Raw genomic sequence first — 115,343 nt, forward strand, 5'->3', positions numbered from 1 at the left:
CATGCCATCGGCCGCCCCTGCGCGCACACCCACCGGGTTGGTGGTGTCCGGACCCCCACCCGCGCGCTCGTACAGGAGCGGCATCCGCGTGAAGCGGGCCCCGTCGAGCAGGGTCCCGTCGAGCCGGATCCAGCGGTCTTGCTGGATCTCGACCGACTTGTCGAGGTCACCGACGAGGAGCCGGGTCACCACCGTGGTCGCAGGGAGCTGCTGCGGGGCATGAGCGGATCCGATGAGCAGCACGTCGGCGCGCGCCTTGAAGGGCACGAGGTCGCTCGGGGCACGCACGCTCCGGTTCGGGTCGTCGTCCCAGTGGCTGTCGTGATCGAGGATCGGCTCCTGATGCTCCGCCAGCCTCGACTCGTTGGGGGCGAGCGCGAACGTCGCCTTGCAGATGACCGTCAGGGACCAGCCCTGCGAGGTGTTGTGCCAGATCACCGATCGGCAAGGGAGAGACGTGCTGGAGACGACCTGCATGGAACCCCAGGGGTATTCAACCGGGCCCATGGCGGTCAACACCCTCGGCGGGGATGCCGATCGCCCCTGGGCGGCGTGGCGTGCGATACTGATGCACGTGGGGCGCCGGTGCGTCTCCACCGATGCCGTATGGACTTCGAGTCTTCACCTGTTCGCCTCACGACGCCCGCACGCTCGCCCCTCCGGTGGTTCGCGCTCGCCGGTGTCCTCACCGCCGTCGCCGCGCCCTCCGGTGTCGTGCACGCGGAGCCACCTCCGACGACCGCACCAGCGCTCGTGGAGGTCCCTCCCACACTCCCTCCCGAGCTCTCCGCGCCGCTCCCCGCTCCGCCACCCGTCGCCCCCGATGCTTCCACGTCGGGCGTCAGCGTGACCGAGCCGATCGTCACCGACGCCGCGCCGCTCGACCGAGAAAGCTTCACGGCCGCCGGCCGAGAAGACGCGGAGCTGCTGTTGCAGGCTCCACGGACGCCTGACGACGGCCCCCGCCGCGCGCTGATGATGGTCACCGGAGGGCTGGCAATCACGGGGCTGGCCCTCGGCGGACTCTTCGGTGGCATGGCCATCTCGAAGTGGGACGAGGTCGAGACGCTCGCCCAGAAGGGATGCCGCAACCCAGCGCGCTTCACGGGGTGCACCCAGGGGGTCGCCGATGCGGAGATCGAGGCGTCTTCGTTCGCCACCATCTCGACGTTCGGCTTCCTGGCGGGCGGCCTCGCGCTGGCGGGGACGACGCTGCTGTGGCTCACGGGTCCGCCCAGGCCGAGGGCCCGCTTGACGGTGCAGATCAGCCCGGTGATCGCCCCTGGCAACACGACCGGAGCCCTGCTCCAGGGGACGTTCTGATGCGTCGCAGATCCAGAACGCTGGCGGCGCTTCTCACCGCCGTCGTCGCGCCACTGCTGGGGGGATGCGCGGTGCTCATCGGCATCGAGGAGGTCGAGGTCGCGAGCGCAGCGAGCACGAGCAGCGGTGGCGGTGCGGGCGGCGCGAGCGACGGAGGTGGGGGTGGAGGATCCGCCGAAGGGGGCGGCGGGGGCGCTGGAGGCGGCGTCGCCGGGGGCGGTGGTGAAGGGGGCGCCGGGGGGCAGGCGGGCGGCTCGTAGCGTCGCTGGGGGCGGTGAAGGCTCGCCCCGCTCGGCGCGATGGTGAGACAACCCTGACAGTTCCTTGTCAGGTGAGGTGTCCTAGATCCTCCTCGGTGTCGGCCATGAAGCAGACACGACCAGCCACATCCACACCGCGGAGGACGCATGACGATCCTGGTGACCGGGGCGACGGGGAGCGTGGGCCGTCACGTGGTCGAGCAGCTCCTGGAGCGAGGCCAGCAGGTCCGCGCGTTGACCAGGCGTCCCGACCAGGCGGCGCTGCCGCGAGAAGTCACCGTCATCCAGGGAGATCTCACGCGGCCGGACACCCTGTCCGCTACCCTGGAAGGTGTCGACCGGCTGTACCTGTTTCCGGTTGGCGACGGCGCGGAGGCGTTCGTCGAGCGTGCGCGTCGTGCCGGCGTCCAGAGGATCGTGCTGCTGTCGTCGTCCGCGATCGCGCGTCGGTTCGACTTCAGCGAGGCGACGGCCGAGCACCACCTCGCCATCGAGCGCGTGGTGGAGGCTTCGGGCATTGCGTGGACCCATCTCCGGCCAGGCTGGTTCGATGGCAACGCCCTGACCTGGGCGCAGGAGATTCGAGCCGAGGGGGTGGTGCGGGCCCCCCATGGCGCCGCCGCCCAGGCGCTGGTGCACGAAGCGGACATCGCGGCGGTGGCGGTGAAGGCGTTGCTCGAGGACGGGCACGCGGGGGCGAAGTACCTCCTGAGCGGTCCCGAGACCATCACGCGGGTGGAGCAAGCGCGCGCCATCGGCAGGGTGATCGGGAAAGACGTGCGGTTCGAGGAGATCTCACCCGATGCCTTTCGCGCTTCGGTGCGCGGTGCTCTCCCCGAGGAGGTGATCGAGATGTACCTGGGCTACTGGGCGCTCGCCGTGGATCAGCCAGATCCCGTCTGGTCGACGGTCGAGGATGTCCTCGGCCGGCCCGCGCGCCCGTTCCAGCAGTGGGTCGCCGAGCATGCCAGTGACTTCGCCTGAGGCGAGGTGCGTGGCGTAGATGAAGTCGAAACGAACGAAACGAACGATGGAGGGTTCATGACGATCTTGGTGACCGGAGCTACGGGGAGCGTGGGCCGTCATGTGGTCGAGCAGCTCCTGGAACGAGGCCAGCAGGTCCGCGCCTTGACCAGGCATCCCGGCAAGGCCTCGTGGTCGGGGAGCGTCGAGATCGTTCAAGGCGATCTCGCGCAGCCGGCGTCCCTTCCGGCAGCGCTGAAGGGCGTCGAGCGGGTGTACCTGTTCCCCGTCCCGGAGAGCGCGGAGGCATTCGTCGCGCTGGCACGCGAAGTCGGCGTTCAGCGCGTCGTGGTGCTGTCTTCCTCGTCGGCGGTGAATCGAGGCGAGACCAATGCGTTCTTGAGTGACCACCACCTCGCCGTCGAGCGTGCCGTCGAGGCGTCCGGGCTGGCCTGGACGCACCTGCGGCCTGGTGGCTTCGCCGGGAATACGCTGGAGTGGGCGCCCTCGATCCAGGCGGAGAGCGTGGTGCGCGCGCCGTATGGCAAGGCCGCCCAGTCGCCCATTCACGAGGCGGACATTGCCGAGGTGGCCGTGAAGGCGCTGCTCGAGGACGGGCACGAGGGCGCGAAGTACTTGATGAGCGGTCCCGAGGCGATCGCCCGGGTGGACCAGGTGCGCGCCATCGGCAAGGCGATCGGGCGAGAGGTGCGGTTCGAAGAGATCTCGCCCGATGCCTGGCGCGCCTCGGTGCGACAGTTCCTCCCCGAGAGCATCATCGAGATGCTCCTCGGCTACTGGGCGGCCGCCGTCGCGCAGCCAGACCCCGTCTGGCCGGCGGTCGAGGACGTCCTGGGTCGGCCTGCCCGTACGTTCCAGCAGTGGGCCATCGATCACGCTCGGGAATTTTCCTGAGGAGAGTCCGAGAGCGCCTTGGCTGGAGGGCGCGCTAAGCTCCCGACGCGCCGTCTGAAGAGGCGGTCGGAGACAAAGGAGAGCCCATGGCGAGAGCGATCTGGGAGGGCACCGTGCTGGCCGAGAGCGACACCTTCGAGGAGGTCGAGGGGAATGTCTATTTCCCACCGGCCTCTCTCGTCCGCGCGCACTTTCAGGAGAGCGCCACCCACACCACCTGTCCATGGAAAGGGGTGGCCAGCTATTACGACGTCGTCGTCGATGGCAAGGTGAACAAGGACGCGGCCTGGGTTTACCGAGAGCCCAAGGAGGCGGCGAAGGAGATCGAGGATCACGTCGCATTCTGGCGCGGCGTGACGGTGGAGCGCTGAGCGCCAAGCTGCGTGGCTGCGTGCTTGTGCAGCCCCTGCGTCAGAACGCGAACACCTCGCTCACCAGGGTGCTGTCCGTGATCCACGAGCGGCAGGCCGCCATGTCCGCCGGGCGCACCGGCACCTCGGGGGGTAGCTCGAAGCGCTGATCCACGACGCGGAGCCGCAAGGGGGCGCTCTCGGCCGCGACTTCCAGCGTGAAGGCCAGCCCGTCCTCCTCCAGCCCCACATGGCGGAAACCCCAGCGCTGACCCTGCGCCAGCGGTTCGGTCACCACGTCCGGATCGATCGCTTTCCCCTCGACCGAGGCCGCCAGGATGGTCGCCCCTCCCTCGACGAACACGAAGGCCCACGGGGCGCGGCGCGCCGAGCGCAGCCGCAGGTGGAGCACGCGGCGATCGCCCGCGCGCTCGTCTTGCTCGACCACGAGCTGCGGCGCTTGCAGCGCGTGGGCCGGCGCGGGCGCCTGACGGAGCGGGCGGGTCGCGTCGTCGAAGAAGGCGGGCAGGGGGGCTCGCTCGGCGTCCGCAGGCAGAAATGCCGCGCTCCAGGCGCTCGGGACGCGCTCGTCGCTGATCCATCGCGCGTCACCCGTGGACCCGTCGAGCGCGTACGTGAGGCAGGTGGGGCGCGGGTGCTCTGCATCGAAGCGTGCTCCGAGCGCGGCCACGACGAAGCACCCGAGCGCGATCAGGGCGCCCCCCACGGCACCTCGCCGCATCCAGAGTGCCTCGCCTGCGCGGAGCGAGACCATCGGGATCAGCATGGTGAAGAGCACGAGCACGGTGGCGGCCCAGCCCGCGCGCGGCATCTGCCCTGCGAGCAGCGCGAGGTAGACCATCTGGGCGGCGAAGAACGTCGTCACGACGGTGCTCAGCGCGCCCACCGCGACTGCCGCGCGTGAGGTCGGCGCCGAGCGCTGGGCGACGAGAACCCACGCGGCCCCGAGACCGAGAGGCAGGGTGGCCACGTGGCTGGCTGCCGGCATCGCGACCAGCAGCCCGATGGCGAGCACGCTCCACACCACCAGCCCGGAGACCATGCCCGCAAAAGGCGTCCGCCGGGTGCGGATCAGCCCACGCGCCATCACCGCGATCGACACGCCCAGAAGGATGACCCCGACCCGTAGCAGGCCGACCTCGGCGGGGTCACCGGCGGCCTGAGCACGGTAGACGGGGTGGAAGCGCGCGAGGGGCGACCACGCAAACCAGATCGCTGCCGGGGCGAGCGCGGCGAGCGCGCGGGGCGCGGCGCCGGTGAGGACCAGCTGCCCGAGGGGGGTACGACGACGGCAGGACCAGAGGGCGCCCAGCGCGAGCGCGAGCGCTCCACACCCCAGGGCGACGGCCACGGCGACGGGGTAGCGGACGAGGCCGAGCTTCCCGACGGAGAAGAACGCCACCCGGCTCTCCGAGCGAGGCGCGTTCAGGTCGGCCTGCCCGAGCTGGCGAAGGAGCGCCAGACCGAGGTCGCCTTCGGCCTGGAGGGTGCCGAGGTCGAGCGCTTCCGTGGTGTCCGTGCCCTGGTGATAGAGCGCCACCCCGTCGGCGAACGCGACGTTCACGCCGGCCAGACCGTGGCGCGAGAGCACGCCGAAGTCGGTCCCCGCGTGCAACCGCCGGGTGGTCTCCGTGTACACCGACGATGCGGCGGAGGTCACGCCTGCCGCCGCGAGCTGCTCCGCGAGCCACGCGTCCGGCGAGGAGAGACCGATCACCACGGGCACCCCTCGGACGCCACGCGCGTCCAGGTTGACGAACACCCGCACCTCGCGTGACCACGGGTGTGACGCCACGAAGGCATGGGCGCCCAGCATTCCGCCCTCTTCGCCGTCCGAGAACAGGACGATGACGTCGTTGCGCAGCGGCCCGGACGCGCGGGCCGCCCGGAGCATCTCCAGGATGGCCGCCACACCGCTCGCGTCGTCGCTCGCTCCGGGGGAGCCGGGCACGGAGTCGTAATGGGCGACGAGCAGCACCGCGCCCGTCGAGGCCTGGCCACGCAGCCGGCCGACCACGTTCCGGACCCGCGCCGTGTCGAAGGGGAGCCCGTACCAGGTGCTCATCGCCGTGGCGGGCGCAGCGTCCGTTTCTGCGCCCAGCTCGGCCAGCGCTGCCATGAGGAAGGCCCTTCCGTCGGCGTGGCCGGCGCTACCCACGGGGCGCGGTGAGCCGGCCAGGCGCTCCACGTGGCGTCGTGCTCGCAGCGCCGAGAAGTGTTCCGCCGGCGCGTCGTCGCGCTGGGGCTCGGGGAGCCGGAAGGACCAGAGCGCGAGGAGCACACCGCAGACCACGGAGAGAGCGATGACGAGCGCTGCAGTCGCACGTGGCAGGATCGGTCGGCGCATGGCGACCCGGAGGCTTAGCGCAGCTGGAATGCCGATGGCCAGCGCGAAGCCATCGTCGCGACAGCCGCACGTGAGGGGATGTTCCGTGTTCGCACGCTGGGTCTCCGCCTCGCGCCGAGGTGGACGCGTGCTTCCGTCGCGATTCACCTCGACAGCGCCGAAGTAGAGGGTGCAACGCTCTGCCACCCATGCCTGCTCGGTGGCTCATCCCACCGGGCGCTCCATCCATGACACCTCACCCGACCGCTTCGAGCGCTCTCGAGGGCCTGGAAATGCTGCCTTCCGCCTTCTCCGCCGGCGCCGCTTCCGCTCGCGGCATGACGCGAGAAGCTTTGCGGGGCTCAGGGAGGTAGCCGGACCGCACCTGATGGTTCAGGTAGACGTTGAGCCGCGCCGCATCCAGCACAGGGCATGCAATGCCAGTGCCCGCGAGCGCTCGGCGCGCGTTGCTGTCGTCATAGGCCGGCATGTCCTCATAGAGTTCCCAGCGCGTGAGTCCGTCGTGAACTCGCTCCGTCAACATCGGCACGAGCGGCAGCAGCGGGTTGTACGGTGTCGTCTCGACGCATCGCACCACCCTGTCGACCCAGTCGGCATACGGCAGCTTCTTCAGCGGGTAGCCGGCATCGACCACCCACTCGAAGAACTGGATCAGCTCGACGTCGTGCGCAGGAGAAGGAACGATGTGATAGGTGCCACCCACCGCCTGCGGATTGAGCGCGATGCTGGTGATGGCAGCGCTGGCGTAATCGACGGGCAGGATGACTTTGCGCTGGCGAGGGAGAGCGGGAAAGCAACCTGCCAGGATGCACCCTTTGATCAGCCGGAAGATGAAATCGTTTTCATTGGATGCCCCTGTGATGGAATCTCCCAGGATGAAACCCGGTCGATAGATGTTGACCGGGAGACCTCGACCCCGGGCGGTGGTGACCAGTTTTTCCGCGACCCATTTGCTCTGGGAGTAGCCCATTTCGGTGCCGAGATGAGGCACGGCATGATCCAGGTCCTCGTCTTCACGGATGATGTGAGTTCCGGTGAAATGACCGAGATGACCGAAGACGGCGACCGTGGACAGGTAGTGCAGCGGTTTCGTCTTCCCGGTGCAGGCGAGGCGCAGAATCTCTCGGGTTCCGCCGACATTCGTGTCGCGATGGGTCTGGTACGGCTTGACGTAACTGATCTCGGCACCGCTATGGTAGATGGCGTCGATCTGTTCGTGGAGCTGCTCCAGCTCTCCCGTGCCGAGCCCGAGGCCTCCCAGGTTCCCGAGGACGGGTACGATCCGATTCGGATCGAATTCATCGCCGAGACCGTATTTGACCAGGGTCTCCTGAATGCGATGCAGCCCACTCAGAGGATTTGCGGCACGGACCAGGCAGTGGATCTGTGCGTCGGTACTCCTCAGGAGGTCGCGCAACAAGAAGGGTCCCAGGAACCCGGTCGCGCCCGTCAGCAGCAGGTGTCGGGGCGGCGCACTGGAGGCGCGCTTCCCGTGGCCCGGGGCGATGTTCGGGTCGAGGATGGCTTCCGCCGTCAGATAGCCCTGGGAAATTCCTGGCGAGGGCTGGTGCTCGTCACGCACACGCCTCTCCACGAGCTGGGCCAGCGCTTCGAACGTCGGGTGGGTGAAGAGTGGCTCTGCTGGAAGCGAGACCTCGAACTCTTTCTCGATGCGGAGAAGTAGCCGCGCGACCAGCAAAGAGTCACCACCCAGCTCGAAGAACGAGTCCTGTCGGAGGACGAGGTCGACCCTGAGGAGCTCTTGCCACATCGCTGCGAGTTTTCGCTCGAGCGACGAGCTGGGAAGGTCGCGCTCGTCGACCTCGCTGCGCTCCACGACGCGGCTGGGGACAGGCAAGGCGGCGCGGTCGATCTTGCCGTTGGGTGTCAGCGGCAGCGAAGGCATCAAGACGAACCGGGACGGCACATGGTGGGGGGGAAGTCGGGCCGTGAGGTAAGCCCTCAACGCCGCCGGCGTGGCCGTCGAGGCGGCGTAGACCACGAGGCGCTTGTCGCCCGGACTGTCCTCTCGGACGACGAGCGCTGCTTCCTTCACCATCGGGCATACGGCCAGGATGGCCTCGATCTCGGCAGGCTCGATGCGAAAGCCGCGGATCTTCACCTGACGATCCCGCCGTCCGAGGAATTCGATGCTGCCGTCTGGGCGGCATCTCGCCTCGTCCCCGGTTCTGTACATGCGGGCGCCCGGCTCGGCCGAGAAGGGATCGGGGAGGAAGCGTTGGGCCGTGAGCTGCGGCTCGTTCAGATAGCCCAGGCCCACGCCGTGACCCCCCACATACAGTTCGCCTGCGATCCCTACCGGGGGCGGCTGGAGATGTGCGTCGAGCACATAGGCGCGGCTGTTCGAGATGGGTTTCCCGATCGGCAGACTCTTCGCCTGCGGGGGCGCGCTGCTGAGCACATGGGCCGTCGCGAAGGTCGTGGTCTCGGTAGGCCCATAACCGTTCACCAGGTACTCGAGACCTCCACGCTCCAGGACGGCTGCGGCCCATCTGGGGTCCAAGGCATCGCCTCCGACGACGAGCGTATGAACGGTATCGAAGGCGTCCGGAACCGCGTCTGCGAGATGGTGGAAGAGCGACGTCGTCAGAAACATCTTGGTGATGCCGGTCGTCTTGACCTTCTCCCGAAAGGCACCCGGAGAGAGAAGCGTGGGCTGTCCGAAAACCTCGAGCTGCGCGCCGTGGAGCAAGGCTCCCCAGACTTCAAGGATGGACGCGTCGAATGATGGGTTGGATCCTTGCATCACCCGATCGTCGGGCGCGAACGCGACATAGTTGGTCGATATGACGAGCCGCACGATGGCGCGATGAGATACGGAGACGCCTTTGGGCCTGCCTGTCGAACCGGATGTGAACATCACATAGGCAGGATCCTCGGCACCTGACGGACAGCTCATGGCGTCGTCCGGCCCATCGAGGGAACCGCCGGAGACCTGGAGCGATTCTTCTGCGTCACCCACTCCGGTGATCTCGCCATCACAGAGGATGAGATGCTGCCCCTCGAACGACGAGGGAGCAGGTCGGTCGGCTCCAGAGAGGAGCACCTTCGCCTGCACGGTTTCCATCATCTGGTGGATTCGCTCCTCGGGATATCCCGGATCAATCGGAACATGAACTCCGCCCGCCTTGAGCGTGCCGAGCAACCCGACAAGCAAGTTGATGGAGCGTTCCACGAACAGGGCCACATGGACGCCGGGCCCGACGCCGAGACCTTTCAGATTGCGCGCCAACCGATTGGCACGACGATTCAGCTCCGCGTAGCTGAGGGTCTTCCCCTCACACCGGACCGCGGGAGACTCTGGCGATGCCGACACGATCGCCTCGAAGAGTGTGCAGACGTTGGCGTCTTTCGGGTAATCCGTGTGCGTGTCGTTCCACGCGGCGAGGCGACACAGGCGTGCGTCGAGCCCCTCGATCGACTTCGCGTCGTGAGGCGCCAGATCCTGTTCTGGCGTGGATCGGACCAGCTCCAGTTCTGCGCGGATCCAGTCGCGTTCGTCGATATGCGCGGTGGCTGGGTTGTTTCTCATGTCGTTCCTCTCCTTTCCCCTCAGGTGTCATGGTTCCAGCGAGTGAAATTGCGAGCGGAGGCTCTCCGAGATGTCTGGACCGGCTTTCCTTGCGCGATGTTCTTTCGTCTCCTCACGGACGCTTCGCGCCCCGTCGACGCGATGACCAAGGTGGATTGCTGTCGCGCATGTGCGGTCATCGCCGTTGTCGATGAATGCATCGTCATCCTTCGTCGATGTGAACCTCGGCGTAGCGCCGTTCTCGACTCCGCTGCCGAGGAGACGACGCCACGAATCTCACACAGTGGGCGCTGTGAATGCTGACGATCGGCTACGGAGCCGCCGCACGTCAGGTGGTCGATCTCTGATGTTCACTGGGTTCACGATGGCGGTGCATCAATGTGCGCGGCGCGGTAGCGATGCTCACATGTTCTGACCGGTAGGGTCCGCTGAATCGACCGTCAATGCGATCGACGAACAGAATGGTGAGCGCGCCGTCGGGTGGTCTTCGCGTGGTGATGGGCAGCAGACCCTGACTCATGAGGGGGAAAACGAATCAGGGCGGCAGAGATCGGGAGGCGTGCGGTGACACCTCGACCCATCCAAGTGAGCCGTCTACGGTGAGACTTTCGGAGAAATTCAGGCTCATCTGTCCGTCTTCGATTGATCAATGCAGGGCTCCTCGAGCGACCGATTGGATGTTGTTGCATTCGTCGTCGCCTGTCATGACGGTGCTCAATGGCACCTCGACAGGGCAGTCGAGACCAATGGAGGCCTCGGGAGAGGCCAAGTTCGGTAACCCTGTAATGCTCCTGGAGGCTCTGGGTCTCCATCCTTCGATCCCTCACCGTCGGACCGTCGGTGATGGCCTGGGTCGTCGAAGACGGCTCTGTCGCTTGGCGCCGATGGCGGTGAGCCGTCCGGAGCCGCGGTGTTCATCCTGGGAGCGAGCGCAGGATCGTGACCCATTGCGTGGGGTGGTGAGGAGCGCCTGGCGACGTCGCCCCGAGGGGGCCGCTGGCGCTGAGCGGTGAAGGGAGCGGGATCGCGCTCGCATCGAGGTTGCCCTCCTCAGGCGGGCGTGAGGGTCGCCACCCGGCCTCGTCCGGGGGGCGCGGTGTCCTCCGACGTGCTGGTCTCTGAGCGGCCTCCGAGGACGCGCCTTGGCTGCGCCGGAGGAAGGGAGCCACTTCGGACCAGCTGGGCCAGGTAGGTGCGCACGTCGGCCAGCTCCAGCGGTGGGCACGGGAGCCCGCTCGAGGCGAGCGCCGTCCGGGTGTTCGTATCGTCATGGGCGGGCGTCCCCTCCCAGAGCTGCAACCGGGAGCGGCCGTCGTGGACCTGCTCGATGAGCATGGGCAGGAAAGGGAGCAAGGGATGAGCGGGGAGGGGCTCGATGAGGCGTGTGACCCGCTCGAGCCATTCCGCATACGGGAGCCGCTCGAGCGGATGGCCCATCTCGGCGGCCAGCTCGAAGAACTGGAGAAGATCGACGCTCTTTCGCGCTGGCGGGACCAGATGGTAGACGCCTCCCCACCCGGAAGGGTCGCGTGAGATCGCCGTGATCGCTGCGCTGACCTGGTCCACGGAGACGAAGAGCTGTCGCATCCGTGGCAGATCCGGGACGCACCCCGCCTCGATGCAGCCCCCGAGCAGACGAAAGACGAAGGCGTTCGGATGGGCGACGCCCCTGGAAGCGTCGCCCAGGATCGATCCGGGACGATAGACGCTGACCGGCAAGCCGCGCTGGCGTGCGGCGACGATCAGCTTCTCCGCGACCCACTGGCTCTGCTGGGAGCCCGTCCCAACGCTCAGAATCGGCGCGCCCAGGTCGAGGTCATCGCCCTCGCGGAGAAGGGAGAGCCCCTTGAAGTAGCCGACCGGACCGAAGACGCTGTGCGTGGAGACGTGATGAAATGGCTTGAGCTTGCTGGTGCACGAGAGCCTCAGAAGCTCCTGCGTTCCGCCGACGATGCGTGCACGTTGCAGGAAGTACGGCTCGAGATGATCCCCCTCGGCACCGCAGTGGTAGATCGCGTCGATCTTCCAGGACAGCTCGTCGAGCTGCTCCGCGTCGAGACCCAGCCGAAACCCCGACAGGCTGCCGGGAACGGGCACGATGCGGCTCCTGTAGCTCGGGGACCAGAGATCGTGCTCGTCGAGGGCCTCCTCGATGAGGTGCAGCCCGTGCGCGGCGTCGGTGGCGCGGATGAGGCAATGGATCTCCGCGTCGGTGTTTTTCACCAGATCCCGCAGCAAGAAGGCCCCGAGATACCCCGTCGCTCCCGTCAGGAAGATGCACTTGGCCATGGCGGCGGGGGGGCGGACACCCGGCACCGGGCGGATGTGCGGATCGAGCCGGGCATGGTGGGTGAGAAGCCCGCCCGTCATCGACGGGACCTTCCGGGGGCTGCGCTGCTCGTCGTCCACGCGCCTGGCGAGGTGTTCGAGCGTCGGGGACGTGTAGATCGACTCGCAGGGGAGGGTAGTCCCGAACTCCTTCCGGATACGGAGCCAGAGACGCGCAGCCATCGTGGCGTCGCCCCCCAGGGTGAAGAAGGCGTCCTGGCGAAAGACGGGCTCGACGCCCAAGAGTTCTCGCCACAACCTGGCCAGGCGCTGTTCGGTGCGGGTCCTGGGGAGTTCGCTCTCTCCCTCGATGCCTCGAGGCTTCCAGCGATGGTGGGAGGGGGCAGATGACGATAACGCGTCGATATCACCGCCTCGTGTCCCTCGACCCGGCGCGCGCTCTTGTCCCGGTGGTTCGGACGAGCTGGAGGAGCGACCGAGGAGCTCGATGGTGCCATCGGGTAACGACCGCGCGTGGTCCCCGGTCCGGTACATGCGCCCTCCGGGCCTGGTCGAGAACGGATCGGGGGAAAAGCACCTCGCCGTGAGCGACGGCTCGCGTACGGAAGCCAGGCCTGGACCGTCTCCCGTCAGATAGAGCTCTCCTGGAATGCCAGCCGGTGCGACCTGGAGGTCCTCGTCGAGCACATAGGCGCGCCGATCGAACAGGGGCTCGACGCGGGGGAGGTCTCGTGGACCGCTGGGGGAGCCGAGGAGGCTGCACGCCGTCGAGAGCATCGTGGCAGCGGGTCCGTAGCCATTCAGGAGCCGCTTCGGCGCACCACGTCGCAGCACGGCCTGAGCCGCGGGCGGTGCGAGCGGCGCGCCGTTGATGACCAGGAGGGTGACCTCGTCGAACGCCTCGGGGGCCTGCGCGGAGAGGGCGTGGAAGCGCGCCGTCGACAGGAACATCACCGAGATCGCTGCCGCTCGCACGGCGTCGCGGAACGCCGTCGCGGACAGGAGCGTCTCCTGAGGCATGACCACGAGCCGCGCGCCCTGAAGGAGCGCTCCCCAGCGCTCGAGGAGGAAGGCATCGTGATGAGGGGGCGACGCGAGCATCACCCGATCGTGGCGTCCCAGCCCGGACGCGCGCGCTTCGCTCACGAGCCGAAGGATGGCGCGATGAGACACCGCGACCCCCCGCGGGCTGCCTGCCGCGCCCGGGGAGAACATCACGCAGGCAGGGTTGTCGATGTGACCTGGAACGAAGACGCTCGCCGCGGTCGTCGGATCGTCGTCGGGAGGGATGCCATGCCGGCTGAACTCGGCCAGGTACCCCGGGTCGACGACGCCATGGTACCCCTCGAAATACGAGGGCATCGGATGACCGCTGGTCGAGAGCAGCACCTTCGCCTCCACCTGATCGACCATGTGGCGGAGCCGCTCCTCGGGCTCCGAGGGATCGAGCGGTACGTGGACCCCACCGGCGACGAGGATCCCCACGATGCCGATGATCTCGGCGATCGAGCGGTCCGCGAGCAGCGCGACCGGCACGCCGGGGCCCACCTCGAGACGGCGCAGCTCGTCGGCGAGACAGGTCGCGCGGTGCCTCAGCTCGCGGTAGGTGATCGTCTGCCCTTCGAGCTCGACGGCCACGGCGTCTGGCGTGCGCGCGGCCTGCGCCTCGAAGAGCGCGCCGAGCGTCGCCGTGGCGCGCTCCTCCTCCAGCCCTGCGTCTCGGTCCTCCAGAGACTCGACGCACCCCAACCCCGAGCCCAACCGCATGCGGCTTCCCCCCTCCTCGTGACCTCTGTCGAGCGCGAGCGCGTCCCTCGACACCAGCGGGTGCCGGGGGTGGATTTCTCTTCCTGCGACGACCTCGGCGGGCGTGGGGATTCCCCGGTGACGTCTTCTGTTCGAAGCGCACTGGCTCCGCTAAAGCCACCCCACACCCCAGGCGCCGGCATGCCGGCACCTGGCTCAGGTCGTAGGGAAGGGAACAGACCTCGTCAACGGTTCGTCGAGGGTTTGGTGGATGAAGCTGTCGGCGGGGACGTCAGGCGCGGAGCGGAATTTCCAGATGTCCCCGCCTCTCGTGCCGTTGCGGCGCGCCTCGCCTGGGCGCCGTGAACCGCGAAGAGAGCAGGGGAAGCGACAGGAAGGGGCTGGAGGCGGGGAGGGCTGCCGATGAGGCTGGCTCGGCTTCGTGGGGGACGACCGGCTGGAGGCTTCAGCCCATGAGGCCTTCGGCGATCTGTACCGCGTTCAACGCGGCGCCTTTGCGCAGGTTGTCGGCGACGACGAACAGGTTGATCGCGCCAGGGACGCCGAGGTCGTCGCGCACACGGCCCACGAACACGTCATCGCTGCCCACCGCGTGGATCGGCTGCGGGTGGCGCCCAGGCGCGTACGGCTCGTCGAACAGCTTCACCCCGGGGGCGGATGCGAGCAACCGCCGCGCCTCGACCGCGTCCATCGGCCGGTGGAACTGCACGTGGATCGCCTCGCTGTGGCCCGTCACCACCGGCACGCGCACCGTCGTCGGCGACACGGCGATGCCGTCGTCACTGAGGATCTTGCGCGTCTCGTTCACCATCTTCAGCTCCTCCTCCGAGTAATCGGAGCCAGGGCTCGCCTTCCAGTCCATGAGCACGTTGAGCGCGAGCTGGCCCGGAAGGATCGCGGCGGGGGGCGGGCTGCCGTTCGCCAGGGCGTGGTTCTGGGCGAGCAGCTCTTCCATCGCTGCGTGCCCCTTCCCGCTCGCCGCCTGGTAGGTCGACACCACGATGTGCCGGATGCGTGCGGCATCGTGCAGCGGCTTCAGCGCCACCAGCATCTGGATGGTGCTGCAGTTCGGGTTGGCGATGATCCCTCGCGGGCGCTTCGCCGCCGCGTGCATGTTCACCTCGGGGACCACCAGCGGCACGTCGGGATCCATCCGCCATGCGCTGGAGTTGTCGATCACCACCGCGCCATGCGCTGCCGCGGCAGGCCCGAGCTCACGCGCCGTGGTCGCGCCCGCGCTGAACAGCGCATAGCTCACGCCGGCGAAGGCCTCGGGCGACGCCGTCTGCACCTCGATCTCTCCACCGGCAAAGGGCAGGCGCCGGCCTGCCGATCGCGGTGAAGCGAGCGCCAGCACCCGGCTCGCCGGGAACCTCCGCGCCTCCAGGGTTCGCAACATCTCCCGACCGACCACGCCGGTCGCCCCCACAACTGCTACGACGCAGGACATCATGGGCTTCTATCGCCGGGCAGGCATCCGGGCAAGTCTGGGGCAGCGCCAGGCGTGCGGGCGGAGTAGCATGGTCGCAGGCATGATCGAGCGGACGGAGTCGATCCGACGGAGACGGGGTAGCGCAGGGGTCCTGGTGGTGCTGGCGGCGCTCTCGGTGCGCTGTGGCGGTGCGCCGCCCACCCCTTCCGCCGACGCTGCGCAGCGCAGCGGTTCGGGATCGCCCGGTGCGGCCAGCGTCGCCGCGCGCTCGCAAGGATCGAACGTGACCGCGGACACGGGCGCTGCAGCGAAGGAGGTCGCCCGGGAGAAGCGCCGCAGCTTCGTCACCCCCTCGAAGCTCCTGCCGGATCTCGTCGGCCAAGGCGGCGTGGTCGCCCTCGAAGACGGGCACCGACGCACGCTCGTCGATCGCATGCGGATCATCGCGCACGAGGACGGCTCGCTGGAGCGCGCTGCGGAGCTGCTCCCCCACGGCCAGGTCACCTCGCAGCGTCTGCCCTCCCGCCTCGGCGGCGGTTTCCTGTTTCACGCGGCCAGCCGCGGCGGCACGCAGATCTGGCGCTCCAGCAGCTGGCTCGGAAAGCTCGAGCCCGTGGCCCAGCTCTCCTCCGAGGCGAGCGACGTGATCCCGGGCTTCGATCGCCTCTACGTGCGCCTCTCCCAGAACAACCGCCTGCTCGCGGTGGATGTACAGAGCGGCGAAGCCCTGCCCCTGGGTCCGCTCCCGCTCTCGGGCGCCTACGGGCAGATCGTGTTCGCCGACGGCTGGCGTGCCGTCGTGGAGGCCGACCTGCAAGGCCTGCTCGCCACGTTCGACGCCGGCACGACCTGGCGCCCGGTCCGCGTCGAGCAGCGCCCGAGCAGCCTCGGGATCATCGGCGGCGACCCGGCGCTGATGATCCGCGACGGCTACTACGTCATCGACGCGCGCGGCAACGTCACCCTCCGGACGCACGCGAAGTCGGGTGAGCCGCAGGACGAGGACGAGCTGCCCACGCGACCCCCGAGCCCGCTGGGGCGACGGCCGCTGCGCGCTGCCATCGAGGATGGCTGGCCCGACGGCGACGGGACGGCCGTCGTCGCCCGTGGTGGCGTGCTGGCCCGCGTATCCCTTGCCGACGGCGCGGTGCTCGCGCTCGCGCAGGACGCCTACCGCGAGCGCCAGGCCTCCTGCCACGCGGTGCGCCTCGGCAACACGAAGAGCGCCACGAGCGCGACGAAGGAGCGAAGCGCGAAGGCCTCCTCGAACCCCGACGGGACCGCCGTGGCGAAGGGGAGCGCCGGCTCGCCGCAGGGCTCAGGCGAGGCCTTCCACGAGGAAAGTTTCGGATTCATCTGCGGTGAGCGGGACGGCGCGACCATCATCTACGAATTCCGGGCGCCCCTCGCCATGCGCGAGCTCCACCGCTTCCAGCGACCCCGGTTCGTCGCGTCCAGCGGCAACGGCTCCCTCGTCGTGCGCGGCCCGTGTGGTGACGAGGCGCCGCAGCCCGGCATGCGGACGTACTGCGTGCTCGTGCCCGACGACGACGGGGGCCTGAAGAGCCGCGAGATCCGGGTCAAGGCCGCCAGCCAGGACATCGGCGTCGAGCGGGTGGTCGCGCTAGCGGATGGCCGGGTGGTGGTCCTGGTCCCGCCGCGCACCGGCATTGCTGGCCAGATCACCCTCCTCGAGGGCAACGAGGCCGTCACCCGGCCGCTGGCGCTGCCCGCGAAGCCGCGCGGCGCCGTGCGCGAGCTGCGGCGTGGGATGTGGCTGGAGGGCTTCGAGGAGCGAGAGCCCGGCGTGATCGGCGGCTGGATCGAGGCTGGAGGGCCGATCGTGGGGGTGGAGATCACCGTGGCCGACGGTCGGGTCAAGGCCGGAGAGCCGCGGCACGATCCCACCGGTGCGATCCTGGCCGGACGCTTCGCGGTGTCGCTCGGCGAAGGGGACGTCGCCGCCGAGTCCACCGACGGCGGGATGACCTGGCAGACCCTCGAAGTCCCCGAGCGCGCGCACACTCCTGGTGCCTCCCCCACGCGCGCCTGCGGTCCCGCCGGCTGCGTGTTCAAGGGGTGGATGCGGGTCGGCTGGGGCCCCCCTGCGCACCCTGACGATCTGGAGCCCGCGAAGACCCCGCCGACCCTCTACACGCCCCTCCGCACCTCGCCCTCGCTGTCGCTGTCGTGTACGCCGGTCGGCGCCTCGACGCCGCCGCTCCCCGAGAAGCCTGCTCCGACGCCGCCTTCGGGTGGGCGGGGCCAACGCCCCCCGCACCCTCGTCCTTCCTTCCGACCAATCGTCCCCGCGCGCCCCGGCGAGCTGACCCCGACCGCTTGGTCCCCCTTCCGGAACACGCTGGCGCCGCCGCTGAGCGCCGACGAGATCGGCTTCGACAACGGCGCGCCGTTCGACATCGTCTCCTTGCGCGCCTACGTGTGGGGCAAGAAGGGCGCGGACTGGGGACGCGCAGGGCGCTGGATGGTCCGGTTCGACGACCGCTTCGACCCGGCGGGCGGCGTGCGATCGAGCGCCGTGAGCACATCTCCCTGGCCGGACGAGACTGCAGCCGCGGAGGGCATGGGTGGCTCCGCGTACGGCGTGACCACCTGGGGGGGCTTCCTGGATCCTGGCGGGCGCGCCGCGATGGTCCAGGTCTGCCGTGGTGCCGGCTGTGATCTCTTCGCCGTGGTCGACGGTCAGCCGATCCTCCAGCTCCGCGACGGCGCCGGGCGCACGGGCGGCTTCCTGCGACCGCTCCCCCACAGCGCCGTGCGCGCGGGAGAGACCTGGTTCTTCCTCACCCCCTCGCCTGGCCAGGACGCCCTCGCCCTCTGGCGGGCCGACCTGGGCGCCGCGCGTCTCTTCGGCACCTACGACCGACCCGCGCGCTCCAGCTACTCCTCCGAGCCGCCGCGCCTCGTGCGGCGCGCCTCGGGCAGCGCCGTCGGCCTGATGGTGGCGACTGCGCCCGAGCCGGGGACGCGCACGGGCACGTGGGTCGTGCTCCCGGTCGACCCCACGAGCGGGACCCTCGGCGAGGCGATTGCCCTCGGCCGCAAGGACCTCTCCGACATGCAGGTGCGCGCCTGCGCCCCCGGCCAGGACGGCTGGGTGCTCGACGCCGGCCTCGAAGCTGGCCCCATCGTCGAACTGGGGGGCTCCCACGGCGCCATCGAGGGGACCGAGCTCCGCCTCCGCCTCGACCCCGGCACCGCCTGCGTGGACGCCGTCTCGCTGAAGCTCCAGGCGGCCTATGCGCGGGACGCGAAGGGAGGCACGCCGACCGCGAAGGCCAGCCCCTCCACGCCGAGCGCCGCGCCTGCCGATCTGCGCATCCCCCTCGCCGCGACGGAGCGGCTCACCGGCAAACGCTGGGGCTTCCGCTGCGAAGCGAGCGGGCCGATGGTCGTGCGCTGACGGGGCGGCGGGCCATGGCCCGGCATGAACTCCCGCCGTCGCCGCCTCGCCGAGAGACGACCACCGGCACCCTGCTGCGTGACGACGAGGTACGCTCGGGTGCCAGGGCGCTGGCGCCCTTCGAGAGCAAAGGCACCGCCCTGCTGCAGCCTTCTCGCGGGCGTCTCTTCTGGTCCACCCTGCCGCTGGGCCTGGGGACCCTGTGGGTGTTCACCGTCATCACCCTCGACCGTGGCTCGCTGGCCATCTACGGCATCCTCCTGGCCCAGCTTGCGCTTCTGGCGCGGCATCTCCCGGCTCCAGAGAACCAAGGGACGGTCCGTGTGGACCCCGACGGCGTCCGCTTCGCAGGAGACCTCCTCGTCGCCCACGCCGAGATCCAGCACGCGCTGCTCATCCCTCGACCTGGCGAAGCCCCGCTGGTGAGGATCGCACGCCACGCAAAGAAGCCGCCGCTGGAGATCCGCGTTGCCGACGAAGCCGAAGGCGAGCGCCTCATCGAGTCCCTCGGGATGGACGCGCCTCGCGCCGTCGCTCACATCGAGCTGCCCATGCGCTACCAGGCCTACCCCGTCGGCGGCCTCGCCTGGCTCGCGTTCACGGCGCTCCTCTTCGGAGGCCTCTCGCTCGTCGGCACGCACGTCACGGGGAGCTTCACCGTCTTCCTGGCGATCCTGCTCGTCCCCCTCCAGCTGCGATCCCTGCTGCGCACGCACTTGCAGATCGGACCGGACGGCCTGCTGATCCGGACCCTCTGGCACCGGCGCTTCGTGCCGTACCGCGACCTCGGAGCGCTGCGCATGGTCGACGCCAATCCGCCGACGGTGAGCTCTGCCCTTCACAAGAGACCCGAGCGCGGACTTCTCCTCACCCTCACCTCGGGTGAGTCGATCCGACTCCTCGTGGAGGCGTCCTACTGGTATCCGTTCACCTCCGTCGACGCCGTGGAGCGGCGCATCCGGACGGCGTGGGCAGCCCATGACGCCTCCAGAGACCTCGACGAGGCTCACCTCACCGAGGTCCTTGCGCCGCGCGGGCGGGATCTCCCGGCCTGGCTCGATTCCCTCCGCGCCCTGGGCAGCGGCGCGAGTGCCGGCCCCAGGCAAGCGGCCGTGCCCGCGGACGTCCTGTGGCGAATGCTGGAGAGCCCCACCGCTCCTCCCGCGGCGCGTGCCGGGGCTGCCGTCGCCTTGTCGGTCAGCGAGAGCGCGGACCCCGTGCGGTTCGGCGAGGCTGCACGTGCCGTGGTCGAGCCGAGGTTGCGCGTGGCGATCGAGGCAGCTTCCGGAGGGCGCGACGCGGAGCTGGGCGCCGTGCTGGAGGCGCTCGCGACCGATGAGGCAGCGCTCACCGCAGCGACACAGGCCCGCCTCGCCCAGGAGCACGCCGCTCCGGAACCCCGGCGGCGAAGGCGTACGAGCGCCCGGCGGCGCGCCTCTCCGTCTCCGGAAGACGACGAATCATGATGGCTGCGCCCCGCGGTCGCAGCGAAGCCGGTCCCCTGTCCGGCTGGTGGTAGTCTCGCCCTCTCATGAGGCCTGAGCCTGCGGTCTTCACCAACGCCGTCCGACGACGTCGCAGCCCTCTCCTGCTCACCACGTCGGTGCTGCTCTTCGCGACCGCTCTCCTCTGCCTCGCCCTGGGCCTCCTGACCCGTCAGGCCAACCCCCTTTTTGCGAGCATGATCCTGGGCGCGCTCTTCGCGCTCTCCCTGCGCCTCCCGCGGAGCGAGATCACGGGGACGGCGACCGTCGACGCGCGATGGCTCCGCTTCGAGGACGAACGCCTCGTCGAACTCACCGAGATCCAGATCGCCCTGATGAACCCGCGCCCGGAGGGCCCACCTCACGTGCGCCTCTACCGGCGCGGCTTTCGTCCTGTCGTGGAGCTCCAGCTCCCCAGCGAGGCGGAGGGAACCCGGTTGATCGAGGCCCTCGGGCACCACGCATCCCAGAGCGTGGCCGTGATGCGGCTCCCTTTCCGGCACCTCGCTCATCCCCGCGGCATCTTCTTCTGGGTCGCGTTCGTGCTGGCTGTGTTCTGGCTCGAACCACCCCGTTACCTGGGCATGCCGACGACCCTCTTCGTGATCCTGGTCGCGCTGGTGGTGCAGGCCGCCATCCACACCACCTTGCACGTGGGTCTGGATGGCCTCCTTCTCACGTCCCTCGGGATCCGCCGCCTGATCCCCATCGGCGACCTCGCCGCCATCAGCTCCTATGAATCGATGCTCCAGAAGAACCCCGAGCGTGGCCTCGACCTGCTGCTGACCTCTGGCGAGAAGGTGCGCATCCCCATCGAGGGCAACCTCTTGTGGTCGAGCTACACCGTGGAGATCGTGGAGCGCCGCATCCTGGACGCGATGGAGGCGCACCGCGCGCGCGCCAGCTCGGACGACCTGCGAGGGCTCCTCGATCGGCTCGCGCCCACCGGGAAGAGCACGCAGACCTGGCTGACGTCGCTGCGCGCCCTGGGGAGTGGCGCGAGCGCCGGCTTGCGTGAACCGGCGGTGCCGCAGGATCTCCTCTGGCAGGTGCTGGAGACGCCCTCACGGCCGGCGACCCTGCGCGCCGCTGCGACGGTCGCGCTGTCCGCTGTGGAGGGCGTGGAGCGCTCCAGGCTCCGCATCGCGGCCCGCTCCGTCGCCGAGCCCAGGCTCCGCTCCGCGATCGAGGCGGCTGCCGACGCACGCGAGAGCGACCTGGAAGCCGCGCTCGATGCGCTCGCCACCGACGAAGACGCCCGGGGGCGTGCCCGCCCGCGTGCGGCTCGACCACCGTGGTAGGGTCTTCGACATGAAGAACGGCTCCGCCGTGCGCTCCGAACTCGTGCAGCCCAGCGACGACGGCACCCAGACGGCACCCTCGGCGCGTCCAGGATGACCGCGAGCGAACCGCACCAGGCCGTCGAGGCCGGCCCCTTCATCACCACCCACGCGAGCGTGCGCCGCACGCCGGGGTGGCATGCCGCCTTTTCCTGGGCGTCCATCGCCCTCTTCGCCGCCCTCACGCCCGCGCTGTTCTTCCTCGGCATGACGAAGGTGGCGCTCTTCCTTCTCTTGGGAATCGAGGCCGCACTCATCGCACGCCCCTACCTTCCACTCGCAGAGCAACCCGGCACCTTGCGCGCCGACACCCGAGGCGTGCACCTCGATGGCCAGCTCCTCGTCGCCCGCAACGACATCCGCTCCTCCCTGATCCTGCCCCGCCGCGATGGGCGTGCCATGGTCCGGCTGGAGCACGGCCGAGCGCGAAAACGACTGGAGCTTCTCGTCGCCAACGAGGCCGACGCGAACAGCCTCCTCCAGGGCCTCGAGCTCGGCACCTCGCGCGCCATCAGCCGCATCGTGTTGCCCCTGCGTCATCTCGTCCCGCCCTTCGACGGTGTCGTCGTCGTCGGCGTGATGTTGATGATGGTCTTTCTCAGCACCTTCCTCGTCAGCAACATCCTGGCGCACCCCGAGGTCTTCACCGTGGGCCCCCTCGCCGCCGTGCTCCTCCTCCAGCGCCTGCGCACGCACCTGACCATCGCCCCCGATGGCCTGGTGATTCGCTCGTTCGGCATCAGCCGCTTCGTTCCATTCCACGATCTCGTCGGCTGCCACACGTATGACGTCCGTGCGGAAAGTGGCTTCATGAAGCGGGGGCATGAGGTGGGCGTGGTCCTGTCCCTCAAGACGGGTGAGATCCTTCGCCTGCGCGTCGAACTCTCCCACTGGGGCTCCGAGGTCTCCGTGACCGGCCTGCGAGCGCGCATCGAGGAGGCCTGGCGCGCGCACGACGCTTACCGGACCGTCGACGCCGAGCGGATGGCCGAGCACCTCGCCCCCGCCGGACGGCAGCTCGACGACTGGCTCGACGCCCTCCGCCGCCTGGGCAGTGGCGCGAGCGCTGGCCACCGGAACGCACCGATCCCTGCCGACCACCTGTGGCGCATGCTGGAGAACCCCTCCAGCCCGCCCACCGTGCGCGCTGGCGCCGCCGTCGCCCTCTCCGCGTCCCCCAGCGTCGATCACGAGCGGCTCGCGAACAGCGCGCGCGCCATCGCGCAGCCTCGTCTGCGCGTGGCGATCGAGGCGAGCGCCGGCGCGCGTGAAGCGGAGATCGAGGCCGCGATGGAAGCCCTGGCCCTGGAGGAAGAGAAGGCCGCCAAGCGTCCGCGTCGTCGCTTCTTCGACGGAGCCTCACGCTGACCCTCGGTTTCCCCGTCGCCCCTCGCGTGGGCGCCTGCGACCGGGCCCCTGTCTGACAAAGGCGACAGCGCTGTCAGGGCAGGGCGACACCCCTGTCCGACGGAGGCGACGCTCTCTGGCCAGGAGAGACGCTGCAGCCCACGGACGGACGAGAACCTGCTGCGAACAGGCCTGCCAGTGCCTCCATGCGGACATCGAGGGTGATAGGCTCGCCATCGTATGAGGACCGAGCACATCGAGTTCTCCGGCACCGCCCTCGTACGATGGAACCCCTGGCGGATCGTCCTCTCCGACGTACCCCTCGTGCTTGGCCTGATCGGCGTCGTCACCTCCTACCAGCGGGGAAAGCTCCTGCGCGTCCTCTTCGCCCTCTGCCTCGTGCAGATCGGCTTGATCCTGCGGAACACCCCGCCGTGGGAGCGCGACGGCCGCCTGATCGTCCACCCCGAAGGCATCGACTTCGACGGCCGGCGCCTCGTCGATCGCGCCTCGATCCACCACGCCCTCCTCGTCCCGCGCCCCGACCAGCCACCCCTCGTGCGCATCGTGCGTCGTGGCCTCGAGCCCTCCATCGACCTCCGCGTCCGCGACGACCAGCAAGGGCAGCAGCTCATGCAGGCCCTCGGACAGCACGCCTCTCAATCCGTGGCCGTCCTGTCGCTCCCCCTCCAGATCCTCGCCCACCCCATGGGCTCGATCATGATGGCAGGCCTCGCCATCACCGTGCTCGTCGGCGGCATGGCCATCGGCGCGAGCCCGATGACCTGCATCCTCGTCTTCGCCGCCATCACCATCGCGCGCTCCCTCCTCCGCACCCACCTGCACGTGGGGACCGACGGGCTCGTCATCGACACCCTGGGGATGCGCAAGTACGTCCAGTTCCGCGACCTCGTGAAGATCACCCGGTACGAGTCGAGCCACATCAAGTGGACGGAGCGCGGCCTGGACCTGATGACCCTGCATGGCGAGCATCTCCGCCTCCCCGTCGAGGGGGAGCGTGGCAGGAAGGGCTACACCGTGGAGATGGTCGAACGCCGCATCCTCGAAGGCATGGTGACCCACGCCGCCTCCGATCACGGCGACGAGCAAGCCCTGACCGAGCAGCTCGTGCCCCAGGGCCGCGACGCCAGCGCCTGGATCCAGTCGCTCCGCACCCTCGGCGCGGGCTCGCTGGGGGGCATGCGCCACGCCCCCATCCCCCTCGATCGCCTCTGGCGCGTGCTGGAGAACCCCTCGATGACCCCCCTCGCGCGCATCGGTGCGGCGGTCGCCTTGACCGCCAGCGCCAGCGTCGATCGCCCCCGCATCGCCACGATCGCGCGCTCCGCTGCGGCCCCTCGCCTCCGGGTGGCCCTCGAAGCCTCCCTGGAAGGCCAGGACGCCGCCCTCGCCAGCGCGCTCGACGCCCTCCTCCTGGAGGACGCCGAAGCCCAGAAGGCCGCCGCCGCGTGGCAAGAGCGGAAGGCCCGCGCCAACGAGCGCATCGTCGACGATCGCTACCCCCGGCACATCGCGTGGTGGCGCTCCCGACACTGAGCCAGACGCCCCCAGCGCTGATCCAGGCGTCCCCGGGCTGATCCAGGCATCCTGGCGCCGAACTCACGCCGCGTTTTCGCGCTCCTCCAGCCACTCCGGGATCGCCGTGCGGGTTTTCCTGCATCGCCATCGGCAGCGCCCGGCAACCCGCGTCCACCCCTCGCATGAGTCCTGGTTTTCGCGGCCCAATTGCGACGACGCCCCCGTGCTCGGCTGAGACGGAGGCGTGAGCCTCGGCATCGTAACCAGTGCTTGCAGGCGACTGCGGCTCAGGGCGCTCCGCCCTGGGGCCAGCGCATCAGTCAGCAATCTTTTTGAAGGAGAACCACGACCATGCGCCGCACGATAGCTGGACTCGCTTTCCTTTCGATCACCGCTCTGTTCACGGCCGCCGGCTGCGAAGACGCCGAGGAGCTGGTCAACTGCCAGCAGGTCTGCGCCAACTACCAGGACTGCGTCGACAGCGACTACGACGTCGAAAACTGTCGCAACGACTGCGAGACCAAGTCCGACAACGACAAGGACTACGCCTCCGACGTCCGCGTCTGTGAAGCCTGTCTCGACGGCAAAGCCTGCGCCGAACAGGTCGCGTGCTTCGGGAGCTGCCCGATCTTGAAGTGACCCGACGGGAGACGTGCTCCGTCTGCCCGCGCGACGCCTCGGCGGACCTGTGGGGGTCATGGTGGCGGTCAAGGGTCTGGTGACGAGCCCGCCTGCGCGCGGGTACTCACTGGCCCCAGCGGCCCCCAGCGGCCCTCATCGGCCCAGAGGCCCCTGTCAGCCCTCAGCGACCCCCAGCGCGCTCTCTGCGCGCCCGTCGGGCTGGTCACGACGCCCGGAAGCTCGTCTACACTGCGAGCCATGTCTCGAACCACCCAGGCCCAGGGATTCAGCGACGACGACCTGAAGCTCCACGAGGCCGAGGAGACGATGCCGCTCTTGCAGGCGCGCATCGAGACCCTGCTCGAAGCCTACGTTGCGAGTTCTCCTTCCCTGGCCGAGCGACTCACCATGGCCGAGGAGCTGAGCGTGCTGTTCGCGCGGGCCGACCGGACCATGCAGCAGGTCCACGACGTCCTCATGGCCACCGCGGCGCAGACGGGCGTCGACGCGACGGTGATCCGGCTCGTCGGAGAGATCGACGAGGTGCGCGCCACCTTCACGCGCTACAAAGAGCGGTTCGAGAGCACCCGAGCCATCTTCGGGGATGACACGCCGCAGGCATAGGCCGTCCACGGCGCCATCACCGCAAAGGAACCGCGCCGGATCGCGATCGTCGCAGATTCGCGGTTCATCGTGCCGAGCGCCCCCCTGCGGCCGGGTCACGAACGACAGCAGAACGTGACCGGATCCAGCAGCTTCCCCGTGTTCACCAGCTGCCCCCCTTGCGGCGTGCAGCTCCCCGGTTGGTCCTCACAAACCATGGATGAAGGCACCCTGCCGCGCATCCTCGATGAGAACGATCTCGTTCTCGAGGACGCCGAAACTACAATGCCGCTCCTGGAGGTCCGCATCGAGGCGCTGCTTACGGCATGCCTGCAAGCAGCATCATTGCCTCATGGTGAGCGACTCGCGATCGCCGAGGAACTGGTGACGCTCTTCAGCCGTGCAGACCAGGTGATGCAACAGGTCTATCAAATACTCCAAACGACCGCAGCCGCAACTTGTGTAGATGACACAGTGACCCGTTTGATTGGCGAAATCGATGAGGTTCGAACGACCTTTGCGCTTTGCAAAGCTCAGTTTGATAGCGCGATTTTTGGTGACAGGGGACCGTTCTCTTGAACTCATTCAATGCAACGTGCCGGACGCGAATGTCAAGAAGTGATGGAAGCTGAAACTACTTCAGCAAAGCAAGAGTTGCGTCGCATGCTTGGCCAAAGCGTTGAGTGTCGTGAGAGGAAAATTGGTCAGCTTCCACCACATCCCATTGGCCTTGAGACTTCGATTGATGCTTGCATCGAGAGGGTTGTAATTCCACGGCATATCCAGCCCACCACGGGACCTTGGGATGATGTGATCGATGTCCTTCCCCTTCAGGTCGACCCCCTCCTTTTGCAGCGTCTTTCTGTATTTGCTTGTACTCATGGCACGGCCACAGACCCCACGGAGAAATAGATCCGAACCCGCTGCGACGATGATGATGGCTGTTACTTCTCGGTATCGATCTGCCGCAATTCGGTAGTTTCGTGCTGATTCCTCGAAGGCCCCGCTCGCCGCTCCGTAGGCTGCTGCTGCTCGGTGGTACGCATCTTGGGCAGCTGCCAGATCCAGCGCGATCCGGTCGCCGCGCTCCAGGAGGTCTACCGCCATGTGCTGCATGAGGACCAAGTCGCCCTCCGTGAGGCTGTAGGTCTCGTCCGTTCGCGAGGCAGACCTTTCGCTGCTGCTGAGAGATTGTTCGATGGCGGTGAGCCCGTCGTGCGTACTTCCGCCGCACGCACAGGCGAAAAGGCCTATCGCGAAGAAAAGTTGAGTGAGGCGCATTCGTTTGGCATCGGGGAGCATTGAGGTGCGGTGGTAAGTCTGTGACGAGCGAGCACCCTGCCTTTGAATGAGGCTTCTTGTTCCCAGCAAGGCCGAGGAGCGGACGCCTTGACACATGGCCCTCTGCTTCCAGTGTTTCCTGCGACAGCCCCTGCGCCACAGCCTGCCAGCACCGCAGGCGCTGCTGCGCCGCCCGTAGCAGCGGCGATTCCCCATCCAAAGAGACAGCCCAATCCCGCGCCGCTCGCCGTGTTCTGGGTACGCTTCGCGTCGCAAGCATGCCAGTTCGCCACATCCTGATTGCACTGGGAGAGTTCCGCCATGACTTCCGCATGGATTCGAGCATTCTGCGCTCTACATTCCTCCCATGCGATGCACCGACGCTGCGCTTCGAGCTGATACTGGAGCTGAATCACCTCGGCACGAAGGTAGGCTGCTCGTCGCTCGTCGACGGCGAGGCGTCGATCGAGATCTGCTTGCCTCTGTTCGACGTGTCCCAGTCGTCGGTCCACTCGGGGGCTGCATCCGAACAGTAGAGGAAGGCTGACTGCGGCAATCGGAAATAGTGAATAGGTATTCATGGGGTGACCAGGGCACATCCGGTGGGGAGCGCAACGCGTATTGGAACTCGGCACGCGCACCGGCGCTCATTCGTTCCCAGATATCCCTCGTCTCCTACGCCCCATTGGAATCGCCGTCCGATGATGCACTCGCCACCTGTCATGGCTACGACCTCGAATGCTTCGAAGTCTCTGGGCGGTGCGTGGCTGATGGGGGTCAACATCTGCGGTATCCGAGCTGTCCACGCAGCTGCCATTCGCCTCTCGCCTGAGCCGAGATCGAGACACAGACGCATGACGCACGAGTCGTGGCGAGAACGGTCGTTTGTGCAAACTGTCTCGAGATAGTCGTCGCGGCCATCGCCATCGACGTCACCGGTTGGAGCAAGCGCCGCCGATGATGCAGGAGAGCTGGCGCCGCATGGCTTCGTCAGCTCTGCATGCCACGGTGCGGGGATCGGAGCATTGGGGCTGGGTGGTGCCGCGAAGAAAAAAACTGAGGTTGTAGATGTGGGAGATGTGGCGGGGGAACTGCCACCGCATGCAGAGACGCCGGATGTGATGGTGGCGAGTAAACCGAGTATGCGACTCATCAAGAACTACCCTGAATACACCCTGGTTACAGACTTTCGCAAGAGCCTGCCGGTGTCGGTTCTCATGTCCGATGGAAGTGTCGTATCTGATGTAGGAGGACGCTGGTCCGCCCGTCAGCAAGAGGGCGGATTTGCGTTGGGTTAGGTGCAGATCGCGCCGGATGGCCGTCATCCACTCATGTTCGTGAGCACCTGCAAATACTAGAGTTTTGCTGGTGGTGTCCTGATACAGGAGCGCGCTATCGACAGCAGAACGTCACTGGGTCCAGCAGCTTCCCCGTGTTCACCAGCTGCCCTCCCAAAGGCGTGCAACTCCCTGGTTGATCCTCCAGGAAGGCCCCCGTCACGCTGTTGATCTCAGGATGCATTGCAACGATTTCTCGGCATGATGTTGATTCTAGCGAGGCATACACGTCCTGATCGTTTCCGGAGCAATCCTGCTCTCGATGGACGCCAAGCACCGTTTTGCAACGCGATCCTTCTGCAGGTGCACAGCTACAAGGAATGCACGTGGAGTCATCGGTAACGCCCCCGTAGAAAACGCGCCGCTGACCATAACCGGCGGGGCACTCCTTCCCTTCACTCATTTGGAACAGGCACACCTCGAACCCCGTGAGCGATGCCGCGAGCTTAGGGCCGCAGATACGGGTCCGGTCCGAGCAGGCTTCCGGGGGCTCCAGGGACTTGCAAGCCATCGCCTTTGTCGACCACCCGAACGTAGCTCGGTGAACACTCGTTTCCACCGGTAGGCAACCACCGAGTATCGCTCGTTCGGGGACTACCGACAGGGTAGAATGAATACGATCCACGTTCAGGCATGACCCATCCCAACCCAGAGGAAGCTCGGTGTGCAGTAAGGGTCCTCCACAGCTCGAATCGATCTGGCTCACGCCAAATCCCAAAGGAAACTGACATACGGGAGGCGTGCAGGTGCACGTGCTACAGGTGCCCTCGCTGCTGAGACCTGCATGGCCCTCATAAATGGGAGCTGGAGCGTGGGATGGGCAAGATGGTGCCTCGTCGGGGGGACCGTGCCAGAGAAGAATGGGCCCCTCCCAGCCGATCGGAGCCGGTGGGACACAATCACCCTCTGTGCATGCACAGGGCTCAGCGCATTCGATACAAGGATCAGGGCAGGTGTAGATGTCTATCCGTCCAGTCGTGCATGAAGTCACGACTGTCACAATTCCAATGAGAATCAATACTCGCCTTCGGACGGCGCATGTCTCGGCGTTCGAAAGCATTGTGTTTGAACCTGGATCATCCAGAGAGAGTGACGCATCCGTCATCACGACCTCTGGCAACAAAAGGTCGTTGGCAATGTTGGGACACCCTCTCCTGTCAGCTCTCCGCCTCGGTGAGTGCATGCCCCTGGCTCATTGTGTTTCTGGAATCTGCCGGATACACTACCATAACGCTCCGTGATGAAGGCCTCGACACAATTGCCACGATCGATGTCGACCGTCGTTCCCGTGATGTTTTTTTTGCATATGTGGTCCATGCTCAAGGTGGTGAAGGCGTGGCATCGGCTCGTCTCCGGCGGCAGACATTCGCATGGGCTGCACGCAGACCGATCCTCGACTCCTTCATTGAACTGACGCGCCTCCGGGTACTCCTCGGGACAGGCTCTCGCTTCGGCCGGCCCCACGCCGTAGACACATTGCTGAAACCCTACTGGCCGTTGTGGGCACCCGTTCGCACCTGAGGTGCAAGTTTCGTCGTCGATCGGACCGCAGGCGCGTGCCCGCGTCTCCCACGCGAATGTGACCTCCTTGCTCGGGTGTGGGGCGAGCGGCTCACACTCAGTCAGTGTGGAGGGCCAGAATGAGACACTCCTGGGATTCGTGATCAGCGGAAACGAGAAACAGGAACCATCCCAGTCCGGTGGTGCCAGCACCTCGCGGCTGGGGGCTCCGCAGCGCGTATCCCCGAAACTCATGACCCATCCTGCGGGCAGCTTGCATTCGGGCTGCGTGCATTCACAGGCGTCGCAGCTCCCCTGGGTCTGCAAGCCAGCGTGCCCCTCGTAGGCCAGCAGCGGCGCCGACGGCGGGCAAGGAGGCGCCTCGGCTTCGGGCCCCGACCAGAGCCACACGGGGCCCTTCCAGTGGAGCTGCGGGTCGCCGGAGCAGGCCTCACCAAGACACGACGCAGGGGCCGAGATCGTGGACACCGCGGAGCTGTCGCCCGTACAGGACAGCACCTCCAGGAGGCCAGCGGCCAGCAGCAGAACGAACGACAGCATTCGTGGGAGCGTTCGCATGGACGAATCCCTTTCACGCACGGAGGCGGGACGGTGACGCAGAAGCGGTGACGCCCTTCGCGGAGCGACTTGGGGGTACGGTCGCTCAGCCGTAGCGCTGTCGTCAAGCAATGCATCCAGGGTGCTCGGTCGAAATGAGCATGTGACGACCGAGCACGGAGCGCATTACGTGCGACATGCTTCTTCATTGGTAAAAGACGGCTCCAGAGCGCAGCCGACCAGGGCGGCGCAGAGCCATCTTTCCTTCAGAGCGGTGCTCGATGAAGCAATGAGCAGCCGTACGATCTTTTTTCCCACGCCATATCGAAGCCGCGCGCAAGTGCGTGGCCCTGCCGCAGCGGTCAGCGTCGGTGGCGTACCCTCGCTCCACATCGGGTCGAAGGCGAGCCCCATCGCGACCTGGCGAACGAGCGCGGAGCCGCATTGTGGTGCTGCTCCGCAGATTGCCAGGGGGGGCGCGCCACCCTGCGCATTCCTCCATTCACCTGCCACGCCCGGCTCCGCCCAGCCGACGTGCCCCTCCGTCGCCGGCTCGAGCTGGTCCCGCCCAGCGGCCCCTGGGAGGCCCCGGGTCGGCCCAGATTTCATGGGGCTCGTGAGGCATCCCGCGGCACAGGCGCCCTCCTCGGACGACGGGACCTGGTCACGCGCGCGACGAGGTGTCGTCGGTCGACGGACGGCGCCTGGTCACCCTCGCAACCTGATGCCGCAGGTCGCTGGACGGCACCTCGTTTCGGAGAACACCTGCGGGAGGCGCCGGTAACCCCTCGGGTCGAGGGCGTGACCGGATGACCTAGGCCAGCCACCACCCCCCGGGTGCGAGCCGATCCAGGCGCACTCCGTGGCCGCGCGAAGGTCGTCGGCGAGACGGGGTGCCAGCGGTGGACCTCCGTCGGCAGGTCGAGCGGTGATCCACCTGTCGTCGGTCGTTGCGCCTACCCGCTCACGACGGTGACCTGCGGAAAAAGAAATCGTCGACGCCTGGACCCTGGCGCCGGTGCCCATTCCGACGGTCAGAAGGGGCGAACCCGAGCGGGGGGCGCGCTGGAGGGCATCGCGCGGATCGTCGCCTCGCTGTGCGCTGTGGGAGCGCGTCACCGCCTTCGAGGTGACGCCCCGAAGGTGTCGAGCTGCTTCTGTGCGGCCTGAGCGATGCGCGCCTCCGGGTCCTTGGCAAGCTTCGTGAGCACCGGCTTTGCCGCGTCCGGATCGCAGGCGGCGAGCTGATGGATCGCGGTGACCCGCGTCGGGAGCCGCGTCGCAGGCGCGGCGAGCAGCGACTTCAGGACATCGAACCCGAGGCGTTTCAGCGCAGGAGGCGATCGCCTGTCGGCGCACATGCTCCTCGCGTCGTCCACGTACCCGTCGTCGAACCTGCCCCGGGCGCGTTCATAGAACCTGGCGTCGCGCCCTTGCCCCAGGAGGGGGAGCATGGCCCGGAAGCCCTCGACCTTGAGGCCCGGACAGCCGCTCTTCGCCGCAGCGCTCTGCGCGACGCCAGCGAAATGGTCCGTCCGCTGCAAGTGCGCGCGGAGGAGCTGGCAGACGGGCACGGTGGGCAGCAAGGAGGACAGCGAGATCAGCGCGTGCTCCTGCACCGCGGGATCCGCGTCGCCGAGGAGCTTCAGCAGGGCCTCGCGGACGAGCACCTCGTCGTCGTAGCTCCACGTGGTCTGCGCGACCTCCCTGCGGAACTCGACGACGGGATGCTCGATGAGGGCGCGGACCTCGCCGCTCATGCCGATGCGCTCCAGGTTGATGCTGGAGAGGAGCCACGCAAGCTCGGTGGCGACCTCGGGGTTCCTCTCTCGCTTGATGATCGTCACCAGGGCTCGACCGGTCGGGGTGTCGAACTCGGTGATGCCGATGGAGAGCATCTTCAGCTTGTTGACCGCCAGCAGCCGGAGCCTCTCCCGCGGGTGTTCGAGCAGGTGGAGCAGGGTCGGGAAGGCCTTGTCGCTGGCGAAGAGGTCCTGCTCCTCGTCCCAGGCGTAGTAGCTGCTGCAGTCCGTGGGCAGCCCGGTGTCGTCGTCGTCCACGCAGCTCAGCTCCGCGTTCTGCGCGAGCTCCACGATGCGCGGGTCGATCATGCTCGGCGGGATGGCGCTCACGGCGGCGCCGGTGCCCGCCTTGCCATCGGCCGAAGGCGTCGCTCCGGGGGCCTCCGGCTTCGGGGGCGTGCTGGCCACCACCGCGGAGGCACAGGCCGGGGATCGGGGGGCGCCATCCGTGGTCGCCGCACAGGCAGGGCTCAGCGAGGTGAGGAGGAGCAGGAGTCCGAGCCGCGATCCCCGAGGGTGCATGAACAGGCGCTATCAGCAGCCCTTGGGCGGGTCAATCGAGAGCGCCCCGCGTGATACGCCGCCGTGACGTCGCCTCTCCGGAGCGTCGTCGCGCGCGCCGACGAAGCGCTCAGGGGGCCTTCGGGGTCGGCTTGTCGAGGGCGGTGAGCTGCTGGCTGGCCTGGTCGCGAATCTCCTGGAGCTTGTCCTTCGCGAGGGACTGAAGCACGGGCTTCGCCGCCACCGGATCGCAGATGGCGAGCTGGCGGGTGGCGGTGCGGCGGACGTTGGTGCCGGAGACCTTCTCGTCGGTCAGTGTCTTCGCGATCGTGAAGGCCTTCTTCTTCAGGGGAGGTGGCGTGTCTTTCGAGCGACAGATGGATCCGACCGCATTCGCGAAGTCGTCGCCGAACTCGTTGCCGTAGAGCTTCGCCTCGGCGAGGTGCTTGCTCATCGAGGTGACCGCCTCGTCGCGGAGGCCCGGGCACGTGCTCGATGCAGCGGCGGCCTGTGCGGCGCCGCGGAGGTGGTCGGTCTTCGGGAGGTGGTCACGGAGCAGCGCGCAGAGCGCGGGTGTCGGCTTCCAGACGCCGAGGGTCCGCAGGGCCTCTTGTTGCACCTTCACGCTCTCGTCACCGAGGAACCGAAGGCGCTGTTCGTACGCCCAGGGGCTCTGCGAGGCGGGGAACCTCGATCCGACGATGGCCTCTCGGAGCGAGACGCTCGGGTGCGAGACGAGGGCGCCGAACTCGGCGGAGAGGCCGTGTTGCTCCACGGGGACCTCGGCGAGACAGACACCCAGCGCGGAGAGGACCAGCGAGTGAAAGGGCTTCCGGGTGGCGGCGATGAGACGCGCTGCCACGGCGGCGTCGATCGCTTCGTCGCACGAGATGATGGCGAACGTGGCCCCGGCGACCTGGTGGGCCTTCTCGTCATCGGTATCCAGCAGGGTGAGGAGCATGGGGACCGTGGCGCGCACGAAGTCTGCGTCCGTGAAGTCGTGCTCCATCCATGCCGCGAGGGAAGGGCACCCCTGATCGAGGAACCCAGCGTCGAGCTCGCACGTCGTCGCCGCGAGGAGCTTCTGGACGAGCTGAGGAGGCCCTTCGAGCCGGGGAGGGGTGACCGGCCCGTCCTTCGTGTTCGGCGAGGTGGCCTTGGCGTCTGGCCCTGCGGGCGTGGTCGCGGCGGACGGAGGGACCGCGGGCGTCTCGACGCACGCCACATCGCCCGAGGTGGCGGGCTGGGCGCCGCCGCAAGCTGCGGACGAGAGCGCCGCTGCCGCAAGGAACGAGAACCGTGTGGCGGTGAAGGTCGAGCGCATGAAGGCGAAGGACACGCCGAGCGCCGGGGGGCGTCAAGGGAGGGCGCGTCATCTCGGGCCGCGCCGCGCGGGGCAGGGGGTGTGGACGAGGGGCTACGGGGCGAGGGCGCCGGTGTCGATGCGCTGCATGAAGAGGCGCCAGGTGCCGAGCGGCGGTGCGGCGCGGAAGCTCGCGTAGGTGAAGAGCGTCTGTCCGGCCACGGTGCTGGCGAGGGTGGGGGCCTCGTCGGCGTGCGCATCCTCGGTGAGCTGGAACCGGGCGCGCACGACGCCGTCGACACTGACGAGGGCGCCGCGGAGATCTGCGGTCACGGGGCCACAGGTCCTCCAGCCGAGGACGAAGTGGGTGCCGTCGAACGCCACGCCTGCCGTGCCGAGGTTCACGCTTCCGTCGGCCCAGAAGGGGTTCTCCGAGCCGAGGGCCGGACAAGCTGGATGCTCGGCGACGACGAGGGGGGCAGCGTCGAGCACCACGCCGTCGGTGCCGATGCGCGTGGCGAGGATGCGTGAGACCGGCGTCGTGGTGTCGTGCCAGGCGAGCAGGTACATGCCGCCGCCATGGGCGAGCGAGAACGAACGGGCCTGCGTACCCGCGGGGGTGAGGGGGAGGCCGCCCAGATCGAGGACGGTGCCGTCGGCGGCGACGCGGGCGCCCAGCAAGGGGCCCGGGTCACGGACGTCCTGGATCCACGCGACGAAGTGGTTCGTGCCGTCGAACGCGCTGGCGAGGCGGGTACTCATCGGGCCGTCTTCGGTGACGGCGGGCGCGTGAACGCCGTTCGCGTCGACGGTGGCGGTGACGAGCTGGGTGTCGTCCCGGAAGGCAGCGACGACGGTGGTGCCCGCGGCGCTGGAGAGCGCGGGGGGCGTGCGCGGCTCGACGTAGTGGAAGTAGGGGAAGTGGAGAGGCTGCTGGCTCGACCCGGTGATGCGCGACCCTTGCAGGTAGCAGTCCGACCCGTCGACGTTGTGCACGCAGTCCCACCACGCGAACGTGGTCGCCGTGCCGTCGAAGCTCGCCCGCGGTGAGGTCTGGGTCGACGCGCCCACGCCGATCGCCGTCGCCTCGAGGTCGACGAGATCGCCGCCAGGGCTCGCCCAGCCCGCGAAGATGTCGGTGTGGTCGCTGGTGATGGCGTTGCGATCGTCGCTCCAGGCGAGCACGTAGTCCTGCCCGTCGAAGGTGAGGGTGGGCGTCGTCTGCGCGTTGGCGCTGCGGGAGACGAGGAGGTCCTCGGCGTCGAGGACGACGGCATCCTTCGTGACCCGGGCGGCGAAGATGGACGCTTCGAGGTGGAGGTACTTGCCGTGGCGGTCGTCGCTCCACGCGAGGAAAGCGTGGTTCCCATCCCACGCGAGGGCAGGGTCGCCTGCGCGCTGCCGGAACGCCGAACCATTCGCGAGGACGGGGGGACCATCGAGGGGGATGATGTTCATGCCCATCCGATCGACGAGGCCCTCGGAGCGGCCGCGGCTCCAGGCGACGATCGCGCTCTCGCCTGCGAAGCCCACGGCGAGGCGGCCGTCGTCGGTGAAGTCGCTGAGGAACGGGATGGGCTGAGGGCTGACCGGGGTCCCCTCCGGCTTCATCCACGAGAACGAGAGATCGTGATCGCCACCCCAGACCACCCCGCAGCGGCCGTCGTGGCACGCCATCGCGCGCGGGTAGTCGGGGAGCTGGACGTCGTCGATCAGGTTGCCCGCGGTGTCGAGGGTGGCCCAGCGCCCGCTGGAAGGCGTGCGCCTGCTCCAGGCGACGACGTAGCTGGTGCCGTCGAACGCGACGTCGGTGAGCACGGTCGTATCGCCGTCGAGCACCACGCCCATGGGATCGAGGACGGTGCCATCCGGCGCGATGCGGGCGCGGCGGATGGGCCTCGGATCGGAGACGTCGTCACCCACCTCCTGCCAGACCACGAGGTAGCCCGACGGGCTGCCCGCAATCTTGACGTCCTGGGTGTCGAGCGCGCTGGTGATGACCGAGGTCCCGAGCAGGTCGCCGTTCGGCCCGATGCGCAAGGCGACGAGGCCTGGCGAAGGCGCGGCGGCGCTGGGCCTGGCTTGCTGGCCGACGACGACGAACTCCTCGCCACTCGCGGCGACGTCGAGGAAGCGCGTGGCGAGCGGCAAGGGGAGGGAGGCGCTCGCGTCGAGGACGGCGCCGCTCGGATCCACCCGGGCGCCGTACGCCTTCACGGGACGCGAGTCGGCCCACACGGCGAAATACGTGGCGCCGTTGAATGCCACCGCGGGCATCTCCTGCGCGCCGGTGGCAGGGCCCATGATGGGCGCGTCGACGCGGTGCCCCGGCGGCTCCGTCGGGGGCTCGGTGGGCGGCGGTTCCGGCTCCGGGAGCGGAAAGAAGGGGGGGCGATCCGGGCGCGGCGGTTCGGGCGTCGGCGTCGGGGTGGTGGGCGTCGGCGGTGTGTTGCTGGGGTCCTGATCGGGGGAGCTTCCGCAAGCGACGATGCCTGCGGCGCAGAAGGTCGCGGAGAGCAGGAGCGACGACGGAGGCAGGCGCCTCCTCCGGATGGGAGAACCATGAGGGTGCATGACGGAATCCCTCTCTTCTTGCGAAGGGGTGATGGTCGGAGACGTGATCACGCCGAGACGTGATCACCGTGCAGGATAACGACAGGAACCGCGCGCACTGAAGCGATCTTGCGGATCCGCGTACGGATTCGATCGAGGTGATCGCGGGCCACGGAGCGTCCCTGTGCAGAGGTTGCGCAGGGCCGGCCCAACATGCGCAAGCCTGGCGCATCACGCGCGGCGTCGGCGTGCTGGAGGCGTGGCGCGCGCCCGAGGAAAACGCTGGAAAACCTTCGCCGAGGGGATGCTGGAGACGGAGGTGTGGGTCGCGGCATCGTAACTCGTGGGGGAGCGAGCTGGACTCGCTCTACACGGTGCTGAAGCGCGGGGGGCGCCTGGTCGGTGAGACCTGGCGAAGCTCGTCGCAAGGAGAGCGTGTCGGGATGGAACGTGCGATGCGGGTGACGCTCCTCTGGATCGGCATGGCGCTGGTGACGGCTGGCTGTGAGACCGCCGAGCAGGCCGTCGACTGTCAGAAGATCTGTCAGGCCAACCGGGATTGCGTCGACACCTCGTTCGACGTGGAGACCTGCCGCGCGGACTGCGAAGAGCAGCTCGACACGAACGAGTCGTTCCGGAACGAGGCGAAGGTGTGCGAGGCCTGCCTGGAACGCACGGAGTGCTCGGAACAGGCGGACTGCTTCCTGGAGTGTCCGATCGTGCGATGACGTGGTGGGTGTGGCGGCAAGCGCACAAAGGGGGGAGCGGGGACGGCGTGGAGGAAGGGCATTTCGGCCCTTCGTTCCCCGTCGACGGCGCGACGGTCGTGCGACTACGCTGGCCCGCGCCATGGACGTCCGTGCCGATCCGGCAAAGAGGCGCGTGGAGCGGGGGGGCTCCTGGGTCGCGGTGGTGCTCGCGCTGGTCGCGGCGGCGCTCGCGCTGACGGGGTGTCAGCACGACTGGGATGCCTACGATCCGCGCGGGGGCGAGGCGATCGACGCGACGACCGGCTCCCTGGGGATGGGCGGGGGTGGTGGTGAGCCTCACGCGACGGGCGGGGGTGGAAGCGGAGGGAGCCCAGGTGTGGGCGGTGGCGGGGGGAGCGGTGGATCGCCTACCTGCCCCGGCGGGCACGTGCCGCTCGTGGACGATTTCGACGGCCCGAACCTGAGCCTGGACTGGGTCGCGGGGATCGGGCTGCCCGCATCGATCGCGATCGCCGACGGCGCACTGAAGGTGACGCTGCCCGATCGCGAGGCGATCAACATGTACGGGGGCGTGCGGTCCAGCGCAGTCTACGACCTCACGGGCTGCTCGGTGTTCGCCCGGGTGGATCGGGTGACCAGCGCCAACACACACGCCTTCACGCAGATCTACGCGACCGCCGGCGACGACGTGGGCTTCATCGAGATCGTGCAGATGGCCGGGCGGCTGGTGTTCAAGCAGGTGATCGGCAACGTGAACGAGGAACTCAAGTCGATCCCGTACAGCCCGACGCTGCACGCTTACTGGCGGCTGCGCGAGGCAGGGGGGATGAGCTACTGGGAGACCTCGCCGGACGGGCACGCCTGGGTGATCCAGCACCGCGCGCCGAACCCCGTGTCGCTCGGCTCGATCCGGGTCGGGCTGGGCGCCGGGATCTACCAGGTGGAGCCGAGCTACCCTGGAGAAGCGCACTTCGGGTCGGTGAACGTGGCGCCCTGACACCACCCACGAGACGCGCTGGCGTGCCCGGGTCGAAGGCGCCGTGCGCTCGGGTCGGGAGGGCGGCGGGCGACGGGGACGGGCCGCCGGATTTCAGCAGAACTCCGCGGGAAGGCGATGACGCGCCGCATCGGCGGGGTGTACAAGGCGCCATGCGCCACTTCCTGACGACGCTCGACTACTCACGCGACGAGCTCCAGGGCTTTCTGGACGTGGCGGCCCGCATGAAAGCAGGGCCCCACGACAAGCCGCTGGAGGGCAAGTCCATCGCCCTCCTCTTCTTCAATCCCTCGCTGCGGACGCGCACGAGCTTCGAGCTCGGCGCCCACCAGCTCGGGATGAAGGCCATCGTGCTGGAGCCCGGCAAAGGGGCCTGGCCGATCGAGTTCGAGGACGGCGTGGTGATGGACGGCGACCCCGAGGAGCACGTGCGCGAGGTGGCGCGGGTGCTGTCGCGTTACGTCGACGCGATCGCGGTGCGGGCGTTCCCGAAGTTCCAGCGGTGGGAAGACGACCGCGAGGACCGCGTGATCCGCGCGTTCGCCGCGCACGCGACCGTGCCGGTGATCAACATGGAGACGATCACCCACCCCTGTCAGGAGCTGGCGCTGCTCTTGACGCTCCAGGAGCGGCTCGGCCGCACCGACGGGAAGAAGTTCCTCCTGACGTGGACCTACCACCCCAAGCCGCTGAACACCGCGGTGGCGAACTCGGCGCTGATCATCGCGGCGAAGTTCGGGTTCGACGTGACCCTGCTCTGCCCGACGCCCGAGTACGCGCTCGATCCGCGCTACATGGAGGCCGCCGCGTCGCTGACGAAGGCCCAGGGGCGGAGCTTGACGGTGACGCACGACGTGGACGCGGCCTACCAGGGCGCCGACATCGTGTACGCGAAGTCGTGGGGAGCGCTGCCCTACTTCGGGCGCTGGGCCGACGAGAAGCCCATCCGCGACGCGCACCGCCACTTCATGGTCGACCAGCGGAAGATGGAGCTGACGCCCGATGGGCTGTTCTCGCACTGCCTGCCAGTGCGTCGGAACGTGAAGGTCACCGACGAGGTGCTGGACTCGCCGCGCGCGATCCACATCGACGAGGCGGAGAACCGGATTCACGTGCAGAAGGCGATGATGAGCGCACTCCTCGGCGGCCGCTGAGGGGCGCTGGGTGCGGAGAGGAGCGACGATGAACCAGCAAGGTGGCGCGAAGAAGACGGCGGTCCTGGCGTTCTCCGGGGGGCTCGACACGAGCTTCTGCGTGCCGTGGTTGCAGGATCGGGGCTACGAGGTGGCGACGCTCTTCGTCGACACCGGCGGCGTGGACGCGGAAGAGCGGGCGTACATCGAGGAGCGGGCCCGCGCGCTGGGGGCCGTGCGCCACGAGACCTACGACGGCGCGCAGAACATCTGGGACGACATCGTCGTGCCGCTCGTGATCGGCGGGCAGCTCTACCAGGACACGTACCCGCTCCTCGTGAGCGATCGCTACATCATCGTGGAGCAGTCGCTTCGGCTCGCCGACCGGCTCGGGACGAAGGTCTTCGCGCACGGCTGCACCGGGATGGGCAACGATCAGGTGCGCTTCGACCAGACGGTGCGCTCGCTCGGCGACTACGAGATCGTGGCGCCGATTCGCGAGATCCAGCACGAGCACACGGCCGTGCGCGCCTACGAGGCGAAGTTCCTGGAGGAGCGCGGCTTCGCCGTGCGCGGGAAGACGACGCGCTACTCGATCAACCAGAACATCCTCGGCGTGACGGCCTCGGGCACGGAGATCGACGAATTCCAGGCCCCCGGCGACGAGACGTGGACGCTGTGCGCACACCCGACGAAATGGCCCAGGGAGGCGCTGCGCGTGACCATCGGCTTCGAGCGCGGCGTGGCGGTGACGCTCGACGGAAAGGCGACCCCGGGGCCCGCGATCCTGAAGGCGCTGAACGAGCGCATGGGCGCCTACGGCGTGGGCCGCGGGATCTACACGGGCGACACCACGATCGGCCTGAAGGGCCGGATCGTGTTCGAGTGCCCGGGAATCACCGCGCTGATGGTGGCCCACCGCGCGCTCGAAGAGGCCGTGCTGACGGCGCACCAGAACTCGTTCAAGCCCACGGTGGCGAAGAAGTGGGTGGAGCTGGTCTACAAGGGCTTCTTCTTCGAGCCCCTGAAGGCCGATCTGGAGGCGTACCTGCGCGAGAGCCAGGCGTTCGTGTCCGGCGAGGTGACGCTGGAGACGTGGGGCGGATCGGTGCTGCCGGTGGCGGTGTCGAGCGACCACATCCTGCGGCACAAGGGCGCCGTCTACGCGCAGAGCGCCGACTGGGGCGCGGCCGAAGCGGAGGGCTTCATCAAGCTCTACGGGATGAGCTCGACGCTCTCGGCGGCGATCAACAAGCCGGCGCGCGGCGGCAAGGTCACCACGAAGGAATGAGCGGACCGATGAGCGAGGGCGCCGTGGGCGTCACGGACGACGCGGTGGCCCGGGTGCTGGGCCACCTGGAGCGGCTCGTGGGGTTCGACACGCGAAACCCGCCGCGCGCGATCGATGGTGGCGGCCTCTTCGCGTACCTGCGCGAGGCGCTGCCCGGGTTCCAGGTGGAGGTGCAGGACCTCGGCGAGGGGTGCGTGTGGCTGCTCGCGCGCCGTGGGTCGCCGCGGGTGCTGTTCAACGTGCACGTGGACACGGTGCCGGCGGATCCCGGATGGACGCGGGATCCCTTGCGCCTCGCCGTGGAGGGAGACCGGGCGGTGGGGCTCGGTGCGTGCGACATCAAGGGGGCGGCGGCCGCGCTGCTCGTCGCCGCCGCGGAGACGGACGGGGACGCGGCATTCCTGTTCAGCTCCGACGAAGAGGCGGGAACGTCCCGCTGCATCCGCGATTTCACCGCGCGCCACCGCTTCGACGAGGTGATCGTCGGCGAGCCGACGTCGTGCAAGGCGGTGCTCGCTCACCGGGGGATCGGGACGGCCACCGCGTCGTTCCGTGGCGTCGGTGGGCATGCGTCGAGCGCGCGGGCGCTCCACGACAGCGCGGTGCACGAGGCGGTGCGCTGGGCAGGGAAGGCGCTGGAAGAGGCGGAGCGATCGGAGCGCGCGGCGGCGGAGGGCGGCGCGTTCGGAGGCCTGGTGGGGCTGCGGCTCAACCTCGGGATCATCGAGGGGGGCCTCAAGTCGAACATGATCGCCGCGCAAGCGTCGGTGCGGTTCGGCGTGAGGCCGCCCCCGTCGCGGCATCCCGCGGCGGTGATCGACGCGCTGGCTGCACTCGCGCCGGATCCGTCGCGGATCACGGTGACGAAGGGGTTCCTCGCGCCCCCTTTGCCCGCCGATGGTGAAGCTGGGCTCGCGCGGGGCAAGGCGCTCGCGGCGCGCCATGGTCTCACCGAGGGCGCGGCCGTCGACTTCTGGACGGAGGCGGCGCTGTTCTCGGAGGGAGGCGCCGCGGCCGTGGTGTTCGGCCCTGGCGACATCCAGCAAGCGCACACCGCGGGAGAGTTCGTGCCGCTCGCGGATCTCGCCGCGGCGCTGGCCACCTACAAGCGGATGCTCGCTGGAGCGGGAGGGCCGTCGTGACCGGGAACGCCTCGACGCAGGAGCTGATCGTCAAGCTGCTGCGCAACCTCGGGAGCCGCAAGGAGGTCGAGCAGTACCTCAAGCAGTTCTCCAGCGTGGAGTCGCGCAAGTTCGCGGTGATCAAGGTCGGCGGCGGCATCATCGCCGAGGATCTCGACGCGCTGGTCTCGTCGTTGACCTTCCTGTCGAAGGTGGGCCTGACGCCGGTGGTGGTGCACGGGGCGGGGCCTCAGCTCACCGAGGCGCTCAAGCAAGCGGGCCTCGGCGCGACGACGGAGGAAGACGAGCCGAAGAAGACCTCGCCGAAGGCGCTGGAGATCGTGCGCCGCGTCTTCCGGACGGAGAACCTGCGCCTCGTGGACGCCCTGGAGGCGATGGGGACGCGCGCGCGGCCGATCATCAGCGGGGTCTTCGAGGCGGAGCTGGTCGACAAGAGGGCCTACGGGCTCGTCGGGCGGGTGACCCGGGTCCATGGCGAGGCGATCGACTCCTCGCTGCGCGCGGGGCACCTGCCGATCATCGGGAGCCTGGGCGAGACGCCCGCAGGGCAGATCCTCAACCTGCCCACCGACGAGACCACACGAGAACTGGCGGCGTTCCTGGAGCCGTTCAAGATCGTGATCCTCTCGCGCAAGGGCGGCTTCTTCGACGAGTACGGCGATCTCATCCCCGGCGTGAACCTGGAGGAGGACTACGCGCCGCTCCAGGCCGAGGCGTGGGTACCGCGGCTCATGCGCGTCCGGCTCGACGAGGCGAAGGCGCTCCTGGAGCGGCTGCCGAGGACGTCGAGCGTGTCGATCACCTCGCCCGATCAGCTCGCCAAGGAGCTGTTCACCCATAAGGGCTCGGGGACGTTGATCCGGCGCGGTGAACGGATCGTCCGGCACGACACGATCGACACGGTCGACAAGGACCGCCTCTCGGACCTGCTGGAGTCGAGCTTCGGGCGGCGGCCCGTGATGGACTACTTCAAGGTGAAGCCCTTCTTCCGGATCTACCTGTCCGACAGCTACCGGGCTGGCGCGATCCTGACCACGGAGAGCGGGGTGCCCTACCTCGACAAGTTCGCGGTGACGGCGGAGGCGCAAGGGGAAGGGATCGGCGGGTCGCTGTGGCTGCGGATGGCGCGCGAGAACCCGAAGCTGTTCTGGCGTGCGCGCATCGACAACGAGGTGAACCCTTGGTACTTCCAGCGCGCCGACGGCTCGTACTCGAACGAGAAATGGACGGTGTTCTGGTACGGCATCTCCGACTTCGACGAGATCCGGGCCTGCGTGGAGCGGGCCCTGTCGATGCCGGCGACGCTGAAGGAGCACAGCATCGGGGTCGTCCCCTGAGGGGCGGCTGAAGGAGAGACGCGGGTGGCGCTCACGGGCGGAGCAGATCGGATCGGCGTGGGCCTCGTGGGGGCGCGCGGCTACACCGGGGCGGAGCTGGTGCGGCTCCTGGAGGCGCACCCGCGCTTCCACCTGGCGTTCGCGTCGTCACGGCAAGGAAAGGGAAAGCCGCTCTCCTCGCTGTGCGAGGGAGCGGAGACGGCGCTCCTGGTCGAGGAGCTGGGCCCCGCTGACGTGGCAGCGCGCGGGAGCGCTGGCGTCGCCGCGGTGATCCTGGCCATGCCGAACGGGCAAGCCGCCGCGTACGTGGAGGCGATCGAGGGCGCCGGCGCCGAGGCGATCGTGGTCGATCTCTCGGCGGACCACCGCTTCGACGCGCGCTGGGCGTACGGCCTGCCGGAGCTCGGGCGCGCGAAGCTCGGCGCGGCGCGTCGGATCGCGAACCCGGGATGCTACGCGACCGGCGCCCAGCTCGGGATCGCCCCAGCGCGAGGCCTCCTTTCAGGGCCGCCGCACGTGTTCGGGGTGTCGGGGTACAGCGGGGCGGGGACGACCCCCTCGGACAAGAACGATCCCGAGAAGCTGCGCGACAACCTGATGCCGTACGCGCTGACCGGTCACATCCACGAGCGAGAGATCGCGCACGGCCTGGGGATCGAGGTGTTCTTCACGCCCCACGTGGCCCCGTTCTTCCGCGGGATCACGCTGACGATCTCGATGCCACTCGCCGCGCCCGTATCGGTCGAGGCGCTGCGCGCGCTGTACCTGGAGGCCTACGCCGCCGAGCCGCTCGTCCAGGTGCAAGACGAGATCCCGCTGGTGCGTGACGCGGCGGGTCGCCACGGGGTCACGATCGGGGGCATCACCGTCGACGCGGCAGGGCGGCGCGCGGTGGTGGTGGTCACGCTCGACAACCTGTTGAAAGGGGCTGCGACGCAGGCGTTGCAGAACCTGAACCTGGCCTGTTCACTGCCCGAGCTGCTGGGGGTGCCCTCGTGACACGACCGATCTGGGACAAGGGAGGCGCGGCCGTCGACGAGGCCGTGCAGCGCTTCTGCGCCGCCGACGACGTGGTGCTCGACCGCGAGCTGTTCCCCTTCGACGTGCGCGCCTCCGTGGCGCACGTGAACGGGCTCGCCCGGATCGGCGTGCTCTCGGAGGAGGAGCGGGTCGCCCTGGTCCGTGAACTCGGCCAGATCGGAGAGGCGTTCGCCGAAGGCCGCTTCGTGCTGGATGCGCGCTTCGAGGATGGTCACTCCGCGATCGAGCACCTGCTCGGCGAGCGGCTGGGTGACGTGGGGCGCAAGGTCCACACGGGGCGCAGCCGCAACGATCAGGTGCTGGTGGCAGCGCGCCTGTGGCTGAAGGAGCGCCTCGGCGCGCTCGGGGCACTGTGCCTCGACGCTGCCGGCGTGTGCCTCGACCGCGCGACGACAGGAGAGCGGGTCCCCATGCCCGGCTACACCCACCTGCAACGCGCCGTACCCAGCTCGCTGGGGGCGTTCTTCGCAGGCCACGCCGAGGCGTTCCTCGACGACGCCGAGACCGCGCGCGCCGCCCGTGCGCGGGTGGATCAAAGCCCGCTGGGAACGGCAGCAGGCTACGGCGTGAACCTGCCCCTCGATCGCACCGGCGTCGCCGCAGAGCTGGGCTTCTCGCGCGTGCAGGTATCACCGATCTACGCGCAGAACAGCCGGGGCAAGCTGGAGCTGCTCGGCCTCACCGCACTGCACCAGGCGACGCTCGACGTGCGGCGCCTCGCCTGGGACCTGTCGCTGTTCTCGACCGCCGAGTTCGCCTTCGCGCGGCTGCCAGAGGCCTACACCACCGGCAGCTCGATCATGCCGAACAAGCGCAACCCCGACGTGGTCGAGCTGCTGCGCACCCTGCCGGCCGCGGTGGAGGGGGCGATGGCCGAGCTGTCGGCGACGCTGTCGTTGCCGAGCGGCTACCACCGCGATCTCCAGGCGACGAAGGGGCCGGTGCTGCGGGCCTTCGGGCGTGCGCTGGACGGCCTCGCCCTGGTGCCCGCCTTGCTGGAGCGGGTCACCTTCGACGAGGCGCGCATGCGCGCCGCGATCGACCCGACGATGTACGCGACCGATCGCGCGGTGGAGCTCGCGGCCTCCGGGACGCCGTTCCGTGACGCCTACCGGCAAGCCGCTGCCGAGATGGCCGGGCTCGCCGGCAGGTCGCCGGAGCAGAGCTTGTCGGCGCGCGTCTCCCCGGGAGGGATGGGCGCGCTGGGGCTCGAACAGCTCACGGCGCGCCTCGCCGCACTGCGCGCCAGCTCCTGAGCCACTTCCGGAGCAGAGGCGCCTCCACGGGTCTTCCAGGGGCGCCTCTGAATCAGGACCTCCCGATACTCCGTCGGGACTGAAACAGACCATGACGTAAGGGCGGTGACCTGGACCCACCGGACGCGTGCCGGGGAACCTCTGGACCCACCGGACGCGTGCCGGGGAACCTCTGGACCCACCAGACGCGTGTCGGGGAACCTCTGGACCCACCAGACGCGTGTCGGGGAACCTCCGGGAGGTTCAAACGCGTGTCGGGGAACCTCCGGGAGGTTCAAACGCGTGTCGGGGAACCTCCGGGAGGTTCAAACGCGTGTCGGGGAACCTCCGGGAGGTTCAAACGCGTGTCGGGGAACCTCCGGGAGGTTCAGACGCGTGTCGGGGAACCTCCGGGAGGTTCAAACGCGTGTCGGGGAACCTCCGGGAGGTTCAAACGCGTGTCGGGGAACCTCTGGGAGGTTCAGACGCGTGTGGGCGCTCACCTGGACCCACCAGGCTGCCGTTCGGGGGTTGCTCGATGAGCCGTGCCGGGCGGTCGCCGCCCAGGCATCACCGAGAGACGTCCTCCTCGCCGAGGCCGAGCCGGCCCTTCTCGCTGACTGCGGGCTCGATCGCTCGGTGATCAGCGCTGCGCGGCCGCGGCCCAGGCGTCGCCGATGAACTTCATCATCGCGGGATCCATGTGGTTCTTCTCGGCGACCGATGGCTCGTTCTCGTACATCTTCTGGAGCGAGGCGCGGATGCCCGGATCGCCGCCCGTGAAGCGCTCGATCAGCTCCTTCCAGCGCGCAGCGAGCTTCTGCACCTCGGGGTGCGCCGGCTCGGTCCCTTTCTCCATCTCCGCACGCACGGCGGCGATGAGCTTCGGCCACTCGGCCTCGGTCTCACGGATGACGTCGTCACCGAGCGCTTCGCGGCGCGCGGCGAGCTTCTGGAGCTGCTCTTCGGAGTAGTACTTCTCGAACATGATCATCGCCTCCATCGTCTTCAACAGGTCGTCGGGGGATACGGCTTCCTGCCGCTCCAGGGCCGTCGCGAGGCTTTCGAGCCGCACGGCGAGCCGCGAGAGGTGCTGGATCCGATCGCGCACGCGCACGAGGTGATCTGCGACGACCTGGGCGGCCGAGGTGCCTCGCCGCTTCAAGGTGTCGCCGATCTCCTCGAGCGAGAGCCCGAGCTGCCGCAGTGACAGGATCTGCTGCAAGCGCAGGAGATCCTCCGGCCCGTAGAGCCGGTGACCCGCCCGAGAGCGGTGGGATGGAGAGAACAGGCCAATCTCGTCGTAGTGGTGGAGCGTGCGGACCGAGATGCCGGTGCGCTTCGCCAGCTCGCCCACCTTCCATCGGCGCAGGTCGCTTTCCTGTCGTTCCCGGGTGGTCATCGTCACACGAGGGAGGCTAGGACCTCACGTAACGTGAGGATCAAGGGGGGGAGCACGCGAAAAAGATGCGGTTCCGACGTCGTCTGAGCGTGTTGACCCTCATCGGGTGATGGTGGCCGAGTGGCTCACATCGTGTTCAATCATCGCTGGTGTCGCAGTGGTGAATGGGTCCCCCAGGGTGGTGAATGATTCACCTGGTACCTACGATGCCCGTCGCGTGTCCTCGTGGTGGGCGACACGCTCGGTGCGAGTAAAAATCCGCACGGATTGAGGCTGGAAACGCACTTCGGTGGTCTCGCTCTCTTTGCATCGAGACGGCACGAACACTGCACTGTTCGTTGAACATGCAAATGAGCCGCATCGTGATCTCGAAGTGGAGTCTGCTTTCGATGGTGATGGCCTGCGCCGTGGCGCAGGTGGGATGTGTCGCGGAGATGGTCGACGAGTCCGATCCGGCTGGCGCGCTGGGTGACGAGGAGTGGAGCGACGACGGGCCGCCTCCGGGCGAGGAGGCGGCGGACGCGGACGAGGAGGAGCTCGTCGAGACCTCGAGCGCTGCGCTGGCGCCCGCGTTCCAGCTTCCGTTCCCCTGCAACCAGGTGTGGGCCGGTCAGACGCGGTCGAACCACAGCCCGGTCAACTCGATCGACTTCAACCGCGCCGATGATCTCGGCGATCCGGTCGTCGCGGCGGCCGCGGGTACGGTCACCCGCGTCGCGAACGAGGGGAGCACGAGCTACGGCCGCTGGGTCGAGATCGATCACGGCGGTGGTTACCGCACGCGCTACGCGCACCTGCAGACGCAGACGGTGTCGGTGGGTCAGCAGGTGGCCATGGGCAGGAAGATCGGCACCGTCGGGAGCACGGGCGGCTCGACGGGACCGCACCTCCATTACGAGGTGCGGCTCAACGGCACGGCCATCAAGCCCGTGTTCAACGGCGCGACGGCGCTCTTCTACGGCACCAAGAACTACACCAGCAAGAACAGCTGCTCCAGCGGTGGGAGCAGCTCGATCACCGGGACGGTGAGCACCAGCGGCATCAACCTCACGGTGCGCGCCGCGGCGAGCACGAGCAGCGCTGCCGTGGGGTCGCTGGCGAACGGCACCAAGGTGACGATCACCTGCCAGAAGCAGGGGACGTCGGTGACGGGGACTTACGGCACCTCGTCGCTCTGGAACTACATCGGGACGGGGTACGTGGCGGATGCGTACGTCTACACCGGCTCGAACAGCCAGATCCTCCCGACCTGCAACTGAGCGCGGTTTCAGCGTCCCCGAGCGCTGAGCGACGTTTCGAGCCCTCGATCTCCCGTCACTGCAGCGACGAGGATCGGGGGCTCGGTCGTCCATCGAGAGGGCGCTCGTCGAAGCGCCCTCGGCCGATCACTCGGCCCAGTTCACTTCCGTCTCGCCGAGGGTGCGGAAGCGCTGGTCGACGTGATCCATCAGCTCCAGCATCCACTGCTCCATCTGCGGGCCCTGCTCGCGGACGCTGTCGCCGTAGAACGTGCCCTGGAGGCATTCGGCCTTGCCGGCTGCGTTCTCTCGGCAGCGGCCGTCGACGTAGACGACGATGGCCTTGGGGAGGCGTGACCGGGTGCTGGCCTGACCGTCGTTCATGAGGGCCTGGAGGATGAGGCCCGCGGCGGCGAGATCCTGCGGCTCCTGGCCGTAGCCGTGCATGAGGTAGATGACCGGGTAACGACGGGTCTGGAGATCCGCGTGGCCGTATCCCGGGGGGAGGTTGACGGCGACGGGGCCCATGCGGCCGAAGGTCGAGGTGAAGTCGAAGATGCAGGTGCCGTTGATCTCGCAGCGCTCGAGGTTCTCGGCGGGCTTGTCCGTGCTCTTCTCGACGAGGCGGCGCAGCTCGGGCTCGGGCCAGCGGGAGCCGGCGAAGTAGAGGGCAGCCTGGAGGCGCGCGAGGATCTCGGACGCGGTGCCCACGTGCTGGCCGCTGCCGTTCTCGATGTCGGCGGACGTGGGATCGGCCTTGCCGTAGCGCTGGAGGACGACGCCCTGGAGGTCCTCCCAGATGGTGTGACCGCCCATGTACTGCTCCGGGGTGCTGCCGTTGAGGCCAGGAGCGGCGCCGAAGTCGGTCAGGTAGGTGACGTCACGGCCGCGCGCGGCGAAGGCGCCCGTCAGGTGCTGGGCGTCGACCATGAAGTTGAAGAGGTCGCGGGTGCCGCCGTCGGTCCAGAGATCGATCCGGGAGAGCGCGACGTCGTCGAGGTCGCCGCCCGGGATGTCCTTGGACCAGCGGCGGACGATGCTGTGGGGGTCGACGTCCCAGACGCGCTGGAGGCCACGGGAGACGGTGAACCGTCCGTCGCCTTCGCCGACGTCGTAGCCGTCGCCCGGGGTCTTCCAGCCGCCAGGGGGCTGCTGCGGGGTGCCGGCGACGCCGTCGAGGCCGACGTCCTGGTAGGGCTCACCGAGCTGGTAGCGGTGGTCGCCCTCGGTGCCCGTGGGGTTGTACTGGGCGTTGTAGTCGTCGCCCGCGGGGTCCTCGTTGACGCCAGGGATGTAGCCGGGCTCCAGGTGGCTGGGGAGGCCGTCGACGCCGGTGTCCTCGAAGGGCTCGCGGCCGGCGCGGATGAGGGGCTCCAGCTCGTCGCGGACGCCGTTGCCGTTGTAGTCGACGGCGAGGGCGAGTTCGAGCGGGAAGCCGTTGCCGTCCGGGGTCCAGGTGTTGGCGAACGGGGTGAGGGACTGGTTCTGCGGGGAGCCGTCGCACACGGTGATGACGGGGAAGGTGCCGTCGGGGTTGTACTCGTCGTCGTAGTAGCCCTGGAGCGTGAGCGTGTGGGCGCAGCGTTCGGCAGGGCAGCGCTGCTTGAGCTGCTCCTGCTGCGGCTTGTTGGGGTGATCGTCGAGCGGGTCGACCCACACGCCACACTGGCCGCTGTCGCCGACGACGCTGGGGTGATCCGGGGGGACGCCCGCCGGGAGATTGTCCGCGCCGTCGGCGAAGTTGTCGCCGTTCGGGTTGCCGAACATGAGCGCGAGGTCGCGGAAGATCTGGACGTAGGAGGTGCGGTTGAAGCTGCCGCCGTTGCCCTCGCGGGGGTACTCGTACCACCAGCGGTTGAAGGTGGAGGGGTGCTCGTACGGGTCCTTCGGGGTGGGCATGAGCGCGCAGTGGCCCGGGCTGACGCCCTGGGGGCCGATGCAGGTCTCGCCCGGTGCGCAGTCGGTGCTGGTGCTGCACGCGTCGGCGGTGAGCTGGATGTCTTCGAGCACGGTGCCCGGGGCGATGGAGCGGAAGCCGCCGAGGTGGTTCTGCTCGATGTGGTGGAGGAGCCAGGTCCAGTCGACCGGGCCTCCGAGGGGGGCGACGACGTCGAAGAGGTGGTGGTTGCGGAGGCCCACCATCGCCGAGCCGCCGCCGCCCATGGAGATGCCCATCACGGCGCGGTGGGTGAGGCGGCGCTTGCGCGTGGTGAGGCCGCCGTCGGCGCGGACGATGGCCTGGTAGGTGCCGAGGCGCGGGGCCTTGAAGGTGAGGGCCCACTGGCCGTCGACGCGCTCGATGCGGGGATCGGCGACGGGGACGGGGCGCGGGGTCGGAAACTGCGGGCTGGAGTAGGCGAGGCGGATGTGACGGAGGCGGGCCTTCGCCGGGAGGAGCGCGGGGTTGAGGGGGACCGAGAGCGGGATCTCGCGCTGGAGCGCGGTGTCGTCCGGGGAGAAGGCGACGGCAGGGCCCAGGGGGAGGTGACCGGGGACGTCGAGATCGCCGACGCAGGCGAGCTTGGCGGGGAAGGGGGCGACGCTCCAGATGAAGCTGCCGCTGTTGGGTCGATCGGCGCCCTGGGGGAGATGGATGGTGGCGCCAGCGAGGCCGCCCTGGCCGCGGAGGGTGTCACCCGCGGCGAGCAAGGGGGTGGCCGCGTCGCCTGTGCATGCTGCGCGTTCGCCGCCGAGGACGGCGACCGTGAGGTCGGCCGTGGCGTCCGTGCCGTCGCCGCGGGGGACGACGGCGGTGATGGTCGACTCGCCGATCGCTCCTGCGCGGATCACGAGGGGGACGACGGCCTGGTGGAGGTTGAAGGCGCCCGCGGCGGGGGCCGCGGCGACGTCGCCGTCGGAGGTCTGGAACTGGACGGGCGTGGCGACGCAGACGTCGGGATCCATGACGACGTTGACGGTGCGCTCGCACGGCGCGCCCGAGGGATCTCCGCACGGGGTGAGGGCGACGAGGGGGGGCTCGAAGCGGAGGCGAATGGCCGACGAGGCCGGGGTGACGCAGATCTCGCCCGGGGCGAGCTTCGGGCCTTCGGGGTCGTCGACGACGGGGGGATCGCTCGGAAAGAGAGAGGAGCACGCGGGGGCGGTGAGGCCGACGACGAGGGCCGTGGCGGTCATCGCGCGGGCTGCGCGGCCGAGAGAGCGGGAGGGCAGGGACGCCATCGCGCGAGCATAAGGGAAGGGGAACCCGGGAAACCAGCTCTCCGGCGCTAACCGGGCGGGGCGCCGCTCTCGGTGGCGGTGGCCTGTCCCTGGACGGTGGCTTCGATCGCGCCGTCGCTGATCCTGCCGAGCCACGCGGCGTTCCAGCGGACGGGGGTGGCGTCCTGGTTCACGACGCTGGCGCCGGAGGCGGAGAGGGAGATGGTGCCGGTGAGCGCGCCGAGGGTCGAGGCCTCGACGCCATGGGCCCAGCGCGCCTCGAGCGCGTCGGTGCAGAGCGCGGCGAGGCAGGTGGTGTTGCAGCCGATGAAGCCGCCGAGGGCCGTGGCGAGGGGCTCGCAGGCTGCCGCGAGGGCGAGGGCGTCTCCCATGGTGGTCGTCTGCGGGTGGCTCTCGAGCGCGCCTCGCTGCGCGGCGGCGCCCACGTAGCGGCTGGGGACCCAGTAGATCTTGCCGTCGAGCCGGAGGACGTCGCCAGGTTCGGACGTCCAGGAGGCCTGGTGCGCCGTGAGGGGGACGCCTGCGTCCTGCGCCGGGACGCCGCCGAGCTGGGTGACCTGCAGCCAGGCCTTGCCCGGGAGGTTGCCGATGCCGGATAGGTGCGCGGTGATCTCCGGGGTCAGCGTGGCGAGTCCCGCTTCGATCCAGGTGCGGCAGGTGTCGCGCAGCGGGGTGGGGAGATCGTGGAGGTGCTCGGTGGCGGCGTCGTCCCACCCGGCGCTCGTCCGGTGGTCGGCGAAGGCGAGCTGCTGATCGGGCGTCATGAGGGCCGCCATGGCGTCGAGGAGGGCGGTGCCTTCGTGGTCGACGGGCAGAAACACGTCGAGGATGCGCGACGCCGTGGTCTGCGCGAGCGCGCTCAGGGGGGCGTTCGGCGTGAACGCGAGCGACAGATCGAGCCGCGTGGCGCCGAGATCGAGAGGGCCATCCTTGATGGTCACGGAGACGGCGCGTTCTTTCCCGGCCTCGAGATCGGGGATGTCCGAGCAGCCCCACATGGCGCGGCCCGCGCGGACTGCGACGGCGAGGTTCGGTCCCACGGGGGCGCCCTTGATCGTCAGGGTCGCGGCGTCGGCGGCCGGGGTGGTGGCGACGAGTCCGCCCTCGGGTCCTTCGGGCAAGGACGAGGCGATCTCGGCGCAGGTCATGCCGGCCTTGACCGTCGCGGTCCACTCTTCGGCCTGACGCTGGCCGGCGTACACGGGGGTGATGAGGAGGGGGGCGAACCCTTTGTCGCTGACGGCGATGCCGAGATCGGTCGAGGGGCCATCCTTCACGGCCGCGCGCAGCCGGAACGTGGTGGCCAGGCTCGGCGCGTGCAGCTTGACCGACGCCCGCCCGGCGGCGTCGGCGACGGCCTTGGTGCGATCGAGCCAGGCGCCCGACGCATCCCCGACGATGCTGAAGCTGATCTCGTACTTGGCTGGCGGCGAGGCCGTGACGTGCACGGTCCGCTCTTCGCCGGGCGCGAGCTCGAGGGTGCCTTCCTCGTTGAAGCTCAGCGTGGCATCGGGTCCGGGGACGCCATCGGTCGGGAGCGTCCCCCGGGCGTCGTCGTCGCCCTGCACGGAGCACGCAGGCCCCACGACGGCGACAGCCGCGACGAGCGGCAGGTACAACCAAGAAAAGCGCATGGGTTTCGAGCTTAGCGCGCGACGGAGGGGGCGGGAAGGATGTGGCCGTTCCCCGACGCGGACGGCTGGGGGAGACAGAGCGCCTCTGCCGTCGCAGCCGTGTCCAGAGCAGGCATGGGCTGTCGGGGTGACAGGGGCAGGATCGCGACGCGCTGTCCTTTCCGTGTCGTCTCGGTGCGAGGGCGCGGCGTGGCAGGGAGCCGCATGGCATTGGTCAGGACGAGCAAGGCTTCGAGCAGGGCGACCAGCGCGGCGATGGCCGGGGGGCACCAGCCGAGCACCGCGCACGGGATCAGGATGGCGTTGACGAGCGCTGCGAAGATGGCGCCCTCGCGGAGGCGTGCGCGGAGTGCCCTGGAGAGGTCGATGGCGCTGGCGAGAGGCTGGAGACGCGTCGGCCCGAGCACGAGTTCGGCGGCGCCAGCGCCGTCCTGGCTGGTCGATGCAAAGGCGATGGAGAGGTCGGCTCTGGCCGCTGCGAGCCCACCCCCTGCACCCACGACGGCGACCCACGCCCCGGCGTGCTGGAGGTCCCGGACGTGGAGCGCACCCGTCATGGCGTCCGGCGCGGTGAGGGCGCGCGCGCCGAGGCGCGCGGCGACGAGGCGCAGGACCTCCGGGCGGCGATCGCCGACGAGGTAAACGGCCACGCCGCGGTCGCGGAGTGCCCGGACGGCGGCGATCGCGTCGGAGGTGATGCCGGGCTCTGCCTCGACGCAGAGCACATCCACGCGGGCCAGGCGATCGAAGGCGGCGAGGTCCCGGATGCGAAGGCCCAGGGCGCGTGCCCGCGTGAGCGCGAGGGCCCGCGCTGCGGGCGCGCCCAGCCAGAAGGCTGCCACCGAGCAGCCCGCGAGGACCGCGATCGGGGCGGTGAGGGTGGTGGGGCCGAGCGGTCCAGCGCCGAGGGCGGCGTGGAGGACGGCGGCGAACGCGGCGAACGCGACCCCGGCGACACCCAGAGCGCGGCCGGACACGTCCAGTGCGTGGCTCGCGCCGTCACGGAGTCGGGTCGCCGCGGTCCTGTCCAGCGAGGCTTCGGCGCGGCGGGTCGCCAGGGTGTTCGCGTGACCCGCGCAGAGGGAGAGCACGGCAAGGAGGCCGCAAAGCTCGAAGCCCAGGGGGCGCGCCGCCATCCAGGCTTCCGGAGAGAGACCGAGCGCGCGCAGGCCTGGTGAGGGGATCCGCCCCGGAGCGGTCGCCCAGAGTTCGAGCGTGCCCACCACGAACGACAGGGTCGCTGCCGCGAGGAGGTGGGCTCCGGCGCGCAGACCGGGACCACGTCGGGCGAGTCGGGCCACGAGCCGCGTCCCGAAGACCACCAGCAGGACCAGGGCGGCCAGCGCACAACGGGCCGCCGCAGAGCGGTCGGGAGGCGCGCTTCTGCCGAGGAGGGATATCGCCAGCTGCCCACAGAACAGGGCCATCGCGACGCTGAGTGTTTGCGGCATCCTCCCCACGGATGACTCCCCTTGCGAACTCCGGGCCGAGACGCGAGCGGAGCCACACGAGCACATCGTCAGGCCAGGACGGCGTGCGCCGGGCTGGATGCGCGCAGGGGCTGCACGCCGACATCGGGCGCCTCGGGGCGACCTGGTGCAGGCACCCGGGCGATGAGGAAGGCGAAAAGGACCGTGAAGCTGCTTCGCCCACGACGTGGGCAGCAGGAGCCCACCGGAAGGGGCGGAGGTGAAGGAGAGTGGGAGGTGTAGAGAAGGATCTTACTTCACGTAGATCTGACCGATCGCAGCACCGGCGCCCTGCGCGCGCAGGATCACCTTGGCCGGGCCGCCGATGGGCAGCGGGTTCTTGAAGCACTGGCCCTTGCCGCCGAGCGTGGCGTTCGCGCCGCTCGTGTTGCTCTGGGCGAGCGTCACGGGAGGCAGGGGGGCCTGCTGGGCCACGATCTGGATGCTCAGGTTCTGGATGCCCAGGCCGGCCGCGATGACCGAGTAGCACTTGCCAGGCTGGATGTTGAAGGGCTGCTCGAAGGTCTGACCGTCCTGGAATTGTGCCGCGAAAGCGCCGCCCTCAGGCGACATGCCCGAGACTTCCGAGGCCGCGAGGGCGGTCATGACGGGCGTGGCTGCCGCGACGGCGGCCGGCGCGATGGGGCTGGCCGTCCCGCCCGAGGAGGTGCTGGCGCCGCCTCCCAGGATGCCGCCGAGGTCGGGCGTCGCAGGCGCCGTCGGCTGGCCCCCGGCGGGCTGCTGCGGCTGCTGGCCGTAGCCGGGCTGCTGGCCGTAGCCGGGCTGCTGGCCGTAGCCGGGCTGCTGCTGTCCGTAGCCGGGCTGTTGCTGTCCGTACTGCCCGCCCTGGTACTGTCCGGAACCAAATTGCGAGGGGTCGTTCGGATCCGGCTGGTCGGAACCACCGCACGCGAGCGGGAGGAGGCTGAGCAGGGTGACAGGGGCAAGAAGTGAGATGCGCATGGATGGCTCCTTCGAGATGGTCAAGTGTTGGGCCACGCCCTCTTGAGACGCGCGTCGGCCCTTTGATGGCTCAGGGCTGCCGTGTCGAGATGGTGTTGAAGCACGAACCAGGGCCACGTTGCTCGCCCCAGCACGTTCTTCGTCGCCACGATCGGTGAGACGTACCCTCGCGGACGGGTGTTCTACACCGGGTGGCGGTTCTCTGACCAGCGCGCCCCCCGAGCCACCTCGGAATGCTGATGGATCTGGTCAGGGGTCTCCGCTGTCGCTGGCACGTTCTCTGATTGCTGCTCGATGGAGCGAAGAGGAGCACGGCTTTGCTCTCCTGGGTGGTTGACATGAGCGTCGACTGACTCCACGTAAACCGGCTGGTGCACAGCCGGGGGGCGCGCGCCGTTGCGTCGGCTGGTGCATTCGACATCGGTGTCCCCACCCACGAGAGGACAAGGGTGCGTCATGAGTGAGATCCAGCAGGTGATTCAGGAGACGGTCGAAGGAAACCGGGTCGTCCTCTTCATGAAGGGCAGCAAGACCTTCCCGCAATGTGGGTTTTCGGCGCGGGCCGTCGAAATTCTCAAGCGCTGCGGCACCGAATTCAAGGACGTGAACGTGCTGACCGACCCGCAGCTCCGGCAGGGGATCAAGGACTTCTCGAACTGGCCGACCATCCCGCAGATCTACGTGGATGGGAAATTCATCGGTGGCAGCGACATCCTGATCGAGATGTACGAGTCGGGCGAGCTTCAGCGTCTGCTCACCCCCTGAGCCGTACCTTCAGGAGCGGCGCAGGCCGGGTGGCGAGCCGACGCGGTGCGTTGTGACGGGAGAGGGGGTGCGATCAGCGGGACGTTTCGGGGTCGTGTGGCCCCGAGGCGGCCAGCGCGGCCTGTGCGCCCGCGGCTGCGATCGCTGCCTGTTCGACGGTCCGGCCGGGGGCTGCGTGCGCCGCCTCCGCGTTGAACCGACGCGCCTCTTCCTCGCCGAGGAGCATGCCACTGACGATGCGATCGACGAGGGTGTCGAAGCGGTGACGGTTGAACCGCGCGCCGCTCGTGAGCCAGTCGGTGTGTCCGCCGCGACCCGGAAAATGGCCCACCACGTCCAGGTGATCGCCGCGCCCGGCCCAGGCGAGGTGACCCCAGACCTGGGACATGAGGGGGACCACGCCGTCGTTCGCGTCGAGGGGCGGGACCTCACCGAGCGCTGCGGCGAGCTGCTGCTCGACGCCAGGGTGCAGTGGGCGACACGGGTAGCGGGCATCCTGTCGCGCGGTGATGTTCGACATCGCGGTGAAGATGGTCGCCGACATGGCGCTCCACGGCGAGCGGAGCGCCGAGAGCCAGTCGCGCACTTCGTTGCGAGGCGAGTAGGAGGCGACGCTCTGGTAGCGGACGCCAGGGCGATCTTCGAGGCCGGCATGGAAGAGATCCATGGCCTCCGGGGTGAGCTGGACGATGGCACCCTGATCGTCCCGGAGCAGGCGGAGCCACGCCCGGAGCTCGCGGCTGGAGGCCTCGTCGAGCACCCGGATCACGCCCTCGATCCCGCGATCGAGCAGCTCCAGCTCGAGCACGCCGACCTGGAGCCGGCTCACGGCGGCCACGAGGGCAGAGGCGGCGGCGAGCGGAGGCGCGCCCAGCTTGAGGGCCGTCACGGTCAGGGCGCTGATGGCGTAGAGGAGGCGCTGGCCGCTGACGGTGGCGAAGAAGGCGGCGAGCGGCGTGCCATAGTGCGGTGTGTTCATGGTCGTCACCGAGCAGAGTCGGTGCGTCCAGCCCAGCCTCTGGCCTGCGTCGCCAGGGAGGCGGGCCGTCGGGCACGCCACCAGGCGGGCGTCGAGCCCTCCCGTGGAGTGGCCGACGAGGTGGATCGGGCCGTCGTCCTCGCCGGCGCTCTCGTCGATGAGGCGCGCGAGCTTGGCGGCGCGTCGGAGGATCGAGGCGGTGGGGTGCACCTCGCAGACACTCACCACGGCATCGCGGCCCCGATCTCGGAATCGCTCTTCCAGCGCCCGGATCAGGTGTTCGAAGTACTCGAAGGAGGCGAGTCGGGCGAAGCCGAACATGCCTGGTGAGAGATAGATTCGAGTCCGCTCCACGCGGGGACTGTGCCACGAGGGCGCCCAGAGGGGGGCTGGAATGGTGGGAATCGCGCTTCTCGCCGTATCCGAGTATCCTCCGCCACCGTGGATCAGCAGGTTGCCCGCGAGATCGAAGCGGCGGTGATGGATCAGCTCGGCCATTTCGGCGCCTCGGGGAGGGTGGTGTTCCTCGGTCGCCAGATCGAGCTGCACGGGAGTGGCCCGGCGGTCGTCATCGACGTCGACGCCATCGGGGAGCAGTGGTCCCTCCTGCCCCCTGATCTCCGTGCCCGCAAGGCGCATGATCTCGCTCGCCGGCTCGTGGAGGGGCAGCGGGCCGATGGTGTTCTCTCCGAGATGGGGGCGGGAGCGCCTCCGCGTCCGCCGAGCACCCCTTCGGCGTTCCCGGCATCGTCGCAGAGAGGCGCCACGAGCGATCCCGCTCGGCGTTCCGCGTCCGCGGCGCCGACCGCAGCGTCCTCGTCGATCCCTGGTGGCGTCCGGGTGAGCAGCGGCTCTGGCGCGGGGAGATCTCCCGGGGGGCGGAGCGGGGGAGGTGGTGGGCGGGTGATCGCGATCCCCGCTGGGGGCCTCGTGCTGGCGATGATCGCCGGCTTCTTCGCGTACCGCATCCTGCGCGACGAGCCGCACGCGCCGGAGCCGCCGGCTGCGACGACGACGGTGGCGGAGGTGCCCGATGATCCTCAGCGTACGGCGCGCGTCTGCGAGGCGGCCAGGAAGCGCATCTACGCCGGTGCGTCGATGGGAGCGCTGGATACCGAGGGGTGGGTCGCCGAGCTCTGGGTCGTGAACCGGAAGGGTGTGAGCCACGCGCTGGAGGGGCTGGTCGTCGAAGGACGGCTCACGCCCGCGGCCGACGCCGAGCTCGGCGCCCTCCAGGATGGTCATGTCGAGGTGGCTCCTGGCTTCTCTCCGGAAGAAGAGGCGAAGTTTCCCGGTCTGCAGGGGGCGACGCTGCGCTTCTCGGGCGGATACATGCGGGCCTTCCTGGAACCTGCGATGCGTGCTCGTTTCGTGTCGCTCTCGGATCGCATCGCGGACGCCGCACGAGCGGAGTTCGGTGCGCTCTATGGTCGATGTGCCCACCTCCGCCATCGCGAGATGGGGGCGTGGATCCGGGGCGCAGACCCCGCCGCTGCGGCGGCCGCGCTGGTGTACGCGATCGGGACCTTCGCGGAGCAGCCCGCGGTGAACCGGCGAGCGCTCGATGGGCTGGAGGGGCCCACGCCGCTCGATGCGCTACGCAAAGCGGGAGCGAAGCTGGACGCCAAGGGGCTCGCGGGGTTGATCGGGACCGAGGGGGGGAGTGTGACGGCAACCGGGGGAGGGGGGATCGACATGACCTTCCCCCTCGGGGGGCCGATCCGTGCGACGCGGGTGAGCCGGACGGTGGCGCGCAAGCTCGGCGTGGGGGAGGGGGGCTGAGGTGCGGCTCGAGGCGGCGCGCCCCTCAGCCGCCATCGAAGCGCAAGATCGTGTGGATCTTGAGGTCGTCGCTGGACGAGAGGCGCGCTCGTCCGCCCAGGGCTCCGAGTTCGACGGCGAAGGCAAACCCGCCGATGACCCCTCCCTGTCGCCGCGCGAGTTCCGCCGCCGCCGAGGCCGTGCCGCCCGTGGCGAGGACGTCGTCGACCACGAGCACCTGGGCTCCAGGCTGGATCGAGTCCTTGTGCATCTCCAGCTCGGCCTCTCCGTATTCGAGCGCGTAGGCGATCCGATCGACGTCTCCCGGCAGCTTCCCTCGCTTGCGAACCGGGACGAGGCTCGCGTTGAGGCGCGCGGCGAGGGCCCCTCCGAAGAGAAACCCGCGTGACTCGATGGCCACGACGGCGTCGATGTGCTGCCCGATGAAGGGATACGCCAGCAGATCCAGGGTCATGTGGAAGGCCCGCGGCTCGGCGAGCAGCGGCGTGATGTCCTTGAAGAGGATGCCAGGCGTGGGGAAATCTGGCACGTCGCGGATGTGAGCGCGGAGGTAGCGGAGCGCTTGCTCGGAGGGGAGCGCGTCGTGGGCGAACATGGGCACCAGGGTAGTCGAGACCGTGTCGACGACGAAGGGCTCGGTGCGCTCAGGCGATGCTGGCGATGATCTCGTTGATGAGAGATGCGTGCTGGGGGGCGGTGAGATCGAGCGTCAACGGCGTCACGCTGACATGGCCCTCGTCGTACGCTTCCGTGTCGGACCCTGGGACCTGGTCGTGCCTCACCTCGGCACCGCCGATCCACAGGTACTCGCGGCCGCGGGGATCCTGACGGAAGATCACCTCTTCGGAGTAGAGACGTGCGCCCATGCTGGTCGATCGGATGGGCCAGGCATCACCCGGGGGGATGTTCACGTTGAGCAGCGGTGCACGGACGGGGCGCACCTCGCGCAGGGCGCGGTGCATGGCGAGCGCGAGCCTGGCGCCCACGGCAGCGGCTGCATCCCGCTGCGCTTTCACGTCCGCCGAGATGGCGATGGATGGAATGCCGCGGAGCGCTCCCTCGCGCGCGGCGGCCACGGTGCCTGAATAGAAGGCGTCCACACCCAGGTTGAGGCCGTGGTTCATGCCAGAGACCACGAGATCCGGGCGTCGAGGGAGGACGCGCGTCCCGGCGTGCAGCGCGATGTAGATGCAGTCGGCTGGCGTGCCATCGATCGCGAAGACATCGGGGGCGTGCCGTCGCAACCGGAGGGGGCGATGCAGGCTGAGCGAGTGGCTGGTCGCGCTCTGGTTGACCTCGGGCGCACAGACGACGACGTCCGCGTCGCGGGTGAGCTGGTCGCGCAAGGCGATGAGGTTGGGGGCCGCATAGCCGTCGTCGTTGGAGAGGAGGATCAGCGGTCGGGTGGCGTCGGACATGGTTCGGCTCGTCGTCGTTCAACCGCCCATGAGGCGCTTGGGCAGGGCGGCGAGGAGCTGGAACACGGCGCTGATCCTCCCGAAGAACCCCACGCCGCCGCGGACGCGCGTGAGCGCGAAGGCGACCTTCCTGAGCGCGGGCGTGTAGGGGTACCACCAGAGTTCCGCCTTGGCGCCGTTGCGATCCTCGAGGATGAAGCGGGGCCGGGTCAGATCGGAGAGGGCGTGGATCCCGTTCGTGACGCCGTGTCCGCTCTCCCCGGAGCCGGTCCAGGGGGCAGCGGGTAGCGCGGCGGTGAAGCCGTGGTTGTTGATGGTGACCACGCCGGAGCGGAGCTTGCGCGCCAGCGCCTGAGCGCGATCGTAGCGGCGCGTCCAGATGCTGGTGGTGAGGCCGAAGCGCGTGGCGTTGGCGCGCTCCACGGCGTCGTCGGCGTTCTCCACCACCACGATGGGGAGGATCGGTCCGAAGGTCTCTTCCTGGAGCAGCGGGGTGTCTTCGCGATCCAGTCGGACGACCGTGGGTGGAAAATGGAGGGAGCCTTCCTCGGGCGGGCCACCAGCGAGGATCTCGGCGCCCGCAGCGGTCGCCTCCGACAGGTGCTTGCGCACGATCGTGCACTGGCGTTCCGTGGTCAGCACCGCCGTGTCCACCGCGGGACGCAGCTCTCGCGCCAGCGCGGTGACACGCTCGGTGAAGCTGTCGGCGATGGAGCGTTCGACATAGACCCGCTCCACCGAGGCGCAGTTCTGCCCGGCGTTGGTGAACGCTCCCCAGACCACGCCGCGCGCCGTGCGCTCCAGGTTGCAGTCGGCGAGCACGATGGCTGCGTCTTTGCCGCCCAGCTCGAGCGACGTCGGGATGAGTTTTTCTGCGCAAGCCACGGCGATCTTGCGTCCCGTCGCCACGCTGCCGGTGAACACGACGAGATCGACACCCGCCTCGATGAGCGCCGCACCGACGTCTCCACCACCTTGCGCGAGCTGGAGGACACCCGAGGGCAGGAGGCCATCGAACAAGGAAGCCACGAGCTGGCCTGCACGCGGCGTGATCTCGCTCGGCTTGAAGACCACGGTGTTGCCCGAAAGGAGCGCCGGGAGCAGCGTGCGCAGCGGGATGGCGACCGGGTAATTCCAGGGCGTGATCAGGCCGACGACCCCGCGTGGATCGCGGCGGACGCGGCCCGCCTTGCCAGGATAAGAGAGCGGGTCGAGTTCGATGGGCGCATCGTCGAGGAGTTCCTCGATGGAGGAGGTCCAGTAGTCGACGAGATCCGCGTTGGGCAGGACCTCGGCGAGCACGGCTTCTTCGATCGGCTTGCCGCACTCGAGGCGCAAGAGTTCGGCGATCTCCTCCGCGCGCTGGAGCAGCCGCTTCTTGACGGGCGCGATGCGCTCCGCACGCTCTCGGATCGGCTTCGCTGCCCAGCTCGACTGCGCTTCGCGCGCTTTCGCGACCAGGGCCGCGACCTCACGGGTCGACGTCGCCTCGACTTCAGCGAGCGGCGAGCCGTCGAGAGGGCTCACCATGGGGAAGATTGCTTCCCCGGAACCAGCACCCATGATGTTTCAACCCTGATGGAGGAGGTGACGTGAGCAGCCGCCCTCGCAGCGGCTCACGGATAGGGTTCCGCGCCGCCACCGGGGGGAGGCGGGGGAGTCGGGGCGGTGGGAGGCGCGTTGCCGCCGGGCGCGGGGTTGGGGGAGGCGCCCTGGGTCATCGTGATGGTCGTGATCTTCCGGCAAGGAATGATCGCGGGCTGACCGGGGGAGACCCACTCCGGGACGGCCGTCGTATCGGTGGTCAGCTTGCCCAGCCGCACATTGCGGGTGCCACAGAGCACGGCCAGCGGTTCGTCGGTGTTCCCGGAGAACACACCATTGACGTACACGCTCGCAGGCGGGGACGAGTTGACCACGAGGTACGCCTTCGTCACCGGGAGGGTGGTCGGGTCGGGTTCGGCGGCACCGGCGGTGGTGGTCGCCGTCGGCGCTGGCGCGGCGGTGTCGGTGGCCGTCGTCGTTCCGGCGGTCGCTGGGACTGGCGGCGTGGGGGCCTCCCCGGTGGGCTCGGGCGTCGTGTCGACGGCCGTCGCCTGGCTGGTCGGGGTGGTGGTCGGGCGAGACGGCTCGGGCGTCGGCTCGGGGCCGTTCTTGGTGAGGGCCCAGTAGGTCACCCCGGCGACCAGGATCGCGGCAGCCGCTCCGAGCAGGAGGATCGAGGGCGAACGCTTGCCCTCCTGCGGCTTGGTCGTGCCCATGTCGAGGCGGCGACGTCCGATCTCCGTCGGCTCTTCTTCGGACGACCGGGCCGCTTCAGGCTGCTTCTGGACAGGGGGCGGGACGGGTTTCGTCTCGGCGAGCGGCCTCTCGGCCGGCTTGCTCCCGGCAGCGGGCTTCGGGGCTTCGGGGCGCTTGTCGAGCGAGACCTCCACGCGGGGCGTGGTGACGATCTCGGCGTCCTTTCCCGTCTCGGCGGACTGCGCCACGACGCGCGCGTGGGAGCGCGAGGACGGGACAGCCGTCTCTTCGTCTTCGATCGCGGGCTTCCGGGTCGCCTCGGCCAGCTCTTCTTCGAGCCCGGAGCGAACGACCGTGGGCTCGTCGTCGACCACCTCGCCGAACCTGCCGCGTCCGGCGGCGGGGATGTCCATTTCGCGACGAGGCGTGGGCGGTGGCTCTTTCCGGTCGGGGATGTCGAGGAAATCGTCCTCGACCTTCTCCGAGGCGCCGATCGGCGCAGGGAGCGTCGCATCCGGGATCGGTGTGAGCCGAGCCGGTTCGGCCTTGGGCAGAGGGGTGGACTCGGCGGAAGGCTTGGCAGGCCCTCGGCCCAGCTGCTCCCCCGGCTCATCCGGGAGCACACCGGCGAACGAGACCTCGCTGTCGAACTCGGGGGCGGTCGTGACGCGTGGCGCGTCGAACTGCCCCGGGGTCTTCAGCAGCGGCTTCTCGACGCGCGGCGGGATGTCGTCGAGGTTGTCTTCGAGATCGTCGACCTCGAAGAGCTTCCCGCCTCCGTCCGGGCGTGATGGCGACGCGATGCGCGCTGGAGGGGCGGCAGGCGTCTTCGTCCCTGCAGGCGGCGGTTGCCTTCCCAGGAGGGGAGCCGCTGGTGTCGCCGGGATCTTCGCCGCGGGGGCCGGTGGCGTCTTCGCGAGCCCCGGAGGCGGTGTTGCCGCGGCGGCAGGCGCTTGCCTCGCGGTGGTTTGCGCGGCTGGCGCTCTCGCTTGACCGCCCGCGCTCCCGAGCGGCGGCGCCTGCGCGGTGAGCTTCGGCGCCTTGCCCGTGCTGGGGAAGCCTTCGGGCGAGTGCGCCTCGATAGCGCTGATCACGTCGTCGAAGCTGGGCTCTGGCGCACGCGGCGCGCGCGCATCGGTGATGGTCGGAAGTGGCGCTCCCGCGACGTCCAGGGAACGTTGCCGCGGTAGGGCCGCGTTCCGTTGGACCTTCACCAGAAGCGCTTCGAGGGTTGCAACTTTCTCTGCGACGTTCACGCATGGCCAGCATATCCCGCCTTGGCTCGGTTACGCCATCTCGCAACATCTCTCCGGGCAGAGCTCTGCTGAATCCCCTGGAAACTCCTCTGTTCTCGGCTCTGTGCGGCGCGCAGGAACACCAGGGGGCAGGGGGCTCGGAGGCCGGCGGGGGCCACGAGGGCTCCCTGGTCCGGCACGCCGACCCGCGATGCCTGGGCTCGACGAATGGCGCTGTCCTCCTCGACGACCGAATCGTGAAGCCCGCGCGTCGCGACGAGAGCTGGCCTCTGGGTCGCCACGATCGGGCCGTCCGTGACCACTGACCGGACACGATGAGGCCTCGATGCCTCGATCGAGGTACGCAAGGGGGACGTCCACCGGAGACCAGGACCGGGAGACCAGGAGAATCTGTGACGGGTTCACCTCGCCAGCGCTCCTCAGAACAGAGGTTCCAGAGCAGACGACCTCGGGCTTGTCTGCACCCTGACCGCGGACGACCGTTTCAGGACACCCACGGACCTGCGCCGGGCGAAGAGAGCGAGACCCTGCTTGCTTCCTGGCGCACAAACCTTGCTCCGTCCTATCGCGTGACCTTGACTGCGATTCGAGGCGCTCATAAGTGACCCGCCGGTCATGAAAGATTTTGCCGCCTCGTCGCGCCGATTCTCTCGCACTGCGCCTTCGCTCGCGGTCTCCGTCACCGTCGCGGTCTTCACCTCTCTGGCACACGCGCAGCCCGCGCCGGCGCAGCCGGAACCGGCTGCGCCGGCAGCGCCGGCTGCGACGCAGGCCGGGCCGGCTGTCGCGCCTGCTGCGCCATCTCGCCCGGATCCGGTGGAGGCTGCGCTGGCGCCTCGACCGGGAGGGACGACGCCCGAGCAGGTGGCCCAGGCTGCCGTCCGCGTGAGGCCGTCGCTCCGGGTGAAGCAAGCGGAGCTGCAGCAGGCCTCCGCCAAGGTGGATCAGGCGCTGGTCAGCTACTTCCCCAAGATCACCCTCGGGGCGAGCTTCTCGTACCAGAACCCCGTCGTGAACTCGCTCGGTACGGGGCCGACCAACGTGGCGACCGTCGTCGCTCAGGGCGGAGGAACCAACGCGCCGCAAGGGCCCATCACGGTCGGACCTTGCGACGGAGATCCGTCGACGAACTGCCTCCAGGTGGGCGGGACACCGGCTCAGGTCCTCGCCGTCCCGGCGCAGAGCTTCGAGTTCCCGGTCATCACCAACACCTACCAGCTGACCGCGGGCATCTCCGTCCCCATCTCCGACTACATTCTTCGTCTCGCGCAGGGGTACTCGGCCGCCGCGCACAGCGTGAACTCGAAGAAGCTCGAGGTGCAGGCCGAAGAGCTCACCATCGCCGCGGACGCCAAGATCGCCTTCTTCAACTGGGTTCGCGCCAAAGGGAACCAGGTCGTCGCGAAGGAGGCCGTCGCGCAGGCGCAGGCGCATCTGGAGGATGCGAAGCGCGCCTACGAGGTCGGACGCCTCTCTCGTGTCGACGTGCTGCGTCTGGAAGCGCAGGTCGCCAGCGCGGATCAAGTGGTCGCGGAGACCTCGGCCATGCTCTCGGTCGCCGAGGAGCAGATCCGCATCGCCGTCAACGCACCCGCCGATCGGCGGTTCGAGATCGGGATCGACGTGATGGCGGCGTCGACCGAGCCTCCGTCGGACTCCCTTCAGACGCTGCAGCAGGAGGCCCTCCGCAAGCGCCTGGAGATCCGGGCCCTCGACGAGACGATCTACTCGCTCAAGGACGTCGAGTCGGTCACGAGGGCGGGATACATGCCGAGGATCGACGCCACCGCCAACGTCCTCTACGCGAACCCGAACCCCCGCGTGTTCCCGATGACGCAGGACTTCCGAGCGACGTGGGACGCCGGCGTGCGGCTCACCTGGACGGTGAACGACACCTTCAGCAACATCGGCGCGATGGCCGAGGCCAGGGGCCGCACCGCGCAGATCCAGGCACAGAAGACCGTGCTCCGCGATGGGCTCCGCCTCGAGGTGGCCTCTGCCTACAACGACGTCTTGAATGCCTCCAGCCGGATCAACTCCGCCGAGCGACAGCTGGCTGCGGCGGAAGAGACCATGCGTGTCAGGGCCGAGCTGTTTCGTGCGGGCCGCGCCACCAGCGTGGAGGTCGTGGATGCCGAGACCGAGCTGACCCGCGCGCGACTCGCTCAGCTCGACGGCCGGATCGGGATTCTGGTCGCGCGCACGCGGCTCGAGCACGCCGTGGGTCGCGACATCAAGTGAGACTGGCTGGGCGGTCCCTCTGGCTCGCTGGCTGAGTTCCGTCCGTCTGCCCGGAGCCCCTCCCTCATCTTCTTATCCATTGCGCGGCCCGCGCGGCCAGAGTAGGGAGGGTCGTGCGTTGCCAGATGCCGCCTCGGCGGCAAGGTCGACGCAGGCACTCGATGCTTCTTGAACCTCCTCCGGGAGACTCGGGGCTTCCCCGAAGATCCAGGGAGGTTCCGAACACCGGGAAGCATCGCTAAAGGCCTGACCCTGGGTATCCGACGGGGCTGCGTTCTCTCGCGCGCTCCGGCTTGCAAGAAATGACCGAGCTTGCGCTCATCCTCGGCGGTGGCCTCCTGGGGCTCGCATCGGCGGCGTATCTCGCCCGCTGGGTGACCCTTCGACCGCTCACCGAGCCCGAAATTGCCAAGGTAGCCTCGTTGATTCAGGGGGTGGCGGAGGCATTCTTCAAGCGCCAGAGCGGTGTGATCGGTGCCGTGAGCGCGGCCGCGGGGGGAGCGATCTTCCTGGCGTACGGTCTGCTGCGCGGAGCCGGCGAGAAGAACCCTGTCCCGGCGCTGGAGCTCGGCGTCTGGCTCACGGTGTCGTTCGCGATCGGCGCGGCGAGTTCTGTCGCCACGGGCCGCGTCGCGACGTGGACCGCGACGCGCGCGAGCGCACGAGCCGCCAGCGGCGCGCGTCGCTCCCTGGACATGGCGCTGCAGATCGCCATCCGGGGTGGGGCGGTGTCTGCGCTGTTCGTCGCCGGGATCAGCCTGGTTGGACTCGGGGGGCTCTTCGCTGCGGTCTTCGCTCTCCATGGCGGGTTCGGTGCGGAGCCTGGCGAGGCGCTCGCGCTGGTGCCCACGCTGCCGTGGGTGATCGCTGGTTACCCTCTCGGAGCTTCCTTCGCGGCACTCCTCGCTCAGCTGGGAGGGGGGACGTTTGCGAAAGCTGCGGATCTCGGCGCGGACATCGCGGGCGCAGAGCTCGGCCTGGCCGACGACGATCTGCAGAACCCTGCGGCCGTCGTGGATCTGGCGGGGGACGCCGTGGGAGACGCGGCGGGCCGAGCGGCGGGGTTGCTGGCGACGATCGCCGCGGAGACCATGGGCGCGATGGTCGTCGGCGCGATGACGTTTCGCGCGAACGGCGACCTGCCGAGTGCCCTGGCCGTGGTCCTCTTTCCGCTGGTCGTTTGCTCGTTCGGGCTGGTCGCGGCGGTCTTCGGCGTGATGGTGGTGCGCACCGACGATCGCGAGAACGCATTCAACGCCCTGGTCCGAGGGCTCTACATCACCGCGCTGCTGCACGCGGTCGGCATCGCCGGCGCGGCCAAATGGTTGCTCGGCACGCACTGGGTCACGTTGTTCGCCTGTGGCGGCGTCGGCATTCTCTGCGGGGTGCTGATGCTGCACCTCACCCAGTACTACACGGAGCAGCGCTACCGGCCCGCGCGTGACGTCGCCGAGGCTGCCCGCGGTGGCCCCGCCCTGGCCATCTTGCGGGGCTTGAGCATCGGTCTGGAGAGCACGGTGGTCCCGCTCCTCCTCATCGTCTCCGCGGCGTTCGGATCCTACTGGCTGGGCACACGCACCGGGCTGGTCGGAGGTGGCCTCTTCGGCGTCGCGCTCGCGACCATGGGGCTGCTCGGCCTCGTGGGCTACGTGCTCGCCATGGACGCACTGGGCCCCATCGTCGACGAAGCGGGGGGCATCGTCGCCGTGACCGTGGGTCGAGAACGGCCTGACGTGCGTGGTCGAACGCTCGTGCTGGATGCCGTCGGGAACACGGCAAAGGCTGCGACGAAGGTGTATGCCTCGGGCGCGGCGGCCCTCGCCTCATTGTTGTTGATCGCCGCCTACCTGGACGAATCGCGTCGGCGCGCCAGCGTGGTGAACCAGCAGATCCTCGCAGTCCGGCTGGATCGTCCCGAGGTCTACCTCGGCGCCCTCGTCGGCATCTTGCTGGTCCTCTGGCTGGCCAGCAGATGTATCCGCAACGTTCTGCAGACGGTGCGGCGCGTGGTGGACGAAGTGCGTCGCCAGGCGACGAACCCCCCACCAGGTTTCATCGGAGACTACGATCCCTGCGTGGAGATGATCTCCCGCGCCGCACTGCGGCAGATGATCTGGCCGGCGGTGATCTGCGCGGCCGCTCCCATCGCCGTAGGACTGACCTTGCGCTTCGCGAGAACGGAGGATAATCCTCTGGTCGCCGCAGACTCGGTCGCGGCCCTGCTCATGGCCGGGACGGTCGCCGGTGTCCTCGGATCCCTGTTGCTCGGGAACACTGGGGCAACCTGGGACAACGCGAAAAAGTACATCGTGACCGGGGCTCACGGTGGACGCTATCTGGTCGATGAGACCGGGGCGCGCTCCGATAACCCGACTTACGGTGCGGCTGCGGTCGGTGACGCGATCGGCGACCCCTTGAAAGATGCTGCCGGACCCGCAATCCACGTGCTCGTCAAGGTGCTTCCCGCCGTGACCATCGTTTTCTTGCCATTCTTCATCTGAGCTGTGCAGCTCATCCCTCTGAAAACCGCCGGCGCTGCGCCGGGCCAGGACACGAACCGAGCCGAACGTGCCGTCTCCGATATCTGACGCCCTCTCTACCCTCAGCGACCGGGGACTACGCCGGCTGCTTGGTGCCCGAACATTCCTCCGCGGGTTGGAATACTTCCGTCGACGGGTCGTCGAGGACATCGCCGTCCATGATGCCTCCGCGACAGGGACGGTGCGCGCCGCCGATTCCGAACCTTATGGAGTGCGGGTGGATCTCACGCCCGACGGCATCAAGTCGCAGTGCTCCTGTCCAGCGTTTCAGAAAGCAGGGCAGCACTGCAAGCACGTCGCGGCGCTCTTGATCACCGTCCGTGACCACGCGCGCGGCTCACAGCCTCGTCGTGAACCGCCGCCGCCTGCCGTGGTGCCCCAGACCGCGCATGCCGGAGGAGGCAACGCCAACCACGAGGCGCTCAAGCGCGTCCGACGGCGTGATCGGAGAGGGCGGCTCTCCTTGACGCCTCCCATGCCGACACAGCCTGTCGCACACCCGGGGCCTTCGGCGTCGAACGCTTCTCTGAGCGCGCCGGCCCAGGATGCCACGGCGCGACAGACGGGCATCGGGGCCTGGCTGCCTCCGGAGGGGGTCGCTGGTGCCCGTCGCGTCGAGTTCCGCCTGCACGTCAGGCAGGGAGCCCTCACCGTCACCGTCCTCGATGCGGAAGCGCGGGTCCCCGTGCTGCCCTCGGCGGCACTCTCCTGGCAGGCGATGTACCCGTCGCCGGATCGGGACGCGCTGCGGCTCCTCGCACGCTTCGAGAGTGGCAACCCTCGTCACCCTGCCGTGGACATCCGCGGTGAGGACGTGGCTGAACTCCTGCCCTTGCTGGAAGGGCAGCGGGTGCTGCTCGAGCCAGCCCTGATGCAGCTCCGCTTCTCGGAAGACGTCCTCCGACCCCGCTTCGATCTCGAGACCGTCGGTGGAGACACCATCATCGTCAAGGCGAGCTTCGAGCGTGCCAATGACCGCCGGCGGTTCTCGCTGCTCTCCGGTGGCTGGTTCGAAGGATGGTCGGGCTGGCACATCGACACGCAGGAGGGGATCGCGAGGCGCGTGGACAAGCGCGTCTCCCCGGCAGCGCTGCGGCGCCTCCTGCGATCTCCGACCATCGGTGAGCCGATGGCGGAGCTGCCCCGCATCATCATGCAGGGGTTGCCCAAGATCGCCCTCGAAGTGGGGGCCGAACTCCCGGATCTGGGCCAGATCGCCGACGTCGTCGACCTGATCCCCACATTCCGGATGCGGGCCGGCGGCTCGCTCATGGACGCCCACGTGTCCTTGTTCGCAGCTTATGGCGACGCCGAGGTCGCCGTGCGCGCCGACGGCATCACCTTGCCGGTGATCGTGCAGCCCCCCGAAGAAGGGATGAAGCGGGCGCGGTGCATCCGGCTCGACATCGCCGCTCAGCAGGAGGCTGCGAACAAGCTGCTCTCCCTGGGACTGCAACCGGACGAATCAGGGCAGGGCTTCACGGCCAATGGCGACCATGCCCTCCGCTTCTGGACCGACGGGCTGGGCGAACTGCCGGATGACTGGGATCTCTTCGTCCCCGAAGACCTCGTGGACACGCAGGTGAGGGGCAAGCCGATCGCCGTCTTCGCCAAGGTCACGAGCGGGATCGACTGGCTCAACGTCAAGCTCAGCTTCGAGAGCGAAGGAATTGGCGTCGATCGCGAGGAGCTGAGGCGCTGCCTCGCCCAGGGCAAGCGTTACGTGCGGCTCGAGGATGGCTCGTTCGCGCCCTTCGATCCCGAGGCCATCCGCACGATGCTCGATCGCGAGATCGAGCTGCTCACGGCGGCGGGCAAGGGAGGCCGCATCCCGCTCGCGCAGGCCGGCCGTGTCCACGAGCTGCTTCAGCACACCTCCGGAACCAGCGTTTCCGCTGGTGCCCGTGAGCTCTTCCAGAAGCTGAGCAGCCTGGAGGAGATCGGCAGCACCAAGAAGCCCCGGGCACTGAAGGCGACGCTTCGCCCTTACCAGGAAGCCGGCCTCTCCTGGCTCAAGTTCATCCACGACATCGGCTCGGGTGGCGTCCTCGCCGACGACATGGGCCTCGGCAAGACGGTCCAGACCATCGCGCTGCTCCTGGCCGTGAAGCAGGAGACGAAGCACCTGCGCGCGCTGATCGTCGCGCCGACCAGCGTCGTCACCAACTGGGAGCGCGAGCTCGAGCGCTTCGCGCCGTCGACCTCCGTCGCACTCTGGCACGGGGCCGATCGCAAGGAGCAGATCGACGCCGTGAAAGAGGCGGAGGTCGTGATCACCAGCTACGCCTTGCTCCGCCGGGACGAGGACTTCCTCGCCAAGCAAGACTTCGACTACGCCATCCTGGACGAGGCGCAGCACATCAAGAACCCGCTCAGCGCCACCGCCGCGGCGGCGAAGCGCCTCAAGGCCAAGCGTCGCCTTGCGCTGACGGGAACGCCCATCGAGAACCGCCTCTCGGAGATCTGGTCGATCTTCGACTTCGTTTCACCGGGCCTGCTCGGGCCTCTCGACAAGTTCGAGCAGCGGTTCTCGCGACCCATCGAGGCGGGCGACTACAAGGTCGCCCAGCGCCTGCGTGCGGTCATTCATCCCTTCATCCTGCGCCGGACCAAGGCCGAGGTGGCGGGTGATCTGCCCGAGAAGATCGAGACGGATCAGATCTGCGACCTCACCGGCGAGCAGCGAGCGATGTACATGAACATCGCCCGTGAGGTGCGCGCACAGGTGATGGGCGAGGTGGAGCGCGTGGGGCTCGCGAAGAGCCAGATCCAGATCCTGGCGGGCCTCACCCGCCTCCGTCAGGCCGCCTGCGATCCCCGCCTGCTCGGTCTCCCCCGCGACTTCACGGACGAGGACTCCGGGAAGCTCGTCGCCCTGCGTGAGCTCATCTCGAACGCCATCGAGGGCGGCCACAAGGTGCTCGTCTTCAGCCAGTTCGTGATGATGCTCAAGATCATCGAGAAGGCGATGAAGGAAGACGGGGTGGCCTACGAGTACCTCGACGGATCGACCAAGGATCGCATGGATCGCGTGGAGCGCTTCCAGAACGACCCGAGCGTGCCGATCTTCCTCATCAGCCTCAAGGCGGGAGGCACGGGTCTGAACCTGACGGCTGCCGACACGGTGATTCACTTCGATCCCTGGTGGAACCCGGCCGTCGAGCAGCAGGCAACGGACCGCGCGCACCGCATCGGGCAGACCAAGGTGGTGACGGCCTACCGCCTGGTCGCTGCGGGCACCATCGAGGAGAAGATCCTCCAGCTCAAGGCGAAGAAGCGCGAGCTCGTCGCGTCGGTGCTGAGCGAGGACGTGGGGGGCGCCAAGAAGCTCACCAAGTCCGATCTCGAAGAGCTGTTCTCGGTCGACTGAAGGCGGCTGTCGTCCCTCGACGACGGCCGGCCCCAAGGCGGCTGTCGTCCCTCGACGACGGCCGGCCCGTTCGCCGCCCTACTGCTTCCCGCTCAGAACCATCAGGTGGTACTTCCCGTACTCGGACTGCCCGAGCGTGAAGAGTACCTCGATGAGGAGCCGGTACGGGGTCGTCGCGTCGGCGACGACGATGGCCTCGGAGGTCGAAGCGTCGAGCCCCTTGGCGGTGCGCACGGCCTTGTCGGTCTCGCGGGCGTGGGAGAGCGCGTTGGCGAGCGGGACGATGTAGAGGTCCGTCGGACCACTTCGCTTGTACTTGGCCTCCAGCCCGCTCTGCGCGAGCTGCTCCGGCCCCGGGAGGTAAGCGACGGGGTTGGGGTCGTCTCCCACGAGGATCTGGGATTTCGAGATGACGACGGTGACGCCTTCCTGAGACGGCTCGCCCTGCATCACCGATTTGGGCAGCGTGAGATCCTTCGATTGCGGGATCGAGGCGGACGACGAGCCCACGCTCTTCAGCATGAACACCAGGATGATCGTCATCAGATCGAGCATCGCCGTGATGTTCAAGAAGTCGATCTCGGGGTCCTTGTGGTTGCGCCGGATGGCCTTGCGGAGGGCTGCCTTGTACCGGACGACGCTCGCCCCGCGCGGGGCCTGGGCAGGGCGGCGCGGCTGGGAAGGGGAGGGGTGCCCGACGCCAGCGGGCTCGAACCTCCTGTCGGCTTCCGGGCGGGCAGGGAGCGCCTCGACGGGCTGGCCGGGGCGATCGTCCATGGGATGCCTGCCGCTGCTCATCGTGCCACCCCGAAGTGAACATCGGGGAACAGCTCTTCCTCCCCGTCTCGCCGTAGCGCATCCATCGTGCTCACGATGACCTGAAACTGGACGTCCGCATTCGCGGTGAGGGTGACCTGCGTCTCCTGGGCGAACTCCGGCTGGGCCCCCTTGAGGCGCTTTGCACAGGCGGTGACCGCCGCATAGTCGTGCATCTTGTCCACCATGGGGATGGTGACTCCAGCGCCGACCCCAGCACAGCCAGGGGCGATGTTGCCACCGGACGTCTTGAGGGAGATCCCCTGGCTCGTGACCAGGGCCGAGAGATTCAGCGCCTTGCTGGCAGCCTCCGAGCGGACCTTCCCGCCGCCGATCGCGGGAGGGGTGCTGTCGATCGACGTGATGAAGATGACCGACACGCTGGCGAGCACGAAGATCATCACGTTGGTGATGATGTCGAGATACGGCACGACGTTGAGCTCACCGGCCTCTTCTCCGGGCGCCGGCTCCTTGGGTTGAGACAGGCGTCGGATCCTGGATCGCTGGGCCGGGCTGAGTGTCTCCCCTGCGTCCGACATGAGCTAGTAGCTCGACTTGCTGCTGATGGTGAGCAGGTTGAAGACGCGCTCGGTGGTCGACTCCAGATCGTGCTGGATGTTCTTCGCGCGCGTGTGGAGGAGCACGTGCGCGATCATGCAGATCACCGCGATCCCGAGGCCGAACGCCGTGTTGTACATGGCCTCTGCGATGCCGTTGGAGAGCATGCGCTGCTTGTCGGCCTGGGACAGCCCCTGTGCGGCCAGGGCGGCGAAGGTGTTGATCAGACCGAAGACCGTCCCGATCAGCCCGATCAGCGTGGCGATGTTGGCGAGCGACCAGAGCGCCCCGATCCGCTTCTCCGCCTGCGGCTTGAGCTCGGAGAGCTTCTCGCTGAGTGCTGCATCGATCTCGTCCGCGCCCTTGCTCGCGTGGGTCAAGCCCGCCTTGACGAGCTGGAGGATCGGATAATCGTTCCCGTCACAGAGCTTGATGGCGCGGTCCACGTTGCCGGCTGCGACCAGCTTCTTTATCGCTGCGAAGAACTCCTTGGAGTTCACCCGGTAGCGACTGAGCTGGAACGCGGTCCGCTCGATGATGATCGTCACGACGACGGCCGACACCACGAGATTCGCAACGATGAATGTGGGGTTGTGCTCGATGGCCGCCCACATCCCACCTTGGCCACCGCCTTCGGCTGCCAACATCACCAGAAGACGCATCCTCGCAGTTCCTTTCTCGCCTCTGCACGCCTGAGAAACCCATTGACCACAGGGCGCCGGGACTATAGCCGCCGGCCGATCCCCGGAGCAAGCGCGGTGCCTGGCGTGGTTCACCGAGCAAACCCGGCTCCAGCTGGCGCTCGGTGAGGGGTTCCAGGAGGGGAGCGCGTGGCCTCGACAGCGCTTGGATGATGAGCACGTAACCACACGATTCTTGCAAAGTTTTGGCTTTACGGTTGTCCATCACGACGATCCAAATCTTTCTTGACGGCCCCGTGTCCCACTGGAGAAGATGCCCATCTCCCCTGAGATGGGCTGGACGGTCATCGGGTTCGCGCCGTTGCGTTGGTGTGATCCCGCGGCGCCCAGGGGGTCATTCGGTGCGAGTCGCTGCTCTTTACCCGCACGATGCCGTTCGACCCGTCGCCATTGATGTGGCGGGCGGTGATTGACGTGGTGCGCGAGCAGCCGAGGCGTGAGGCCTGACGATCCCATGTGGACGAGTCGCCCAGCGGTCGGGGGGCACGGATTTCCGGAGCGCGAAGAGCCGGCGGCGGGCGTGGGCCGCGCTGCACTGCGGCTCGCAGCGTGGGTTGCGCTCGCCAATTGTGCCGCACTGTCCTCTTGCGAAGAGGCTTGGCGCTCGGCTAGCGTCCACTGGCGCTCGCGGCGCACATCACGCCGCTCCAGCGTCCGGGCCAGCCGGAAACGAAGCTGGAGTGAGGCGCCTGGGTCGGGCGATGTTCTTCTGCTCAGCCCGACGTTTGAATTCTGAAGCGGCACCCTCATCGTGGTGACGCGAGGCGAACTGGAGGAGACAAGCAATGCACGGTTTGTATGAAGCGTTCATCGAGGGTGGGTGGGGGATGTGGCCCATCCTGTTCTGGTCGGTTGTCACGATCGGCATCATTGTCGAGCGCGCCCTCTTTCTGTTCGGCTCGTCGATCAACAAGGACGTCTTCCTGGCGACGATGCAGAAGTGCATCCTCGCTGGTGACGTCGCCAAGGCCGTGAAGATGTGCTCGGCGGCGAACGCGCCCCTCGCGCGCATCGTCCAGGCGGGTCTCGTGAAGGTGAACCGCCCCGACGAGGAAGTTCAGGCGGCGATGGATGAGGCGGCGCTCCGTGAGCTGCCCAAGATCAGCGCACGCACCTCGTACCTCGCGCTGCTCTCGAACCTCGCGATGCTCTGTGGCCTCCTCGGCACCGTCGCCGGTCTGATCAAGTCCTTCGGTTCCGTCGGTGGTGAGTCCGTCGACCCCAGCCAGAAGGCCCGCATCCTGGCCGCCGGTATCTCCGAGGCCATGAACTGCACCGCGTTCGGTCTGGCGGTCGCCATCATCGGCCTCCTCGGCTACGCGGTTCTGAACGGCAAGACGCAGAGCATCGAGGACGACATCAACGAGGCTTCCGTGCAGGTCCTCAACCTCGTGATCGCGAACCGCCAGAAGGTGAACGTCGCCGCGGTCGGGCAGCAGGCCGCCTGATCTTGGTGATGGCGCCGCGAGCATGGATCCACCACGCACGACCTCGTGTCGGTGTGGTGGATCTGTGGCTTCTGGAGGAACGAATGTTCGGCCGGGAACCTGCGAGCGGTAGCGGTGTCGGAATCAAGTCCCTTGCTCCACCTGATGTCCTTCGGGTGTGGAGCGGTGGGAAGCGGTAGGCAAAGGCGCTTGGGTGGGCCCCTGTGGCCCACGGTTGGGAAGGCACCATGGGTGGCGTAGACGTTGGCGGCGATGGCGGGAAAAAGCGGGCGACGAACAGCGAAGTCAACATGATTCCGTTCATCGATCTGCTGATGTGCACGATCTCGTTCCTGTTGCTCACCGCAGTATGGGTGACCAACTCGCGGATCAATGCAGATGCGCAGGTCCCAGGTCCTCCGGATCCGAACCAGGAGTTGACCCCGCAGACCCCGGAAAAGGTCCTCAATCTCCATATCGCCGAGAATGACTTCGGCCTGGTGTGGAAGCAGGGCGCCACGGTGGTCAGCGAAGTGCGGGTCCCGAAGGTGCCCGTGGAGATCAAGGACGGGGCGCGCGTTCTGGTGCGTTACCCCGAGCTGGCGAAGAAGATCGACGAGGAGTGGAAGCAGCAGGGCGGCCACCGCGATCCCAGCGACAAGAAGCTCGACCAGGCGATCCTGCACACGGACAACCGCCTGCCCTTCAAGGAAGTCATCGCGGTTCTGGACGCGCTCTACTCCCCGAAGCGCGAGATGAAGATGCCCGACGGTCAGGTGAAGTCGATTCCGGCGTTCAACATGACGTTCTCGGTGCGGTGAGGAAGGAGCACTCTCGATGTCCGGGATGCATGAAAGATTTTCGATCAAGCACCACAATCCGCACGCGCACGTCATTCACGTGCCCGGCAAGCGGCTCCTGAAGCATGTCCCGCTCAGGTTCGTCTGGAACAAGGTGTCTGGTCACGGTCGTCGAGGTGTCAGCACCTCGCTCAATCTGACGGCCTTCATCGACTTCCTCATCACCATCGTCGTCTTCTTGCTGATGTCCTTCTCGGCGTCCGGCGAGATCGCGGTCGACAAGAACGTGAAGCTGCCGAAGGCAGAGAACGTCGAGGATGTGATCGACGCACCGATGGTCGCCGTGAACGGCAACCAGATCCTCGTTGACGGAGTTCTGGCTGGCTCGACCCGCGCCATCGAGGAACTCGGCCGAATGCAGAAGATCGACGAGCTGTTCAACATCCTCAAGAACAAGCGCGAGCTCTGGAAGCAGGTCGAGCCCAACAAGCCGTTCCCGGGTGTCTGCATCCTCCAGGTCGACGCCGACATCCCGGCGATCGTCGTGAAGAGCGTCTTCCAGACGGCTGCGTTCGCGGGATACCCGAACGTCAGCTTCATGGTTCAGAAGATCCCTCCCTCCTCCAATTGACCGCAGCGGGGCCACGGCGTCCGTGCGATGCGTGGCCCGTCGAGCGGAGCGATTCCCATGGCACAACATCAGCCGCGTGAACGCGGGCTGCCTTCTGTCGCAGAGGCGCGACAAAGGCGCAGTTCCATCCGCTGGATGCCGCCGAAGTTCTGGGCGTATGCGGGCATCGCTCTGGCCGTCATCCTGATCCTCAACTGGAAGTGGTCTCAGGGAAAGGTGGAGAGTTCCCGCCAGAAACTGATGGCCAAGCAGCGCGCCGTAGCGGTCGAGCTCGGGGCGCGCTGGTCGAGCTTGCGCGATCGGGTCGAAGGCTGGACGACGGAGCTCGCTCACAACGCCGGTCCAGAGGTCGTCGACAAGGACGCATTGAAGGGGTGGGACTTCAGGCAGATGCCTGGCATCTACCTCCGGCTGCGCACTGATCAGGCCACGACCGCCGAGGAAGTACGGAAGGGCGCGGTGGGATCACTCCGTGACGCCTTCACGGCCTGCTTCCTCCGCGCGAACAACCCGAACCCGCTGGCAGGCAAAGAGTGCCTGAGGACGCGCGACTGCGAGCGAGGCGAGTACTGCAACGAGAACGATCGGTGCTCGAAGCCCGTGCAGCCGTTCAACCTGCGGATCCCCTACCGCAGCTTCCGGATCCTCTCGGACGAGTTCGTTCGCGATGTCCAGGGGGCGAATGAACTCGGTCTTCGTGCGCTCGACGGAACGTTCGAAGACAACGTGAACGACGATCTCCCGCTGGCGACCGAGCTGCTGGCGCGCGCTCAGTACTATCTCGTCGTGCTCGACGAGCCGGCGGAGGACGGCAAGGCGCAGACGACCGATGAGCTTCTCGCTTCCCCGCACCACGCCAGGATCGGCGTGTGGCGTCTCTCGGACGACAAGCTGGTGGTGCGGGTGCGTCGCGAGGCGAGCGCGGAGCTGAGGGGCGGAACCCCGGTCGTCGACGATGACGTTCTGGGGGCACGTCAGCGGCAAGCGAACAGCTGCGCCCTGGCCCTCGCCGTGCGACAGGCGATGGGGGACGCTTCCGCGGCGGCGGTCAGCCCCGAGTGAGCGCTCGCGCGAGGACGTGGACGTCGGTCAGGTTGTGACCCGTCGCTCCACCTGCCAGGCGCGTCCCCAGCGCGCGATGCACTGGGCCATCATCGAAAGACCTCAACGCCGCCGTGATGGATTCATCCGCGATCCCAGCGGCGTCCGCGCTCCGCACCAGCGCACCCGCGCCGCCGGAAGATCCGTCGACCCCATCACTGGCAGCGCAGAGCAGTGCGACGTCTGCGGGCAGCGCACGCATCACACGTAGCGCGATCCACCCAGCGCGTCCCCCCGCTCCCCGGCGCTCGGGCAGCTTCACCGTCGGCTCGCACGCGATGACCAGGGCTTCACCCGGGGTCAGCTCGCGCGCACGCTCGATCCGACGCGCGGCGACGGCCTCTGCATCTCCAACCTCTGCCGAACTCGTCTTCGCCCTCCAGCCCCGCCGCCTGAGCATTTCGGCAACGCGCTCCGCCAAGGTCTCTGGATTGGCGAGCACCTGACACCGAGACATCTCACCCAGCTCGGCCGGCTTTGGCGACTCGCTGAGAAACGCCGTGAGCTGCGCATGCCGAGGCGCCCAGCGCCGCAAGGCCGCTCTCGCTTCGTCAATGGACGTCGGATCGAGCACGGACGGGCCCGACCCGATGTCATGGGGAACCCCGGCGATCACATCACTCATGAGCAACGTGCGCGTCCCACACGGCGCCGCTGCCGCGGCGAGGCGACCCCCTTTCACGCGCGAGAGGTGCCGGCGAACCACGTTGATCTCCTGGATCGGAGCACCAGCGTCCAGCATCGCACCGACGAGCGCCTGCTTCTCTTGCAGTGAAACCCCCACCGGAGGCGCCGAGAGCAGCGAGGAAGCCCCCCCCGAGACGAGCGCGAGCAGCTCCTCGCCTGGCCGCATCCCGCGCACGAGCCCCAGCGCTTCCTCCGCTGCAGCGACGCTTCGATCATCAGGGACGGGGTGCGCCGCCGTGCGCACCTCGAGCCCCGAGACCCTCGGAGCCATCGCGGCGAGCCCCCCGGTGGCGCCCCTCGGCACCCCGACGCCCCCATCCCTCTCTTCCGGGACACCCGTCGTGATCACCAGCCCGCCACGAATCCTGTCTCCCCAGCACCGCACCGCCCCTCGCGCCATCCCTACCGCGGCCTTGCCCACCGCGACGAGCACCACGCGCTCTGGCGGCCGCTCCACCTCGCCCAGCGCCTGCTCCACGAGCCCCCCCGCCTCCAGCGTGGCCACTGCCTCGTCGAAGGCCTCGCGGAGCGACTCGACCCAGGCCGGGCGCTCGCTCAATGGGCTCCAGGTGGACGGGGAGGGGAGGGGTCTGGCGACGGGTCTTCCTTCACGGCGCGCGGGGCTGCCTGGACCGACCTCGCCACCCTCGCGCCGGGACGCCCCGACCGGTCCACCCGGTCACCAGCATCCACCAGGTGCACGGCCACCGTCTGATGCCAGCTGAACGTCAACGACAGCAGTGCGCCCCGATCCACCAGGTCCCCCGTCCCTCGGCCTTCCAGGTCGACGGCGCGCCACCGCAGCGCCCCTCGGATCCCCACATGAGGGCCGGAGACCTCCGAGAACAGCGGGAACGACATCGAGAGCGCCACCTCCAGCCCCGGTCGCCCCGCGGCGGCCCTCGCCACGTCCTGGGGCACCGTGAACGCGGCCCGACGAGCATCCCAGAACGCGCCCACACCGAGCGCGAGCGAATCCAGGAACAGATCGAGCCGCGCCGGCCCCCGCTCCAGATCGCTCACGTACCTTGCGAGGAACAGCGGCTGCAGGTGCACCCCTGCCGCGAAGGAACGCGTGACGACCGGCGCGTCCTGCCCGACCGCGTCCGTGTAGTGCACATACACGCCCGCCGTCTCCAGGAACACGGCGGCCCCGTGCGCCGACAGCGAGGGACCTCCTTGCGCGAACGCCGCACCGATCCCGCCTCGCAAGCTCAGATCGCCCTCCAGACGACCATAAGCCCCGTCGACCCCTGGCTCCCCCGCGGCGCTCGGCGCAGCGTGGACGAGCGTGGCCGCCGCGAGCCACCACGCCACCAGCTGAACGCGCGACCTCAATGGACCAGCGCCTCCCGGATCGCATCCCGCAGCTCCGGCGCGAAGAGAAGCCGGGTCCGTCGGATCGTCGCATTGCGCAGCCGATCGAGCAGGAACGACACCTCGGCGGGCCGGCGCGGTCGACCCTGCTGGAACACGACGAAGAGCGACGCGTCTTCCTCGTAAGGCGTGTCCTCTGCGACATCGAGACCGACGTACACATCGGGATCGAGACCTGCACCGCGAGCAATCTCGCGCGCCGTCTCCAGGGCGGCCTGCGCGACCTCGTCGGGGACGCCCGTCCCCGCTCCCCCGGTGCTGTCGTTGCCCTGATCTGGCGCCGGGTACAGCTCGATCGTCTTGAAGAGCGCCCGCACCCGCAGCCGCCTCGCCAGGTCGGCGAGGATGGGATCGCTCGCACCCTCCCAGGCATGGATCGCGTTGAGCAGCACGTGATCGTCGAGCTCGAGGTACTGCGCGAGCGACGGCATCTCACCGATCGCGGCGACCGCGATCCCCGGAGGCACGTGCGGGATCCGGGCACCATCGCGGAGCCGCTCCACCACACGACGCAGGATGGCCCCGATCATCCACTCCGCGGCCCGCGTCGACTTGTGGAAGTAGACCTCCTTGAACATGAAGCAGCGGGCCAGCAGGAACGACTCGATCGCGCTGAGCCCCTTCGCCCCATCGATTGCGAGTGTCGGCGCCGCGTCGCGCCCCTCACCCCCGCTGCTCGTCGGAATCTCGCTGAACCGAAGACTCCGGAGCAACCAGGGGAGATCGTAATCGCCGTAGCGCACCCCCGTCGCGTGCGCGTCGCGCAGCAGATAATCGCAGCGATCCACGTCGAACGTCCCGCTCACGGCGCGCGCCAGGTAAGGCAGCTCGTGTTTCCCGCGGATCAGCTCGGCCACGCGTTGGGGCAGATACGGGTCGTGCTGCACCAGGATGGAATGCACCTCGGAGGAGGGATCGAGCAGGATGCGCTCCGTCCAGCTCTCGTGATGGCTCGCTCCTGGCATGGCCACCTCGAAGAGGTGGGACAGCGGACCATGCCCGATATCGTGGAGGAACGCTGCCGCGATCGCATCACGTGCGCGTTCGCTGGTGACCCGCTGCCAGAATGGCAGGTTGCCATCGAGCTGACGGAGGCGAGCGAGCAGCAACCGCATCACATGGGCGGCCCCCAGCGCGTGCGTGAAGCGGCTGTGCTCGGCCCCGGGGAACGCCATCGACGTGAGGCCGAGCTGACGGATGCGCCGCAGGCGCTGCACCTCGCGCGCACCGAGCAAGCGCGGCACCACCGCGGCCTCTTCGCCTTCGAGATCGATGAGCCCGTGCACCGGATCGCGCAGGATCATGAGCCCCTCGTCACCCGTCGCGTCGAGCGGTCAGCGCGGCTCGTCGCGCCGTCGAGCGACCCGTTCGAAGAGATGGCATTGCAACCTGCATTCAGGAGTTTCCTGATTGGCTTGTTCTTTGACGATGCAGACAGAGGTGGGTCGAGGTGAATGGGAACAATGTAATGACAAGGATGAAGACCTGCTCTGCAGAGCATGATCGTGCCTCGAAGGTGGCCGGAAAACTTCGGAGGCACGAGAGTTCCACGTTCCCTGCCGAGAGCGCAAGCGAGAGCCGCGCCGAGCGACGAAAGAGACGAAAATCGCAGCGAACATGCGGGCTTGAGGTACGTCGCGCGACCACCGTCATCGACGAGCACGGAAGCTGCATTGGCGCGCATTCCCGCCCGCCGTGCATGTCGATGTGCCGGCTGTACGGAGGCTGCCGTCGGCGTGACCAGCGTGTCGATGCGGCCTCGTCGACGCGCGTCTCGTCACGAGCGACTCGTCACACACGTCCCGTCAACGCATAAGGAGTCGATTGGCGACGAGATGATTTTGTTCCCGCGCAGTGGGCGTTGACAGTTTGTCACTTGCGCCATCGCCCCCCGTGTAGGCCGCAATTTCTTGTAGCCCGCTGTCCGCGCTGGTGTAGTTTAGAAGGCTGTTGGCCTTAACGGGCCTGGGTAACACCGACGACCGATTAACGGATACAGAGCATATGCCTGCCATCAATGGACGACACCTGGGACGGGAGGAACACCTCGCGGAGGGCGCGCCGGTGCGGGCACCGCGGAGATCGGGCAGCATGGCAAAGGGCAGCGTGATGACGGAGGATTCACCGCGGCGCCTGGATGAAATCCTGCGAGCCCTCCCGGACTCGGAGCTCAAGGGGCTCATCAACCGGATGGGCATCCGCATCGACGCGGCGAAGCGGATCGACGTCCCTTCGCAGGTCGCGCGTGCGCTGGTGGGACTTCCCGACGTGCGCGATCCCTCGCGTCTGCCGAACGCCAGCCGGGAGCTGCTCCACCGCATCGCGGAGGGGGGCGGCGTGCTGGTGGTGCCCACGCTGCCAGCGGGCCTCGAGCCCCTCATCGCGCGCGGCGTGGTCTACGCCCGCAAGGTGGGCAAGGCCATCGAGCTGGTGCTTCCCATCGCCTTCCTCGTGCAGCTCAAGAGCTGGGAGAGCGAGGACCCGCGCTCGCTCCGCGCCCTCATCGCGCAGTCCTCGTTCGAGACGATGAACGCAATCGCCTCCCATTACCTCGGGCGGCCGGCCACCCCGCCCATTGCGCTCTCGCTCGAGAGCGCGTGGGAGATGCTGAGCGATACCGCGCACCTCCAGGAAGAAGTGGAGCGGCTCGCGCCGGTGGAGAAGCGGCTGCTCGAGGCCATCGAGGCGGTGGGGGGAGAGGTCGAGACCCAGGAGTTGCTCGACCTCGAGCGCGAGCCCATGCGGCTGCGCAGCGCCACGGGCGTCACCGCGAGCCGGCGAGGCGCAGGCTTCGCGCTGGAGCGGCGCGGCTTCCTGGTCCCCATTCATCCCAACCGCCACGTCATCCCGACCGAGGTCGTCGCCATCGTCGGCGCCGAGCGGCGGGCGCAGCGCGAGAAGCGACGCGAGCAGATCCGGTCCTTCGTGATCGAAGAGGATCACGCACCCCGTCGTGCCCGCTTTGCCACCGACCCGGCGCTCCTCGCGCTCGGGCTGGCCTTCGCCGTGCGCGAGCCCGGGAGCGAAGTCCGCCCGGGGGTGGGGACGCCACGCTCGCTCCTCGTCCGGCTCGGGCAGCGCTTCGGCCGAGACCAGGAGACCGTCGGTCTGATCGCCGCGCTTTCCCGCGCCATCGGCCTCTGGGAGCCCTCGGCCTCGTCACCGGCCACGCCGCCCGGCTCGCTGGAGGTACACGAGCTGACGCAGCTCCTGTTCTCCACGTGGCGTCGTGGCGGCGCCTGGGACGAAGCGAGGCCGGAGCGCGAGGTGCTCCGCGCCGCCTCCGAGTCCCGCGACGCCAGCCCCATCGGCGCGTTGAGGGAGATGGTCCTCGACGCCCTCCACGACCTCGGCGAAGGCCGCTGGGTCCCCTGGGAGTCGCTGCAAGGCTACCTCGCCGCGGACGAGCGGATCGCGGGCGCGGAGAGGCTGGTCCGGCGCTGGGCAGAGCGCTCGGGCGTCGAGGCGACGGCGCCTCTGGAGATCACCCGGCGCATCGCCCTCGAGACGCTGCCTGCCCTGGGGATCCTCGATCTCGGCGGCGTGGAAGACGAGGGCAGCGGCCTCGCCCTGCGCCTCACCCCGCGCGGCCGGGCCCTGGTCGCCGGTGGCGCCCCGAGCGTCGACGGCAGCGGCAGCAAGTTCATCGACACCCAGGCCCTCCGCATCGGACCGACCGCCACCGTCGCGGCCGTCCTGGGCCTCGCGCCGTTCGCCGAGCTGGGCCGGGTGAGCGCCGAGCTCGATCTCGTGCTCACGCCGCCCTCCCTCGCCCGCGCCCTCTCCGTCGGCTTCGACAGCGACGCCGTGCGCGCCCGCATCGAGGCCGTCGCGCCCCTGCCCGACACCATCTCGCGCATCCTGGTCCAGGCCAGCGTGGTGATCGGCAAGGCGAGCTTCGTCGGCGCCTCCGGCTTCCTCTGGGTCGAGGACGCGGAGATCCGCGAGCTGCTCCGCACCCGCCGCCCCGCCGCCGAGATGTTCATCGACCCCTCGCCGCCCGGCGGCCTGCTCATCGAGGCGGGCGTCGACCTCGAGCGCCTCATCCGCCGCTGTCGGGCCCTGGGCGTCGAGATCGAGGCCGAGGTGGGCTCCCTGAAGGCGAGCCGGGTCACCCCCGCAGGCGGCACCGAGGCCCCCCAGCGCACCGCCTCGACCAGCGGCATGCGCCGCACCCGGACTCCTCCTCCCCGCGCCCGGTGACCACCGCGCCCGTCTGGCAGCGGCTCCTGTGGATCTGCTTCGCAGGAGCCCTCGGCTCGGGCGCGCGCTTCCTCGTCTCCCTCGGCGCCGAGCGCCTCGGGCAAGGGCAGGGGAGCTTCCCGTTCGGCACCCTGATCGTGAACGTCGTCGGCTCGTTCCTGATCTGCATGGTCATGGAACTCGCCGCCGCTGGCCTCGTCTCTCCCACACTCCGCCTGACCCTCACCACCGGCTTCCTGGGCGGCTTCACCACCTACTCCGCGTTCGCCTACGAGACCCTTCGCAGCGCCGAGGCCCGCCAGTGGTCGATCACCGCCGCGAACCTCGTCGCCACCCTCGTCCTCGGCCTCGGCGCCGGCGTGCTCGGCATGATCTGCGGCCGCAAGCTGGCCGGCGGCTGACCCCTCGCCTCGGCGCGCCGCCCTGGTACACGGTTCCCCAAGTTCGTCCCGGGTCCTCGGCCAGGCGATCTGCGAAGAAAGCAGGGGTAGCGACCATCGGGAGCGTAGGGGCCGACAGGCCCCTGACTCAGGGTACGCAGTACTAGCTCAGATCCATCGGCCAGCGCAGATCCATGGCCAGCCCCGTGATCCGCTGCAGCGCCTCCCGCAGGAACGACGCACTCGCCCGGCTCTGCGGGTTGTGGCGCAGACACGAGAACAGGAACGCCGCGATCTCCGCCGTCCGCTGATCCCCCGCCAGCTTCTTCAGCGGTGCCGGCAGCCCATCGTGCCCCACGTGTGCCGAGATCAGCGCCACATCACTCGGGCCATCGAACAGCGTCCGCCCTGTCAGCACCTCGTAGGCCAGACACCCGAAGCTGTAGATGTCGGCCGTCATCGGCGTTCCCACCGACCCCTCCGGCACCTCACCCCACACCTCGGGTGCACCGTAGTGCCCCGACGCGCAGCCCGGCCGCAGATGCCGCCCTGCCAGCCCGAAATCCACCAGCACCGGCTCCCGCCCGTTCCGCAGGATCACGTTCGTCGGCTTCACGTCGAGGTGTCCCACCCCGATCGCGTGCATCGTCTCCAGCCCCGCCAGGATCCCGTCGAGCAGCGCCAGCGCCCCCCGCATCGTCAGCCCGCGCGCGTCGAGCAGCTTGTCGAGCCGGATCCCCTCCACCAGCTCCATCACCAGGATCGGCTTCGGCCGCGCCGCCGCGTCGAACGTCACGAACCGCGGCAGGTTCGGGTGCTGCGGCAGCGCCAGCAGCGACCCCCCCTCCTCACGGAACAGCGTCAGGAACTCGTCTTCCGACACGCTCCGCGCCGCCGTGTGATCGTACTCGGGCACCTTCAGCGCCAGCCGCTCCGCGTGCGGATCGTGCCGCTCCTCGGCCCGCGTCACCACGAAGACGCTCCCTTGCGCCCCCCCGTCCAGCGACCGCTGCACGAAGAACCCCCCGATGATCCTCCGGCTCGGCAGCCACGACGGCAGCGGCTGATCCGGCAGCGACACCGTGTCCCGCGTGTTCCGCCGCCGCACGGGCAACGGCGCGATGTGCGGCAGCACCAGCGCGATCAGCTCCGCGAGCGCCCTCGGGATCGATCGCCGTGCCGCCTTGATCGCCACCTGGATCGACGGATGGAAGTTCTGCACCGTCTCGTCCGGGTGCTGCAGCGTCACCTCGACCGCGAGCCGCAGCGGCTCCGCCGCGTTCGTCAGCCGCAGCGGCTCCGTCACGCTGTTCGGCCCCGACGACCCGATCGTCGCCCCGTTGCCCTCGCCCCCGGGCACATCCCCGCAGCGCCGCCGTGCCCCCTCCGTGAGCTGGCTCAGCCGCGTCAGCGCGTCGCCGAACAGCCACAGCGCCGATGCCTCTCCGGTGATCGTCGACGCCAGCGAACTCAACGCCTGCGCCCCCTGGATCGCGTTCAGCGACCGCGCCAGCTTCGCCAGCGTCCCGCGCACGATCTCCGTCCGCTGTGACGCCCCTGCCGGCAGCTCCGTCACCAGCCAGTCCAGCGCTGCGAGCCGCGCCAGCGCGTGCCGCACCCGCGCCGCCTCCCGCGTCGCCATCTCGTGCGCCGACGGATCCCGCGCCAGGGTCGGCGGCGGCGCGAACAGCTCCGCGGGCACCCGATCCTCGGCCGGCTGCCGTGCGAACCGCGCATAGGCCAGCAGCAGCTGCGTCACGTCCGGGTGCATGCTCGCCTCGGCGAGCGCCTCCAGATCCGCCGGATCTTCGGCCCGCATCGCTGCGAACAGGAACACGTCCGCCGCATCGGCGACCCCGTCGCGCACCAGCGCGTCCAGCGCCCGCGCCACCGTTGCCGCGATCCCCCGCCGCAGCGGCGACGCCCGCTCGGCCCCCAGCCGCCGCAAGAGCAGGTTGCAGGCCGTCGTCCACCGCGCCCGCACTCGCCCCTTCCGCTCGACTTCCTCGCCGAAATCCGTCGTCTCGCTGTCGATCAGGTGCAGCAGCGCCCGCAGGTTCCGGAGGTGCATCACCTGGTGCGGCGCCTGCGACTCCGCCTTCGGATCCGAGCCGGGCAGCGATGCCCGCCCCGTCGACGGATCCTCCTGCGCCGCCGCGAGTTCCCGCAGCGGGAAGGTCCCCTCCACATCGATCAGCCACTTCGACAGCCGCTCGTCGAAATCGTCGAGCGCCGGCACCCCGCTCTGATCGTCGCTCGGCCGCCGATCCAGGAGCAGCAGGTGCTTCAGCGTCCCGGGCTCCAGCACGTCCGCGTCGAGGCTTCGCACCAGCTCTGCCGCGGCCCGCCGCGACAAGCTGCTCACGGGCCCCCGCCGGTCCGTGACCTCCAGCTTCTCCATCGACTTCATCACGTCGAGCGCCAGCGACATCGCCTTCTGCGCCTTCGTGTGCGCGTCCCGTGGACCTCCCTCCACGAACGCGATCACCCCCGCCTCCACCGCGTCGCGCAGCTCTGCGCTCTTCCCCCCGCCCGTCGACAGCTCGCTCTGGATCGCCCGCGCCAGGGCCACCAGACCATCGTCCGACTCCGCCGACATCGCCACCGCGACCAGCGCGTCCGCACACTGCGCCGCGGCCCGCGCCCCGAACGTCCCCGCCCGGCTCGCGTTCGCCGACCCGAAATGACGCCGCAGCCCCGCCACCCCTTCCGCGCAGTTGATCGGCGACGTCGCCACGATGGCGTCGAGCAGCTCCTCTGCGGCCTCCGGCTCCGCGTCGGCGGCCGTGTACAGCCCCCACAGCATCGCGTTCGGCAGCCCCGAATCCTTCGACGGCAGCGAGCCCTCCAGCAGCTCCATCGCCCGCTTCAGGCCCCGCTCTCCCTCCACCGCGATGTTCGCCACCACGCTCACCGCGCCGCGCCGCCACTCCGCGGGCGACAGATCCGGCGCCAGCATGTCACGCACGTCGTCACCGATGTCGGACAGCACCCCCGCCAGAAGCCCCCGCGCCGACGCGATGTGCCGCCACACCACCGTCTCTCGGTCCTCCAGCAGCGTCCTCCACGCCAGCGCCAGCGAATCCGCGTTCGCCTCGGCGCTCCGCCGCTTCCGCTCCCCCACGTTCCGGAACAGACGCAGCGGCAGATCATCCCCTTGCGTCGCCCGCCGCGTCGCCTCGCGTGCTGCGCGCTCCAGCAGCTGCGCTGCCAGCCGCCGATCGGGCAACGAACCCGTCGACGCCGCGCAGATCCAGTCCCGCGCCAGATCGCGCCGCGACGCCAGCGCGAGCGCGAGCGGATCGACGGCCAGCTCCGAGCTCACCGGAAGCGAAAGCACCAGCGCGACCCGCGCGCGGATGCCTGCTCCCGAGAGACCCCGACCGGAGCTGGCCGCCATCCTCGTTGCGATGGCCACGAACGTGGCCGCGTTCCCCGAGTACAGCTGAGCGAGCACACGCCGCGCGAGATCCCGCCGCTCTGGCCCGAGCGGCAGGGCGCTGGCGATCTCGTAGATCGCCACACCCGCCGCCGGCGGAGCCAGCCAGCTCAGATCATCGAGCAGCCCATCCGCCATCGCGATCCGCACACTCCGGAGCAGCGCTTCCGGGTTGAGCGTGTCGAGGGGCGGAGGCCCGTCCAGCGCGTCCGCCAGCGCGAGCGCAGCCAGACTCTGACGGAACAGCGCGCGCCGGATGTTCCGACTCGTGTGGGAGGCAAGATCGAGCAACCCTTCGAGGTAATCGCCGCGCGCGCGCATCGGGATGGACAGGAGTCTACCAGAGCGCTCCCGACATCCCGCCTTCCTCGCGGTCTCCGTACACTTCTTGTCCAGACTTCTCGCTTTCTGGCATGGCCCCGGCCCCCGCAGCGCCCCCTGGGCGATGCCATGCGTCTCCGCCCGCAAGTGGAACCATCCATGAAACTGGGCTAAGCGAGCCACGCCTTCGCTCCACGCCCGCCGTGAAGGGCGACCGTCCAGCCGGACGAGGAGCGGACTCGCTGGAGGTCCTGTGCTCATTTCCGTGCGTTCGTCGGTGATCCCTTCCGTGCTCGCCCTCGCGCTCCTCGCGTGTAGCAAGGAGGACACCCCACCGCCCGCGCCTGCGGCCCCCGTGTCCTCGGCCGCCACGGCCCCCACCGTCGAAGCCGCTCCCCAAGCCTCCGCCGCCCCCGCCCCGGGTCAGGAGCAGGCTGCAGCATCCCTCTCTGCGGCCGTCCCCGAAGGCGCCGCTCCCACGGCCTCCGCCGCCGCTGCTGCCGCACCTTCGGCCTCGGGTGCCGCCCTCGTCGCCCCGACCCCCTCGGCCTCCGCGGGCACCACCCCTGCGACCCCTGCGGGCGGCGGTGGCGCTCCCCAGAAGGTCGCCGCCCTCGTCCCCAAGGCGGCCCGCGGCATCCTCGCCCCGGGCGAGGCCGATCGCCTCATCAAGGTCGGCGGCAGCCCCGTCGTTCGCCTCCTCGACCCCGGCGCGGCGCCCCACGCCACCGTCGCCTACGCCATCACCCCGGGCAAGTACCCCCTCGGCACGCGCATGGACGTCAACATGGCCGTCTCCATCGGAGGCCAGGCCATGCCCTCCCAGCCCATGCCCCAGCTCGTCATCGTCATGGATGTCGACGTCGCCGCCAAGGACCCGGCGGGCCTCTTCCCCGTCGTCGGCACCCTGCGCAGCATGAGCAGCCAGGCCAAAGGCGCGGACCAGGAAGAGATGGCGAAGGCCATGCAACCGCAGCTCCAAGCGTTCAAGGGCCTCAGCATGAGCTGCAAGCTCTCTCCCAGCGGCCAGGCCCGCGACTTCGCCCTCAAGATGCCCCCGGGCGTGCCCGCCGAGGCCGAGCAGCTCATGAGCGGCATGAGCCAGTCCTTCGAGTCCATGGTCGTGCCCCTCCCGTCCGAGCCCGTCGGCACGGGCGCCCGCTGGCAGGTCCTCACCCGCATCAACAGCACCGGCGCCGACATCGTCCAGTCGTCCCTCTTCACCCTCAAGTCCCGCACCGGCGACCAGCTCAACCTCGACGTGAAGCTCGAACAGTTCGCCGCCAGCGCCACCGTGAACATGCCCGGCATGCCTCCCGGCGCCAGCGCCCAGCTCCTCGGCTTCAAGTCGGGCGGCACCGGCATGAGCCGCATCGATCTCGAGCACGCCGTCCCCCTCGCGGCCCGCATGAGCATGACCTCCGGCATGGACCTCGGCGTCGGCGGCGGCGCTGCCGGACAGGGCGGCCAGGCGCACATCGACATGTCCCTCTCCAACGAGATCTTCCGCCCCGAGAAGTGAGGAGCCGAGCATGAGCGAACTCGATCGCGACGCCCTCCGCGCCGCCTACAGCCGCTTCCTCGCGACGCCGGGCCGCATCCTGCTCACGGGCCACTCCCACCAGGCCTGGCCCGACGTCGTCCGCGACGCCCTCGGCGCGTGCTTCGACGACGCCGCGCGCCACTGCGACGACAAGTGGAGCGCCGCCGTCTTCCCCACGATCCAGACCGTCGGCGAGGCCGTCCTCGACCGCATGGGCTTCCCCAAGGACGACGCCATCGCCTTCGGCCGCAGCACCCACGAGCTGCTCATGCGCCTCGTGAGCTGCTTGCCCATCTACCAGCGCCACGACCCGCGCTACGGCCTGCGCCACGGCCACGAACCCCACGACGCCGGCCTCCCCCGTGAAGGCAGCGATCCTGGCGGCCCGAAGACCGAGCGCGACCCGTACGGCCCGAAGACCGAGCGCGACCCCTCGCGGCCCGTCCGCATCGTCACCACCCAGGCCGAGTTCCACTCCATGCGCCGCCAGCTCACCCGCCTCGCCGAAGAAGGCGTCGACGTGGTCTGGGTCGACGCCTCTCCGCGCGAACGCCTCGCCGAGCGCCTCCTCGACGCCATCACCCCGGGCACCGACCTCGTCGCCTTCTCCGCCGTGCTCTTCGAGGACGCCTACGTCCTGCCCCGCCTCGGCGAGATCATCGCCCGCGCCGTCGAGGTCTCGGCCATCCCCCTCGTCGACGCCTACCACGCCTTCAACGTCGTCCCCCTCGACTGGGGCCCGGCCGTTGCGCACGCCTTCGTCACCGCCGGTGGCTACAAGTACGCCGCGTTCGGCGAAGGCATCTGCTGGCTCCGCATCCCGCAGGGCTGCACCTTGCGCCCCGTCGACACCGGCTGGTTCGCCGACTTCGGCGCCCTCGACGCCGGCGGCGGCGACATCACCTACGGCCCTGGCGGTGCGCGCTTCGCGGGCGCCACCTTCGACCCCACCCCCTTCTACCGCGCCCACGCCACGCTCGCCCACTGGGAGCGCTTCGGCCTCACCCCCGAACGCCTCCGCGCCCTCTCCCTCGCGCAGACCGACCGCATCCTCGCTCGCCTCGACGAAGCCGGCCTCGCCGATGCCGTCGTCACCCCGCGCGACCCCGCGCGCCGCGGCGGCTTCATCGCCGTCCGCGCCCCGCGCGCCAGCGATCTCGTCACCCAGCTCCGCGCCCAGGGCGTCTTCGTCGACGCCCGCGGCGACCGCGTCCGCCTCGGCCCCGCCCCTTACCTCACCGACGCCGAGATCGACCGGGCAACCACCCTCCTCGCCGCCGCCCTCCGCGCCTGAAGCCGACAGAAAGACAACCTGGTGCCCACCTTCATCGAACACCTCGACCGCGAGCGCATCATCGAAGCCTCGCGCCACACCCACGCCGTCTGGTCGAGCGGCCGCTCCCTCGACGACCACGCCGCTTACACCCTCGGCCAGGTCGAGCGCGCCGGCCCCGACCTCTTCCGTTACGTCGGCCTCGTCGACGACACCGGCCTCGTCGCCTCCGCCAAGCGCTACAGCCTCCTCCTCGCCGCCCCTGATCGCCGCCCCTTGCCGGCCGTCGGCATCGGCGCCGTCTTCACCCGACAGGACGCCCGCGGCCGCGGCCTCGCCTCCACCTTGATCCGCGAGATCCTCCGCGAGGCCACCGCGCAGGGCGCGTGTGCCGCCTGGCTCCACTGCGAGATCGACCCTGGCTTCTACGCCCGCCTCGGCTTCGCAGAACTCCCTGGCGTCGCCCACCACGCCCCCGCCGCGCAGCTCCCCGGCGACGCCCCCCTCGACCACCGCCCCGCGACGCCCGACGACATGGACCGCCTCCTCGCCTGGTACGAAGAAAGCTTCGACGACGGCTGGCTCCGCCCTGCGCGATCCACCGCCCTGTGGAACTACTTCAGCTTCCGCAACAGCGGCCCGGCCTTCCTGCTCCAGGACGGCGGCAAAGACGTCGGCTACCTCAGCGCCGACACCTCCCATGGCGTCATGTGGGTGAACGAGTGGTCGGCCCCTGGCATCGAGCGACCCCGCCTCCTCGCCACCGTGCGCAAGCTCGCCGAGCAGCACGGCCTCGCCGACGTCGCCGGATGGCTCCGCCCCGATCAGGTCGACGGCGTCTTCAGCCCCTCGCCGCGCAAGTCGGGCGTCCCCATGATCCACCACCTCGCGCCCCCGTGGACCACGGAGAAGCTCGACCCCAGCCGCACCCATTTCGGCTCGTTCGAGTACTTCTGAACGGCAGGTTCCGCGCCGCCAACGCCGAGGCGGTGAGGCCAGCGCTCGCTCGACGACGCCAGTGCTTCGTCGGCGATGACCAGCGCTGGGCCGGTGACGTCAGCGCCTTCTCGATACGGCTTGCACCTGGCCAGAACAGCACGAGGGAGCCCACGCCTGCGCGCAGCTCCCTCGTGCCGTCTTCAAGGCCGCCAGCATGCCGTCTTCAAGGCCACCAGCATGCCGACTTCACGGCCACCAGCATGCCGACTTCACGGCCACCAGCATGCCGACTTCACGGCTGCCACGGTGCCATCGTCACGGCCTCCGAGCCCACGTCGATGGCCGCTTCAGGCCGGACTCGACGCCTGCTCGGGCACCACGGCGGGTCGGCTCGGAGGCGCTTCGGACGACGGCAGCACCAGCGACGTGCTTCGCCAGGGACCCATCGCCGCTTCCGACGTCGGCCTCTCCGCCCTCGCGGTGGCTTCCGACGTCGTTCCTCCGGCCCTTGCAGACCCCTCGGCCTTCGCAGCCACCCCGGCCGTTGCAAACCCCTCGGCTTGCGCGGACCCCTCGGCCTTCTTTGCCGGCTCCGTCCTGGACCGCGGCGCGACCCGCGACATCAGCGGAGGCACCAGCTCCTCCCACCCGTCACCTTCCAGGAAGTGCGCCATCGCCTGGAGCTTCGCGTAGCGATTCGCCAGCAACGTCGCCATCTGGTCCCGGATGCGCACCGCCTCGGGCCGCGGCGGCTTCATGGGCTTCGCAGCGGCGGGCCGCAGGTGCTCCAGCAACCAGGAACCGGCGAGAGCGGCTTGCTCCACCTCGACCGCCGTCACCGGATGCTTTCCGTCGAGCGTGGTGCCCGCCTGACGGAAGACCTGCGCCAGCGCCACGCAATCCTCTGCGGCGTCCCGCGCCCCGCGTCCGCGGGCGATTTTCGCGTGGATCTCGCGCGGCAAGAGTCCCGCGTGGGTCATGGCCGCGACCGCGCTCAGCAACGAGCGCCGCAGCACGCGCGCTGCGCCGAGCACCTGCTTGATGTCGCTCTCCGACGGCCCGTAGCCCTCGGCCTGGAGCGCGGCGAACTTCACCCCGAGGGCGAGCCGCCCGAGGGTGTCGAAGTGAGCGATGTTGATCAGCGGGAACTGCTCCAGGATCCGCGCTCTCCGCCGGATGACGAACTTCTTCGCGACCTGGATGTTGGCGAGCACCAGATCGATCGACCACCGATAGGGCTGAGGCGTCTCGATCGCCTGCGCATCGGCCAGGTGTTCCTCGTAGGCCGTGGCTGCGTCCACCGCGTTCGCGAGGTTCACCAGGGCTGCCTGCTGTAAAAGTGCATTCTGCGGCATTGAACTCCTCCTTCTTGGCTGTAGGGTTCGGCGGAAACATAGGAGTGGCGCGGACGAATTCAACCGCAATAGTGTCGTGGTCGGTCGATTGGTCGCATCTTTGGTCACTAAGTGTGCTCAGTCTGGTTCTCCGCCTCCGGAGGTGTGTGACGCGCGGCCCAGCCCGTGCCGACCTGCTCGCTGTTCGCCCTGCGCGCGTGCGGTCCTCGGGCTGCGACGGTCGTCGAGGTGACGTGGATGCGCAGCGATGGCGATCCCCCCTCCCGGAGAAGCGAGCGTCCGCCGGCTGCTGGGGTCCGCGGCGGAAGGGGAGTCGCTCAGGTGCGCTGCACGCTTGGCGTGGAGAGGGTGAGCCATTCAGGAATTCTCTGAATCGCATCCACTCGAGGGTGGATGGACCTCAGGAGTTCTCTGAATTTTTAACTCGGAGGGGTCAGCTCATTCAGGAGTTCTCTGAATTTTTAACTCGGAGGGGTCAGCTCATTCAGGCGTTCTCTGAATCGCAAGCTCGCGAGGATGGAGGCGACTCAGGAGTTCTCTGAATTTTTGGCGGAGGAGGGTCAGCCCATTCAGGGGTTTTCTGAATCGCAAGCTCGCGAGGATGGAGGCGACTCAGGAGTTCTCTGAATTTTTGACTCGGAGGGGTCAGCTCATTCAGGGGTTTTCTGAATTTTTAGCGCCTGGTTCAGGAAATCCCTCATGGGCGCTTGGCCGGGCTCACCGTCTTCTTCGGGTCCCGCACGACCACGTCGCCGAGGATCTCGTCGATCTTCGTCAAGAGTGCGGCGTCGAGCTTCACGCCAGCGGCTTTCACGTTGTCGCGGACTTGCTCCGGCCGGGAGGCGCCAACGATGGCGGAGGCGACGTTGGGGTTCTGGAGTACCCAGGCGACGGCGAGCTGCGCCATGGTGAGGCCGGCTTCCTCGGCGAGGGGTTTCAGCTTCTGCACGCGGCCGAGGACGTTGTCGTTCAGGAAGTGGTTAATGAACTTCAAGCCCGTCTCGTCGGTGGCGCGGCTGCCGGCGGGCGGGGGCTGACCCGGGAGGTACTTGCCGGAGAGCACGCCCTGCGCGATCGGGGACCAGACGATCTGGCTGACGCCCACCTTCTCGCTGGCGGGGACGACCTCGGCCTCGATCACGCGCCACAGCATCGAGTACTGCGGCTGGTTGCTGATGAAGGGGATCTTCAGTTCGCGGGCGAGCGCGGCGCCGCGTTCGATCTGCTCTGCGGTCCACTCCGAGACGCCGATGTAGAGCACCTTTCCTTGCCGGACGAGATCGGCGAAGGCGCTCATGGTCTCTTCGAGCGGCGTCGAGACGTCGAAGCGGTGCGCCTGGTAGAGGTCGACGTACTCGGTGCGCAGGCGGCGCAGGCTGCCGTGGATGGACTCGACGATGTGCTTGCGCGACAGGCTGCGATCGTTCGGGCCAGGGCCGGTGGGCCAGTAGACCTTGGTGAAGATCTCGAGGCCCTCTCGACGCTGTCCAGCGAGGGCCTCGCCGAGGACCTCTTCGGCGCGGGTGGCAGCGTAGACGTCGGCGGTGTCGAAGGTGGTGATGCCCTCGTCGAGCGCTGCCTTCACGCAGGCGTGCGCTGCATCCTTCTCCACCTGGGAGCCGTGGGTGATCCAGTTGCCGTAAGAGATCTCGCTGACGAGCAGGCCGCTCCGGCCGAGATGTCGATGCTTCATGGTGCTTCTCTACCTCATGCGGGGGAGGGGTGATTCCTCGGTTTTCGTCTAAGCTCTCGTTGACGATGGGGCGCGGTGTCCCGAAGGCGGTGCGCGCGCGTGCACACGGCTCCTTTCACGCAACTCCAGACCTTCCTCGTGGTGGCACGTCTGCGCAGCTTCAGCAGCGCAGCCCGTGAGCTCGGCGTGTCCAGGGCCGCGGTGAGCCAGGCGGTGCGGCAGCTCGAAGAGCAGCTCCGTGTGGTGCTCTTGACGCGCACGACGCGGAGCGTGGCGCTCACCGATGCGGGACGGCGGCTCGTGGAGGGCGCAGGTCCGGCGCTGGAGCAGGTGATCACCGCGTTCGGTGACGTCGCCGCGCGGCCTGGCGAGGTGGTGGGGAAGCTGCGGTTGTCGGTGCCGCGGAGCGCGATCCCGTTCGTCGTCACGCCGGTGCTGCCGACGTTCCGCGAGCGCCATCCGCGCGTGGAGGTGGAGATCGTCGTCGAGGAGCGCTTCGTCGACGTCGTGGCCGAGGGCTACGACGCAGGCGTGCGGCTGACCGAGGCGATCGAGCGCGACATGGTGCAGGTGCGGTTGACCGAGGCGTTTCGCTTCGTGGTGGTGGGCGCGCCGGCATACCTCGCGCGCCACGGGACGCCGCAGCGCCCCGAGGATCTGTTGCGCCACGAGTGCATCACGTTTCGCATGCAGTCCACGGGCGCGCTGTATGCCTGGGAGCTGGAGCGCGGTCGGCGGACGTGGCGTGTGCCCGTGCGCGGGAGCGTGATCGCCAGCGACAACAGCGTGAGCGTGGCGCTCTCGGAGGCCGGTCTGGGCCTTGCGTACGCGCTGGAACCAGCCGCGCTCCCGTCGCTGGACGCAGGGCGCTTGCAGCGGGTGCTCGAACCCTACGCGCCCCGGGTGCCGGGCTTCTTCCTCTACTATCCGAGCCGCGCGCAGAGTTCACCGGCGCTGCGCCTGTTCGTGGAGGTGGCGAGGGAACTGCTCGTGCGCGGGGTGAGGTGAAGGCGTCCGGTCAAGGCGGATGCGCTCGCTCCCTGGGCTGTGCGCACAGGCCTTCGAGCGTGAAGTGGAGCATGTCTTCCAGTGCCGCGGTGTACTGCGCCCTGGAGATGGTCACCGTCGCGCCTTCGAGGAGGAGCGACACGAAGCCGTGGACCACGGTCCAGACCTTGACCTCTGCGCCCGGTCGGCGTGCGGTGGGCAAGACGCCGACGCGGACGAGGTCGTCGAGCACCTCGCCGAGGAGTTCGTGGAGGGTGGGGCTCGGCAAGGCGAGGGGGTTGCCGAGGAGGCGACAGATGCCGCTCGACCCGAACATGACGCGGAAGATTTCGGGCTGCTCGACGGCGAACTCGGTGTAGGTGCGTCCCAGCGCTTCGAGCTTCTGCACGGCTGCCGTCACCGGGTCGTGGTTCGCGCGGGCCGTCGCCATCTGCTTTCGCTTCATGCGCTGAGAGAGCTTGACGAACCCGGCGGCGGCGACGGCGGTGAGCAGCGCCGACTTGTTCTCGAAATGGCGGTACGTCGCATTGGCCGAGACGCCGACGGCGCGGGCGGCATCGCGGAGGCTGAACTGCTCTGCGCCGACCTCCTGAACGAGCGTGGTCGCGGCCTCGATCAGGGCATTGCGGAGATCTCCGTGGTGATAAGCGCTTTTCTCGCGCGTCATGGGTCGATGTTGACAGCGTGAACTTGGTGCGTAAAGTTGACGGTGTAAACATTGCGGAACGAGCCACGTTCGCGCGCCCTGCTCGCCCTGGGGGGCGTGCCGGGGTCGTGGACTGCGGGATGGGTCGTGGTCTGCGCGCGACGTCGTGCGTCCCGAGATCGTGTGCGCAGGGCGTCCCCGTGGCGCGTGCGGATGGCGTGAAGAACGCGCGACCGTGGCTCGTGCGGATGGCGTGAAGAACGCGCGAAGAAAGAAGGAGAGAGGTGCACGATGACGACGGCGCTGGTGACGGGGGCCCGTACAGGGGTGGGGTTCGAGCTGACGCGGCGGCTGCTCTCGGAGGGGTGGGAGGTGGTGGCGCTGGTCCGCTCCGACTTGCCCCCGGAGCCCTTCGTGAAGGAGGCGCAAGGCGAGCAGCGGCTCCGCGTGGTCAAGGGAGATCTGAGCGACCTGGGAAGCCTGAAGCAGGCTCTCCGCGAGATCACCGCACGCGAGGCGAGCCTCGATGTGCTGTTCAACAACGCAGCGATCTCGACGGAGGCGCTTCGGTTCTCGCCCGGCGGGCGGGAGCTCCAGTTCGAGGTCAACACGGTGGTCCCGTACATCCTCGCGATGGAGCTGAAGGATCTGCTGAGGAAGGGGAAGCTGCGGACGGTGATCAACTCGTCGTCGAACGCGGCGCTGACGGTGAAGCGGTTCGATCCTGCGACGCTGGAGCGACCGCCGACGTTCAAGAAGCTGTTCGGGCCTTATGCGGCGTCGAAGCTGGCGCTCTCTCTGTGGACACGCGAGGCCGCGTCACGCTTCTCTGCGGAAGGCATCGAGATCCGGAGTACATGCCCGGGGCCGAACCGGACGCCGATGAGCGCGGGTGGGGGAATGCCCTGGTGGCTCCTTCCCTTTCAGCGGTTGACGTTCTCGCATCCGAGCAAGGGCGCCGCGCGTCTGCACGAGGTGGCGTTCGGGCGCTTCCGGGGTGAGGCGGGGGTGTTCGTCAACCGAGGCAAGGTGACGCCGCTCGGCTTCGAGGCGGAGGGGAGAGCCGTGCTCGAGCGCGTGCGCGCGGTGCATGAAGGGGCGTTCCTCGCGGCTTGACGCCGGCCAGTGCCGGTCTCAGCGGGGCGCAGGCGCGAACAGGTCCCTGGGTCATCATCGCCGTGATGGCCTGCGGCCAGCCGGCATGGAACGCCAGGTGGGTGATGAGTTCGACGATCTCTTCCTGGGTCACGCCGTTCTCGATGGCGCGCGGGAAATGGACCTTCATCAGGTCGGTCTTGCCGAGCACGATGAGGACGGTGCAGCTGATCGAGCTGCGGTCGCGTGGGGAGAGCTGCGGGCGGTTCCAGACGTCGCCCAGCAGCACGTCCTCGGTGAGTTCGAGCAGCTTGGGGGCGAAATCACCCAGCATGTTTCGAGCGGCGATGACGAGCGGATCAGGCTTCGTTTGAAGCTCTTCATCCATGCAGCCGTATTTGTGGTCGTGGATCTCGTGGTCAAGGTGGCGCTGCGTTTCGCGGGAAGGGGCCACGCTGGTCGAGAGCGTTCGCGTCCCTCGTCGCGATGTCGAAGGCGCCGGCGACCGAGGAGAGGGGGACGAGGTGACGCGAGCGCTTTCGGTTCTGCGCTGGACAGCCGCCAGCGCATCGCGGCGCATGGAACGACGTCAGCCCTCGAAGGTGACGATGGCGCGTGTGCTGCTCGCGCACGGGGACGTGAACGAGGGCCTCATCGGTCGAGCTGGCCGAGCGCGCCGCGTCGGAGTGACCAGGCGTTGAAGAGCACGCCGAACACGCCGGGGACCAGGAAGAGGATCGAAGGACGGACGCCCTTGAAGTGCACGGGCAAGAACGCGAGGCCGACCGCCGTCAGGAGCAGCGCCTGGATCAGCCCCGTGTACTTGCCGCCACCACGACCGAAGCCACCCCACGCCATGCCGTACACGGTAGCGTCGCTGCGTTGCAGGGCAAACCCGTCGCTCGGTGGCGAGGTCGCTCGGTGGCGAGAAGGGAGGGGAGGGCAGCGCGCGACGGCGTGCGCTTCAGTCGATCCGGTAGACGGGGGGCGCTGCGGGGTAGAGGGGGCGCAGGCCGCGCCGGGCGACGTCGGCGGCGCTGTCGGCCGGCTCGTCGAGATCCCACTCCAGGTAGAGCTTGTCGCCGTCGAAGCAGCCGAAGCTCGTGGAGATGCAGAGCAAGGGCTCGCGATCGATGGCGTAGCCGTTGCGCGCGACGTCGTGGCCGTAGATGGCGACGCGCGCGTTCGGATCGATGGCGCGCAGGAAGGAGCGGGCGCGCTCGGTGCTGGTGGTGCGCGCCCAGAGCAGGGCACCGAGGGCGCCTCGGTTCGCCATCTCCTCGAGGGGGACGTCGAAGAAGCCGTCGAGGGGCAAGCGCTCCAGGTCGTTGCGCGACTCGATGCGCGCGTGCGGTGCGGCGTGCAGCATGACCAGGTTGGCGCGCGGGGCCAGCGCCACGAACGGCCAGGTACACAGCCACTCGCGCATCGCCTGCGTGCCCTCGTAGCCGAGCAGGTCTTCGAGGCGCCGCGCCTCGTCGGGGAAGAACTTGGAGACGACGGGGCCGCCGACGTGGGCGTGCTCGTGGTTGCCGAGCAGGTAGTGCACCCGGCCCGGGTGGCGCTCGGCGAGGAGGCGGGCGCGCTCCAGCACCGTCCCGGAGTCGCCGAGGTAGTAGCTCCCCAGGTAGTCCGGCCACTGGGCCTCGCTCAGCTCGGGGCCGTGGACCAGGTCGCCGGTGATCACCAGCACGGCGCCGTCCCGCTTCCTGGCGGCCTCTTCGTAGATCTCTGCCACCCGATCGAAATCGGCGACATTGCCCTGCAGATCGGTGGCGACGATCAGCTTGCCGCGTTCTGGAAGCACGACAACCCGTCGCACGGCGGGCAGCATAGCCGAAGGTCTGGCGCTTTGCGCCACCGCTCGCAGCGGAAGTCGACGCGGGCGGAAGTGACGGCACGTATCCCAGGTCACTTCTTCGTTGTGTCCAGGGCCTACTCAGGACTTGCCTGAGGAAGGGACCCTTCGGATACGCTCGACCACCATGCGCCCGAACCGCGCCCTCCTCGCTGCCGCTGCGGTGGCCGTAGGGGGGCTCGCCGTGACCTCAGCCCGTGCAGCCGTCCCCACGCCGCCACCGCAGCCCGAGGCACCGGCGCCAGCGTCCACGGGCAGACACTGCCTGGAGGAGACGCGGACGAAGATCGGGATGGGCCACAACCTGGGCGGGGCGATCAACCCGCTCGGGGCGGAGCAGATGCTCTCTCTCTATCTCTGCGTGCCGCTCATCCGGGAGCCGGGGCTCTTCTTCGATCTGACGAACGTGCAGGTGGGGCTGGTCAACTACCTGTCGCCTGCCTACGTGCACCAGGGCGGCTACGTGGAGATCACGCCGCTGTCGCCGCTGGTGCTGCGCGCGGAGCTGACGGGCGTCGCCATGTGGCCGTTCCCCGTGCGGGGAGCGGGCTACTTCGCGTACGACGGGTATGAGGACGACTTCCAGGAGTCGACGCGGCCCACCGACATCGCCCGGAGCGCGGGGGGGATGATCGTGACGCTGAGCGCCACCTTGCGGGCGCGGATCGGCTCGCCGCGAGGGCCCGGGCTCATCGTGGTCGACACGTTCATCGCCGATCGGTGGTCGGTGGGGGACGAGTCGTTCTCGTACAACATGCGCCGTGATCTGATCGTCGCGCAGCAGGACTGGGTGATCCGGAACACCGGCGCGCTGATCGGCGAGTTCCCGGTGACGCCGGACACGTCGCTGCGGGTCGGCGCGAGCGACTGGCTGACCACGGCGCCCGCCTCGGGGCGGGTGACCAACGTCCTGTTCGGGCTGGCGTCGGTGCGCTTTCTCCGCGTGACGCCCACGGTGCGGGAGGTGTCGCCCTTCGTGCTGATGGGCGCGTACACGCACCACGCGTCGTCGAGCCAGTTCCGCACGGCGGAGCCGATCCTGATGCTCGGCGCCAGCGCCAGCTACGAGCTCGCGTCGTTCGGACCGTGATGAAGGCCTGGTCGACGATCGAACCGTGATGACGACGAGCGCGACGATGACGCCGTGCGCGATGACGTGCGGCGGCCGTGGGCACGACCGGTCGGCCAGAGAAACGTGCTTCGACCGATGCATCCGTCTTGACTCTCCCGGACCGCAGCCGCATCAATACCTTCAAAGGTTTTTGAAACTTCATGAGCAAACCTCATGACATGGTGCGCGAGGCCGAGCTTCTGGCGGCCGAGGCGATCGGGGACGTGATCGAGCACTGGGGGTTCCGCCGGGTGCTCGGTCGCGTGTGGACCGTGCTGTTCATCGCCGCGCAAGCGTTGCCCGCGGCGGAGATCGGCGAGCGTCTCCAGATCTCCGCGGGTGCCGTGAGCATGTCGCTGAACGAGCTGCTCCGCTGGGGGGTCGTGCGTCGGGTGTGGCGGCCCGGCGAGCGGCGGGAGTACTACGAGGCCGAGACCGATTTCTGGAAGATGATCTCGAGGGTGTTCGACGAGCGGGAGCGCCAGCTCTCCCACTCGGTACGCGAGCGCCTGGAGAAGGCCGAGGAGCTGCTCCGGCGCGCGCCGGACAGCCCCGAGGCGCGCGTGAGCCTCGACCGGGTGAGCCGGCTCCTGGCGTTCGTCAAGCTGGCGCAGTCGGCTTTGGATGGCTTCATCAAGAGCAGGACTCTGGATTTCTCGCGGTTCGGGGACCTGGTCCGGTTCCCTCTCCGCGCCGTGCGCAGGCCTCGGGTGTAGCGGACCCTGACTTTCTCAACATACGGAGCACCGGCCTCGCCCTCTGGCCTTCCAGGCGCAAGGCGCGTTCGTGCATCGGCGGAGCAGACGGATGACAGCAGGAACCATGGTTTCCAAGGATGTGAAGGCGGACGACGTCGTGGCCACGCTCGGCGACGTCTGCGCCGCGCGTGGCCTCGACGCGCTGACCGCGCGCCTCGCCGCGCTGCAGACCTTGCTGGCGGGCGACCTCGCCGAGGTCGAGGCGGCACTCGCGGTGGTGGCGAAGAACGGGGGGACGCCCGCGCACGAGAGCGCGCGGCACCTGCTCGAGCTCGGCGGCAAGCGGCTCCGGCCCATCTGTGTGGCGCTGGCCTCGCACGTGGGCTCCGGGTTCACGCCGGCGGCGCTGACCTTCGCGGTGGCGGTGGAGATGATCCACAACGCGACCTTGCTCCACGATGACGTGGTGGATCTCGGCGACCGGCGGCGCGGTGCCGACACGGCGCGGGTGGTCTACGGCAACGCGGCGTCGATCTTCGGCGGCGACTGGCTCCTCGCCGAGGCGCTGTGCCGGGTGCAGGCGGCGGGCGTCGAGGGGGTGCTCGACCGGATGCTGGTGGTGGTGCGGGAGATGGTCACCGCCGAGACCTTGCAGCTCGCGGCGCGCGGGCGGGTGCGGACGAGCACGAGCGAGTACTTCAAGATCGTGCAAGGCAAGACGGCGTCGCTCTTCCAGTGGGCGATGTTCGCGGGTGGGCGCGCCGGCGGGGTGGGGACGCGCGAATGCGAGGCGCTGGAGTCCTACGGCGGGATGCTGGGGCTGGCGTTCCAGATCGTGGACGACGTGCTCGACTTCGCCGGAGATCCGGAGGCGACCGGCAAAGATCTGCTGACCGATCTGCGGGAGGGGAAGATGACGTACCCGCTCCTCCTCGCGGTGGAGCGCGATCCGGGGCTGGCAGACGAGCTGGAAGCGAACTGTCGCGGCGACGAGGTGTCGGTGACGCCCGAGATCGCGCGGCGAATCGGGCGGGTGATGTCGGAGGGCGGGGTGGTTCAAGATTGCCTCGCACTGGCGACGCGGATGTGCAGGGACGCGGCGCAGAGCCTCGAGATCCTTCCCGCGAGCCAGGCGCGATCCGCGCTCCAGGATGTCGCGCTGGCGACTCCCCTGAGGAGGAAGTGAACGGTCATGATCGTCTCTTTGAAGCAAGGCGCCGATGCTCGGGCGGTGTTGGGTGAGCTCGCCCGCCGAGGGCTGTGGGTCAGCCAGGTGGAGCGCGGCCCGGGTGGCAGCGCCTCCCACTACGTGATCGCGGAACACTCTGCGCACGTGACGCCCGAGGATCTGCTCCTCATCGAGGGCGTGGCCGACGTGAGCACGACGAAGTCGCCGCATCCGCTGCTCGATCGGCAGGGTTCCTCGGTGATGGTGGGCGATGTGCGGATCGAGGCCGGCGCGCGCTTCCGGCCGACGTGGATGTGCGGGCCGTGCAGCGTGGAGTCGGAGGCGCACGCGCGTGACGTGGCCGCGGCACTCGTGCCGCTCGGGGTGCAGTTCCTGCGCGGCGGTGCGTTCAAGCCGCGGACGTCGCCCTATGCGTTCCAGGGCGTGGGCGCCGAGGCGCTGGTGTGGCTCCGGCGCGCAGCGGACAGCCAGGGCATGAAGGTGGTCACCGAGGCCCTGAGCGAGGCCGACGCACCCGCCGTGGCGGAGCTGGCGGACCTCATCCAGGTCGGCTCGCGCAACATGCACAACTACGCACTGCTCAAGGCGATCGGGCGCACCGGGCGCCCTGCGCTGCTGAAGCGGGGCATGGCGGCGACACTGGAGGAGTGGTTGCTCGCGGCCGAGTACCTCCTGTCGAGCGGGTCGAGCGGCGTGGTCCTCGCGGAGCGCGGAATCCGCAGCTTCGATCCCTCGACGCGCAACCTGCTCGATCTCGGCGCGGTGGCGCTTCTGTCGCACGTGCACGGGCTGCCGGTGATCGTGGATCCGTCCCACGGCGCGGGCCGGCGGGATCTGATCCTGCCGCTGTCGCGCGCAGCGATGGGCGCAGGCGCCGCCGGCGTGATGATCGAGACGCACGAGGACCCGGCGCGGGCGCTGAGCGACGGGCCGCAAGCGCTGCGGCTCTCGGAGCTGTCGGCGATCGTGCGGGAGCTGGGTGCGGCACCAGGCGTGCCCGTGACGTCGGTGTCGACGGTGGCGCCTTCCTCCGCAGCGCGTGCGGCGGGTGCGGGGTCGATCGACACCTGGGCGCAGGCAGCTTCCGCGGAGGGCGCGTGATGAGCGGCGCAGCAGAGCAAGAGGCCACGGGAGGCGCCGAGGGCGGTCAGCTCCAGGGCAGTCCGCTGGAGGGCCGGTCGGCGCGGGCTGGCAGCGGCGAGATGTTCGACGCGATCGCGGCGCGCTACGATCTGATGAACCGGCTCGTGTCGATGGGGCTGGATCAGGGGTGGCGCAAGGAGGCGGTGCGCGCGCTGGAACTCGCGAGCCGCCCGAAGCACGGCACGGTGCTGGATCTCGCGACCGGCACCGCCGATCTGGCGCTGGCGATCGCCGAGGCCCACGACGTGCGCGTGCTCGGGATCGATCCGTCGGAGAAGATGCTCGCCATCGGGCGCGAGAAGGTGAAGTACGCGCACCTGAGCGGGCGCGTCTCGCTGCGCCTCGGTGACGCCCAGGCCCTCGATCTGGACGACCAGAGCGTGGACGGGGTGACGATGGCGTTCGGCATCCGCAACGTGCCCGATCGCGCGAAGGCGCTGCGGGAGATGGCGCGGGTGACGAAGGACGGCGGCCGGGTGGCGATCCTGGAGCTGTCGGAGCCGCGCGAGGGCGTGCTGAGCAAGCTGGCGCAGTTCCACATCCACACGGTGGTGCCGTGGCTGGGGAGCGTGCTGTCGGGCGCGCCGGAGTACGGCTACCTGCAGCGATCCATCGCGGCGTTCCCGCCGCCGGAGGAGTTCGCGGAGGTGATGCGTGCGTCGGGGCTCGACATCGTCTCGGTCGAGCCGATGACGTTCGGCGTGGTGTGCCTGTTCGTGGGCACGCCGTCGCGCGCTGCGCGCTCTTCGCAGGCCACGGGCGGGGGCAGGGCAGGGCACGGGTGAGCGGGCGCGGCGGCGATCTGGGTCCACCGGGGCCGCTCGCGACGCGGGTGATCGCGGCGCCGGTGGTGTCACCGGAGCGGGTGCTCGCGCTGGCCGAGCGGCACGGTGGCAGCTTGGCGACGTTCTTCGATGCGCCGCCGCCGCGAGGGCCGCGCTGGGCCTTCGTGGGCTGGGGGGAAGCGGCGCGCGCCGAGGCGCAGGGCGAGGGCGCGCTCGCCGAGGTGGCCGCCGACGTGGAGCGGATCCTGGCCAGCGTGGAGCCGCGGGGCGCGTCGCCCGAAGGGACGCCAGGGCCGCGGCTCTTCGGGGGGATGGCGTTCGCGCCAGGGGCGCAAGGGGGGCGCGGCGTGCTTAGGTCGGGCGTTTCCGCGTCGGCGCGGTCGAGCGCGTCGTCGAGCGCGTCGTCGAGCGCGTCGTCGAGCGCGCCCTCGTGGGAGGGGTTTGCCGACGCGAGCTTCGTGCTGCCCGCGTGGTCGTACGCGACCGATGGGGAGCGCGCGGTGCTGCGCGCGATCGTGCCGCGGGATGCGCTGGACGATGCGGAGCTGCGGCTCGTCTCGCTGGCGCGGGAGCTGTGGGAGCGCGAGGGGCAAGGCCGTGACGGGCACGGCGTGGAGGCGGCGTCGTCGGCGCTGTCGGCGTCGGCATACGAGGAGCTGTGCGCGCCCGAGGAGTTCCGCCGGCTGGTGCGTGACGCGCTGGGGTGCTTCCAGGAGGGAGCGCTGGAGAAGGTGGTGCTCGCGGCACCCGGTCTGCTGACGGCGGAGGTGCCGTTCGGGATCGGCGAGGCGCTCGCGCGGTTGCGCGAGGGCTACCTCGGGTGCGCGCGGTTCGCGTTGCCGCGAGGGAAGGCGGTGTTCCTCGGGGCGAGCCCGGAGCGGCTGGTCGCGGTGGACGGGGGCAAGGTGGACGTGGACGCGCTCGCGGGCTCGGCGCCGCGGCGCGAGGACGACGCGCTGGCGGCGCGCGCGCTGCTGGAGAGCATGAAGGACCGGCGGGAGCACGCGCTGGTGGTGGAGGCGATCGCGCGGGCGCTCGCGCCGGTGTGCGCGTCGCTGGAGGTGCCGGCCGAGCCGGTGGTGCGCACGCTGCGCAACGTGCACCACCTGTCGTCCCCGATCCGGGGCGAGCTGCTCGGGCGTGCGTCGGTGCTGGCGCTGGCGGCGCGGCTGCACCCGACGCCGGCGATCTGCGGGACGCCACGCGAGGCGGCGCTGTCGTGGATCCAGGCGCGGGAGCCGGCGCCGCGGGGCTGGTACGCGGGGGCGGTTGGCTGGATCGGTGAAGGCGGCGAGGGTGCACTCTGGGTGGGGCTGCGCTCGGCGCTGGTCGAGGGGGCGAAGGCCTGGCTCTATGCGGGGGTTGGCCTGGTGGCGGGCTCGGATCCGGACGCAGAGCTGAACGAGACCCGGGTGAAGCGGCGGCCGATGCTGTCGGCGCTGGGTGGGCTCCCCGGAGGTGCCGTGTGAGCGGCTCGAACTTGCACATGGCGTGGGCCGAGCTGTTCGTGCGCGCGGCGGTGCTCGCCGGGGTGCGCGAGGCGGTGATCTGCCCGGGGTCTCGCTCGACGCCGCTCGCGCTCGCGGCAGCGAAGGAGCCCGGGCTCCGGTGCCACGGGATCATCGACGAGCGCATGGCGGCGTTCTTCGCGCTGGGGCAGGCGCGGGTGAGCGGGCGGCCGACGATGTTCCTCTGCACCTCGGGGACGGCGGGGGCGCACGCATTCCCGGCGCTGATCGAGGCGAGCCAGAGCTTCGTGCCGCTCCTGGTGGTGACGGCGGATCGGCCGTGGGAGCTGGCGGACGTGATGGCGCCGCAGACGATCGATCAGCTCAAGCTCTTCGGTGGGTACGTGCGGCACTTCGCCGAGCTGGGGTTGCCCGATCCGTCGCCGCTCGCGCTCCAGGCGGCAGCGCGCGTGGCGGCGCAGGCGGTGGCCGCGTCGCTCGGGCCGACGCCAGGGCCGGTGCACGTGAACGCGCGCTTCCGGAAGCCGCTGGAGCCCGTGAAGGTGGACGGCGTGGAGCCGTGGCAGGCGGCGTGGGAAGCGCTGATGCGGCGGGGCGGCCCGCGGGTGATCGGGGGGCGCGCGGGGATCGATCGCGAGGCGCTGGACGCGCTGTGCGAGCGGGTGAGCCGCGCGGAGCGAGGGCTGCTCGTCTGCGGGCCAGCGCCGCTCGCCGGGGCGGCCGTGGGCGAGGGGGGAGGCCTCGCGGGTGGGGTGATGCCGGGGCGGGCGGTGGCGGCGATCACGGCGCTCGCGCGCAGGACAGGGTTCCCGTTGCTCGCAGAGGCGACGAGCCAGGTGCGTTTCGGAGGCGCGGTGGAGGGGGTGGTCGCGCCCGCCGCGTTCGATCTGATGCTGCGCACGCCTGCATTCCGGGCGACGCACGCGCCGGACCTGATCCTGGAGCTGTGGACGCCGCCGACGTCGGCGGGCTACGCGGCCTACCTGGCCGAGCACGGGGCGTGTCCGCGCTTCGTGATCTCGCCGCACGGGTGGAACGATCCGACGAGCGCGGCGTCGGCGCTGATCCTCGCGGACCCCGTCGAGGTGTGCGAGGCGCTCGTGGCGCGGCTCGGCGAGAGGCGACCAGGGCGGGCGGCGTGGTCCGCGTCGTTCGCGCGGGCGGGTGAGGTGGTGGATGCGCTCGCCGCTGCGGCGCGGGAGGACGCGGCGCTCTGCGAGGGAGCGGTGGTGCGGTCCGCGGTGCAGGCGTGTCCCGCGGGGTCGCTGCTGATGATCGGGAACAGCCGGCCCGTGCGGGATCTGGATACGTACTGCGTGGCGAGTGAGGTGCCCGTGGGGGTGCTGCACCAGCGGGGGGCGAGCGGGATCGATGGCCTGGTGGCAGGCGCTGCGGGGGCTGCGGCTGTGGCAGGATCGACGGTGACGCTGGTGCTCGGGGACGTGAGCTTGCTGCACGACGTGACGTCGCTCGGGCTCGCGGCGCGGGTGACGGCGCGAGGGGGGTCGGAGGAGACGTCGGCCTCGCTGGTGATCGTGGTGGTCCAGAACGACGGGGGGCGGATCTTCGAGCACCTGCCGATCGCCGAGCGGGCCCCCGCGGAGCTGCTCGAACAGTGCTTCACCATGCCGCAGGACGTGGACTTCGCGGCGGCGGCGGCGATGTTCGGGGTGCCGTTCGCGCGGGTCGCACGGCAAGGAGACCTGGACGAGGCGCTGGTGGAGGCGCACCAGAGGGGTGGGGTGAGCTTGATCGAGGCGGTGGTTCCGCCGGCCGACGGGGCGGTGAGGGCGGCGCGGCTCCAGGACGAGGTGCGCCGGGGGATCGGCGCGCTGGTGAGCGAGCGAGGGACAGCGGGAGCATGAGCGACGTGGCCATCCAGCAGCACGAGCCAGGACCCGGCGGTGCCGGGGCATCCGGTGGGATCGCGCCCGGGTCGCTGCGGGCCTGGGTGCTGGCGTGCCGGCCGGCGACGCTGCCGGTGGCCGTGGCGCCGGTGGTGGTCGGCACGGCGGTGGCGCACGCGGTCTCCTCGGTGCGCGTCGCGCCGGCGCTGGCGGCGCTGTTCGGCGCGCTGCTGATCCAGATCGTGTCGAACTTCGCCAACGACGTGTTCGATCACGAGAAGGGCGCGGACACGCACGAGCGGCTGGGGCCGACGCGGGCGACCCAGTCGGGCTTGCTGACCGGGCGCCAGGTGCGGCTGGGGATGCTGGTGGCGGTGGCGCTGGCGATCCCGTTCGGTCTCTACCTGGTCTCGGTGGCGGGGCTGCCGATCGTGCTGATCGGGGTGGCGTCGATCCTCTCGGCGATCGCGTACACGGGCGGCCCGTACCCGCTCGGGTACCACGGGCTGGGGGACGTGTTCGTGTTCGTGTTCTTCGGCCTGGTGGCGGTCTGCGGCACGGTCTTCGTGCAAGCGGGCGCGGTGCCGCCGCTCGCGTGGCTCGCGTCCTTGCCCGTGGGCGCGATCGCGACCGGGGTGCTGGTGGTGAACAACGTGCGCGACCGCGAGACGGACGTGCGGGCGGGGAAGCGGACGCTGGCCGTGCGCCTGGGCCGCACGGCCGGGGTGGTCGAGTACGGGCTCCTGATGGCGCTGGCCTACGCAGTCCCGGTGGCGCTCTCGGTCGCGCCCGTGCGGGCGTGGGCGGTGGAGGGGCGCGGGGTGGGGAGCGCGCCCTGGGTGCTGCTGCCGGTGGTGACGCTCCCGCTCGCCCTGCGGTGCTTGCGGACGCTGCGTACCATGGAGGGGAAGCCGCTCAACGCTTGCCTCGCGGCGACGGCAAAGCTTTTGCTGGCTTTCTCCTTGCTGTTCGCCGTGGGCCTGGTCCTCTCCTCACCATGAGGGGGACCGCGTCCGGAAAGGACCGGCCCCCACGCGAGGAGCTCGGTCCGTGAAAGGGGATTCGCCAATGCTGGAGCTGCGCATCGAGGAGGCGCGCGTCGAGGACGTGGCGCTCGGGGACGGTCGCCGCGGATTTGTGGTCACGCTCTTCGACGACGGGGGGCGAGGGGGGCTGGGCGAGGCGACGCCGCTGTCCGGGTTCTCCCCGGAGGATGTGGCGAGCTGCGCGCAGGCGCTGCACGAGGTGTCGGCGCGCGTCGGGGCGGCGTGGCCAGCGATGCGCGGGACGGCGCCGGCGCTCGCGACGACCGCGACGCCGAAGGACGAGGTGGCGAGCTGGATGGATCGGTTCGCGCCGGGGCTCGATCGGGTGCCGTCGGCGCGGTTCGCGCTGGAGACGGCGCTGCTGGATCTGCTCGGACAGCAGCTCCGTCTCTCGGTGGCCGCGAGCCTGGGGGGCGCGTGCGCGTACGCCGAGGTGCCCGTGAATGGGCTGGCGGTCGCGGCGGATGGGCCCGAGGTGCTGGTGGAGGCCGGACACGCGCTGGTCGCGCGGGGGATGCGCTGCCTCAAGGTGAAGCTGCGGGGGCGGGACGACGCGGCGTTCGCGGCGGAGCTGGAGGCGCTCAGGGCCTTGCGGCGCGCGGTGGAGCCGCCAGGAGGCCTGGAGCTGCGGCTGGACGCGAACGGCGTGTGGTCGCTGGAGGAGGCGAGGCGGCGCCTCGACGCGCTGGCCCCGCTGCGGCCCCGGTTCGTGGAGCAGCCGGTGGCGGCCGAGGCGCTGGACCAGCTCGGGCCGTGCGCGGTGCCCTGGGCTGCGGACGAGTCGCTCGGGGTGCCGGGGATGGCGGAGCGCCTGCTCGAAGCCGATGGCTGCGTGGCGTTCGTGCTCAAGCCGGCGGCGCTCGGGCTCTTGCGGGCGCACACGCTGGGAACGATGGCGCAAGCGCGGGGGCTCGGGGTGGTGGTGACGCACTTCATGGACGGGCCGGTCGCGCTGGCGGCGGCGTGCGAACTCGCGCTCGGGCTGCCCAGCGCGCCGCTCGCGTGCGGCCTCGATGTGCACGCGGGGTTGCGCGCGTGGCCGTCGCTGCCAGTTCCGCAGCGGCGGCTGGAGGGCGTCGTCGTCGCATCGGGGAGAGCGGGGCTCGGGGTCGCTTCGTGAGCGGACTCTGCGTGATCGAGGCGGCGCGTGAGCCGGGGGTGGCCAACCGGGTGGCGTTGATCACCGCCGACACGACGTGGCGCTACGGGGAGCTTTCGCAGCTCACCGCCCTGTGCCGTGAGCGCTTCCGACGCGAGGGGATCGAGGCGGGCGGGCGGGTGGCGATCCTCTCGCCGAACCGGCTGGGGGCGGTGGTGGCGATCCACGCGCTGCTCTCGCTCGGCGCGGTGCTCGTCCCCTTGCACCCGCGCCTGACGGCTACCGAGGCCGAGGCGTTGATCGAGGATGCTCGCCCCACCCGGGTGCTGCGCGAGGCCGATCTCGTGGCGCTGGAGAGCGCGCTGGGGGACGCGGTGCGCGCCGGGGCGGTGGCGGGGCCGTGGTGGCTCACGCAGCCGGCCGTGGAGGTCTCCTCGGCCGTGGAGGTCCCCTCGGCGACGGAAGTCTCGCCGGCCGTGGAGGTCCCGCAGGCTGCGGAGGTCCCAGCGGTCGTGAGCGGCGAGGTGGTGAAGGACGACGCAGCAGAGGAGGGGGATCTCGCCATCCTCTACACGTCGGGGACCACGGGGCGTGCGAAGGGAGCGGTGCTGTCCCGGCGCGCCTTCGTGGCTGCGGCGGTGGCGAGCGCGGAGAACCTCGGGTTCCACGAGAGCGACCGCTGGCTGCTCTGCATGCCGCTCTGTCACGTCGGGGGGCTCTCCGTCCTCACGCGGTGCTTGCTGGCGAGGAGGGCGATGATCCTCGTGGAGCGCTTCGAGCCCCAGGAGGTGCTCCGGGCGATCGTGCGGGACCGAGCCACGCTGCTCTCGGTGGTGCCGACGATGCTCGCCGCGCTCGTGGAGGCGGATCCTCAGCATGTCCTCGCGCGGTTGCGCGCCGTCCTGGTGGGTGGAGCCGGCGCGCCGCAGCGGCTGCTCGAGATCTGCGCCAGGCGCCGCGTGCCCGTGTTGACCACCTACGGGCTCACCGAGGCGTGCTCGCAGGTGACATCCCAGGCGCCGCGGGACGCGTCGACCCAGGAGCCAGGATCGGGGCGGCCGCTCGGAGGGAGCGAGGTGCGCCTCGTGGACGTCGACGACGCGGGGGCAGGGCGCATCCAGGTCCGGAGCGCGACGCTGTTCCGCGGCTACTGGCGAGGTCCCGAGCGCGCGCCGGAGCACCCGCTCGACGCCGAGGGGTGGTTCGACACCGGGGATCTCGGGCGGTTGGATGACGCGGGGCGCCTCCACGTTCTGGCGCGGCGCACGGATCTGGTCGTGACCGGCGGAGAGAACGTGTACCCGGCCGAGGTGGAGCGAGCGCTCGAAGGGTGCGAGGGGGTGTCGCGGGCCCTGGTGTTCGGCGTGCCGGATGAGCGGTGGGGGCAGCTCGTGGCGGCCGCGGTGGTGCTCGATCCCGCGGCACCGAAGGGGGCGCCCGAGGTGTGGATCGCGTCCGAAACGAGCGCGCGCCTCGCGTCCCACAAGCGACCTCGCTTGCTGGCGGTCGTCGATGCGCTGCCGGTCACCCCTGCGGGAAAGCCCGACAGGCGCGGCGCCGCCGAGCGTCTCGCGGCGAAGCTGCGGCCGCTGCCTCGACGATGAGGTGGAGCAGAACCGAGGTATTCCAACGATCCCCCGCCCACGGGTGCATTTCTGCTCGCCCTCTCCTGGTCGAGGGACCATGCTCGGCCGGTCATGGTCGATCGTCGGAAATCTCTCGTGGCGGGTGCGTTCGCCATCGCCCTGACCGCGGCCTGCGACGGTAGCCCGCCGCCCTCCGCGTCGCTGCCGCCGGCGCCGGTCGTCAGCGCGTCTGCTCCGCTGCAAGCCGTGAGCGCGACGCCGCCAGGGGAGACGGCCCTCTCCGCCGCGTCGGGGTCACCCTCCAACCCGCTGGGCCTCCCGCCCTTGCCGACCCGTCTGGATCCGGGGAAGCGCGTGTTCACGTTCTCGGACCGCATGCTGGCCGCGGCGCGCCCTGGCTCCACGCTGGTGATGTACTCCGCCACGGTGGTGGGCTTCGATGGCGACGATCTCATCATCGAGGGCACGGGCGGCACGTCATACAAGGTGCACCCGGGGTACGTGATCGCGGTGCCCGACAAGCCGCGCATCGCGCTGCAAGCGCCGGTGCTGACGGCGTGGAACGGCGTGATGAAGCACGCGGTCATCCACCGGTTCGTGAAGGATCGGGTGGGCGTGCACCTGACGGACTCGGACAAGCGATCACCGGAGGTGCTGCTGAAGGATCCCTGGATCGTGCCGCAGGTCGACGGGCTCGTCCCTGGCAACTTCGCCGCCCTCCAGGAGAAGGACACCTGGAACCACGTGACGCTGGTGTCGAAGCTGGGAGGCGAGGGACCCAAGCGCTGGTTCGTGCTCGGGTACGGGGGCGCTGCGAAGGTGGTCGAGGAGGTGGCCCTCCGGCCGATCCCGGTGAAGCCGCGGAACCTGAAGGCGGGCCTCTTGGTGTGGGCCGAGTCCGTCGGTGTCCTGCGGCGTGCGGCGGTGGTGGGCTCGGACGACGTGGGCTTCTACACGCTCAAGTTCGAGCGCGCAGGGCGACCCGTGCGCGTGGGATGGGGGCACCTCGTGCCGACGCTCGATGGCGCGTGACGGGGGAGATCCTGGCGCGCGAGCGTCCCGTGGGAGGGGGGTTCCAGAAGACGTGGTGGCCCGGGGCGCTACGTCACAAAACGGTCATGGTGCGCAAAACGCTTTGCATTTTTTCGCGTCGAGAGCGGTGGTAATGCCGCTCGCATGGACCTCGATTCAGCATGGCGAGCAGCGCGCCAGTGGGTTCCTTTCGTCGCACGTACCGTTGGCTTCGGTTCCATCTCCCTGACCCTCGGCCCGCTGACCCGTGATCACCGGGCGAGCCTCTGGGCGATGCAGCGCTGGTGTGAGACGAGCGCGCGCGGGCTGAACATCGCCGTCCACGCGAGCGGCATGGAGAACGTGCCGGCCCACGGGCCGTTCGTGTACGCCGCCAACCACCAGAGCGTGCTCGACATCCTGGTGCTGGGCTCGGTGCTCCCTCACGACTACAAGTGGGCGGCGAAGCGCGAGCTGATGAAGATCCCCTTCCTCGGCTGGCACCTCAAGCTCGCGGGGCACGTGCCGGTCGACCGCAGCGCGGGCTCGCGCGCGGCGGCGCAGGTGATCGCTCGCTTCGAGGAGGTCCTGCGCGGGGGCAAGCCGCTGCTCGTGTTCCCGGAAGGGACGCGGAGCGACGATGGGATCCTGCGGCCCTTCAAGTCGGGCAGCTTCTACGCTGCGGTGCGGGCCGGGGTCCCGGTGGTCCCGGTGGCCATCGAGGGGACGCATCGGTTGATGAAGAAGGGGGCGCCCGATACGGGCGATGGCCGCATGCGTGACGTGTACGTCCGCATTGGCGCGCCGATCGAACCCCGCGCCGAGGGGAAGGAAGCCGTGCGTGTCTCGGATCTGCGCGATCGTGCCCATGCGGCCGTGATGGATCTGCACCTCGCGATCGGCGGGACGCCGCCGAAGCCGGCGCCGACGGGCATCGAGCCGAACGCCGTGCCACCGGTGACCGAGGCGAGCGCCGCGGAGTGATGGTGCGCCGGTGCGCAGGCGCGCTCCCGCGATGCGGAAGCCGGCGCTGACGATCAGTTCAGACATCGCCACGGGAAGACGCACTGGAGCGTGCCGCCGGGCGCGGTGACGCACGAGGGGACCTGCGCGCACCGGTTGGTGGGACAGCTCAGGATGCCGTTCTGTTCGCAGAGCGAGTCGCTGGGGGTCCCCGTGCAGTCGTCGTCTTCGGGCGTGTTCAGGTCCTCCACCTGCATGGGCAGCACTTCACCCATGCAGGCGGCAAACCAGGTCCCCTCGGGAGAGCAGGTGCGGATTCCAGAGCGACAGATCCCGACACCTTCGGTCTCCGGAGGGCCGTTGTAGCAAGGCTCCGTGTCTCCGGGGAAGCACTCGCAGCCCTGGTTCACCTCGCCGTCGCAGTCGTCGTCGACATCGTTCGCGCAGCTCTCGGAGACCGGGGTGACCTCGTGCTCGCAGGGGCCGTAGCCGCTGCCATCCTCGAGACAGATCTCGACGCCGGCCACGCAGGCGCCCACGTCTCGGGTCGCGGGATCGCCGGTGTAGCAAGCCCGCCCGTGGCCCGGGGAGCATGCCTTCTGGCTTCCCGGTGCCGACTCGCCAGGGAGCGCCGCGCGCTTCGTGTCGTCCCGCGCATCGTCACTGTCAGGATCTCCGAGCGCTTCCGTGATCGCCCGCTCCTCGTCTTCTCCGAGCTGCGTCCCCTGAGCGCAGGCGAGAGGTAGCGAGGCTGCTGCGACGAGCAGCGCCATGCCGTGGATCCGCATCGAGCTTCCCTCCTGCCTCGATGCCATTCGCAAGGACCATTCCGTAGCGGGCTGGCGTGATCCTCACAGCGCCCCCTTGCATGCGGGGGGGCTCCTGGGCAATCGTAACCGCCTCGCTCATGCCGAAGACCGATCCCAAGGTGCTGCTCCGGAAGGCCAGCGACTACCTGAAGGCGCACCCCGAGGAAATCGCGCGGGCCGTGCGCGGCGCGCTCGGGTTGCGGCTCGGAGTCCCCATCGATGCGCTGAGATATCTGGCGCGCGAGTTCGATGGCGGCAAGAAGGCGCCGCGAGATGTCGTGCTGGAGGCCGCTCCGCCCGGGCTTCGAGCGTCCATGACGGTGGATGTCATGAAGACGCCGCTGCGTGTGTCGCTGGTGGTCTTCGTGGAGGAGCTGGACGTCCAGCCTGAAGCCGTCTTGATCGGTCTGCGCATCGCCGACCTGAAGCTCGATGTGCTCTCCGAGGAAGACTCGCCGCTCGCCGGGCTGCTTCGCTCGGGAGCGCTCGATCTGTCCAAGCCGGGTAATCTGGTCAACATCATGCCCAAGCGTCCGGCCGCGCTGGTGGCAGCGAGCGACGACCGGGTGACGCTGGATCTGATGAAAGTCCGCAAGATCGCCGCGAATCCAGCGGTGTCACGGACGCTGCGCATCATGACACCGGTGCTCGGTGTCCGCGCCTTGAAGACGAAGGACGACCACCTGGACCTTCATCTCCGAGCCACACCGGCGGGCTTCCGCGCAGCGCTGGAGGCCATGCGGCAGCAAGAGGCGGAGCGAGACCCGTCCGGTACGGAGCGCGAGGTCGTCTAAAACCCTTTCGGGACGGAGCCATCGGCCGTTAGACTCCCGCCTGCATGTCCCGGCTCCCCGAGCCCGCCCCGGCGGGGCTCTCGTTTCAGTACCTCGCCGAGATCGCCGTGGGCGCGACGACGCGCGTGGACCTCAGCCGGATCACCGGGCCGAGGCGCAGCGGCG

General features: G+C 69.3%; 87 protein-coding genes (2 of these 87 only partly in view). 53 read left to right on the forward strand and 34 right to left on the reverse strand.

Annotated features, from left to right (window positions below):
* Window positions 1-507, reverse strand: the 5' portion of a protein-coding gene (locus tag CMC5_RS21085) for a DUF2169 family type VI secretion system accessory protein (RefSeq protein WP_082362672.1). The gene continues 2,268 nt to the left of window position 1, outside the view; 507 of the gene's 2,775 nt are visible here — the first part of the coding sequence; the start codon lies at window positions 505-507; its stop codon lies beyond the left edge, outside the window.
* Between the two features lie 99 nt (window positions 508-606).
* Here CMC5_RS21085 and CMC5_RS21090 point away from each other — a divergent pair, with 99 nt between their 5' ends.
* The 5 genes from CMC5_RS21090 to CMC5_RS21110 all read left to right on the forward strand — a co-directional run bounded on the left by CMC5_RS21090 (window position 607) and on the right by CMC5_RS21110 (window position 3,832).
* A complete protein-coding gene (locus CMC5_RS21090; RefSeq protein WP_050432105.1) occupies window positions 607-1,323 on the forward strand; it encodes a hypothetical protein in 717 nt (238 codons plus the stop codon).
* Window positions 1,323-1,583, forward strand: coding sequence for a hypothetical protein (locus CMC5_RS44775; protein WP_050432106.1), 261 nt, complete (start codon window positions 1,323-1,325; stop codon window positions 1,581-1,583). The genes CMC5_RS21090 and CMC5_RS44775 overlap by 1 nt, the downstream gene beginning before the upstream one ends.
* Window positions 1,584-1,730: 147 nt before the next feature.
* Window positions 1,731-2,567: an NAD(P)H-binding protein gene (locus tag CMC5_RS21100; protein WP_050432107.1), complete on the forward strand. Its 837-nt coding sequence runs from the start codon at window positions 1,731-1,733 to the stop codon at window positions 2,565-2,567.
* A gap of 57 nt (window positions 2,568-2,624) precedes the next feature.
* Window positions 2,625-3,461, forward strand: coding sequence for an NAD(P)H-binding protein (locus tag CMC5_RS21105; RefSeq protein WP_050432108.1), 837 nt, complete (start codon window positions 2,625-2,627; stop codon window positions 3,459-3,461).
* Between the two features lie 86 nt (window positions 3,462-3,547).
* Entirely contained in the window at window positions 3,548-3,832 is a 285-nt protein-coding gene (locus tag CMC5_RS21110; RefSeq protein ID WP_050432109.1) for a DUF427 domain-containing protein, read from the forward strand.
* Window positions 3,833-3,872: 40 nt separating this feature from the next.
* Here CMC5_RS21110 and CMC5_RS21115 read toward each other — a convergent pair whose 3' ends face one another.
* From CMC5_RS21115 to CMC5_RS21130, 4 genes are all read right to left on the reverse strand, one after another.
* Window positions 3,873-6,179: a M20/M25/M40 family metallo-hydrolase gene (locus CMC5_RS21115; protein ID WP_156338759.1), complete on the reverse strand. Its 2,307-nt coding sequence runs from the start codon at window positions 6,177-6,179 to the stop codon at window positions 3,873-3,875.
* A gap of 235 nt (window positions 6,180-6,414) precedes the next feature.
* On the reverse strand, window positions 6,415-9,732 hold the full coding sequence (locus CMC5_RS21120) for a non-ribosomal peptide synthetase family protein (RefSeq protein ID WP_050432111.1): 3,318 nt from the start codon (window positions 9,730-9,732) through the stop codon (window positions 6,415-6,417).
* Between the two features lie 1,050 nt (window positions 9,733-10,782).
* A complete protein-coding gene (locus CMC5_RS21125) occupies window positions 10,783-13,788 on the reverse strand; it encodes a thioester reductase domain-containing protein (RefSeq protein ID WP_156338760.1) in 3,006 nt (1,001 codons plus the stop codon).
* Window positions 13,789-14,233: 445 nt separating this feature from the next.
* Complete coding sequence (locus CMC5_RS21130; RefSeq protein WP_218920014.1) at window positions 14,234-15,241, reverse strand: aspartate-semialdehyde dehydrogenase; 1,008 nt, start codon at window positions 15,239-15,241, stop codon at window positions 14,234-14,236.
* 79 nt (window positions 15,242-15,320) lie between these two features.
* On the opposite strand from CMC5_RS21130, the gene CMC5_RS21135 reads away from it, so the two are divergent.
* From CMC5_RS21135 to CMC5_RS21170, 8 genes are all read left to right on the forward strand, one after another.
* On the forward strand, window positions 15,321-18,644 hold the full coding sequence (locus CMC5_RS21135) for a hypothetical protein (protein WP_156338761.1): 3,324 nt from the start codon (window positions 15,321-15,323) through the stop codon (window positions 18,642-18,644).
* Window positions 18,645-18,658: 14 nt separating this feature from the next.
* Window positions 18,659-20,110, forward strand: coding sequence for a hypothetical protein (locus tag CMC5_RS21140; protein ID WP_050432114.1), 1,452 nt, complete (start codon window positions 18,659-18,661; stop codon window positions 20,108-20,110).
* Window positions 20,111-20,175: 65 nt separating this feature from the next.
* Window positions 20,176-21,429, forward strand: a complete 1,254-nt coding sequence (locus CMC5_RS21145) for a hypothetical protein (RefSeq protein WP_050432115.1) — start codon at window positions 20,176-20,178, stop codon at window positions 21,427-21,429.
* Between the two features lie 93 nt (window positions 21,430-21,522).
* The gene (locus CMC5_RS21150; RefSeq protein WP_050432116.1) at window positions 21,523-22,836 is read left to right on the forward strand and encodes a hypothetical protein; all 1,314 of its coding nucleotides are present in this window, start codon (window positions 21,523-21,525) and stop codon (window positions 22,834-22,836) included.
* A gap of 219 nt (window positions 22,837-23,055) precedes the next feature.
* Window positions 23,056-24,372, forward strand: a complete 1,317-nt coding sequence (locus tag CMC5_RS21155; protein ID WP_050432117.1) for a hypothetical protein — start codon at window positions 23,056-23,058, stop codon at window positions 24,370-24,372.
* 333 nt (window positions 24,373-24,705) lie between these two features.
* Window positions 24,706-24,993 (forward strand): hypothetical protein, encoded by a 288-nt coding sequence (locus CMC5_RS21160; protein ID WP_050432118.1) that lies wholly within the window; start codon window positions 24,706-24,708, stop codon window positions 24,991-24,993.
* Window positions 24,994-25,233: 240 nt separating this feature from the next.
* Window positions 25,234-25,599, forward strand: a complete 366-nt coding sequence (locus CMC5_RS21165; protein ID WP_050432119.1) for a hypothetical protein — start codon at window positions 25,234-25,236, stop codon at window positions 25,597-25,599.
* A 195-nt stretch (window positions 25,600-25,794) separates the two neighbouring features.
* A complete protein-coding gene (locus CMC5_RS21170) occupies window positions 25,795-26,157 on the forward strand; it encodes a hypothetical protein (RefSeq protein ID WP_050432120.1) in 363 nt (120 codons plus the stop codon).
* A gap of 60 nt (window positions 26,158-26,217) precedes the next feature.
* Here the strand turns inward: CMC5_RS21170 and CMC5_RS21175 are convergent, their stop codons facing one another.
* Window positions 26,218-26,880: an HNH endonuclease signature motif containing protein gene (locus tag CMC5_RS21175; RefSeq protein ID WP_156338762.1), complete on the reverse strand. Its 663-nt coding sequence runs from the start codon at window positions 26,878-26,880 to the stop codon at window positions 26,218-26,220.
* Between the two features lie 311 nt (window positions 26,881-27,191).
* Here CMC5_RS21175 and CMC5_RS21180 point away from each other — a divergent pair, with 311 nt between their 5' ends.
* On the forward strand, window positions 27,192-27,395 hold the full coding sequence (locus CMC5_RS21180; RefSeq protein ID WP_050432122.1) for a hypothetical protein: 204 nt from the start codon (window positions 27,192-27,194) through the stop codon (window positions 27,393-27,395).
* 3,974 nt (window positions 27,396-31,369) lie between these two features.
* Here the strand turns inward: CMC5_RS21180 and CMC5_RS21185 are convergent.
* From CMC5_RS21185 to CMC5_RS21195, 3 genes are all read right to left on the reverse strand, one after another.
* Window positions 31,370-32,578, reverse strand: coding sequence for a HEAT repeat domain-containing protein (locus CMC5_RS21185; protein WP_050432123.1), 1,209 nt, complete (start codon window positions 32,576-32,578; stop codon window positions 31,370-31,372).
* Between the two features lie 109 nt (window positions 32,579-32,687).
* Complete coding sequence (locus tag CMC5_RS21190) at window positions 32,688-33,881, reverse strand: hypothetical protein (protein WP_218920017.1); 1,194 nt, start codon at window positions 33,879-33,881, stop codon at window positions 32,688-32,690.
* A 93-nt stretch (window positions 33,882-33,974) separates the two neighbouring features.
* On the reverse strand, window positions 33,975-36,434 hold the full coding sequence (locus CMC5_RS21195; RefSeq protein ID WP_156338763.1) for a hypothetical protein: 2,460 nt from the start codon (window positions 36,432-36,434) through the stop codon (window positions 33,975-33,977).
* A gap of 422 nt (window positions 36,435-36,856) precedes the next feature.
* Between CMC5_RS21195 and CMC5_RS21200 the strand changes: the two genes are divergently transcribed.
* From CMC5_RS21200 to argH, 8 genes are all read left to right on the forward strand, one after another.
* Complete coding sequence (locus CMC5_RS21200) at window positions 36,857-37,141, forward strand: hypothetical protein (protein ID WP_050432126.1); 285 nt, start codon at window positions 36,857-36,859, stop codon at window positions 37,139-37,141.
* Between the two features lie 121 nt (window positions 37,142-37,262).
* The gene (locus CMC5_RS44780; protein WP_050432127.1) at window positions 37,263-38,120 is read left to right on the forward strand and encodes a hypothetical protein; all 858 of its coding nucleotides are present in this window, start codon (window positions 37,263-37,265) and stop codon (window positions 38,118-38,120) included.
* A 152-nt stretch (window positions 38,121-38,272) separates the two neighbouring features.
* On the forward strand, window positions 38,273-39,274 hold the full coding sequence (locus CMC5_RS21210; protein ID WP_050432128.1) for an N-acetylornithine carbamoyltransferase: 1,002 nt from the start codon (window positions 38,273-38,275) through the stop codon (window positions 39,272-39,274).
* A 28-nt stretch (window positions 39,275-39,302) separates the two neighbouring features.
* Window positions 39,303-40,544, forward strand: coding sequence for an argininosuccinate synthase (locus CMC5_RS21215; RefSeq protein WP_050432129.1), 1,242 nt, complete (start codon window positions 39,303-39,305; stop codon window positions 40,542-40,544).
* An 8-nt stretch (window positions 40,545-40,552) separates the two neighbouring features.
* Window positions 40,553-41,686: an acetylornithine deacetylase gene (locus tag CMC5_RS21220; protein WP_050432130.1), complete on the forward strand. Its 1,134-nt coding sequence runs from the start codon at window positions 40,553-40,555 to the stop codon at window positions 41,684-41,686.
* Window positions 41,683-43,023, forward strand: coding sequence for an acetylglutamate kinase (locus tag CMC5_RS21225; RefSeq protein WP_050432131.1), 1,341 nt, complete (start codon window positions 41,683-41,685; stop codon window positions 43,021-43,023). Before CMC5_RS21220 ends, CMC5_RS21225 begins: the two co-directional genes overlap by 4 nt.
* Window positions 43,024-43,047: 24 nt before the next feature.
* A complete protein-coding gene (gene argC, locus CMC5_RS21230; protein ID WP_050432132.1) occupies window positions 43,048-44,022 on the forward strand; it encodes an N-acetyl-gamma-glutamyl-phosphate reductase in 975 nt (324 codons plus the stop codon).
* Complete coding sequence (gene argH, locus CMC5_RS21235; RefSeq protein WP_050432133.1) at window positions 44,019-45,320, forward strand: argininosuccinate lyase; 1,302 nt, start codon at window positions 44,019-44,021, stop codon at window positions 45,318-45,320. The genes argC and argH overlap by 4 nt, the downstream gene beginning before the upstream one ends.
* 622 nt (window positions 45,321-45,942) lie before the next feature.
* Here the strand turns inward: argH and CMC5_RS21240 are convergent.
* The gene (locus CMC5_RS21240) at window positions 45,943-46,701 is read right to left on the reverse strand and encodes a MerR family transcriptional regulator (RefSeq protein WP_050436034.1); all 759 of its coding nucleotides are present in this window, start codon (window positions 46,699-46,701) and stop codon (window positions 45,943-45,945) included.
* Between the two features lie 350 nt (window positions 46,702-47,051).
* Here CMC5_RS21240 and CMC5_RS21245 point away from each other — a divergent pair, with 350 nt between their 5' ends.
* Window positions 47,052-47,960 carry a M23 family metallopeptidase gene (locus CMC5_RS21245; protein ID WP_245677665.1) on the forward strand — a complete coding sequence of 303 codons (909 nt, stop codon included), beginning with the start codon at window positions 47,052-47,054 and terminating at the stop codon, window positions 47,958-47,960.
* A gap of 126 nt (window positions 47,961-48,086) precedes the next feature.
* Here the strand turns inward: CMC5_RS21245 and CMC5_RS21250 are convergent, their stop codons facing one another.
* The 4 genes from CMC5_RS21250 to CMC5_RS46010 form a co-directional block, all read right to left on the reverse strand.
* Entirely contained in the window at window positions 48,087-51,119 is a 3,033-nt protein-coding gene (locus tag CMC5_RS21250; protein WP_050432134.1) for an alpha/beta hydrolase, read from the reverse strand.
* A gap of 47 nt (window positions 51,120-51,166) precedes the next feature.
* Window positions 51,167-52,753 carry a hypothetical protein gene (locus tag CMC5_RS21255; protein WP_063796323.1) on the reverse strand — a complete coding sequence of 529 codons (1,587 nt, stop codon included), beginning with the start codon at window positions 52,751-52,753 and terminating at the stop codon, window positions 51,167-51,169.
* An 11-nt stretch (window positions 52,754-52,764) separates the two neighbouring features.
* The gene (locus CMC5_RS21260) at window positions 52,765-54,204 is read right to left on the reverse strand and encodes a hypothetical protein (RefSeq protein WP_156338764.1); all 1,440 of its coding nucleotides are present in this window, start codon (window positions 54,202-54,204) and stop codon (window positions 52,765-52,767) included.
* Between the two features lie 270 nt (window positions 54,205-54,474).
* Window positions 54,475-55,185 (reverse strand): hypothetical protein, encoded by a 711-nt coding sequence (locus CMC5_RS46010; RefSeq protein WP_050432137.1) that lies wholly within the window; start codon window positions 55,183-55,185, stop codon window positions 54,475-54,477.
* A 456-nt stretch (window positions 55,186-55,641) separates the two neighbouring features.
* Between CMC5_RS46010 and grxD the strand changes: the two genes are divergently transcribed.
* Window positions 55,642-55,950 (forward strand): Grx4 family monothiol glutaredoxin, encoded by a 309-nt coding sequence (gene grxD, locus CMC5_RS21270; protein ID WP_050432138.1) that lies wholly within the window; start codon window positions 55,642-55,644, stop codon window positions 55,948-55,950.
* Window positions 55,951-56,023: 73 nt separating this feature from the next.
* Here the strand turns inward: grxD and CMC5_RS21275 are convergent, their stop codons facing one another.
* Window positions 56,024-57,283, reverse strand: coding sequence for an esterase/lipase family protein (locus CMC5_RS21275; RefSeq protein ID WP_050436036.1), 1,260 nt, complete (start codon window positions 57,281-57,283; stop codon window positions 56,024-56,026).
* A gap of 87 nt (window positions 57,284-57,370) precedes the next feature.
* Here CMC5_RS21275 and CMC5_RS21280 point away from each other — a divergent pair, with 87 nt between their 5' ends.
* Window positions 57,371-58,711, forward strand: a complete 1,341-nt coding sequence (locus CMC5_RS21280) for a hypothetical protein (protein ID WP_156338765.1) — start codon at window positions 57,371-57,373, stop codon at window positions 58,709-58,711.
* 25 nt (window positions 58,712-58,736) lie between these two features.
* Here the strand turns inward: CMC5_RS21280 and CMC5_RS21285 are convergent, their stop codons facing one another.
* The 4 genes from CMC5_RS21285 to CMC5_RS21300 are packed head-to-tail and all read right to left on the reverse strand — an operon-like array spanning window position 58,737 to window position 63,464.
* A complete protein-coding gene (locus CMC5_RS21285) occupies window positions 58,737-59,306 on the reverse strand; it encodes an adenine phosphoribosyltransferase (RefSeq protein ID WP_050432140.1) in 570 nt (189 codons plus the stop codon).
* 49 nt (window positions 59,307-59,355) lie between these two features.
* Window positions 59,356-60,129: a 5'/3'-nucleotidase SurE gene (gene surE / locus CMC5_RS21290; protein ID WP_050432141.1), complete on the reverse strand. Its 774-nt coding sequence runs from the start codon at window positions 60,127-60,129 to the stop codon at window positions 59,356-59,358.
* Between the two features lie 18 nt (window positions 60,130-60,147).
* A complete protein-coding gene (locus tag CMC5_RS21295) occupies window positions 60,148-61,692 on the reverse strand; it encodes an aldehyde dehydrogenase family protein (protein ID WP_063796324.1) in 1,545 nt (514 codons plus the stop codon).
* Between the two features lie 53 nt (window positions 61,693-61,745).
* A complete protein-coding gene (locus CMC5_RS21300; RefSeq protein ID WP_218920021.1) occupies window positions 61,746-63,464 on the reverse strand; it encodes a hypothetical protein in 1,719 nt (572 codons plus the stop codon).
* 777 nt (window positions 63,465-64,241) lie between these two features.
* On the opposite strand from CMC5_RS21300, the gene CMC5_RS21305 reads away from it, so the two are divergent.
* The 3 genes from CMC5_RS21305 (at window position 64,242) to CMC5_RS21315 (ending at window position 71,777) form a co-directional block, all read left to right on the forward strand.
* Entirely contained in the window at window positions 64,242-65,867 is a 1,626-nt protein-coding gene (locus CMC5_RS21305) for a TolC family protein (RefSeq protein WP_050432143.1), read from the forward strand.
* A 302-nt stretch (window positions 65,868-66,169) separates the two neighbouring features.
* Window positions 66,170-68,368, forward strand: coding sequence for a sodium/proton-translocating pyrophosphatase (locus tag CMC5_RS21310; RefSeq protein ID WP_050432144.1), 2,199 nt, complete (start codon window positions 66,170-66,172; stop codon window positions 68,366-68,368).
* 154 nt (window positions 68,369-68,522) lie between these two features.
* Window positions 68,523-71,777, forward strand: a complete 3,255-nt coding sequence (locus CMC5_RS21315; protein ID WP_245677668.1) for a DEAD/DEAH box helicase — start codon at window positions 68,523-68,525, stop codon at window positions 71,775-71,777.
* 78 nt (window positions 71,778-71,855) lie between these two features.
* On the opposite strand, the gene CMC5_RS21320 is transcribed toward CMC5_RS21315, so the two are convergent.
* From CMC5_RS21320 to CMC5_RS21330, 3 genes are read right to left on the reverse strand one after another with little or no spacing between them, the layout of a single operon-like run.
* The gene (locus tag CMC5_RS21320; protein WP_082362674.1) at window positions 71,856-72,554 is read right to left on the reverse strand and encodes an ExbD/TolR family protein; all 699 of its coding nucleotides are present in this window, start codon (window positions 72,552-72,554) and stop codon (window positions 71,856-71,858) included.
* A 17-nt stretch (window positions 72,555-72,571) separates the two neighbouring features.
* On the reverse strand, window positions 72,572-73,132 hold the full coding sequence (locus tag CMC5_RS21325) for a biopolymer transporter ExbD (RefSeq protein WP_050432146.1): 561 nt from the start codon (window positions 73,130-73,132) through the stop codon (window positions 72,572-72,574).
* Between the two features lie 3 nt (window positions 73,133-73,135).
* Window positions 73,136-73,798, reverse strand: coding sequence for a MotA/TolQ/ExbB proton channel family protein (locus CMC5_RS21330; protein ID WP_245677669.1), 663 nt, complete (start codon window positions 73,796-73,798; stop codon window positions 73,136-73,138).
* 839 nt (window positions 73,799-74,637) lie between these two features.
* Here CMC5_RS21330 and CMC5_RS21335 point away from each other — a divergent pair.
* From CMC5_RS21335 to CMC5_RS21350, 4 genes are all read left to right on the forward strand, one after another.
* Entirely contained in the window at window positions 74,638-75,300 is a 663-nt protein-coding gene (locus CMC5_RS21335; RefSeq protein ID WP_050432148.1) for a MotA/TolQ/ExbB proton channel family protein, read from the forward strand.
* A 203-nt stretch (window positions 75,301-75,503) separates the two neighbouring features.
* On the forward strand, window positions 75,504-76,100 hold the full coding sequence (locus CMC5_RS21340; protein ID WP_245677670.1) for a biopolymer transporter ExbD: 597 nt from the start codon (window positions 75,504-75,506) through the stop codon (window positions 76,098-76,100).
* Window positions 76,101-76,116: 16 nt separating this feature from the next.
* A complete protein-coding gene (locus CMC5_RS21345) occupies window positions 76,117-76,710 on the forward strand; it encodes an ExbD/TolR family protein (protein ID WP_245677671.1) in 594 nt (197 codons plus the stop codon).
* 135 nt (window positions 76,711-76,845) lie between these two features.
* Window positions 76,846-77,772 (forward strand): hypothetical protein, encoded by a 927-nt coding sequence (locus CMC5_RS21350; protein WP_245677672.1) that lies wholly within the window; start codon window positions 76,846-76,848, stop codon window positions 77,770-77,772.
* On the opposite strand, the gene CMC5_RS21355 is transcribed toward CMC5_RS21350, so the two are convergent.
* The 3 genes from CMC5_RS21355 to CMC5_RS21365 are packed head-to-tail and all read right to left on the reverse strand — an operon-like array spanning window position 77,759 to window position 81,179.
* Window positions 77,759-79,057, reverse strand: a complete 1,299-nt coding sequence (locus CMC5_RS21355) for a glycerate kinase type-2 family protein (RefSeq protein ID WP_050432151.1) — start codon at window positions 79,055-79,057, stop codon at window positions 77,759-77,761. The two genes, CMC5_RS21350 and CMC5_RS21355, sit on opposite strands and share 14 nt — an antisense overlap.
* Entirely contained in the window at window positions 79,054-79,836 is a 783-nt protein-coding gene (locus tag CMC5_RS21360) for a hypothetical protein (protein ID WP_156338766.1), read from the reverse strand. The genes CMC5_RS21355 and CMC5_RS21360 overlap by 4 nt, the downstream gene beginning before the upstream one ends.
* Window positions 79,833-81,179, reverse strand: coding sequence for an HD domain-containing protein (locus CMC5_RS21365; RefSeq protein WP_050432153.1), 1,347 nt, complete (start codon window positions 81,177-81,179; stop codon window positions 79,833-79,835). The genes CMC5_RS21360 and CMC5_RS21365 overlap by 4 nt, the downstream gene beginning before the upstream one ends.
* A gap of 787 nt (window positions 81,180-81,966) precedes the next feature.
* On the opposite strand from CMC5_RS21365, the gene CMC5_RS21370 reads away from it, so the two are divergent.
* Window positions 81,967-84,078 (forward strand): hypothetical protein, encoded by a 2,112-nt coding sequence (locus CMC5_RS21370; protein ID WP_050436039.1) that lies wholly within the window; start codon window positions 81,967-81,969, stop codon window positions 84,076-84,078.
* Window positions 84,075-84,479, forward strand: coding sequence for a fluoride efflux transporter FluC (locus CMC5_RS21375; RefSeq protein WP_050432154.1), 405 nt, complete (start codon window positions 84,075-84,077; stop codon window positions 84,477-84,479). Before CMC5_RS21370 ends, CMC5_RS21375 begins: the two co-directional genes overlap by 4 nt.
* A 142-nt stretch (window positions 84,480-84,621) precedes the next feature.
* On the opposite strand, the gene CMC5_RS21380 is transcribed toward CMC5_RS21375, so the two are convergent.
* Entirely contained in the window at window positions 84,622-88,218 is a 3,597-nt protein-coding gene (locus tag CMC5_RS21380) for a serine/threonine-protein kinase (protein ID WP_050432155.1), read from the reverse strand.
* Between the two features lie 277 nt (window positions 88,219-88,495).
* Here CMC5_RS21380 and CMC5_RS21385 point away from each other — a divergent pair, with 277 nt between their 5' ends.
* The 3 genes from CMC5_RS21385 to CMC5_RS21395 are packed head-to-tail and all read left to right on the forward strand — an operon-like array spanning window position 88,496 to window position 91,991.
* Window positions 88,496-89,740, forward strand: a complete 1,245-nt coding sequence (locus CMC5_RS21385; RefSeq protein WP_156338767.1) for a hypothetical protein — start codon at window positions 88,496-88,498, stop codon at window positions 89,738-89,740.
* Window positions 89,741-89,750: 10 nt separating this feature from the next.
* Window positions 89,751-91,055, forward strand: a complete 1,305-nt coding sequence (locus CMC5_RS46595; RefSeq protein WP_050432157.1) for a kynureninase/PvdN C-terminal domain-containing protein — start codon at window positions 89,751-89,753, stop codon at window positions 91,053-91,055.
* Window positions 91,056-91,076: 21 nt separating this feature from the next.
* Window positions 91,077-91,991, forward strand: coding sequence for a GNAT family N-acetyltransferase (locus CMC5_RS21395; RefSeq protein ID WP_050432158.1), 915 nt, complete (start codon window positions 91,077-91,079; stop codon window positions 91,989-91,991).
* Window positions 91,992-92,320: 329 nt separating this feature from the next.
* Here the strand turns inward: CMC5_RS21395 and CMC5_RS21400 are convergent, their stop codons facing one another.
* Both CMC5_RS21400 and CMC5_RS21405 read right to left on the reverse strand, forming a co-directional pair.
* Window positions 92,321-93,328 carry a hypothetical protein gene (locus CMC5_RS21400; RefSeq protein WP_050432159.1) on the reverse strand — a complete coding sequence of 336 codons (1,008 nt, stop codon included), beginning with the start codon at window positions 93,326-93,328 and terminating at the stop codon, window positions 92,321-92,323.
* 697 nt (window positions 93,329-94,025) lie between these two features.
* Entirely contained in the window at window positions 94,026-95,021 is a 996-nt protein-coding gene (locus tag CMC5_RS21405; RefSeq protein WP_050432160.1) for an aldo/keto reductase family protein, read from the reverse strand.
* Window positions 95,022-95,120: 99 nt separating this feature from the next.
* Here CMC5_RS21405 and CMC5_RS21410 point away from each other — a divergent pair, with 99 nt between their 5' ends.
* The gene (locus CMC5_RS21410) at window positions 95,121-96,029 is read left to right on the forward strand and encodes a LysR family transcriptional regulator (RefSeq protein ID WP_050432161.1); all 909 of its coding nucleotides are present in this window, start codon (window positions 95,121-95,123) and stop codon (window positions 96,027-96,029) included.
* Window positions 96,030-96,039: 10 nt separating this feature from the next.
* Here the strand turns inward: CMC5_RS21410 and CMC5_RS21415 are convergent, their stop codons facing one another.
* A complete protein-coding gene (locus tag CMC5_RS21415; RefSeq protein WP_050432162.1) occupies window positions 96,040-96,696 on the reverse strand; it encodes a TetR/AcrR family transcriptional regulator in 657 nt (218 codons plus the stop codon).
* A gap of 270 nt (window positions 96,697-96,966) precedes the next feature.
* On the opposite strand from CMC5_RS21415, the gene CMC5_RS21420 reads away from it, so the two are divergent.
* Entirely contained in the window at window positions 96,967-97,791 is an 825-nt protein-coding gene (locus tag CMC5_RS21420; RefSeq protein WP_050432163.1) for an SDR family NAD(P)-dependent oxidoreductase, read from the forward strand.
* Here the strand turns inward: CMC5_RS21420 and CMC5_RS42800 are convergent.
* From CMC5_RS42800 to CMC5_RS21440, 3 genes are all read right to left on the reverse strand, one after another.
* Window positions 97,691-98,224, reverse strand: a complete 534-nt coding sequence (locus CMC5_RS42800; protein ID WP_245677674.1) for a carboxymuconolactone decarboxylase family protein — start codon at window positions 98,222-98,224, stop codon at window positions 97,691-97,693. The genes CMC5_RS21420 and CMC5_RS42800 overlap by 101 nt on opposite strands.
* A 197-nt stretch (window positions 98,225-98,421) precedes the next feature.
* Window positions 98,422-98,628 carry a hypothetical protein gene (locus CMC5_RS21435; protein ID WP_156338768.1) on the reverse strand — a complete coding sequence of 69 codons (207 nt, stop codon included), beginning with the start codon at window positions 98,626-98,628 and terminating at the stop codon, window positions 98,422-98,424.
* 106 nt (window positions 98,629-98,734) lie between these two features.
* Entirely contained in the window at window positions 98,735-99,592 is an 858-nt protein-coding gene (locus CMC5_RS21440; protein WP_245677675.1) for a metallophosphoesterase, read from the reverse strand.
* Between the two features lie 163 nt (window positions 99,593-99,755).
* On the opposite strand from CMC5_RS21440, the gene CMC5_RS21445 reads away from it, so the two are divergent.
* The 5 genes from CMC5_RS21445 to ubiE all read left to right on the forward strand — a co-directional run bounded on the left by CMC5_RS21445 (window position 99,756) and on the right by ubiE (window position 104,554).
* Window positions 99,756-100,718, forward strand: a complete 963-nt coding sequence (locus tag CMC5_RS21445) for a hypothetical protein (protein ID WP_050432167.1) — start codon at window positions 99,756-99,758, stop codon at window positions 100,716-100,718.
* A gap of 182 nt (window positions 100,719-100,900) precedes the next feature.
* Complete coding sequence (locus CMC5_RS21450; RefSeq protein WP_050432168.1) at window positions 100,901-101,455, forward strand: GbsR/MarR family transcriptional regulator; 555 nt, start codon at window positions 100,901-100,903, stop codon at window positions 101,453-101,455.
* Between the two features lie 106 nt (window positions 101,456-101,561).
* A complete protein-coding gene (locus tag CMC5_RS21455; RefSeq protein WP_050432169.1) occupies window positions 101,562-102,623 on the forward strand; it encodes a polyprenyl synthetase family protein in 1,062 nt (353 codons plus the stop codon).
* Window positions 102,624-102,629: 6 nt separating this feature from the next.
* A complete protein-coding gene (aroF, locus tag CMC5_RS21460) occupies window positions 102,630-103,727 on the forward strand; it encodes a 3-deoxy-7-phosphoheptulonate synthase (protein WP_063796325.1) in 1,098 nt (365 codons plus the stop codon).
* Window positions 103,727-104,554: a bifunctional demethylmenaquinone methyltransferase/2-methoxy-6-polyprenyl-1,4-benzoquinol methylase UbiE gene (ubiE, locus tag CMC5_RS21465; protein WP_050432170.1), complete on the forward strand. Its 828-nt coding sequence runs from the start codon at window positions 103,727-103,729 to the stop codon at window positions 104,552-104,554. The genes aroF and ubiE overlap by 1 nt, the downstream gene beginning before the upstream one ends.
* Window positions 104,555-104,622: 68 nt before the next feature.
* On the opposite strand, the gene CMC5_RS46015 is transcribed toward ubiE, so the two are convergent.
* Complete coding sequence (locus tag CMC5_RS46015; protein ID WP_169796610.1) at window positions 104,623-104,889, reverse strand: hypothetical protein; 267 nt, start codon at window positions 104,887-104,889, stop codon at window positions 104,623-104,625.
* A 12-nt stretch (window positions 104,890-104,901) separates the two neighbouring features.
* On the opposite strand from CMC5_RS46015, the gene CMC5_RS21470 reads away from it, so the two are divergent.
* The 7 genes from CMC5_RS21470 to CMC5_RS21500 all read left to right on the forward strand — a co-directional run bounded on the left by CMC5_RS21470 (window position 104,902) and on the right by CMC5_RS21500 (window position 113,596).
* A complete protein-coding gene (locus tag CMC5_RS21470; protein WP_169796611.1) occupies window positions 104,902-106,023 on the forward strand; it encodes an isochorismate synthase in 1,122 nt (373 codons plus the stop codon).
* Complete coding sequence (gene menD, locus CMC5_RS21475) at window positions 106,020-107,888, forward strand: 2-succinyl-5-enolpyruvyl-6-hydroxy-3-cyclohexene-1-carboxylic-acid synthase (protein ID WP_050432172.1); 1,869 nt, start codon at window positions 106,020-106,022, stop codon at window positions 107,886-107,888. Before CMC5_RS21470 ends, menD begins: the two co-directional genes overlap by 4 nt.
* Window positions 107,885-108,871: a 1,4-dihydroxy-2-naphthoate polyprenyltransferase gene (locus CMC5_RS21480; RefSeq protein ID WP_082362676.1), complete on the forward strand. Its 987-nt coding sequence runs from the start codon at window positions 107,885-107,887 to the stop codon at window positions 108,869-108,871. Before menD ends, CMC5_RS21480 begins: the two co-directional genes overlap by 4 nt.
* A gap of 49 nt (window positions 108,872-108,920) precedes the next feature.
* Window positions 108,921-110,036 carry a mandelate racemase/muconate lactonizing enzyme family protein gene (locus tag CMC5_RS21485; protein WP_245677676.1) on the forward strand — a complete coding sequence of 372 codons (1,116 nt, stop codon included), beginning with the start codon at window positions 108,921-108,923 and terminating at the stop codon, window positions 110,034-110,036.
* A complete protein-coding gene (locus tag CMC5_RS21490; RefSeq protein ID WP_050436042.1) occupies window positions 110,033-111,619 on the forward strand; it encodes a class I adenylate-forming enzyme family protein in 1,587 nt (528 codons plus the stop codon). The genes CMC5_RS21485 and CMC5_RS21490 overlap by 4 nt, the downstream gene beginning before the upstream one ends.
* 117 nt (window positions 111,620-111,736) lie before the next feature.
* Window positions 111,737-112,633, forward strand: a complete 897-nt coding sequence (locus tag CMC5_RS21495) for a hypothetical protein (protein WP_156338770.1) — start codon at window positions 111,737-111,739, stop codon at window positions 112,631-112,633.
* Window positions 112,634-112,906: 273 nt separating this feature from the next.
* Window positions 112,907-113,596, forward strand: a complete 690-nt coding sequence (locus CMC5_RS21500; RefSeq protein WP_245677677.1) for a lysophospholipid acyltransferase family protein — start codon at window positions 112,907-112,909, stop codon at window positions 113,594-113,596.
* Window positions 113,597-113,649: 53 nt separating this feature from the next.
* On the opposite strand, the gene CMC5_RS21505 is transcribed toward CMC5_RS21500, so the two are convergent.
* Complete coding sequence (locus tag CMC5_RS21505; protein WP_050432174.1) at window positions 113,650-114,363, reverse strand: hypothetical protein; 714 nt, start codon at window positions 114,361-114,363, stop codon at window positions 113,650-113,652.
* Window positions 114,364-114,482: 119 nt separating this feature from the next.
* Here CMC5_RS21505 and CMC5_RS21510 point away from each other — a divergent pair, with 119 nt between their 5' ends.
* Window positions 114,483-115,178: a hypothetical protein gene (locus tag CMC5_RS21510; RefSeq protein ID WP_050432175.1), complete on the forward strand. Its 696-nt coding sequence runs from the start codon at window positions 114,483-114,485 to the stop codon at window positions 115,176-115,178.
* Between the two features lie 44 nt (window positions 115,179-115,222).
* Window positions 115,223-115,343: the beginning of a serine/threonine protein kinase gene (locus CMC5_RS48605; RefSeq protein WP_050432176.1), read on the forward strand. 2,474 nt of this gene lie beyond the right edge of the window; only the first 121 of its 2,595 coding nucleotides appear in the window; the start codon lies at window positions 115,223-115,225; its stop codon lies beyond the right edge, outside the window.

It is taken from the genome of Chondromyces crocatus, assembly GCF_001189295.1.
In the GTDB taxonomy this organism is placed as follows: Bacteria; Myxococcota_A; Polyangia; order Polyangiales; family Polyangiaceae; genus Chondromyces; species Chondromyces crocatus.

Bases quoted from the DNA above. Each gene is read 5' to 3' on its own strand.
- CMC5_RS21090 (WP_050432105.1), top strand. From the start codon at position 607: ATGGACTTCGAGTCTTCACCTGTTCGCCTCACGACGCCCGCACGCTCG.
- CMC5_RS44775 (WP_050432106.1), top strand. From the start codon at position 1,323: ATGCGTCGCAGATCCAGAACGCTGGCGGCGCTTCTCACCGCCGTCGTC.
- CMC5_RS21100 (WP_050432107.1), top strand. From the start codon at position 1,731: ATGACGATCCTGGTGACCGGGGCGACGGGGAGCGTGGGCCGTCACGTG.
- CMC5_RS21105 (WP_050432108.1), top strand. From the start codon at position 2,625: ATGACGATCTTGGTGACCGGAGCTACGGGGAGCGTGGGCCGTCATGTG.
- CMC5_RS21110 (WP_050432109.1), top strand. From the start codon at position 3,548: ATGGCGAGAGCGATCTGGGAGGGCACCGTGCTGGCCGAGAGCGACACC.
- CMC5_RS21115 (WP_156338759.1), bottom strand. From the start codon at position 6,179: ATGCGCCGACCGATCCTGCCACGTGCGACTGCAGCGCTCGTCATCGCT.
- CMC5_RS21120 (WP_050432111.1), bottom strand. From the start codon at position 9,732: ATGAGAAACAACCCAGCCACCGCGCATATCGACGAACGCGACTGGATC.
- CMC5_RS21125 (WP_156338760.1), bottom strand. From the start codon at position 13,788: ATGCGGTTGGGCTCGGGGTTGGGGTGCGTCGAGTCTCTGGAGGACCGA.
- CMC5_RS21130 (WP_218920014.1), bottom strand. From the start codon at position 15,241: ATGATGTCCTGCGTCGTAGCAGTTGTGGGGGCGACCGGCGTGGTCGGT.
- CMC5_RS21135 (WP_156338761.1), top strand. From the start codon at position 15,321: ATGATCGAGCGGACGGAGTCGATCCGACGGAGACGGGGTAGCGCAGGG.
- CMC5_RS21140 (WP_050432114.1), top strand. From the start codon at position 18,659: ATGGCCCGGCATGAACTCCCGCCGTCGCCGCCTCGCCGAGAGACGACC.
- CMC5_RS21145 (WP_050432115.1), top strand. From the start codon at position 20,176: ATGAGGCCTGAGCCTGCGGTCTTCACCAACGCCGTCCGACGACGTCGC.
- CMC5_RS21150 (WP_050432116.1), top strand. From the start codon at position 21,523: ATGACCGCGAGCGAACCGCACCAGGCCGTCGAGGCCGGCCCCTTCATC.
- CMC5_RS21155 (WP_050432117.1), top strand. From the start codon at position 23,056: ATGAGGACCGAGCACATCGAGTTCTCCGGCACCGCCCTCGTACGATGG.
- CMC5_RS21160 (WP_050432118.1), top strand. From the start codon at position 24,706: ATGCGCCGCACGATAGCTGGACTCGCTTTCCTTTCGATCACCGCTCTG.
- CMC5_RS21165 (WP_050432119.1), top strand. From the start codon at position 25,234: ATGTCTCGAACCACCCAGGCCCAGGGATTCAGCGACGACGACCTGAAG.
- CMC5_RS21170 (WP_050432120.1), top strand. From the start codon at position 25,795: ATGGATGAAGGCACCCTGCCGCGCATCCTCGATGAGAACGATCTCGTT.
- CMC5_RS21175 (WP_156338762.1), bottom strand. From the start codon at position 26,880: ATGCTCCCCGATGCCAAACGAATGCGCCTCACTCAACTTTTCTTCGCG.
- CMC5_RS21180 (WP_050432122.1), top strand. From the start codon at position 27,192: ATGGATTCGAGCATTCTGCGCTCTACATTCCTCCCATGCGATGCACCG.
- CMC5_RS21185 (WP_050432123.1), bottom strand. From the start codon at position 32,578: ATGCACCCTCGGGGATCGCGGCTCGGACTCCTGCTCCTCCTCACCTCG.
- CMC5_RS21190 (WP_218920017.1), bottom strand. From the start codon at position 33,881: ATGCGCTCGACCTTCACCGCCACACGGTTCTCGTTCCTTGCGGCAGCG.
- CMC5_RS21195 (WP_156338763.1), bottom strand. From the start codon at position 36,434: ATGCACCCTCATGGTTCTCCCATCCGGAGGAGGCGCCTGCCTCCGTCG.
- CMC5_RS21200 (WP_050432126.1), top strand. From the start codon at position 36,857: ATGGAACGTGCGATGCGGGTGACGCTCCTCTGGATCGGCATGGCGCTG.
- CMC5_RS44780 (WP_050432127.1), top strand. From the start codon at position 37,263: ATGGACGTCCGTGCCGATCCGGCAAAGAGGCGCGTGGAGCGGGGGGGC.
- CMC5_RS21210 (WP_050432128.1), top strand. From the start codon at position 38,273: ATGCGCCACTTCCTGACGACGCTCGACTACTCACGCGACGAGCTCCAG.
- CMC5_RS21215 (WP_050432129.1), top strand. From the start codon at position 39,303: ATGAACCAGCAAGGTGGCGCGAAGAAGACGGCGGTCCTGGCGTTCTCC.
- CMC5_RS21220 (WP_050432130.1), top strand. From the start codon at position 40,553: ATGAGCGAGGGCGCCGTGGGCGTCACGGACGACGCGGTGGCCCGGGTG.
- CMC5_RS21240 (WP_050436034.1), bottom strand. From the start codon at position 46,701: ATGACCACCCGGGAACGACAGGAAAGCGACCTGCGCCGATGGAAGGTG.
- CMC5_RS21245 (WP_245677665.1), top strand. From the start codon at position 47,052: ATGAGCCGCATCGTGATCTCGAAGTGGAGTCTGCTTTCGATGGTGATG.
- CMC5_RS21250 (WP_050432134.1), bottom strand. From the start codon at position 51,119: ATGGCGTCCCTGCCCTCCCGCTCTCTCGGCCGCGCAGCCCGCGCGATG.
- CMC5_RS21255 (WP_063796323.1), bottom strand. From the start codon at position 52,753: ATGCGCTTTTCTTGGTTGTACCTGCCGCTCGTCGCGGCTGTCGCCGTC.
- CMC5_RS21260 (WP_156338764.1), bottom strand. From the start codon at position 54,204: ATGCCGCAAACACTCAGCGTCGCGATGGCCCTGTTCTGTGGGCAGCTG.
- CMC5_RS46010 (WP_050432137.1), bottom strand. From the start codon at position 55,185: ATGCGCATCTCACTTCTTGCCCCTGTCACCCTGCTCAGCCTCCTCCCG.
- grxD (WP_050432138.1), top strand. From the start codon at position 55,642: ATGAGTGAGATCCAGCAGGTGATTCAGGAGACGGTCGAAGGAAACCGG.
- CMC5_RS21285 (WP_050432140.1), bottom strand. From the start codon at position 59,306: ATGTTCGCCCACGACGCGCTCCCCTCCGAGCAAGCGCTCCGCTACCTC.
- surE (WP_050432141.1), bottom strand. From the start codon at position 60,129: ATGTCCGACGCCACCCGACCGCTGATCCTCCTCTCCAACGACGACGGC.
- CMC5_RS21295 (WP_063796324.1), bottom strand. From the start codon at position 61,692: ATGGGTGCTGGTTCCGGGGAAGCAATCTTCCCCATGGTGAGCCCTCTC.
- CMC5_RS21305 (WP_050432143.1), top strand. From the start codon at position 64,242: ATGAAAGATTTTGCCGCCTCGTCGCGCCGATTCTCTCGCACTGCGCCT.
- CMC5_RS21310 (WP_050432144.1), top strand. From the start codon at position 66,170: ATGACCGAGCTTGCGCTCATCCTCGGCGGTGGCCTCCTGGGGCTCGCA.
- CMC5_RS21320 (WP_082362674.1), bottom strand. From the start codon at position 72,554: ATGGACGATCGCCCCGGCCAGCCCGTCGAGGCGCTCCCTGCCCGCCCG.
- CMC5_RS21325 (WP_050432146.1), bottom strand. From the start codon at position 73,132: ATGTCGGACGCAGGGGAGACACTCAGCCCGGCCCAGCGATCCAGGATC.
- CMC5_RS21330 (WP_245677669.1), bottom strand. From the start codon at position 73,798: ATGTTGGCAGCCGAAGGCGGTGGCCAAGGTGGGATGTGGGCGGCCATC.
- CMC5_RS21335 (WP_050432148.1), top strand. From the start codon at position 74,638: ATGCACGGTTTGTATGAAGCGTTCATCGAGGGTGGGTGGGGGATGTGG.
- CMC5_RS21345 (WP_245677671.1), top strand. From the start codon at position 76,117: ATGTCCGGGATGCATGAAAGATTTTCGATCAAGCACCACAATCCGCAC.
- CMC5_RS21350 (WP_245677672.1), top strand. From the start codon at position 76,846: ATGCCGCCGAAGTTCTGGGCGTATGCGGGCATCGCTCTGGCCGTCATC.
- CMC5_RS21365 (WP_050432153.1), bottom strand. From the start codon at position 81,179: ATGATCCTGCGCGATCCGGTGCACGGGCTCATCGATCTCGAAGGCGAA.
- CMC5_RS21370 (WP_050436039.1), top strand. From the start codon at position 81,967: ATGGCAAAGGGCAGCGTGATGACGGAGGATTCACCGCGGCGCCTGGAT.
- CMC5_RS21380 (WP_050432155.1), bottom strand. From the start codon at position 88,218: ATGCGCGCGCGCGGCGATTACCTCGAAGGGTTGCTCGATCTTGCCTCC.
- CMC5_RS46595 (WP_050432157.1), top strand. From the start codon at position 89,751: ATGAGCGAACTCGATCGCGACGCCCTCCGCGCCGCCTACAGCCGCTTC.
- CMC5_RS21400 (WP_050432159.1), bottom strand. From the start codon at position 93,328: ATGCCGCAGAATGCACTTTTACAGCAGGCAGCCCTGGTGAACCTCGCG.
- CMC5_RS21405 (WP_050432160.1), bottom strand. From the start codon at position 95,021: ATGAAGCATCGACATCTCGGCCGGAGCGGCCTGCTCGTCAGCGAGATC.
- CMC5_RS21415 (WP_050432162.1), bottom strand. From the start codon at position 96,696: ATGACGCGCGAGAAAAGCGCTTATCACCACGGAGATCTCCGCAATGCC.
- CMC5_RS21420 (WP_050432163.1), top strand. From the start codon at position 96,967: ATGACGACGGCGCTGGTGACGGGGGCCCGTACAGGGGTGGGGTTCGAG.
- CMC5_RS21435 (WP_156338768.1), bottom strand. From the start codon at position 98,628: ATGGCGTGGGGTGGCTTCGGTCGTGGTGGCGGCAAGTACACGGGGCTG.
- CMC5_RS21445 (WP_050432167.1), top strand. From the start codon at position 99,756: ATGCGCCCGAACCGCGCCCTCCTCGCTGCCGCTGCGGTGGCCGTAGGG.
- CMC5_RS21450 (WP_050432168.1), top strand. From the start codon at position 100,901: ATGAGCAAACCTCATGACATGGTGCGCGAGGCCGAGCTTCTGGCGGCC.
- CMC5_RS21455 (WP_050432169.1), top strand. From the start codon at position 101,562: ATGGTTTCCAAGGATGTGAAGGCGGACGACGTCGTGGCCACGCTCGGC.
- aroF (WP_063796325.1), top strand. From the start codon at position 102,630: ATGATCGTCTCTTTGAAGCAAGGCGCCGATGCTCGGGCGGTGTTGGGT.
- ubiE (WP_050432170.1), top strand. From the start codon at position 103,727: ATGAGCGGCGCAGCAGAGCAAGAGGCCACGGGAGGCGCCGAGGGCGGT.
- CMC5_RS21480 (WP_082362676.1), top strand. From the start codon at position 107,885: ATGAGCGACGTGGCCATCCAGCAGCACGAGCCAGGACCCGGCGGTGCC.
- CMC5_RS21500 (WP_245677677.1), top strand. From the start codon at position 112,907: ATGCAGCGCTGGTGTGAGACGAGCGCGCGCGGGCTGAACATCGCCGTC.
- CMC5_RS21505 (WP_050432174.1), bottom strand. From the start codon at position 114,363: ATGCGGATCCACGGCATGGCGCTGCTCGTCGCAGCAGCCTCGCTACCT.
- CMC5_RS21510 (WP_050432175.1), top strand. From the start codon at position 114,483: ATGCCGAAGACCGATCCCAAGGTGCTGCTCCGGAAGGCCAGCGACTAC.